83 protein-coding genes, 3 tRNA genes and 6 rRNA genes (2 of these 92 cut by a window edge) are annotated in these 115,343 nt (G+C 40.6%); 33 read left to right on the plus strand and 59 right to left on the minus strand.

Annotation, left to right across the window (positions count from 1 at the left end; genetic code table 11):
- On the plus strand, positions 1–1,183 hold the 3' portion of the coding sequence (locus tag RI844_RS11200) for a YHYH protein (RefSeq protein WP_348394763.1). The gene continues 320 nt to the left of window position 1, outside the view; only the last 1,183 of its 1,503 coding nucleotides appear in the window; its start codon lies off the left edge, out of view; its stop codon occupies positions 1,181–1,183.
- Between the two features lie 17 nt (positions 1,184–1,200).
- Here the strand turns inward: RI844_RS11200 and cobA are convergent, their stop codons facing one another.
- From cobA to RI844_RS11275, 15 genes are all read right to left on the minus strand, one after another.
- The gene (cobA, locus tag RI844_RS11205) at positions 1,201–2,076 is read right to left on the minus strand and encodes a uroporphyrinogen-III C-methyltransferase (RefSeq protein WP_348394764.1); all 876 of its coding nucleotides are present in this window, start codon (positions 2,074–2,076) and stop codon (positions 1,201–1,203) included.
- A gap of 44 nt (positions 2,077–2,120) precedes the next feature.
- Positions 2,121–2,465: a nitrite reductase small subunit NirD gene (gene nirD, locus RI844_RS11210; RefSeq protein WP_348394765.1), complete on the minus strand. Its 345-nt coding sequence runs from the start codon at positions 2,463–2,465 to the stop codon at positions 2,121–2,123.
- Positions 2,466–2,488: 23 nt separating this feature from the next.
- Positions 2,489–5,056, minus strand: coding sequence for a nitrite reductase large subunit NirB (nirB, locus tag RI844_RS11215; protein ID WP_348394766.1), 2,568 nt, complete (start codon positions 5,054–5,056; stop codon positions 2,489–2,491).
- Between the two features lie 219 nt (positions 5,057–5,275).
- Positions 5,276–5,827 (minus strand): hypothetical protein, encoded by a 552-nt coding sequence (locus RI844_RS11220; protein ID WP_348394767.1) that lies wholly within the window; start codon positions 5,825–5,827, stop codon positions 5,276–5,278.
- Between the two features lie 158 nt (positions 5,828–5,985).
- Positions 5,986–8,172: a cation:dicarboxylate symporter family transporter gene (locus tag RI844_RS11225; protein ID WP_348394768.1), complete on the minus strand. Its 2,187-nt coding sequence runs from the start codon at positions 8,170–8,172 to the stop codon at positions 5,986–5,988.
- A gap of 8 nt (positions 8,173–8,180) precedes the next feature.
- Positions 8,181–9,341, minus strand: a complete 1,161-nt coding sequence (bshA, locus tag RI844_RS11230) for an N-acetyl-alpha-D-glucosaminyl L-malate synthase BshA (RefSeq protein WP_348394769.1) — start codon at positions 9,339–9,341, stop codon at positions 8,181–8,183.
- Between the two features lie 36 nt (positions 9,342–9,377).
- Positions 9,378–10,523, minus strand: a complete 1,146-nt coding sequence (locus tag RI844_RS11235) for an acyltransferase family protein (RefSeq protein WP_348394770.1) — start codon at positions 10,521–10,523, stop codon at positions 9,378–9,380.
- A gap of 141 nt (positions 10,524–10,664) precedes the next feature.
- Positions 10,665–10,883: a hypothetical protein gene (locus RI844_RS11240; protein ID WP_348394771.1), complete on the minus strand. Its 219-nt coding sequence runs from the start codon at positions 10,881–10,883 to the stop codon at positions 10,665–10,667.
- 54 nt (positions 10,884–10,937) lie between these two features.
- Positions 10,938–11,765 carry an SDR family oxidoreductase gene (locus RI844_RS11245; protein WP_348394772.1) on the minus strand — a complete coding sequence of 276 codons (828 nt, stop codon included), beginning with the start codon at positions 11,763–11,765 and terminating at the stop codon, positions 10,938–10,940.
- A gap of 89 nt (positions 11,766–11,854) precedes the next feature.
- A complete protein-coding gene (locus tag RI844_RS11250; protein WP_348394773.1) occupies positions 11,855–12,286 on the minus strand; it encodes a hypothetical protein in 432 nt (143 codons plus the stop codon).
- Positions 12,287–12,368: 82 nt separating this feature from the next.
- Positions 12,369–14,435 carry a DmsC/YnfH family molybdoenzyme membrane anchor subunit gene (locus tag RI844_RS11255; RefSeq protein WP_405054387.1) on the minus strand — a complete coding sequence of 689 codons (2,067 nt, stop codon included), beginning with the start codon at positions 14,433–14,435 and terminating at the stop codon, positions 12,369–12,371.
- A 22-nt stretch (positions 14,436–14,457) separates the two neighbouring features.
- Positions 14,458–16,659 carry a molybdopterin oxidoreductase family protein gene (locus tag RI844_RS11260; RefSeq protein ID WP_348394774.1) on the minus strand — a complete coding sequence of 734 codons (2,202 nt, stop codon included), beginning with the start codon at positions 16,657–16,659 and terminating at the stop codon, positions 14,458–14,460.
- A gap of 162 nt (positions 16,660–16,821) precedes the next feature.
- Positions 16,822–17,802, minus strand: coding sequence for a Gfo/Idh/MocA family protein (locus RI844_RS11265; RefSeq protein WP_348394775.1), 981 nt, complete (start codon positions 17,800–17,802; stop codon positions 16,822–16,824).
- Between the two features lie 45 nt (positions 17,803–17,847).
- Complete coding sequence (locus tag RI844_RS11270) at positions 17,848–19,620, minus strand: bifunctional protein-serine/threonine kinase/phosphatase (RefSeq protein WP_348394776.1); 1,773 nt, start codon at positions 19,618–19,620, stop codon at positions 17,848–17,850.
- A 262-nt stretch (positions 19,621–19,882) separates the two neighbouring features.
- The gene (locus RI844_RS11275; RefSeq protein WP_348394777.1) at positions 19,883–21,352 is read right to left on the minus strand and encodes a NarK family nitrate/nitrite MFS transporter; all 1,470 of its coding nucleotides are present in this window, start codon (positions 21,350–21,352) and stop codon (positions 19,883–19,885) included.
- Positions 21,353–21,625: 273 nt separating this feature from the next.
- Between RI844_RS11275 and thpR the strand changes: the two genes are divergently transcribed.
- The gene (thpR, locus tag RI844_RS11280) at positions 21,626–22,138 is read left to right on the plus strand and encodes an RNA 2',3'-cyclic phosphodiesterase (protein WP_348394778.1); all 513 of its coding nucleotides are present in this window, start codon (positions 21,626–21,628) and stop codon (positions 22,136–22,138) included.
- Positions 22,139–22,213: 75 nt separating this feature from the next.
- Entirely contained in the window at positions 22,214–23,113 is a 900-nt protein-coding gene (locus tag RI844_RS11285) for a UbiA prenyltransferase family protein (protein ID WP_348394779.1), read from the plus strand.
- On the opposite strand, the gene RI844_RS11290 is transcribed toward RI844_RS11285, so the two are convergent.
- Both RI844_RS11290 and pepB read right to left on the minus strand, forming a co-directional pair.
- On the minus strand, positions 23,094–24,731 hold the full coding sequence (locus tag RI844_RS11290; RefSeq protein ID WP_348394780.1) for a mechanosensitive ion channel family protein: 1,638 nt from the start codon (positions 24,729–24,731) through the stop codon (positions 23,094–23,096). The two genes, RI844_RS11285 and RI844_RS11290, sit on opposite strands and share 20 nt — an antisense overlap.
- Before the next feature lie 290 nt (positions 24,732–25,021).
- The gene (pepB, locus tag RI844_RS11295) at positions 25,022–26,311 is read right to left on the minus strand and encodes an aminopeptidase PepB (RefSeq protein WP_348394781.1); all 1,290 of its coding nucleotides are present in this window, start codon (positions 26,309–26,311) and stop codon (positions 25,022–25,024) included.
- Positions 26,312–26,410: 99 nt separating this feature from the next.
- On the opposite strand from pepB, the gene RI844_RS11300 reads away from it, so the two are divergent.
- The 8 genes from RI844_RS11300 (at position 26,411) to panC (ending at position 32,837) form a co-directional block, all read left to right on the plus strand.
- The gene (locus tag RI844_RS11300; RefSeq protein ID WP_348394782.1) at positions 26,411–26,857 is read left to right on the plus strand and encodes a MaoC/PaaZ C-terminal domain-containing protein; all 447 of its coding nucleotides are present in this window, start codon (positions 26,411–26,413) and stop codon (positions 26,855–26,857) included.
- Positions 26,847–27,554 carry a DNA/RNA nuclease SfsA gene (sfsA, locus tag RI844_RS11305; RefSeq protein WP_348394783.1) on the plus strand — a complete coding sequence of 236 codons (708 nt, stop codon included), beginning with the start codon at positions 26,847–26,849 and terminating at the stop codon, positions 27,552–27,554. Before RI844_RS11300 ends, sfsA begins: the two co-directional genes overlap by 11 nt.
- 176 nt (positions 27,555–27,730) lie before the next feature.
- A complete protein-coding gene (dksA, locus tag RI844_RS11310; RefSeq protein ID WP_348394784.1) occupies positions 27,731–28,180 on the plus strand; it encodes an RNA polymerase-binding protein DksA in 450 nt (149 codons plus the stop codon).
- 10 nt (positions 28,181–28,190) lie between these two features.
- Positions 28,191–29,096: a tRNA glutamyl-Q(34) synthetase GluQRS gene (gluQRS, locus tag RI844_RS11315; protein WP_348394785.1), complete on the plus strand. Its 906-nt coding sequence runs from the start codon at positions 28,191–28,193 to the stop codon at positions 29,094–29,096.
- 129 nt (positions 29,097–29,225) lie between these two features.
- Positions 29,226–30,611: a polynucleotide adenylyltransferase PcnB gene (pcnB, locus tag RI844_RS11320; protein ID WP_348394786.1), complete on the plus strand. Its 1,386-nt coding sequence runs from the start codon at positions 29,226–29,228 to the stop codon at positions 30,609–30,611.
- A gap of 10 nt (positions 30,612–30,621) precedes the next feature.
- On the plus strand, positions 30,622–31,119 hold the full coding sequence (gene folK / locus RI844_RS11325; RefSeq protein ID WP_348394787.1) for a 2-amino-4-hydroxy-6-hydroxymethyldihydropteridine diphosphokinase: 498 nt from the start codon (positions 30,622–30,624) through the stop codon (positions 31,117–31,119).
- A gap of 74 nt (positions 31,120–31,193) precedes the next feature.
- Complete coding sequence (gene panB, locus RI844_RS11330) at positions 31,194–31,988, plus strand: 3-methyl-2-oxobutanoate hydroxymethyltransferase (RefSeq protein WP_348394788.1); 795 nt, start codon at positions 31,194–31,196, stop codon at positions 31,986–31,988.
- Between the two features lie 3 nt (positions 31,989–31,991).
- Positions 31,992–32,837 carry a pantoate--beta-alanine ligase gene (gene panC / locus RI844_RS11335; protein ID WP_348394789.1) on the plus strand — a complete coding sequence of 282 codons (846 nt, stop codon included), beginning with the start codon at positions 31,992–31,994 and terminating at the stop codon, positions 32,835–32,837.
- Between the two features lie 22 nt (positions 32,838–32,859).
- Here panC and panP read toward each other — a convergent pair whose 3' ends face one another.
- The 4 genes from panP to RI844_RS11355 form a co-directional block, all read right to left on the minus strand.
- Positions 32,860–34,494, minus strand: coding sequence for a pyridoxal-dependent aspartate 1-decarboxylase PanP (gene panP / locus RI844_RS11340; protein WP_348394790.1), 1,635 nt, complete (start codon positions 34,492–34,494; stop codon positions 32,860–32,862).
- Between the two features lie 134 nt (positions 34,495–34,628).
- Positions 34,629–35,291: a tRNA (guanine(46)-N(7))-methyltransferase TrmB gene (trmB, locus tag RI844_RS11345; protein WP_348394791.1), complete on the minus strand. Its 663-nt coding sequence runs from the start codon at positions 35,289–35,291 to the stop codon at positions 34,629–34,631.
- The gene (locus RI844_RS11350; protein WP_348394792.1) at positions 35,291–36,064 is read right to left on the minus strand and encodes an ABC transporter permease; all 774 of its coding nucleotides are present in this window, start codon (positions 36,062–36,064) and stop codon (positions 35,291–35,293) included. Before RI844_RS11350 ends, trmB begins: the two co-directional genes overlap by 1 nt.
- Before the next feature lie 2 nt (positions 36,065–36,066).
- Entirely contained in the window at positions 36,067–37,002 is a 936-nt protein-coding gene (locus RI844_RS11355) for an ABC transporter ATP-binding protein (RefSeq protein ID WP_348394793.1), read from the minus strand.
- A 133-nt stretch (positions 37,003–37,135) separates the two neighbouring features.
- Here RI844_RS11355 and RI844_RS11360 point away from each other — a divergent pair, with 133 nt between their 5' ends.
- Positions 37,136–37,624: a hypothetical protein gene (locus RI844_RS11360; protein WP_348394794.1), complete on the plus strand. Its 489-nt coding sequence runs from the start codon at positions 37,136–37,138 to the stop codon at positions 37,622–37,624.
- Between the two features lie 6 nt (positions 37,625–37,630).
- On the opposite strand, the gene RI844_RS11365 is transcribed toward RI844_RS11360, so the two are convergent.
- Both RI844_RS11365 and RI844_RS11370 read right to left on the minus strand, forming a co-directional pair.
- Complete coding sequence (locus RI844_RS11365) at positions 37,631–38,992, minus strand: MFS transporter (protein ID WP_348394795.1); 1,362 nt, start codon at positions 38,990–38,992, stop codon at positions 37,631–37,633.
- 77 nt (positions 38,993–39,069) lie between these two features.
- On the minus strand, positions 39,070–39,465 hold the full coding sequence (locus RI844_RS11370) for an acyl-CoA thioesterase (protein ID WP_348394796.1): 396 nt from the start codon (positions 39,463–39,465) through the stop codon (positions 39,070–39,072).
- A gap of 92 nt (positions 39,466–39,557) precedes the next feature.
- On the opposite strand from RI844_RS11370, the gene RI844_RS11375 reads away from it, so the two are divergent.
- Positions 39,558–40,253, plus strand: coding sequence for a 2OG-Fe(II) oxygenase (locus tag RI844_RS11375; RefSeq protein WP_348394797.1), 696 nt, complete (start codon positions 39,558–39,560; stop codon positions 40,251–40,253).
- 119 nt (positions 40,254–40,372) lie between these two features.
- On the opposite strand, the gene pssA is transcribed toward RI844_RS11375, so the two are convergent.
- The 10 genes from pssA to RI844_RS11425 form a co-directional block, all read right to left on the minus strand.
- The gene (gene pssA / locus RI844_RS11380; RefSeq protein ID WP_348394798.1) at positions 40,373–41,716 is read right to left on the minus strand and encodes a CDP-diacylglycerol--serine O-phosphatidyltransferase; all 1,344 of its coding nucleotides are present in this window, start codon (positions 41,714–41,716) and stop codon (positions 40,373–40,375) included.
- Between the two features lie 278 nt (positions 41,717–41,994).
- Positions 41,995–42,109, minus strand: a 5S ribosomal RNA gene (gene rrf, locus RI844_RS11385).
- Positions 42,110–42,324: 215 nt separating this feature from the next.
- Positions 42,325–45,213: ribosomal RNA gene (locus RI844_RS11390) — 23S ribosomal RNA — on the minus strand.
- A 546-nt stretch (positions 45,214–45,759) separates the two neighbouring features.
- Positions 45,760–47,302: ribosomal RNA gene (locus tag RI844_RS11395) — 16S ribosomal RNA — on the minus strand.
- 1,447 nt (positions 47,303–48,749) lie between these two features.
- A tRNA-Tyr gene (locus RI844_RS11400) sits at positions 48,750–48,834 on the minus strand.
- A gap of 35 nt (positions 48,835–48,869) precedes the next feature.
- Positions 48,870–48,984: ribosomal RNA gene (gene rrf / locus RI844_RS11405) — 5S ribosomal RNA — on the minus strand.
- Between the two features lie 214 nt (positions 48,985–49,198).
- Positions 49,199–52,087, minus strand: a 23S ribosomal RNA gene (locus RI844_RS11410).
- Between the two features lie 411 nt (positions 52,088–52,498).
- Positions 52,499–52,574, minus strand: a tRNA-Ala gene (locus RI844_RS11415).
- A 133-nt stretch (positions 52,575–52,707) separates the two neighbouring features.
- Positions 52,708–52,784 (minus strand) — tRNA-Ile (locus tag RI844_RS11420).
- A 117-nt stretch (positions 52,785–52,901) separates the two neighbouring features.
- Positions 52,902–54,444: ribosomal RNA gene (locus RI844_RS11425) — 16S ribosomal RNA — on the minus strand.
- Together the 16S, 23S and 5S rRNA genes with 3 tRNA genes alongside form the textbook arrangement of a ribosomal RNA operon.
- A gap of 865 nt (positions 54,445–55,309) precedes the next feature.
- On the opposite strand from RI844_RS11425, the gene RI844_RS11430 reads away from it, so the two are divergent.
- A complete protein-coding gene (locus RI844_RS11430) occupies positions 55,310–55,756 on the plus strand; it encodes an RNA recognition motif domain-containing protein (protein WP_348394799.1) in 447 nt (148 codons plus the stop codon).
- 102 nt (positions 55,757–55,858) lie between these two features.
- Here the strand turns inward: RI844_RS11430 and purD are convergent, their stop codons facing one another.
- The 10 genes from purD to RI844_RS11480 all read right to left on the minus strand — a co-directional run bounded on the left by purD (position 55,859) and on the right by RI844_RS11480 (position 65,359).
- Positions 55,859–57,142, minus strand: a complete 1,284-nt coding sequence (gene purD, locus RI844_RS11435) for a phosphoribosylamine--glycine ligase (protein ID WP_348394800.1) — start codon at positions 57,140–57,142, stop codon at positions 55,859–55,861.
- Between the two features lie 29 nt (positions 57,143–57,171).
- A complete protein-coding gene (locus tag RI844_RS11440; RefSeq protein ID WP_348398343.1) occupies positions 57,172–57,981 on the minus strand; it encodes a class I SAM-dependent methyltransferase in 810 nt (269 codons plus the stop codon).
- 129 nt (positions 57,982–58,110) lie between these two features.
- Complete coding sequence (gene purH, locus RI844_RS11445) at positions 58,111–59,697, minus strand: bifunctional phosphoribosylaminoimidazolecarboxamide formyltransferase/IMP cyclohydrolase (RefSeq protein WP_348394801.1); 1,587 nt, start codon at positions 59,695–59,697, stop codon at positions 58,111–58,113.
- A gap of 120 nt (positions 59,698–59,817) precedes the next feature.
- Positions 59,818–60,105, minus strand: coding sequence for a DNA-binding transcriptional regulator Fis (fis, locus tag RI844_RS11450; protein WP_033075879.1), 288 nt, complete (start codon positions 60,103–60,105; stop codon positions 59,818–59,820).
- Between the two features lie 16 nt (positions 60,106–60,121).
- Positions 60,122–61,087 carry a tRNA dihydrouridine synthase DusB gene (dusB, locus tag RI844_RS11455; RefSeq protein ID WP_348394802.1) on the minus strand — a complete coding sequence of 322 codons (966 nt, stop codon included), beginning with the start codon at positions 61,085–61,087 and terminating at the stop codon, positions 60,122–60,124.
- A gap of 202 nt (positions 61,088–61,289) precedes the next feature.
- Entirely contained in the window at positions 61,290–62,174 is an 885-nt protein-coding gene (gene prmA, locus RI844_RS11460) for a 50S ribosomal protein L11 methyltransferase (RefSeq protein WP_348394803.1), read from the minus strand.
- 98 nt (positions 62,175–62,272) lie between these two features.
- Complete coding sequence (ggt, locus tag RI844_RS11465) at positions 62,273–63,925, minus strand: gamma-glutamyltransferase (protein WP_405054388.1); 1,653 nt, start codon at positions 63,923–63,925, stop codon at positions 62,273–62,275.
- 187 nt (positions 63,926–64,112) lie between these two features.
- Complete coding sequence (locus RI844_RS11470) at positions 64,113–64,508, minus strand: MmcQ/YjbR family DNA-binding protein (protein ID WP_348394804.1); 396 nt, start codon at positions 64,506–64,508, stop codon at positions 64,113–64,115.
- Between the two features lie 17 nt (positions 64,509–64,525).
- Positions 64,526–64,924, minus strand: a complete 399-nt coding sequence (locus RI844_RS11475; RefSeq protein ID WP_348394805.1) for a hypothetical protein — start codon at positions 64,922–64,924, stop codon at positions 64,526–64,528.
- A 36-nt stretch (positions 64,925–64,960) separates the two neighbouring features.
- Positions 64,961–65,359: a hypothetical protein gene (locus tag RI844_RS11480; protein ID WP_348394806.1), complete on the minus strand. Its 399-nt coding sequence runs from the start codon at positions 65,357–65,359 to the stop codon at positions 64,961–64,963.
- A gap of 341 nt (positions 65,360–65,700) precedes the next feature.
- Here RI844_RS11480 and RI844_RS11485 point away from each other — a divergent pair, with 341 nt between their 5' ends.
- Together RI844_RS11485 and RI844_RS11490 are read left to right on the plus strand one after the other, a co-directional pair.
- Positions 65,701–66,954 (plus strand): S1 family peptidase, encoded by a 1,254-nt coding sequence (locus tag RI844_RS11485; RefSeq protein WP_348394807.1) that lies wholly within the window; start codon positions 65,701–65,703, stop codon positions 66,952–66,954.
- Positions 66,945–67,913 (plus strand): FHA domain-containing protein, encoded by a 969-nt coding sequence (locus tag RI844_RS11490; RefSeq protein ID WP_348394808.1) that lies wholly within the window; start codon positions 66,945–66,947, stop codon positions 67,911–67,913. Before RI844_RS11485 ends, RI844_RS11490 begins: the two co-directional genes overlap by 10 nt.
- Positions 67,914–67,990: 77 nt before the next feature.
- Here RI844_RS11490 and pyrE read toward each other — a convergent pair whose 3' ends face one another.
- Positions 67,991–68,632, minus strand: coding sequence for an orotate phosphoribosyltransferase (gene pyrE / locus RI844_RS11495; protein ID WP_348394809.1), 642 nt, complete (start codon positions 68,630–68,632; stop codon positions 67,991–67,993).
- Between the two features lie 24 nt (positions 68,633–68,656).
- The gene (gene rph / locus RI844_RS11500; protein WP_348394810.1) at positions 68,657–69,370 is read right to left on the minus strand and encodes a ribonuclease PH; all 714 of its coding nucleotides are present in this window, start codon (positions 69,368–69,370) and stop codon (positions 68,657–68,659) included.
- Positions 69,371–69,606: 236 nt separating this feature from the next.
- Here rph and RI844_RS11505 point away from each other — a divergent pair, with 236 nt between their 5' ends.
- Genes RI844_RS11505 through RI844_RS11515 form a run of 3 tightly spaced genes read left to right on the plus strand, consistent with a single transcriptional unit; the run spans position 69,607 to position 72,543 of the window.
- Positions 69,607–70,164, plus strand: a complete 558-nt coding sequence (locus RI844_RS11505; protein WP_348394811.1) for a thioredoxin family protein — start codon at positions 69,607–69,609, stop codon at positions 70,162–70,164.
- Positions 70,165–70,183: 19 nt separating this feature from the next.
- The gene (locus RI844_RS11510) at positions 70,184–70,846 is read left to right on the plus strand and encodes a gluconate 2-dehydrogenase subunit 3 family protein (RefSeq protein WP_348394812.1); all 663 of its coding nucleotides are present in this window, start codon (positions 70,184–70,186) and stop codon (positions 70,844–70,846) included.
- Positions 70,846–72,543 (plus strand): GMC family oxidoreductase, encoded by a 1,698-nt coding sequence (locus RI844_RS11515; RefSeq protein ID WP_348394813.1) that lies wholly within the window; start codon positions 70,846–70,848, stop codon positions 72,541–72,543. Before RI844_RS11510 ends, RI844_RS11515 begins: the two co-directional genes overlap by 1 nt.
- A gap of 79 nt (positions 72,544–72,622) precedes the next feature.
- Here the strand turns inward: RI844_RS11515 and RI844_RS11520 are convergent, their stop codons facing one another.
- Complete coding sequence (locus RI844_RS11520) at positions 72,623–73,189, minus strand: hypothetical protein (protein WP_348394814.1); 567 nt, start codon at positions 73,187–73,189, stop codon at positions 72,623–72,625.
- Between the two features lie 262 nt (positions 73,190–73,451).
- On the opposite strand from RI844_RS11520, the gene RI844_RS11525 reads away from it, so the two are divergent.
- A complete protein-coding gene (locus RI844_RS11525; protein WP_348394815.1) occupies positions 73,452–74,315 on the plus strand; it encodes a YicC/YloC family endoribonuclease in 864 nt (287 codons plus the stop codon).
- 149 nt (positions 74,316–74,464) lie between these two features.
- Entirely contained in the window at positions 74,465–75,136 is a 672-nt protein-coding gene (locus tag RI844_RS11530) for a YceH family protein (RefSeq protein ID WP_348394816.1), read from the plus strand.
- A gap of 125 nt (positions 75,137–75,261) precedes the next feature.
- Here the strand turns inward: RI844_RS11530 and RI844_RS11535 are convergent, their stop codons facing one another.
- The gene (locus RI844_RS11535; RefSeq protein ID WP_348394817.1) at positions 75,262–77,445 is read right to left on the minus strand and encodes a hypothetical protein; all 2,184 of its coding nucleotides are present in this window, start codon (positions 77,443–77,445) and stop codon (positions 75,262–75,264) included.
- A gap of 198 nt (positions 77,446–77,643) precedes the next feature.
- Between RI844_RS11535 and RI844_RS11540 the strand changes: the two genes are divergently transcribed.
- Positions 77,644–78,561 carry a DM13 domain-containing protein gene (locus RI844_RS11540; RefSeq protein ID WP_348394818.1) on the plus strand — a complete coding sequence of 306 codons (918 nt, stop codon included), beginning with the start codon at positions 77,644–77,646 and terminating at the stop codon, positions 78,559–78,561.
- A 404-nt stretch (positions 78,562–78,965) separates the two neighbouring features.
- Here the strand turns inward: RI844_RS11540 and RI844_RS11545 are convergent, their stop codons facing one another.
- Positions 78,966–80,231, minus strand: coding sequence for a malic enzyme-like NAD(P)-binding protein (locus tag RI844_RS11545; RefSeq protein ID WP_348394819.1), 1,266 nt, complete (start codon positions 80,229–80,231; stop codon positions 78,966–78,968).
- A gap of 168 nt (positions 80,232–80,399) precedes the next feature.
- A complete protein-coding gene (locus RI844_RS11550) occupies positions 80,400–81,239 on the minus strand; it encodes an outer membrane protein OmpK (RefSeq protein WP_348394820.1) in 840 nt (279 codons plus the stop codon).
- Positions 81,240–81,543: 304 nt separating this feature from the next.
- On the opposite strand from RI844_RS11550, the gene RI844_RS11555 reads away from it, so the two are divergent.
- Together RI844_RS11555 and hpt are read left to right on the plus strand one after the other, a co-directional pair.
- Complete coding sequence (locus RI844_RS11555; RefSeq protein ID WP_348394821.1) at positions 81,544–82,665, plus strand: pyridoxal-phosphate-dependent aminotransferase family protein; 1,122 nt, start codon at positions 81,544–81,546, stop codon at positions 82,663–82,665.
- A 52-nt stretch (positions 82,666–82,717) separates the two neighbouring features.
- Complete coding sequence (gene hpt / locus RI844_RS11560; RefSeq protein ID WP_348394822.1) at positions 82,718–83,257, plus strand: hypoxanthine phosphoribosyltransferase; 540 nt, start codon at positions 82,718–82,720, stop codon at positions 83,255–83,257.
- Between the two features lie 623 nt (positions 83,258–83,880).
- On the opposite strand, the gene RI844_RS11565 is transcribed toward hpt, so the two are convergent.
- The 4 genes from RI844_RS11565 to RI844_RS11580 all read right to left on the minus strand — a co-directional run bounded on the left by RI844_RS11565 (position 83,881) and on the right by RI844_RS11580 (position 93,907).
- Complete coding sequence (locus RI844_RS11565) at positions 83,881–85,254, minus strand: MFS transporter (RefSeq protein ID WP_348394823.1); 1,374 nt, start codon at positions 85,252–85,254, stop codon at positions 83,881–83,883.
- A gap of 3 nt (positions 85,255–85,257) precedes the next feature.
- A complete protein-coding gene (locus RI844_RS11570) occupies positions 85,258–86,283 on the minus strand; it encodes a LacI family DNA-binding transcriptional regulator (RefSeq protein WP_348394824.1) in 1,026 nt (341 codons plus the stop codon).
- Positions 86,284–86,706: 423 nt separating this feature from the next.
- On the minus strand, positions 86,707–89,589 hold the full coding sequence (locus RI844_RS11575; RefSeq protein WP_348394825.1) for a TonB-dependent receptor: 2,883 nt from the start codon (positions 89,587–89,589) through the stop codon (positions 86,707–86,709).
- A gap of 607 nt (positions 89,590–90,196) precedes the next feature.
- Positions 90,197–93,907, minus strand: a complete 3,711-nt coding sequence (locus RI844_RS11580; RefSeq protein ID WP_348394826.1) for a hypothetical protein — start codon at positions 93,905–93,907, stop codon at positions 90,197–90,199.
- A 521-nt stretch (positions 93,908–94,428) separates the two neighbouring features.
- Here RI844_RS11580 and RI844_RS11585 point away from each other — a divergent pair.
- Positions 94,429–94,566 (plus strand): hypothetical protein, encoded by a 138-nt coding sequence (locus RI844_RS11585; RefSeq protein ID WP_348394827.1) that lies wholly within the window; start codon positions 94,429–94,431, stop codon positions 94,564–94,566.
- Here the strand turns inward: RI844_RS11585 and RI844_RS11590 are convergent.
- A complete protein-coding gene (locus RI844_RS11590) occupies positions 94,563–95,585 on the minus strand; it encodes a LacI family DNA-binding transcriptional regulator (RefSeq protein ID WP_348394828.1) in 1,023 nt (340 codons plus the stop codon). The two genes, RI844_RS11585 and RI844_RS11590, sit on opposite strands and share 4 nt — an antisense overlap.
- A 416-nt stretch (positions 95,586–96,001) precedes the next feature.
- Between RI844_RS11590 and RI844_RS11595 the strand changes: the two genes are divergently transcribed.
- The 8 genes from RI844_RS11595 (at position 96,002) to RI844_RS11630 (ending at position 106,274) form a co-directional block, all read left to right on the plus strand.
- Positions 96,002–99,217 (plus strand): hypothetical protein, encoded by a 3,216-nt coding sequence (locus tag RI844_RS11595; protein WP_348394829.1) that lies wholly within the window; start codon positions 96,002–96,004, stop codon positions 99,215–99,217.
- Between the two features lie 51 nt (positions 99,218–99,268).
- Positions 99,269–100,735: a sulfatase-like hydrolase/transferase gene (locus tag RI844_RS11600; RefSeq protein ID WP_348394830.1), complete on the plus strand. Its 1,467-nt coding sequence runs from the start codon at positions 99,269–99,271 to the stop codon at positions 100,733–100,735.
- A gap of 78 nt (positions 100,736–100,813) precedes the next feature.
- Positions 100,814–102,304 carry a sulfatase family protein gene (locus RI844_RS11605; RefSeq protein WP_348398345.1) on the plus strand — a complete coding sequence of 497 codons (1,491 nt, stop codon included), beginning with the start codon at positions 100,814–100,816 and terminating at the stop codon, positions 102,302–102,304.
- Between the two features lie 61 nt (positions 102,305–102,365).
- The gene (locus tag RI844_RS11610) at positions 102,366–103,043 is read left to right on the plus strand and encodes a putative Ig domain-containing protein (protein ID WP_348394831.1); all 678 of its coding nucleotides are present in this window, start codon (positions 102,366–102,368) and stop codon (positions 103,041–103,043) included.
- Between the two features lie 43 nt (positions 103,044–103,086).
- Entirely contained in the window at positions 103,087–104,562 is a 1,476-nt protein-coding gene (locus RI844_RS11615; RefSeq protein ID WP_348394832.1) for a CBM96 family carbohydrate-binding protein, read from the plus strand.
- A gap of 14 nt (positions 104,563–104,576) precedes the next feature.
- Positions 104,577–105,563, plus strand: a complete 987-nt coding sequence (locus RI844_RS11620) for a hypothetical protein (RefSeq protein WP_348394833.1) — start codon at positions 104,577–104,579, stop codon at positions 105,561–105,563.
- Positions 105,564–105,576: 13 nt separating this feature from the next.
- A complete protein-coding gene (locus RI844_RS11625; RefSeq protein ID WP_348394834.1) occupies positions 105,577–106,089 on the plus strand; it encodes a hypothetical protein in 513 nt (170 codons plus the stop codon).
- Positions 106,090–106,100: 11 nt separating this feature from the next.
- Positions 106,101–106,274, plus strand: coding sequence for a hypothetical protein (locus tag RI844_RS11630; RefSeq protein WP_348394835.1), 174 nt, complete (start codon positions 106,101–106,103; stop codon positions 106,272–106,274).
- Between the two features lie 717 nt (positions 106,275–106,991).
- Here RI844_RS11630 and RI844_RS11635 read toward each other — a convergent pair.
- The 5 genes from RI844_RS11635 to RI844_RS11655 all read right to left on the minus strand — a co-directional run.
- Complete coding sequence (locus RI844_RS11635) at positions 106,992–109,394, minus strand: hypothetical protein (RefSeq protein WP_348394836.1); 2,403 nt, start codon at positions 109,392–109,394, stop codon at positions 106,992–106,994.
- Positions 109,395–109,520: 126 nt separating this feature from the next.
- Positions 109,521–110,987: a sulfatase family protein gene (locus tag RI844_RS11640; protein WP_348394837.1), complete on the minus strand. Its 1,467-nt coding sequence runs from the start codon at positions 110,985–110,987 to the stop codon at positions 109,521–109,523.
- Between the two features lie 3 nt (positions 110,988–110,990).
- Positions 110,991–112,613: an arylsulfatase gene (locus RI844_RS11645; protein WP_348394838.1), complete on the minus strand. Its 1,623-nt coding sequence runs from the start codon at positions 112,611–112,613 to the stop codon at positions 110,991–110,993.
- Between the two features lie 19 nt (positions 112,614–112,632).
- Positions 112,633–115,077 carry a sugar-binding domain-containing protein gene (locus tag RI844_RS11650; protein ID WP_348394839.1) on the minus strand — a complete coding sequence of 815 codons (2,445 nt, stop codon included), beginning with the start codon at positions 115,075–115,077 and terminating at the stop codon, positions 112,633–112,635.
- A 119-nt stretch (positions 115,078–115,196) separates the two neighbouring features.
- A protein-coding gene (locus RI844_RS11655; RefSeq protein WP_348394840.1) for a glycoside hydrolase family 2 TIM barrel-domain containing protein crosses the window boundary here: on the minus strand, positions 115,197–115,343 show its end. 3,030 nt of this gene lie beyond the right edge of the window; only the last 147 of its 3,177 coding nucleotides appear in the window; its start codon lies beyond the right edge, outside the window — the gene reads right to left on this strand; the stop codon is at positions 115,197–115,199.

Raw genomic sequence — 115,343 nt, forward strand, 5'->3', positions numbered from 1 at the left:
GACAGATAAGTCTAATGCAGCCGATAGCGCCCCCTACTTTCCGGGTACTAATACCAAGAGTAAAGTTTACATTGATTTGGTTATCGTTAGTGGTGATTATATTCAAGATCCTGATAACCCTTATATCGCTGGTGGTTGGAATTATGAAAACGTAACCCCAACACAAGATCCTGAATTAGCTACTCATTGTCGGATGATTCATAACATGATCCCTAACCATGATTTTGGCTGGGGCGTTGGTGCACCAAACCAAATCAATGTGTGGGTAACCGAGATCGATCATGACGATATGCAAATCACTTACTTGCCTGTTAAACCAAAATTTTCTGAGCCGTTAGTCGCTGACGATACGGATAGAAATCCCACCAACTTTATGGATTACGACGGTATTTTACTTAACGGTATCGGCATAGCAATGGACTCTGGCTTTTGTTACAACCCAGCTCATCCAAGAGTTAATCCTGCTGGTAATGCAACCGGTTGTGGACCTGGTTCGGTTTGGTTTGAAATTCCAGCTTACACATTGCAAGAGCCCGAAGCCGAAAATATGGCCGCCATTTTTGATGATTATTATGGCCACGGCTTTGAAGGTACGTATCATTATCATGCCATGACTCACCCGCTACAAGACGATGAAGAGCATCAACATTCACCTTCTCCACAAGGTTCGCCTTTAATTGGCTACGCCAAAGATGGCTTTCCAATTTATGGACAATGGTTTGTTGATCAAGCTGGCGATTTAGTCAAAGCACAATCTGGCTATGCTCTTAAAAATTGGGGCTTAAACCCAGATATTAATGGCTTTGGTCAATCTCGTGTGCCCTATACCGATACGGCTCCCTTTAAAGAGCACGGCACACCGCCAACGCCATGGGATGTGATCAACAGACCTGATGAATTTGATTTCAGCTTCACCAATGAGCCCTTTGGTGTACCGTTAGGGCGATATATCGATGACTGGGAATTTGATCAAGGTAATACTGGAAATTTAGATGAGTGTAATGGTGCAACTGACATCAACGGAGTTTATGGCTACTACATTACTGACACTTACCCTTACGGACCAATTTGTACTTTTGGAGTTCATGAACCTTCGTTTGGTAAAGTCCCACCGTTAAGATGGAACGACGAACTTAACGAACAAATTGTCGATGAAAATGGCGAACTCATTAACGGCCATTAAAGTGACGGTGTATTCTTCTAGCTTTGTGTCTGTAGCTCAACGGCACTTAACATCGGATCTGAAATAACTTGGCGTTTATTAACTACTTCACCAACAATTATTAACGCTGGACCTTTAAAGTCATAAAATTTCATATCATTGGCGATATTAGTTAAATCGCTACAACAAACTTGCTGTTCAGCCAATGTACCTTGGTCAACAATAGCAATAGGCATGGTTTCACGCATGCCATACTTAATTAACCGTTGGCTAATTTGCGCCACTTTATTTAAGCCCATATAAAACACTAAGGTATCTTTTTCATTGGCAATATTTTGCCAATTGGCTTCGGCTTCAGTGTCTTTTAAAGAAGCCGTTACAAACCTTACTGATTGTGCACAATCACGATGAGTCAATGGAATGCCTGAGTAAGCAGCACAGCCACTAGCTGCAGTTATTCCGGGAATTATTGCAAACGGAATTTGATGTTTGGTCAGAATTTCGGTCTCTTCGGCTAAACGACCAAAAATGCTTGGGTCGCCGCCTTTTAGTCGAATAACGGTTTTTCCGGCTTGGGCATGACCTAACATTGTTTGGCATATTTCGTCCTGATGCATACTGTGTTTACCACACTTTTTACCGACAAACTCAACTTTAGCTTGTTTAGGAAAGTACTGATACATATCTGGATTTACTAACCAGTCAACCATAATAACGTCGGCTGATTGTAAAATACGATGTGCTTTCATCGTAAGTAATTCAGGATCGCCACAGCCACCACCTATAAGATAAACCTGGCCATGGCGATTGGCTTTTTCAACGTCAGTATTATGAGTTACATTATTATTGCCCAAGCTCATTTTTATTAAACGAGTAAAGCTGTAAAATGGGTTTAATATACTTGAACTACTCATAACTACTCTCCTAAATTAACTACTATGGCGATAAATTTTAAGCGTTAAACCAATACTTGCACTTGCTCTTGCTCAATACGAGTAACGTAGCTAGTGACAGATAATGATTCATCGTCTAAACATTGACCGCTACTTAATGAAAATCGTTCTTTATATAACGGTGAAGCAACAAATACTTCACCATTATCATCTCCGATAAGACCACGATAAAGTACGTTAGCTTTACCGGCAGGATCCCAGTTACTGATAGTGAATACATTTTCGTCATCAATAAAGAAAATCGCTACTTGTTGTTCATTATCTAGTAGTGCACATACACCAGAATATTTTACTAAATCATCTTTGTGGCAAAGTGTTTGCCAGTTTGAGCTATTATTTAATGCAGTCATTTTATTTTCCTATTTCCTTAACACTAAGCCGGTTCTACTGTCGCAATTTCAACAGTTTCAATTAGTAAGCCTTTGGCCGCTTTTTCGGTAAGTGTTGCTGGGCGAATTTGTTCACGCTCGCTAACAAATTGAATATTTACATCTTGCTTGTCTGAGTTAACAAATTGACGGAAACGTTTTAGTTTTTCCGGGCTTTCAACGGTTGTTTTCCACTCACATTGATAGGTTGCAACAACAGCATCCATTTGACGCTCAAGTTCATCGTTTATACCTAAATGATCATCCTTAACCACTTTTTGCATGTACTCTAAGCCGCCTTCTAAACTTTCCAACCATACTGAAGTACGTTGTAATCTATCAGCCATGCGAACATAGAACATTAAGTAACGATCGATGTATTTAATTAACGTCGCATCGTCTAAATCGGTGGCAAATAAGTCGCCGTGGCGAGGTTTCATACCGCCGTTACCACTTACGTATAAGTTCCAGCCATTTTCAGTGGCGATTACACCAATATCTTTACTTTGTGCTTCAGCACACTCTCGGGTACAACCGGAAACAGCGAATTTAATTTTGTGTGGCGAACGCAAGCCTTTATAGCGTTCTTCTAAGTAAATGGCCATCGACATGCTGTCTTGAACGCCATAACGACACCAAGTGCTACCAACACAAGATTTCACTGTACGCAGTGATTTACCATAAGCATGACCAGTTTCCATACCTGCATCGATTAAGCGTTTCCAAATAGCCGGTAACTGCTCAACTCGGGCACCAAATAAATCAATACGTTGGCCACCGGTTACTTTGGTATACAGGTTATATTCTTTCGCTACTTCACCAATAACAATCAGTTTATCAGGGGTAACTTCTCCGCCGGGCATCCGAGGTACAACAGAATAAGTACCATCTTTTTGCATGTTACCCAGGTAAGTATCGTTAGTATCTTGTAGGTGCAAGTGATCGTCTTGCAGGATGTAGTCGTTATAAACAGATGCTAAAATTGATGCCACTGCTGGCTTACAAATTTCACAGCCCATACCTTTACCGTGCTTACTGATTAAGGTATCGAAATTTCTAATTTTTTCGGCTTTAATGATGTGGAACAGTTCTGTTCTGCTATAGACAAAGTGGCTACAGATATCTTTTTTAACTTCTAAGCCGCGTTTTGCAAACTCGTTCTCAGCAACGTTTTTAAGCAGCGCTGAACAACCACCACAACCAGTAGTCGCTTTGGTCACACTTTTAATCGCACCAACATCGGTAGCACCAGCATCCACTGCAGCGACTATGTCACCTTTGGTTACATTCAAACATGAACAAATGGTGGCTGTATCAGGTAATGAATCAACACCTAGCGTTGGTTTTTCACCACCATTACTTGGTAAAATTAATGCATCAGGGTTTTCCGGTAACTCAATACCGTTAAGTGCATATTGTAATAACGAATCATATTCGCTGGTGTCCCCTACAAGTACTGCGCCTAATAGAGTTTTCCCGTCTTGGCTTACCACCATTTTTTTATAAACGTTATCACGCTCATTCTGGTAAGTGTAAGATTGTGCGCCCGGTGTACGTGCATGAGCATCGCCAATTGAGCCAACCTCAACGCCCATAAGCTTTAATTTGGTACTCATATCTGCGCCAGTAAATGATTCATCACCACCCGTGATATGGCTTGCTGCAACTTTTGCCATGGTATAGCCAGGAGCAACTAAACCAAATATAAAGTTATTCCAAAGTGCACATTCACCTATGGCATAGATATCATCATCTGACGTTTGACACTGGTTATTCACCACTATGCCACCGCGCTCACCTACGGTTAAATTAAATTCTCGAGCTAAATTGTCATACGGACGAATACCAGCTGAAAACAAAATCAAATCAGTTTCAAGATGAGAGCCATCGGCAAATTCCATTTTATGAACACTGGTTTCACCGTCAACAATCACATTAGTGGCTTTTTCGGTATGTACGGTAACACCAAGTTCTTCAATCATTTTACGCAGTTGTTGACCACCTGCTTGATCAAGCTGTACGCCCATTAACTGCGGCGCAAACTCAACCACATGCGTTTCTAAACCTAGCTCTTTTAACGCATTAGCGGCTTCTAAACCAAGTAAACCGCCACCAACAACGACACCGCTTTTGCCTGCATTTGCAGAGGCTTGGATAGCATCTAAATCATCAATGGTACGGTATACCAAACAGTGTTCTCGGTCTTTACCAGGAATAGGTGGAACAAATGGATATGAACCAGTAGCTAATACAAGTTTGTCATAGCTAAATGATTCGCCCTGCTCGGTAATAACGATTTTTTTGCTTTTATCAATAGTGGTTACTTTCGCATCTAAATAAAAGTTAACGCCAAGTTGTTGATAAGTTTCCGGTGTGGTTAGTGCTAAATCGTCAGCGGTCTTGCCAGAAAAGTACTCAGATAAGTGAACTCGGTCGTAAGCTAAACGAGACTCAGCACACAAGACCGTGATGTTGTAATTTGAATTTTGACTAAGCTGTTCAACAAAGTGGTGGCCCACCATGCCATTTCCGACAACGACAATGTTTTGTTTGCTTTGAGTACCTGAGCTCATAAGAGATTTCCTAGTTCATTAATATATCGCTGTATTGCGACACCGGTTAAATAACCGAGATATAAACTAGATAGAGCAAGCACAGTGCCAAAAATTAAATAGCTAGTAATTACAATGAGTTATATTTATTCATCGAAAATAAATATTTCTTTTGCCCTAGGTTGAACAGCAAAGCGCACTAAACAAGTGCGCTGCAAAGACCTAGGATTGTATAGGGTATTAATTATTTTTTGGTTTCATCAGCCATAAGGAAGCACGCGAGTAAATAAAATGAACGATGTGATATATCAAAGCGGATACAACGCCAACGACTAAGGCAAATACTGTAGGCAGCACAGCGCCAAATACAAATGACATACTAAGAATAACGCCTAGTGCACACTCTTCTTTATAAAGTTTAAAAAATAACGATAAAACCAAAATTCCAGGAAGCAGTATTGAAGTTATTTCACTGTTACCGTAGGCAAAACTTGCCGAAAATATTCCGCCGTAAATTAGCGCGCCAATAAATCCTACGATAATCGCTCTTGGGTAATTCGGCTCATTATTATTAATAATGCGCTGATGAATTCGTCCCAGAGCAAACCAAGCAAGAACTGGTAATAATACCCCTCCCCACCAGTTTGAAATTTCCGGCATATCAGCTCGTTGCAACAGATGATGACTTGGTACGCCACCGTTGAAGTATTGGCCAACAAGCAGCGCCCAAATTGTAATCGTGACGAAGCCGGTAAAATACCAACGGATCTGTGAAAGTTGTTGTTCGTTCATATAAACACCTTGTAAAATTTATTTAACCAATTCACATAAAGCAATTAACATACCAATAACAAAAGCCCAGCAATCAAGGGATTGCTGGGCTTGATAAAATGTACTCTGGTATTTTTCGCCAAAAAGTGATGAATTAAACTATTTACCTTCATCAATGGCTAATTGTTTTCATTGCCTGATTCTGGCTCTACCCAATTAAGAACGTCTTTAATAATTGACCAGCGTGGGGTTTTAGGGACAGCATTTTCGCCTAAAATCCAATAACCATATAATTTTTCAATATGTCCCGACGATTCTTGAATGGTTAACCAACTGTTCAAAAAGGTTTGTAATGAAATATTGTCTTGAGCAACGGCATAAGACATAGGGAAAGATTTAATGTCATCGCGGTTATATATCGCAACGTATTCAGGGTATAAAATAGTCCAAGCTTGCCCGGCTTCTAAACTAATGATTAAACCATCCCACTTATCGCTTTTATCATCAAAAAATTCCTTATCAGATTCTATTCTTTGTATTTCAACGTTTGGATACTTTTTGATCAGCTGAGATGATATTGAATATTCCCCTACCGACGCTAATGTGATCTTTTCAGCTGTTTTTAAATAATCACTATTTAAAAACTCATCCGCACGATGATCTTTCACCACGATAGAATAATGCAGTGTGAGGGCAGGATTGGTGAAGTTTAACATTTGAATGCGTTTTGTGGTCATCTGTAGCCCAGAAATGGCAATATCAAATTGGCCTCTGTTTAGTGCTTTCACGGCATTAACATCATCATAAGGGATAAATACCAATTTAACATTTAATTCTGAGGCAAGTTTTTTCATCATTTCAATATCAAAGCCCACCAACTCTTGGTTTGCATTAAAATATGAAAAAGGCACTTGTCTGGGGTTATAGCCGACATTTAAATAGCCATTTTTCTTTATATCTGTAATCGATCTTGGCGATATAGTTGGCGCTAAGTCATCCCAAAGATAGGTTTTAACTTCTTCAGGCAATTCGTTTGCGGTTTCCATTTTTGTAACAACTTCATCCATAACATATTCAGTGTCGACGAAACTGTTTAACAACACATTAGTCAACGAGAAGATAGCCACAAAAACAACAGGCGTTAATGCGCTGTACACCACCAAACGCTTCATACTTATTTTAGCTATGCCAGCCAGCATAGCTGTACCACCAACAGCTAGAATGAAAATATTCATTGCCGCCAAAAGGGATGTAAAGCGACTGGTAAACAGACTGGATACCATAAACAATTGAAATAAGTCAGACGACAGCTCTAATGAATCCAATAACATAGGTATGGTTAAATACACACTGCCAAACAAGCTAATAAGACCATTAACAGCCATTGGTAAATAGGTTATAAAATCAAGCTCTTTACCAGAAAACCAAGCTGCGAATAGGACAAATACGATAGTTAATAATTTACCCAGATTTGGAAAACTAAACACCACAGGAATAATGATATTTGCATAATTATCAGTATTTTCATCACCTAAATTATATTTGTGAAACAGCTCTTTGGTGCGTTCGATTAATAACGGTAAAATGATAAATATATTACCTGCAGCAAATGCAGTGATCATCGCATCTTTGGCAATACCGGTAATATCGCGATAGGAAAATGGGGTTATCGCAGCTAATATTGCCGGTAAAACCCAGTAAGTTAAGATCACTGTCATTACAATATGAGCAACAAAATACACCTGCAGCTTTTGAAACTCAGCTAAATCCATTGTTCCTGCAGTAGCTGCTGTCATCGCAAAAATGCCAATTGGCATCATTTTCACTATATATTGAGTGACTTTATTAAACGCTGCTCCTAATAACTCCATAGGTTTCATTAATGACTCTTTCTCATCTACAGAAATAAGCGCTATACCTGTAGCTACACAGAACACAACGATGGCCGGTATATAACTGTTTGATAACGAATAGAAAGGATTTGCCGGTATGTATAAATCAAGTAAATCAACAGCTTCAGGATCAGTTAATGCGGTTAAACTGAAGAACGAACCCGATTGCCATTCAGGAAACGTAAATTTTATTAAATACATCACCAATAGACCGAGGATCCAGATAACAAGCATTAATTTTCCGACTTTTACACCTAAAGAGCGTGCTTGTTCATAGGATAAGTTACCTAGACTGGAGACTAGAGAAACGATTATGTAAGGAATAATTGTCATTTGTAATAACTTAATAAAAGCATCACCAATGATCCCCATCCAAGCGAGCATTTCACCAAAAAACAAACCAAATACAATTCCTAAAGCAAAGGAAAGTAGTACCATGGTCGACATGCTCATTTTATTTTTTTTATCAAACATACTTTTTCCTATTGTTGTTGTATTTTATGCAATCCAACTAATTTCGGTTTATGTTTTATCAAGGCATGTTCATAACATTGGACGTATTCGGCTATTTTGTCTGCCCAACAAAAATTCTGCTCTGCTCGTTTACGGCCATAAGCGCCCATTCTTTGTTGTAACTGTTCATCGCCTAAAATATCGATTATATTTTTCGACATAGCAAGAATATCGTTTGGTTCAGACATAAAGCCACTTTTTCCTTGCTCTACGACTTCAGGGATACCATCAGCATTGCTAGTGACCGTAGGAACGCCACATGCCATTGCTTCTAAAGCCACCATGCTAAATGACTCGTGGTAACTCGGTTGAAATACGCAATCAGCATTAGGAATAATATTTTCTACATGCATAACATCGCCTAAAAACGTTACTTTTTCTGCAATCCCCAATTGTTGGCAAAGTAATTTTATTTTCCTTAAATCCGGACCATTTCCGAGCAACACCAGACGTGCATTCACCTTAGCTTGCACCATATGAAAGGCCTCAATTACTGCTTCAGTATTTTTTACTGGGCGAAAGTTTGATATATGCATTAATATTTTTTCATCATCACTGGCTAACATGCGTCTACGTTCTACGCTGGCATGTTTTGGCGAAAAAACGTCAAGGTCGATAAAATTGTAAATTACCCCTATTGATTTACTAATATCGAATTGCTCTTTGGTGTATTGCCGCTGAAAATTTGACACAGTGGTTACCACTGTGCTCCTGTTAATACTAAAACGATTCAACGGATAAAGTGGCTTATTTTGACCAACAACGGTGACATCAGTGCCATGAATAGTCGTTACAGTTGGGAATTTATTGGTCGTTATTTCTGAGGCTAAATATGCACATAACGAATGCGGTATTGAGTAATGCGCATGGACTAAATCTAACTTATAACGGTCTGCCACTTCGACAATTTTAGCCGTTAGGGCAAAGGTATAAAGAGGATCATCGAACAAAGGGTAATCTATCCCTTCTACACAGTGAAAAAATATGCCTTCTTCATCGACCAATTTGAACGGCCTAGTATGGGAAATAAAATGCACTTCATGCCCTAATCGCGCTAATCCAATACCGAGTTGAGTAGCAATCAAACCTGAACCACCTATAGTTGGATGACAAACGATACCTATACGCATAATAAATAATTCCTTAAATTGTTTCTACTCATAAGCCTACCAACCAATAACATAACGACTACGTTGCTTTAAAACTTTCTTAAAAAGCAATGCAATAACATAAGAAACAGCAATAACACCGCTCGTAACCAGTAGCGTGGTGACGATGTTTCCTTCACCCTTCATAGAAAAAACATCTGGACTGTCATATATCATCCACCAAGGTGTCGTGATCCATGGATGAATGAAATAAATAGCAAAACTTACCTCGGCCAATTTCTGTAAAAAGCTAATGCTTATATGTTCAAATTTATTGAGAACAGCGAGAAGTACAAAGGTTAATAGCAGTTTTTGCGGTAACATTAAATCTGGTACGGTAAATTCAAATGCAGGCTTATTTAAAACCCCTGCGCCGTAAAAGTAAGCTTGGCCAATAGCCATAGCAATAGCTCCAACCAGCATTACCAACCAATACTTATCAATAAAAGGAAATATTTTATCCCGCGCTACTGAGGTCCATACACCTATGAGGTAAACCGGTATAAAATAAATCAGTGATTGAATTGCATTTAAGTTAGATATGGGACGGTGCATTAGCATTGCGAGTATTACTAGGGGAATGGCAAACTGAAGTATCGATTTCTTATTAATTAATGTCATCACCCAAGGTGACAATGCAAACAACATCATCCCCATGGGAATATACCAATATGCGGTTAATGCTCTGCCGGTTAACACATACCAAGTTGCAGCAGTTGAATTATCAGTAATATTGGCATGGAGCATATGTAAGGACGGGTCAGGGCCGGCAAGCAAGTGCCAAACTATCCAGGGCAATGATAATAAAAAATAAGGAATAAAAACGTATTTCGTTTTATTTTTCATATATTTTTCATAATCCCAACGATTATAAAAAACATGATGGAATAAAAATCCCGAAATAAAGACAAAAAAGACGGTGCCATTCATCATTAGATTAAACCAAAACTTATCAGCTAAGGTTTCGATTTGCCATCCAGCAGGGCGATAGCAGTGCGCCATCACAATAAAAATAATAGCGATACCGCGAAAGTGATTAATACTGTTGAGAAACTTTTTACCCGCAGGTTTAGGTGGTTGACTTACCACGTCAGATGTCATGAATTGCTGGCCCTTTACTGTATGTGCTGATGAAGTATCAACATCAGCGATTAAGTTTATCAATTAAACTTAAATTTTAGCTTATATTTCAAAGTGTAAAGGTAAAATGTTGTTTTTTTTAATTGCCAATGAAGATTAACCGCAATTTGACTAAAATTATCATCACTTAAAAGGCAATTAAGATAAGCATATTCTTACCATAATTCACAAATTGTAAAGATCGCTGCCGGGCCGTTTATGCAGCTCACCATGGTCAACCAAACGATCGAGTGCTGTTTGCACTTGATCAATATTATGCGACACACTTTCATTGGCTAACCAGTTTGAACAAATATCTTCAACTGGTGCCGATGCTTCAGGGTGGATTGAAAGATAATTAAGAATACCCATTTGTATTTCAGTATGTATATGCGACATTTTCATTATGCTCACCTCAATACTAAGCATAGTTTAGGCCGGTTTATTTTTCCTGAAACATTAGCCTTTGGCTAACAAAACATCTAACCAGCGACTGGGTAATAACCGTTTTAAAATAGAAAACAGCTTGGTTGGCAAGGTAATACGGTATCTGGCTTTTGGCACTTTACTTTCTAACGCATGAATTAAGCACTTGGTTACCGCACTTGCTTCTAAAGTAAAGCCGCTTGCAGGATCGGTGCTTGCTAGTCGCTCTATTTGCTTTCCATATTCTTGACTATGAATGCTACTTTGCCACTTAATATTTTGCTTAAAAGCCTGTAAAGCATTTTGTCTAAAATTGGTATTAATGGGTCCTGGTTGTAACAGGCTAATGTGGATATTGGTATTTTTTAACTCTAACCTGAGCGTATCGGCTAGGCCTTCAATGGCGAACTTTGAAGCATTATAAGCGCCTCTATATGGCATACACACAAAGCCTAATACTGAGCTATTTTGCACGATACGGCCATGCCCCTGGGCGCGCATAACCTTAATGACTCGAGTGGTTAAGTCATGCCAGCCGAATACATTAGTTTCAAATTGCCGGCGTAATATATCGGTAGGTAAATCTTCCACAGCACCGGGCTGGCCGTAGGCACCATTGTTAAATAAATAATCAAGCGTGCCACCAGTTATCGTAAGTACCTGCGCCAGCGCCTGTTCAATGGATTCCTGTTCGGCAAGGTCTAAACGAACGGCTTGAAACCCTCGATTAATGAGTGCATCTACATCGCTTTGTTTTCTGGCACTGGTAAATACTTGATAGTCTCGTGCAGCTAATGTTGATGCCGCATCTAAGCCAATTCCTGAAGAGCAACCAGTGATCAGTATCGATTTTTTATTCATTAATGTTCCATTGATTAACTATCTGATACCAACTCCTTTAAATAATGGAATTGCTAGAACAACATTATGAATAGAAAACTGTGGGATTATCAACCTATTTGTGGCGGCTGGGTTCTTGGTTGCCATTGCCACCATTGTTGTTCACCATCGACCGGCTTGCCATTATTTTCTTGTTCTGTTTTTTGCGCTTTGGTTTGATAGATATCCCAAGTTATCAAGTAATCCGGGTTGGTTATTTTCACCCCAGCCTGGCTGGTATGAAAATCCCCTTTAGGGGCAATAAACCAGCAAGATAAATTAGCTGGCAGGATAAAGTTTGCCGGTTTTGAGGGGACACTTTTTGCCTTATCTTGGCTTTGTTCGGCGCTAGATAACAGCTCGACGGTAATACCCATTTCTTTATCCACTGCGGTTACTGTGCCCGCCAGCATAGTTTGTTTCAATAAATTTTGCTTGTTATCAAAATAACTTAATCCGATCAAACAGGTTTTATTGATGGTTTGTGAAAGCGTTAACTGCATAAGATCCTTTTTTCAAAATAAATAGTAAAAAGGGCCAGTTTTAACCGCCGGCCCTTTGTTAAATCTTCACATTAATTATGGTTTAATGTGCTAAAGGTGCAACCCCAGTAGCCGGATTATCCGCTAGGCCTATATCGCGGGCATGTTGCTCGAAACCTTTATTTTTCCAGAAAAATGCACCTGGCATGGTGGTTGGGATCACCAAGATATAAAATAATGCTCGTCCAATTAGCGCAGTAACAACATTTAGTAATGCCACGGCAATCCAAGCAAGTGCTAAAGTTACAGTAAATTCAGTTATTGCAGTTACCATTACTAACGATGTGGCAGCGACAATATTTAAAGCCAATAAGTAGTTACGCAATAAATATGTTTTGCCAAAGGTAGTACACTGTACATAGTGAGCAGCACCGCCTTCATTTTCGTTTCGGTTTAAGTCATGATTGTGACGGATCAAACCAATCGCTTCAATTATCATACCGACACACAAAACCAGACCAAATACCAATACTGCTTGCTGGATTACTGCCGATTCAGCTTGTTGCATTACTAAAGTGGTTATCACAATCACGCCACTTACCAATGCCCCTAACGACAAACTATTGCCTGAAAATGATGTCACTGTTTGTAGGTGGTTCCAAAATGGCCGAGCTTTAATCTGATAACACTTGTTCATATAGAATATACCGATAAAACCAGCAATCAAAGCAAAAATACCAGCGCCAGTTTGCATTGCTGCCAATGGTAATTCACTCGTCATTTGCGCAAGGTTCAAATCTAACCAAGATACTGATAACTCGTTTAACCATAAATTGCCAGGCAAAGAGAACAAGGCAGTTAAACCACAACCAGCTGAAAACATTGCTAAGCCTAAGCCTTCTCTACTCATTGGAGAATAACGTAAATTATTAAAGCCGCGGTAGAATCTAAACGGCTTGCCTAAATGGGTAACACTCATAAATAAAGCAAATGAAGTCATTAACAATGAAATAATGGTTAACGGTAAAAACATGTCTGAGTTGATAAATGCTACAAAGGCATCGATACCAAATAACGCTGCTAAGAACGGAATCAACAATGTACCAAATGCAGCTTGTGCAAACAGCGTAAATAGCACTAACGGGTTTTCTTTAGAATTTAATTTAGCAAAATTCCAAAACTTAGCTTTACCCTCTTTTTGATCGACCACAGGTTTGTAGTTGCCTTTGTCGTCTTTGTGATATTTCACTGGCATTGAATCGGTACGGCTCATTTCATCCGGCAAGGTTTTGGTTTGCTGAAAACGAATATTTGGATGAGTGATTTCAGGATCAGGAAAACCTGGAATTGAAGTCTTACATTGCTCTCTATTTTCTGGGGTATTTTCAATCACGCCAAAATCTAAGGCATTACCTACACATGCAGACACACAAGCGGGTTTCAAGCCTACCTCTAAGCGGTCAACACACATATTACATTTCGATACGCGACCTTTTACCGGGTCAAGTTGTGGTGCATTATAAGGACACACCCAAGTACAGTAACCACAACCAAAACAGGTTTCCGGATCTTGCAAGACCGCCCCATATTCGGCATGTTTAGTATACGCCTTAGTTGGACAGCCTTTTAAACATACTGGGTCGTCACAGTGATTACAGGCCATGGAGATATTCATCCGTTTATAGTCAGGATACGAACCTCCTTCCACATAGCCAACCGAACGAAATGCTAAATGCGCCGGATTTTCATTTTTTTCAGAACATGCCGCTTCACAGGCATGACAACCTATACAGTTATCGGCAGTAAAGAAAAAACCATGTTGTTTGTTACGGTTTGGGTTCGTGCCCACTTCTGGGTTTTCATTGATAAACATTGATCTGCCTTCAGGCAAGCCGGAAATATCAACACAATCAATTAACTGACCGTAGCGATTTTTTTCTTTAATTTCGTTTTTATCTTCATGCGTCGGCAAAAACGCATAAGGTTGCTCTTGAGTTCTCACTTCCCAATGATTCGAGCGGCCTTCTTGCTCGTTGCCAATTTCAGCTGCTGGTGTAGCTTGTTTATTTGCTGCTACACTCATACTTTTTGGGTCAAAACCCTGCTCGCTTGGATCAAAAATAGCTACTGATGAGTCCAGGTCAGCTTTTTTATCTATAACTTGTGACATTTTTTTACCTTAACTATCTTAATTAAAATGCGCGACGTTCAACGTTTAAGCGTGCAGCTTCGTCTTGGTCAACGGTTTCAATTCGTACCGAACCTTGCTTGAACGCCGGTTGACGAGAGTGTGGGTCAAGCAACCCCAGGGTTAAACGATTAACACAATCATGGAAATGAAATGGAATAAATACCATATTACGCGGTACCCTTTGGGTTAATTGCACCATAACAACCGCATCACCTCTGCGACTGGTAAGGCGTACATAACTTTGATGGTTGATACCCAATTCCAAAGCCGCATCAGGGTTCATTTCCATATAAGGTGTTGGACTAAATTTATTACAGTTACCTATCTTGCCGGTACGGGTACGGGTATGGAAATGCTCAACCACGCGACCACTGTTTAACCAAAAAGGATAATCCTGACAAGGTTGCTCGTTATTGTTGTAAAAGTTGATTGGCAATAGGTTAGCTTTACCCGACTTGGTTTGAAACTTGCCATCGGTATACAAGCGCGGATCGCCTTTTAAGGTTTCAGTTGCTTCATCCGTTTGTTCACGATAAGGCCATTGAATACCACGGGCTTTGATAATTTTTTCATAGCTCATGCCTGAAATATCTAAGGTTCGGTCTTTACCTTTCGATAACTGCTTCATTTCGTCAAACGCGCCTTCGGCATGATCCGGGAAATGAATAATGTTGCCATTATCAAAACGTTTAGCCATTTGATTAAATATCCAAAAGTCAGGCTTTGAATTTGCGTAAGGTTCGATAACATTACTGATCAAATTCACTCGACGTTCGGTGTTGGTATGACAACCTTCTTTTTCTGCCCACACAGAAGCCGGAAAATATACGTGTGAATACTGATTCATTTCAACATCTTCATACACGTCTTGTACTACCAGAAAATCTAACTTTTCAAGCGCTTTGCGAATACGTGGCGTATTCGGCATTGATGTCATTGGATTCGTTGCCACTATCCATAAGCCTTTGATTTCACCTGTTTCAATCGCAGGGAAGATATCGGTTTCTGCCAAGCCGCGTTTTTTTGGGAAAAATTCAGGATCTATGCCCCAAAAATCAGCAATTTCCTGACGGTCATCGGCATTTTCCAAATAACGATATCCAGGTAACCCTGAACATGAAGACCACTCACGCGTGCCCATAGCATTACATTGACCCGTTATCGACAAACTAGTGCCGCCTGGTTTACCAATGTTGCCAGTTATAAGATTTAGATTATTGATGTTAGCAACACCATCTGAGCCATGAGTAGATTGGTTAATACCCATGGTCCATATACTCATAGCCGCAGGTGCTTTCGCGTAAATCCGAGCAACGGTGCGGATAGTATCTTCATCAATACCACAAATGTGCTGAGCCGATTTTGGATCATAATCCTGTACTAAGGCTTTTACTTCTTCAAAGCCTTGGGTGTGAGCATCAATGTAACTTTGATCTTGCAAGCCTTCATTAATGATCACATGCATCATAGCGTTAATTAATACACAATCGGTACCTGGCGTGATGGGTAAATGAATATCAGCAAATTGCGCTAACATCGTTACTCTCGGGTCAACTACGATCAGTGGGAACTTGCGCTTTTCTAGAGCTTCTTTTAAGCGCCAATAAATGATGGGGTGCTGTTCGGGTAAATTTGAACCAAACGCCATAAAACAATGAGTGTGCTCAAAATCGTCATAGCACCCAGGAGGGCCGTCACTGCCGAAAGAGCGTTTATAGCCGCTTACCGCAGAAGCCATACAAAGGGTAGTATTACCATCATAATTATTGGTACCAATACAGCCACGCGCCAGCTTCCCTAGCGTATAAAATTCTTCAGTGAGTAGCTGACCGGTTGAGATAATAGCGAACGCGTCGCGCCCGTAGGTTTTTTGAATACTTTTTATTTTGTCTGATGTGACGTCGAGTGCGTTGTCCCATGTTGTCTTCTCAAATTTGTCATAGTGTTTATTACGAATTAGCGGCTCGGTGCCGCGGCCCGGACTTTCAAACAGTTCAGTTTCAAGTAAACCTTTGATGCATAATTTTCCGCGGTTAACATCGGCGCCAGCGTGGCCACGCGAAGTTACGATTTTTTTATTTTTGTCTAAGCCAATTTCAATTGAGCAGCCGGTAGAACAATAGTTACACGTAGTGTATTTCCATTCTTCGACTTTTTTTGATGGAATAGCAATCGGCTTTCTGTTTTTACGCCCGAACAACATAGATAATTCCTGGGTTGAATAAATTTTGCATTAATAGTGCAGTTGCAATTTTCAAACCAAAAATAAAGTACTTACTAAACATGGACTTACACTTTAAACTTGCAAGCTTGATGTATCATAAAGGTGCTAATGCGCTAAAAAGGTGCGCAGTAAGTTAAAGTGTTAATAGTGTAAATTAATAAAGTTTCTTACCTCATCTAACGTGTTAATTAGCTGTTTGCTAAATGCAAAGTTCATGATGTTACTTTCGCTTTTTTCTTGTCGTAACAACTCATTAAAGTGCTCAATTTCATAATTATAGCCAAGCGTGCTGTAACCAAAATCAACAACTCTTTCTTCATTATTTTCAATAATAGTTACAGTTGTTGGGCCATGAAAGCCATTATTAATTTTAATAATACCAGTGTCACAATAAAATATTGCTTCATTAGAAGTTTGCTCTAGCAAGGTACTTTCTAAGGTTGCTGTGGCGTGTTCATATTCAAATATCATAGAACAAGAAGAGTCTGCGCCATTGGCAAAGTAGCTTGCTGATGCTTGAATATTGTTAGGTTTTCCTAAGGTCGATAGTGCTGCAAATATGGGGTAAATGCCAATATCTAAAAGACTGCCACCACCTAACGACTTATTAAATAAGCGCGAATCGTTATTAAATTCACGAACAAAGCCAAAATTAGCTTCCAACTTTACAATATTGCCATAGGTTTTATTTGCTAACTCGGTTAGTACAAATTGGTAATGAGGTAGAAAGTAAGTCCAAAGCGCTTCCATCAGTAAGGTATTATATTGCTTGGCACTCGCTATCATAGCGTTGACTTGTGTAGCATCCATCGCAAATGGCTTTTCGCACAAAACTGCTTTACCGTGTTCTAAACACAACAAAGTATTTTCTTGGTGTAAGGCATGCGGTGTTGCGATATAAATAGCATCTACTTGTTCGTTTTCGACTAATTGCTGATAACTGTTGTAAGCCACTTTTGCTTGGTATTTGTTGGCAAAATCATCTGCTTTGATTTGTGTTCTAGACGCAACCGCATAGAGCTCAGCGCCATTAACGGTTAATAGGTCAGTAGCAAATTTATTGGCAATACCACCCAGGCCGAGAATACCCCAACGAATGTTTCGATTCTTAATAGGCATCATGTGTATAGAACTCTGATTACTAATTCATTGATATTTTAGTGTATCTCACAGACTAATAGATGCCACTAAGGCAATGAATAAAATTAATGAAACGCCTTGCCAAAACACAACAGGGTTACGTTGTAAAATCGGTTGTTTTTTATATTCTTCTACTGCGCGTAAGTTAGGTTTTTTTAGATCGGTTTCCAGTTCAGAAAATGCTTGATATCTTGCCTTAGGATCAGCCTGAGTACATTGCTGTAAACTTAAATCTAACCAAAGTGGCAATTCAGGCCTGAATTGTTTAATACTGCGATAATGCCATTGCTGATAACTGGTTTGTGTAATCGTGGTATTTTGCATGGGTTTATAAGGTAATTCACCACTGAGCATCTCATAACAAATAACCCCTAATGAAAATAAATCACTTAAATTTGTGGCGCTAAGCTCCAATAATGTTTCTGGTGCAATGTAATTCAACGACCCCTGTGGCACAGTTTCGGTTAATGTGTCGTTATTCTCATCAAGCGCCGCGACTAGTGCCGTACCATAGTCGATGAGTTTTACGTGACCGAATTTATCGATCATTATGTTGTCGGGTTTAAGGTCTCTATGCACCAACTCTAAGCGCTTAAACTTTCTAAGCGCTGCGATTACCTGGCTGATGATATCTCTAACCTCGCTGATACTCGGCTTAGGATTATCGTGCATCCATTCACTTAACGTTTGCCCTTCAATATATTCACACACGTGATAAAGAAAGCGGCTATCTTTTTGATCGCTTTTAACTCGCATAATATTACTGTGGTCGATACGTTCACCGACCCAGGCTTCACGCATAAAGCCCTGTAAGTAAATGGTATCATCAGCAAAGTTTTGTGAGGGCACCTTTAACACAACTGGTGTTGATTCATCTTCGTGCTGAGCTAAATATAAATGCGAGCGAATACTGGCATGGATAATTTTTCCAATTTTATAACCATCAAGTTTCATGCCCACGTTGAGTGCTGGCGGTATGCGCCGGCTTAATAAGTTACGTTCAATTTCTTCAGTTTGTCGGTTTGGGGTAGAACGTATGTATACTAATAAGCAGCTGACATTATCATCACTACCTTTATCGATTGCTTGCTCAACAATTTTCTTACTCAGAACTTCAAGTTCTAGATTGTCAGGATGACTAGATAAGGTAGATAATTGCTGTTTGAAATATTTGGCTGATAAATAATCATGCACACCATCACAGGTTAATAAAAAAATATCACCGCTTTGCACGTCAACCTGATGCACATCGACTTGTAGCCTAGAGTCGGCACCAAGAGCACGGGTAAGTACCGCATTGCTCGCACCTTGCTTGCGGTTATGATCAGAGGTAATAACCTCGAGCTGTTTGTTTTTGAAGGCGCTGATGCGGGTGTCGCCGAGATGAAACAAATAACCCGTTGAAGATTTAACAATTAATGCTGAAAATGTAGTTAACCATTGCTGTGCCTGACCACTGATAGAATCAGTTTGTGAGTACAACCATTGATTTAAACTGGTTAATACTTTCGCTGCCGATTTTCGGGTAGACCAAGTTTGCGGGGTTGAATAATATTGTTCAATAAATTGAGTGACTGCAAGTTGCGCAGCTTCCGCAGACTTTGAAGCACTTGAAAGGCCATCCGCAATTGCTGCAACAGCACCTTTTGAATGTAATTCACTAGGTTTAGGCACATAAGCGGCAAATGCGTCCTGATTTTCAGGCTTTCTACCAGCACAAGAAAAACCACCAAAATGCAGCTGCAATTGAGCAGCAACACTTTGATTTTTCTCTATACTTTTTGCTTCGTTAACTGACATTCTCTAACTCTGTAGACACCAATGATTATTTTTAACTAACATTAATTAATTCTATTAATACCCGTCTTCACATTACCCCACCTTTTAATTTATAAAAGGTTTGATAGTTTAACTGACATTAATTAATTCTATTAATACCCGTCTTCACATTACTCTACCTTTTGATTTATAAAAGGTTTGATAGTTTAACTGACATTAATTAATTCTATTAATACCCGTCTTCACATTACTCTACCTTTTGATTTATAAAAGGTTTGATAGTTTAACTGACATTAATTAACTCAATCGTACCGTCTTCACGTACTTCCGTCATTGAACCTTTTGGCTCTTCCATAAATAATAATGTGATAAAACCAACGACTGCGGTACCAGCTATTACCAAGAAAAACTGTTGATAACTTACCATTGATAGTACCGTTAAATAGACAACAGCACCAACGTTACCATAAGCCCCTGTCATACCGGCAATTTGCCCGGTCAATCTACGCTTAATTAATGGTACTGCGGCAAATACTGCACCTTCACCAGCCTGGACAAAGAAAGAACACGCCATAGCTGCAATAACAGCTAATGCTAATGGCCAACTGCTATCAATAGCTGACATGGTCAAGTAGCCTAACGCTAGACCTGCTGTTAAAATGAGTAGCGTTTTTTTACGACCAAATTTGTCACTGATCCAACCGCCACCTGGACGCGACATTAAATTCATGAATGCATATAACGAAGCCAACATACCGGCATATACCATATCTAATGAAAACACTTCTGCAAAAAATAGTGGTAGCATCGAGATCACGGCTAACTCAGAGCCGAAGGTGGCAAAGTATAAAATATTAAGCACCGCAACTTGCTTAAATTTATATTGATGAATCTCGGCAACTGGTTTTTCAAATACATGACCATTTACTTTATACGTTTGCTTCACTTCATAAATAAACAACAACAATAAAGCAAAGTAAGCAATTAAAGCACTTTGCTCAGAAAACAAATTAACGCCATTTGGCGATAACTTCCAAGTTAGCAATGATAAGGCACCGTACATGGGTATTTTCATTAACAGTAATAACCAGAAGTCACCTTTGCTGGTGATCTCCATTGCCCCTGTTTGCTTAGGCTTGAAATAAGTAGAGCCTTTCGGTGTATCTGTGACATTAAAATACCAAATAACACTGAATATAAGGCTAAGTAAACCAGACAAGCCAACTGCATAGCGCCAGCCATCCTCACCACCAAACATAAGTGCAATTAATGGTAAAGACATAGCAGCTGCCGCTGAACCGAAATTACCCCAACCGCCATAAATACCTTCAGCTGTACCTAATTCATTAGCCGGAAACCATTCACTAACCATGCGAATACCAATCACAAAACCCGCACCAATAAAACCAAGCAAGAAGCGCGCAATTGCAGCTTGCTCAAAATTACTAGCGGCGGCAAACATAAAACAAGGGATACTACATAATGCTAACACCCAAGTATAAGTAAGTTTTGGGCCATAGCGATCGGTCAACATACCAATAATCACTCGCGCAGGAATAGTTAATGCTACATTTAAAATTAACAACGTTTTAATTTCGCTTGCTGATAGCCCTAAACTATTCGCGATAACCGCTAACAACGGGGCATGGTTAAACCAGACCACAAAGGTGATAAAAAAAGCCATCCAGCTTAGGTGTAGGGTTTTCATTTTCCCTGTAAATGACCACAGTTTAATACCTGCTTGCTCACTCATAATTAACTCCATATGTTTTTAATACTGCAATTAATAGTGATATTGCAAAGCTGGTGCCAACTAAAAAGCCAATAAAATAAATGTTAAAAAACAATGTGATACGAAAACAATGCTGTTAATGTAGATTTTATAATTGCACTCTATATGAGCCTCTGCACGCTTTAAGTGCGGCTTAGGTATTACAAAATTTCCGATAAATAAAGCAGCTGCTGACTTGTTTTGAATAAATATTACGTCAAAATAAACACTCAAATAGATATTGGAATTAAGTGAATGGGTAGATACTTTTTTGGTTTAGATTTGCCAATCAACAACAAGCAGAAGATAGCTGCTTGGCGTGACGTACATTTACCGAGTGATAATAAATCAGTAGTACTTGAAAACTTTCATATTACATTGGTGTTTTTAGGTATGGTTGATGACTTAACATTACAGCAATGTATTGCTGCTGCCGATAATATTGTCGGTTCAACGTTTTCTCTAGTTTTAAACGATGTTGGCTTTTGGGCTAAACCCAAAGTTTTGTTTTTGAGTAGTAATAAGGTTGATATTGCTTTGCAAACATTAGTTGCAGATCTTGAAAACCTTGCTTTAAGCAACTCGATTAAACTCGAGCGAAGGCCATATATTCCACATTTAACTTTATGTCGAAAAGCTACAGCACATGCAGTAATGTCAGCGCAGCCAGAATTTGAATTTACCTTTACTGATTTTTGCTTATATGAGTCAAAATCAACTGAGCAAGGTGTTCGTTACGTAGTCATTCATCGTTGGCGCTTGCGATGAAATTAAATAATGGCAGAAAATTAACTCAATTTTGTGTAAAATCCATTTTTGATTTTATCACCTGTAAAGAATTTTATGCCTGTTGCGATTAACTTATTTCTATCTGCTATTCGACCGATTACTTTTTTTCTTCCTTGCGCAGCAATTATTTTAGGTGCAGGTTTGTCAGCTTACAGTGGTGTGGTAGACGGCCCTTTATTTGTTTCTTTATTAACACTTGCACTATTAGCGCAAATTACCATCAATTTAGGTGATGATTATCAGCGAGCATTTATTACCAGCGCAGCGGTTTTAAATCAACAAAGCCAGTCAAGTCAAAAACAAATGCATGTGCGATATCAAATGTTGAGGCTAATTCTTGGCTGTTTTATTCTGTTTAGTATTGGCATTATAATTCTTTGTAAAATGAGCACAGACGGCAGTTTTATCGCCTATGGTTTAGCCGGACTATGTGCAATGATTTTACTGATGATATTGCGTATTAAAACAAGACAAGCAAGTGTTTCTAAACCTATTTCAATAGCAGCCATTATGGCAAATATATTACTGCTTGGTTTTTTACCAACCCTAGTTAGTTACTACTTACACACTTCAAAGTTTAACTATAGCGTAGTTGGCTTAGCATTTTGTGCAGGACTGTTGGTGTTAAGTGTGTTATTTACAGGTAACCTAAAACAACAAATAACTAAAGACGCTGGTATCAATAGTGAGAACCTGACGCCAGCATTCAGGCTATTATTAAATGTGCTACTAGTCTTAATAGCTGTAGTGTTTTCGTTTACTTTAGCAATTATTTATTTTGCCGAATTACCATTATTTTCAGGCTTATTCATTTTCACTTTGCCATCATTTGTTGGCTCAATAATGACAGTGAAGCACCTACCTGAAGAGGACGTAACCCAAACACAAATAAGCAAGTTAATATTTACTTGTTTTGCCTTTTGGATATTATTTGTTATTGGTTTAATGCTTTAGTTGCACTTTCTAAATCGTTCATTGATAACCGTTGCTCAGGGATGGCAAGTTCAACTTCATGTAGATCAATTATCTGCATAATTTGAAAATTAATTTTTTCTTCTATTTGCTTATATTGTACTCTGCCTGATACTGTTGAATAAGCATTTACGACAATGATAAATGCATCCTCTTCAACATCTTCAAACCTGACGTACCTTTCCAGAGCAATAATATTTGAATGTTCATCAATAAGTTTGCGTATCGCTTCTACCAGCGTTTTTAATTTATCAGTCGGTGTATTTAAGCGTATGCGAAACCGTTTTAGATAACGGCGATTATCAATTTCTGAAATATTTTCCAGCTCCATAGACGCTATGGTTGAGTTTGGTACATGAACCACTTTTCGATCAAGTTTTCTAATTTTAGTAGAGCGCAAACCAATTTCTTCTACTCGGCCTTGGGTGTTTCCAAACTTACACATGTCACCTGGCTTTATTGGTCTTGCTATAAATAACGTAAATGCACCAAACACATTTTCTAAAGACTTCTGCGCCGCTAAGGCAATCGCTAAACTACCTATCCCTAAACCGGTAATTATTGCAGTAATATTAAAACCCGCATCACTAAACCAGTTCAATGCTATAACCATAACAGTGAATATTTTTAATGTCGTAACCATAGGTTTTAAAATGGCAACGCTGTTATTACCTTCGCCAGCACGGCTTACATATAAAGCAAAACAAAATTCTATTATCCCCATAGATAAGAAAATTAATGCCATATAGTTCAATGTACCAGTATCAAGCCAAACCCGTGCATATATGGAAAGGCCTAAATGCCCAGTTGCCCATTGCAACAAAATAAAAAACAAAAATAAACGAAGTGGCACTCTGATAAATCGCCGCATTGTTCGGCGATATATTTCTGAATAAGAAACAAGTTTAATGAGAAATAATCGTATTAAATCGGTGAAATACCATGAACTTATTAAAATAATGAGAAAGCTGACAAATTGCCAATTTTGCATATCAAGAACGGTAAAATCAGGTAAATATTCTGCCACCGACTGAGCAATAGGATGGTAGCCAAACTCTGCCCACATGACAGGGATTTGTCCAACAGTATGGCTAGATATTTTCCAAATATGCCTTTCATTTTCAACTTTTATTCGTTGCAAATAGATGGGAACATCTGTGTTCGAAGATTTTATCACGCCAAGTAAATCACGATAACTAGGCAGTCCATCATCTTTATGACCTTGCGGGTCATCACTAAGTGTAGTGATATCTAACGAATGATGCTGAGACCAAACAATATTCAATTGCTTGATTAATTGCTCTTTATCTCTCTGAGTGGCACTTGCTGGTAAATTTCTAAAATCTATATAATTTGAAGCTTCAACATAATCATCAGCATTTATCGCTTCTGCAATTGCAATCATACTGGATAGAGGTGTACTGCCAATTTTAGCAATATTTTGTGGGGATAATTGTGCATTTTCGATGGCTTGCTTGGCCAGCTCTTGTCTTTCCTTTACTTGCTTTAACGTGGGCTCTTGTGCAGCTGCTGTTATGCTAAACAACAAGCAGTAGAAAATTCCCCCTAGAAGAAATAGAGCCGATACTGTTTTATACATAAGTAAACTCAAGCCTTGATTGAATACTTACTTAATTAAAGATGCATACCCTCATAAATGCAAAACTACAATAAAATCACAGGATTTAGCCCATCCCTGGCAATTCTAAGTTATTTCTTCCTTGAATTAACAGAATTTAAGCCGTCCTTGGCAATTCTAAGTTAATTCTTCCTTGAATTAACAGAATTTAAGCCGTCCTTGGCAATTCTAAGTTAATTCTTCCTTGAATTAAAAAGGCGAAACCGAAGTTTCGCCTTTTTAAAGAATAAGTTAGCAACCAGCTAGAATATTTATTGCTCTAACAACAAACCAGTGATCGTCGCTATACCTGAACCGGTAGCACCTGCAGCCCACATACCACTGCTATGCTCGTTGTAACAGGCGGATAAATCCATATGCAACCACCCCTTTCCTTCATTGCCAACAAATCGTGCCAAGAAACCGGCAGCGTTACTAGCTCCGCCCATACCGCCACCTTTTTGAGTAGTACTGTTAGCCGTGTCGGCAAATGCAGATGGGCATTTAGCGCTATGAAACGTTTCTAATGGTAATGGCCAAGCGGGATCATTTTCTTTAGCGGCCACACTTTGTGCTTTAGCAATCATGTCGTTATCAAGAGCAAATAATGCATTATATTCACCACCAGTTGCCCCCATTGCGGCGCCTGTTAATGTTGCAGCATCAATAATCATTTCACCATTATATTCGCTGGCAGCAATTAAGCCATCTGCCAAAACCAAGCGACCCTCTGCATCTGTATTAGCAATTTCTACACTAACACCATTTTTATATTTTAAAATATCGCCAAGTTTATATGCATAACTACTCACCATGTTTTCTGCACAGCAAAGTATTAAGATAACCCGTTTACTTAAACCGGTTTTAATTGCCAATCCAAGAGCTGCGGTTACAGTTGCCGCCCCCCCCATGTCACATTTCATTGAAAACATACCAGCTGAAGGCTTAATGGAATAGCCACCAGAATCAAAAGTGATCCCTTTACCAACTAAGGTAGTAAAAATAGGCTCTTCAGTATTTCCGCTAGGGTTATAATCAACAATCAACATACCGGGATCATTAATACTACCTTTACCAACATTATAAATACCGGTCCAACCTTCCTGCTCTAAATTGTCGCCACTAATTATTTCTGCACTAACATGATCAGGAGCTAAATCCTTCAGATACATTAATGCACTCTGTGCTAATGTTTCTGGTACTAATTGTGATGGAGTTTGATTGATCAAATCGCGTGCCCAGGCATAAACACTTTGTTTATCTGTTAGGCGTTTAACAGTTGCATCATCACCGGTGAATTCAATGGCTTCTAACTTGCCAACCTTGCTAAAACCTTGTGCAAAGGCCCATTGGCTTAGCTCGCACCAATTGTCACCTTGTAAACTTGCGCAGCTAACCCCTAGAGCCTCTATTTTACGGCCCGCCTGTTGGATTTTTCGTAAGTTAAGTTTTGATTCTTCAACATATATATGGATTTCATCACCATGAAAACTAAGATTAGCCGACGCTTGCCAGTTATTTGGTTTGTTATTAGTGATTTTGATAATTGCAGATTGTGTCATTGCAGATCCTGTTAAATATTTTTATACCAATGTATGATAAGACAAGCTTATCAACTTTTCTATAGATACCCTTGCGTATAGCATAGCTCAGGAATTAAATTGCACTACCATCAGTTACAAATTGGCGAAACTTTTATCTCACGATCCAGCTATTATTTAAGTGAGCAAGAGCTTATTGAATTTGCTCAAAAATGGGATCCGCAACCATTTCATATTAATAAACAAGCTGCCGAGCAACATCAAATTGGTAGGTTATTCGCAAGTTCAGTGCATACCATAGCCATTGCAACAGCTCTGGCACATAAAACCCCATACTTTGAAATTGACGCAGTGGCAGGATTAGGAATAGACGAACTTAAAATGCTTAAACCAGTGTTCGCCGGGGAAACGTTATTTCTAAAAGTTGAACTTATTAATAAGCGTTTATCCAAGAGCCAGCCGAATAAAGGCATAGTCACTAAAAAAATGTTTATCACTAATCAAGATGAACAGTTGAAAATGACATTTTTATCTTCTGCTTTGGTGAATATTAGCAATGAAATTTGAGCCAGAAATTCATCCAGCTAAACTAATAAAGCGCTATAAACGCTTTCTTGCCGATATTGAATTACCAAATGGTGAAGTTACCACTATTCATTGCCCAAATACTGGTGCAATGACCGGCTGCGCAGAGCCGGGGTTCAAAATATGGTATTCATTATCAGATAATCCAAAACGTAAATACCCAGGTACGTTTGAACTAGCCCAGAATAACCAAGGGCATTTAATTGGTATTAATACCGGTAAGGCAAACCACTTAGTGGTTGAAGCAATAAAAAATAATAAAATCGCAGAATTACTTGGTTATCAATATTGTAAAACTGAGGTGAAGTATGGCAAAGAAAACTCACGTATTGATATTTGTTTAACCGGTGATAATCAGCCTGATTGTTACGTTGAAATAAAATCTACCACTTTGCTTATCGATAACTGTGGCTATTTTCCAGATGCGGTCACAGCTCGGGGCCAAAAACATATTAGAGAATTAATGTCCTTAATTTCTACAGGAAAACGTGCTGTATTATTTTTTTGCGTGCAACATTCTGGCATCAACAAAGTTAAAGTTGCTGATTTTATTGATGAAAAATATGCAAAGTTATTAAAAGAAGCAATAGAAGTTGGTGTTGAAATTTTATGTTATGGTTGTGATATTAACGAAAACGGCATAGAAATAAATAATAAGTTGAATTTTATTTTCAATTAAACCTTGATATTGAAATTTTAACCCCTATATAGCCAGTCTAACAGGATGTATCTTTAAAATAGACAAAGATATATCTGGTAAATGTAAGACAATCGTTGCCAGCTTAAAAACATTCTGTTATAGATATTCAATTAAATTTTAGCTTTTCGAATTAAGTAGTATTTAGGAGATTCGGCATGCCAACAAAGCAAGCAAGTCAAACAATAGGTATTTTGGCCTTAGCCGGTGTTAAGCCGTACGTAGAAAAAGCTGGCGAAGAGTACATGAACCCAGCGCAAGAAGAGCACTTTAAGAAAATTCTTGAAGCGTGGCGCGTGCAACTTCGTGAAGAAGTAGACCGCACTGTAACTCATATGAAAGATGAGGCTGCAAACTTCCCTGATCCTGTCGATCGTGCTGCACAAGAGGAAGAATTCAGTTTAGAGTTACGTACTCGAGATCGTGAACGCAAACTAATTAAAAAAATTGAGAAAACTCTACAATTAATTGAAGAGAGTGATTTTGGTTTTTGTAATACCTGTGGTATTGAAATTGGTATCAAGCGTTTAGAAGCTCGTCCAACAGCTGATTTATGTATTGAATGTAAAACATTAGCAGAAATTAAAGAACGCCAAATGGCTGGTTAATTCCTCAAAAATGCATTCTTTGCAAAATCCAATTACTCAACGGCCACCTAGCTCCTATCGTGGCCGTTTTGCTCCCTCCCCTTCAGGTTTACTTCATTTTGGCTCTTTAGTCGCCGCTTTAGGCAGTTATTTACAAGCTAAAAGTATGCAGGGTAAATGGCTAGTTCGTATTGAAGATATTGATAAGCCAAGAGAAATGCCAGGTGCTGACCAAGCTATTTTAACCACGTTAGACGCTTACGGTTTGCATTGGGATGAGCAAGTTCTTTATCAAAGCCAACAAGCACCTCTTTATTATGATGTGCTGGCCTATCTGAAAAACCAAGAGCAAAGTTATTACTGCCAATGTAGTCGTAGCCAAATAAAAAAAACTGGCGGTATTTATTTAGGCACATGTAAAACATTAAATCTTAATGCTGAAAACTGTGCTACCCGCTTAATTAACGTTTTTCCTTTTGCTGAATTTAAAGATGGTATTCAAGGTAAAGTAGCCGTAGATAAAGCTCTGGCAAGTGAAGATTTTATCATTCATCGCCGCGATGGCCTTTTTGCCTATCAACTTGCTGTTGTTATTGATGATGCTGTCCAAGGCATTACTGAAGTAGTTCGCGGCTGTGATTTATTAGAGCCAACAGCAAGGCAACTTACTTTGTTTAAAGCATTAAGCCTTACAGCACCAAGTTATGTTCATTTACCTTTAGCGGTTACTGAACAAGGATATAAATTAAGTAAACAAAACGCAGCGCCAGCAATCAATAACCAACACCCGCAACCGGCATTGATACATGCATTACATTTTTTAGGGCAAAATCCAGATAACGATTTAGAATTTGAATCAGTAGAAACAATTATAAATTGGGCAATTCAACACTGGCAGCTAAATAATATTCCCAAGCACCGCGAAATTATGCTTTAAAAGCAAGATAAGATACGGTTTTCGTTCTCTTTTTAAGCACTTTATTATATTATTGCGCCCTTATTCTATGCCTTAGCTACAATTATTAAGGAAACAGCTATTAACGCATTTACTAGGCTTATTAAATCAATGTTCGCTAAAGACAAAAAAGCAAACAAAAATAAAGCACAAAACTCAGATATTGAATTCCCAATTGTATTCAATCGTGGTGATCACAACATATCTCGTAAAGACTTCAGTGAGAATGCTCTAAAGGTACTTTATCGCTTAAATAAAGGTGGCTTTGATGCTTACCTTGTTGGTGGAGGGGTACGTGATATTTTGTTAGGTGAGCACCCAAAAGATTTTGATATTGCCACCAATGCAACCCCGGAACAAATCAAAAAATTGTTTAGAAACTGCCGTTTGATTGGCAGAAGATTCCGTCTTGCGCACATTGTTTTTGGCCGGGATATAATAGAAGTAGCCACCTTCAGAGGGCATCACGATAATGCCCCTAAAATAGCGCACACCAAAGCAAATAAAGATAAAATTGTTTCGAAGCAATCGGAACACGGCATGTTATTACGTGACAACATTTATGGCAGCATAGATGAAGATGCTGAGCGTCGAGATTTCACTATTAACGCGTTATATTATTCGATTAAAGATTTTAAAGTGTATGATTTTGCCAATGGTGTACAAGACATCAATGATAAAGTTATTCGCTTAATTGGTGATCCTGAAACACGGTATCGAGAAGATCCGGTACGTATGTTACGTGCCATACGATTTGCCACTAAGCTTGATATGACCATTGAAGCTGAAACTGAGCAACCAATTAAAGCCCTTGCGCCGTTAATGGCAAATATTCCTGCAGCACGCATGTTTGAAGAATATTTAAAGCTATTTCTTGGTGGTAAAGCTCAACAAAATTTTCACATGTTGGCGAAATACGGTTTATTGCAATATTTTTTCCCACATATTAGTGAAACGGTTAAACATGAGCCCGACTCAGATGCGGTTAAGTTTGTAGAAAGAGTTTTAATTAATACTGACAGGCGTATTAATGAAGGCAAACGCGTTACGCCAGCATTTTTATTAGCTGCTGTTATTTGGTATAAATTACAAAGCAGTGTTCAAGCGATTTTGGATAACTCGCCGACACCATACCAAGATGCATTTTTTGCAGCCATGAGTGAAACTATGGCTGAACAACAACGCTGCATTGCTATTCCAAAACGCTTTCAACAACCGATGAAAGACATCTGGTTCTTACAACAAAAACTCGACCGCAGAGAGGGCGCCAGAGCGTTTAAAGTATTAGAGCACCAGCGATTTAGAGCCGGCTACGACTTTTTGTTATTACGCGGTGAAGTAGAAGGTGGGCATTTAGCTGAACTAGCAGATTGGTGGACCCATTTTCAAGAAGCTGCGCCGGATACACAAGAGCAAATGCTCAAAGGTATAAAAGGCAATCGAAGTAACAAACGACGCTCTACCCGTAAGCGTCGTAAGCCAGTTAATAAAGAATAACAATACAAAAATGACAATTGTATATATTGGCCTTGGTAGCAATTTAGATAACCCTGACGTCCAAATAGAGCAAGCGCTTGCGCAATTAGGGCATATAGCTAAAACTGAATGTATTGCTGTTTCTTCGTTATACTCAAGCAAACCAATGGGACCGCAAGATCAACCTGACTATATGAATGCAGTCGCCTGTATTGATACTATACTATCACCTATTGAGTTACTCGATCAGCTGCAAGCGATTGAATTAGGCTTTGGCCGGATACGTAAAGATGAGCGTTGGGGGGCTAGAGTACTAGATCTTGATATTTTACTGTTCGCTGATGAGATAATTAATAGTGAACGCTTAACCGTTCCTCATTACGGAATGAAAGTTCGAGAGTTTGTTATTTACCCATTAGCTGAATTAAACCCTAACCTAATTCTTCCTGATGGAACAAAAGTAACCAGTTTACGAATGCAACTTGATGATAACGGCTTATTTGTTGTTCGCCAGTTGCAACTAAATTAATTCTATGACACTGTAGCAAAAATTAATTTCATGCGTTTATCGCATATTCTTACTTCGAGTTTAAAATAACTAATATGAGTAGAATTACCGTAAGCACCTTGCAAAAAATGAAGGATGCTGGAGAAAAAATTTCAACCATAACCGCCTACGACGCCAGCTTTGCTCGTCAATTCGATAATGCAGGTATTCATGCCATGTTAATTGGCGACTCTTTAGGTATGGTATTACAAGGCCAATCTGATACTTTACCGGTAACGGTTGAAGACATTTGCTACCACACCAGCTGCGTTCGCAACGGCGTAGATAACGCACTTGTTATTGCTGATCTACCATTTATGTCTTATGCCACACCTGAACAAACCTATGCTAACTCCGCTAAGCTAATGCAAGCCGGTGCAAATATGGTAAAACTTGAAGGTGGTGCATGGCTATATGATACCGTACGAGGTTTAGTTGATAGAAGTGTTCCTGTATGTGGTCACTTAGGGTTAACGCCGCAGTCAGTAAATGTATTTGGTGGATTTAAAGTCCAAGGCCGTGACTCTGATAAAGCTCAGCAAATGATAGATCATGCCAAAGGCTTAGAACAGGCAGGTATTCAATTATTAGTTTTAGAGTGTATTCCTACTGAATTAGCAAAAGCAATTACCGACGCGGTTTCCATTCCAACAATAGGCATTGGCGCTGGCAACGTGACTGACGGCCAAATATTGGTTATGCATGATGCCTTAGGTATCTCTTTTGGTAAAATCCCTAAGTTCTCGCGTAATTTCTTAGCCGAAACAGGAAATATTGAAAAAGCAGTAGAACTTTATATTAATGACGTAAATACAGGCGCTTTCCCAGGGCCTGAGCATAGCTTTAGTTAATTAATGAATATTGTTAGTGATATTACAGAATTACGCCAGCAAATAAATGAATGGCGTAAACAAGGCTTAAAAATTGCCTTTGTACCGACTATGGGTAACTTGCATGCGGGTCATATTTCCTTAGTAGCAGAAGCCCATAAACATGCGGATAGAATTGTTGCCAGTATATTTGTTAATCCAATGCAGTTTGGTGCTAATGAAGATATAGGCAATTACCCTCGCACCATGGAAGATGATAAGCAAAAACTTGTTAACGCCAAAACCGATTTATTATTTACCCCTACCCCTGAAATTATCTATCCGAAAGGCTTAGATAAACAAACCTATGTAGAGGTGCCAAACGTATCTGATGGTTATTGTGGTGAGTCACGTCCGGGTCATTTTCGCGGTGTATCGACAATTGTTTGTAAGCTATTTAATTTAGTGCAGCCTGATATTGCTTGTTTTGGTTTAAAAGATTATCAACAAGTACAAGTTATACAAACCATGGTTGAAGATTTATCTTTACCGATTGAAATTATCCCTGTAGCAACCATGCGTGAAGAGTCTGGACTAGCGATGAGTTCGCGCAACAATTACTTATCAACTGATGAAAAGAATGTTGCCGCACATCTACATAAAGCGTTGAGTTGGTTAGCTGAACAATTATTGATTAATAAAGATTATAATGCCCTAACCGAAACAGCAATTAAGACGATAAATGCAGCGGGGATGAGAGCTGATTATATTCATATCTGCCACGCTCGTACGCTGAACCCCGCGACTATTGATGATACAGAAATAGTCATTTTAGCTGCGGCACATTGTGGCAAAGCTAGATTAATTGATAATATCCAAGTAAATTTATAGTGACTTTAGAAGGCATAGCCTTCTAATTTATCACTTTAGCTAATACCTGAGGCAAAAACTGTAAACTCTCTGCAGCAAGCTGTTTTTGTTCTTTCAATACTTCCTGCAATATTGCATCAGTGGTTAACGGATTAGCCAGCACAACCCTGAATACTAATACTTTTCTGCCATGATAATGGCTCACTTCAATTCGAGTACGTGAAACGAAAGACTTACCCGCTTCACGTTGACGCTTTTGAATAAACTTAGTGAGTTTATCTAAAATGACATTAATTTCTTCTTGTTGCTTTCTATCTGCATTCTGCAAGAATTGTTGTACTGCCTGTGGCACATATCGATAGGTAAGCAAACACAATTCAGGTTCGGTCAGCAATTCAAAATCATCATCGGCTTTAATTAACTCAGCAAAATAATGTGCCTTTTCTATGCTTTGATTTACCAATAATTCATAACCAGGGCGCGAAATTATATGCATACTTGCGTATACCATCATCGCCATACCCGGGCGAGAACCTTCAAGAGTATGACTGCCTAAATCTTTCGAACCTTTACGTAGGATATACTCTGCATGATGTTCGATTGAAGCGACAGATTCCGGGTTTTTAAAAACCACCAGTCCAGCTCCCATAGGTACATACATTTGCTTATGCGCATCAATAGTTACTGAATCAGCAAGTTCAACACCATCTAATAAAGAGCGGTATTTATTCGAAAGTAAAGTAGCGCCGCCCCAAGCTGCATCAACATGAAAATGACAATTAAATTGTTGAGCAATGCCGGCCATCTCTCTAAGTGGATCAATGTTACCAGTTTCAGTAGTACCTGCTACCCCGACAATACTCATCACTTTAATATTTTTTTGCTCCAGGCGAGCACACTCTTGCTCTAATTCCTGGCAATCGATACGGTTGTTAGAGTCGGTTTTAATGGCAATTACACTGTCACGACCTATGCCTAGAATGTCTGCAGCCTTTTTAAGTGAATAATGCCCGCGCTCAGAAACTAAAATTGCTAAGCCTTCATAGCCGTAGTGTTTTAGAGCCTTAAACAATCCTTCTTTACCTACACCTGAAAAAACGCCGTCTGCTTTTAAAAGGTTGTTACGAGCAACCCAAAGAGCGGTAATGTTTGCCACGGTGCCACCGGAACAAAATGCTCCTAATGAGTGCTGTGCACTGTGCATCCATTGCTCATAAAAACTGTCATTTTGTTGATACACCATACGATGCATCATCCCCAACACTTGTCGCTCTAGCGGAGTAAAGGCTTTTGATGTTTCAATTTTAACCAGATTTTGATTCAAACCTGTCATTAACTTTGCTAACGGTAAAACAAAATAAGGCAATGCCGATGTCATGTGACCAATAAAGCTTGGCGCTGAAGTATGCACTGATTGAGAAATAAGTTTATCGAGTAAATGATGAGTGTGATCTGATACGTATTGCGGTTGCTCTGGTATTTGCGAGCTGGCAAAGTCTTTTTCTATTTCAGTGAGTGGTTTTTCGGTGGCAACAATATGATTACCTAAAAAGCCATTTAGGTTTTGCGAGATCTCTGCTTCAATACGACCTAAAGTAGAATCGGGGGCTTCCGGAATCGTAAATATTTGATGTAATGATTCAAGCGTTGCTTGAGCTTCGCGTTTTTTATTAGTCATAAATTACCAAAATAAAACCAGTTATTATTTCCTAGTTTAAATTTTAATCCTCAGATTAGTACGCTGAACTTTAATAAATATTAGCCGAAATGTCTTCTACTTTAAGCGTAATAAATGAAACAATTGGTTAAATACTATAAATTTGCCGTTAATGACCAGCACTGCTGTCCGCTTGCTTGGTACTTAGCTTCAAAAGGGGTTAAACTTTCTGCGGCTTGGTCTACTTCATTTAAAGAAGAGTTTATATTTGCAATGGCTAACGCCGCTTGAAACTCTTCTAAATACAAACGCCAGTTACTTCTTAGCTCTAACTGCTTGCCGATTTTAAAAATGTAAGGAAAAACTGCACTACCATGCCAACGCCGTTTTACATGTTTTGCTTTCGGCCAAGGATTTGGATATAAAATGTAGTGCTTTTCAACCGGCCAATTAGCGGCAAAAACGAGTCGATAAAAGTCATTAAGATCAGCTCGAACTAGATGAAAGTTATCGACTTGCCATTTTTCTTCAACATTCCTGGTAATACGGTTATCCGACTTATCCACACCTATCACCAAAGCATTAGGATTTTGCTTGGCAATGATGCGTGAGCTTTGCCCTACTCCACAACAAGAATCAAGGATAACAGGCCCAACAAATGCCTTAACCAAGCGATCGATCTCTTCAAATGCTAATCGAGTGTGTTCTGATATTGGCTTTTGAAAGTCTGTAGTTAAATGAGTATTAACAATATCAGCCAGCTTTTCATGTATACCTGGCTGGTTGGTAATAATTGCTTTTGAATCACCAAATGACATTAGCTACGAAGTCCTATGCCTTTAGTGATTAATACCATTGCCACCGTATAAAGGGTAATAATAAATACAGAAATCACACTAAATGCTACGGTTAATGACACGTCGCTTATCCCTAAAAAACCATACCTAAAAGCATTTACCATGTATACGATTGGGTTAATTTGTGACACACCCTGCCAAAACTCGGGCAGTAAAGTAATAGAATAAAAAACACCGCCCAAATAGGTTAGGGGCGTTAAAATAAAAGTAGGTATAATTGAAATATCGTCAAAGCTGTTAGCAAAAATAGCATTTATTAAGCCACCTAAAGCAAACACTGCAGAAGTTAACATCACGGTGATAATAATTACTGCGACATTATGAATTTGGATATCAACAAATAATAATGAAATCAAAGTTACAATCAAACCAACTAAAATACCACGCGTCATACCGCCACCAACATAACCGGCAACAATAACCCAGTTAGGCACTGGCGCAACTAGCATTTCTTCAACATTTCGTTGCCATTTAGCGCTAAAAAAAGATGAGGCGACATTCGAATATGAATTGGTAATAACCGACATCATAATTAATCCAGGTACGATAAACGACATATAGTCAAAACCGCCCATTTCACCAATACGAGAGCCAATTAATGAACCAAATATGACAAAATATAAACTGATGGTAATTGCCGGAGGTACAAGAGTTTGCACCCAAATCCGCAAAAATCGGTGTACTTCTTTATGCAAAATACTAGTTAAAGCAATACGGTTTCTAAAAGTAATCATTATTAACTAGCCTTCACTGATTGTTCTACGTTATTTGCTACTAAGGTAACAAATAGTTCTTCAAGGCGGTTAGATTTGTTACGCATACTTTGCACGCTTATCCCTTGTGTGGTTAATTCATTAAATACTTCATTTATCGATTGAGTTTTATCAACATCAACTTCAATGGTATGGTTGTCTATTAACCTAATAGGATAATTTTGCAATGATGGAGCTTGCTCGGTTGGTTTAATATCCAACACAAAAGTTTCGATATGCAATTTGGATAATAAGGCTTTCATACTGGTATTTTCAACAATTTTACCATGGTCAATAATAGCAATATTACGACACAGCATCTCAGCTTCTTCAAGGTAATGCGTAGTTAAAATGATGGTAATTCCTTGCGAGTTTAGTTCGCGCAGGTAGTCCCACATATGACGACGAAGTTCTATATCCACACCTGCAGTTGGCTCATCAAGTATTAAAACTTGCGGTTCATGCATAAGGGCTCTGGCAATCATCAGGCGTCGCTTCATTCCTCCAGAAAGGTTACGCGACGGTTCATTTCTTTTTTGCCAAAGATCGAGCTGTTTAAGATATTTTTCGGCACGCTGATTGGCAATTTTACGTGGTACACCATAATAGCCAGCTTGGTTTACTAATATTTTTAATGGTGCTTCAAACTGATTAAAATTAAATTCCTGTGGCACTAAACCAAGAAAACTTTTCGCTAAATCGAGTTCTTTTTCAATATCATGGCCAAACACCTTCACTAGGCCTTCGGTTTTATTTACCAACGATGTAATAACGCCAATAGTTGTCGACTTACCAGCGCCATTTGGACCTAACAATGCAAAAAAATCGCCTTTCGACACTTCTAAATCAAGGCCTTTTACAGCTTGAAAGCCGCCTTTATATGTTTTTTTTAAGCCGGAAATTTCTAGGGCTAACTGCATCTTAATTACCTTAATATTGAATGGCGACGGATAAATTTCCATCTCAGGTAGAGCTGATATATGGGCAATCACTCAAATATCAATGTATTATAGCAATTGGATAATAGAATAATGCTATAAACAAAGTAACGAAATGATACTCGATAAAAAACAACTGATAAATGCCATTATCATTCAACTTGAAGAAGAGTTAAAAAATGCGATTAATTCTGCTGAGATGGCAAGGTTAGCAGCCACCGATGATCAAAGCGTAGCTGAAACTCAATACGATACACTGGGATTAGAGGCATCCTATTTAGCTCATGGCCAATCAGAAAGAGCAGAACTAATTAAGCGTCAAATTGAACAATATCAGCATTTCTCCATTAATAATTTTAATGAAAATGATGAGATAGACATTGGTTGTATAGCAACGCTTAGGGCTATAGAAAATAATGCTGAGCTATATTATTTTATTGGCCCAAGTGCAGGAGGGTTGAAACTTAAGTTTAATGGCATTCATATAACATTAATAACTCCTCAAGCACCTGTTGCTAAGGAGTTATTAGGTAAATTTCAATTGGATATAATTACGTTACCAGGTCCAAGAGCCAAGCAGTTGGAAATTGTAGAAATATTTTAATTCGAATTAGTTAAGTAAAGCTCTGAGCTTTTCTATATCAACAGTTTTCTCGTCAACTTTTAAATATGCAACGGAATCAGAGTAAACTATTGTCGATTCTAAAACACCAGACATTTTTGATAATTGCTGTGCTAATTGCTGTGCATGCTGCTCATCGGTGAAGCTAACATTATAACTAATACTCTTAGAGCGTTTTACCTCGCTCATCCCCAAGGCAATAACAAACCAAAGCAATAACAATCCCGCACTGAATAAAAACACACTAGCTTGGTCAAAATAGGTTTGAATTAAACCACCAAATAAGCCACCAATAAATGCACCGAAAAATTGGCTACTCGAATATACGCCCATTGCAGAGCCCTTTTCACCTGCAGGAGCAATACGCGATAATGTTGATGGCATAGTAGCCTCTAAGTAATTAAAGGCAATAAAAAACATTACTACAAAAGCAAACATCAAATAGAAATCATCATGTTTTAGCCAAAGCAATAACAGACTAAGGGTCATTAAAACAATAGCGCTACAAAATACTAATTTTTCTTTATTTTTCTTAATAGCCCAAATCATAAATGGCACCATCAATGCGAAAGAAATTAGCAATGCAGGTAAATATAATTGCCAATGGTCACTAACAACAAACCCAACATTTGTGAGCATTAAAGGTAATGAGACAAACATCGCGGTTAGAGCTAAATGAAGAATGAACACACCTAGGTTTAAGCGTAATAACTGCGGCTCCTTGATCAGCTTGCCAAGTTTTGTTGGCGATGCAACTAAATCACCTTTAGGTGCCGTATTTATTGAGTTAGGTACTACATATACGACTAACAGAATACCAACGACCGAGAATATAGCAGTAAGATAAAATAAACCAGCTAAGCCAAAACTGTCAGCGACTAGTGGCCCTAACACCATTGCAACTGCAAAGGATAAACCAATGAACATGCCTATTGTAGCCATAACTTTAGGGCGTTGCTCTTCTCTACTTAAATCTGCAGCCAAAGCTAATGTTGCGCTGGCAATAGCGCCCATCCCTTGTAATGCTCGACCAAACACTACTCCATAGATAGTGTCTGCCATTGCGGCCACGATACTACCAATACAGAAAACGACCAAGCCAGAAATTATCACCGGCTTGCGACCAAATTTATCAGACAGAATACCCATAGGTATTTGCAGTAATGCTTGGGTAAATCCGTAAGCGCCAATTGCTAAGCCTAACCATATTGGGCTATAGCCTTCTAGGTGAACGCCATAAATAGCAAAGACGGGCAAGATCATAAATAAACCAATCATCCGCATGCCAAAAACTGTAGCTAAGGACAAAGAAGCTTTCTTTTCAATACTGTTTAAACCGGTAACATTCATACTTGTATCATTTGGAGAATAAAAACACGTTATTTTAACATGAAGATTAATTAAATTTCATCATAACAATAAGTAAATCAAGCTTGGTAGAGGTGCTCATTTAATTTGCTGCGCATTTCATCGGGTATAGGCTTGGATTTCTGCGTTTCATAACAAAAATAAACCATTATTGCCGTGCCAGATGCACACTTTTGATCCTGTTGCCAAATTTCTTGGTATACGTGAAAAGATGTATTACCCACTTTAGAAAGATAAGTCTTAACCTCAATATCTTCACCATAAAATAATTGGGCATGAAATTCTATTTCTGTTTTGGCCAAAATCAATGGCCATCTCTGCAAATCCAATTTTGGTGATAAGATTTTAAATATAGGATTTCTCGCTCCTTCGAACCAAATAGGAATAGCTGTGTTGCCAATATGACCGAGGGCATCAGTGTCACTAAATCGTGGGGTTATAATTTCTGAAAACATTCAAATACCTGCAATTGAATAAAATAATAGGCTAATTTTTAGATTTAATGCATAGTAGCGTTATTCCATTAGATTGTTAATAATTATTACCTATGACAGATTTTATCGAAGTATATGATAATATTTTAAGTAAAGAGTTTTGTGAAAAATTCATCACTCAATTCGACACTAGTCCACATAAAAACCAAGGTCGAACCGGTAGTGGTGTAGACTTAAGTAAAAAGCTTAGCGAAGATATCTATCTAAATGAACATCAAGAATTTCACCCTGCATTGCAAACTATTTTACAAGCCACAACACAATGCGTTACTGATTATGTAAGCAAGTACTTTTTCAGTTTAATAAGTGGTATCAGTCTTACTCTTAATCATCCTGTGACAGGTGTTCCAACACTTTTAACCGTTGATAATTTTGATGAGATTGGCAGACCACAAGCAATGAACCTAATGCGTTACTTATTTCGCTTGGCACCAGTAAATGCACAAAGATATCAACAAGGGAAAGGTAACTATGGCTACTGGCATTCAGAGATTTACCCTCAGCCAAACGGGAATGAGCCTTTACATCGTGTATTATTATTTTTAATTTACCTAAATGATGTCGAAGATGGTGGGGAAACAGATTTTTATTATCAAAACAAAAGTATAAAACCGAAAGCGGGTAGTATAGTAATCGCCCCCTGCGGATTCACCCATACGCATAGAGGGAATATTCCAAAATCATCGGACAAATACATATTAACTTCGTGGGTTTTATATAATCCGGCGGAAAAGATTTATACCGCATAAAGATAATTCATTTATGAAATATATCTTGATACTGGAAAGTATATTCAAAAATAACAATCGTTATACCTATTCCAATTGGTGTATTAGATTATTTCAAGCATTTAAAATAAGTAAGCGGTTTATAAAAATCGCTTCAATATTCTATCTATTTGGGTCAGCTTAATTTTTCTCAGTAACTCTCTTGGTTTATCAGGGTAATCATTTATCGATTGAATATTATCTATTGAAGTGACCCTAGTGGTATGCGCTAAAATTCCAGACAACTCTTGCAGCCATCTTTCTTTAAGTTGTTGGTTACGATCACACACTAGTAATCCATTTTCTAAGTCCAAGCTCCAAGCTCTTGGATTTAAATTACTACCGGTAAGAAGATGATAGGTATCATCAGCTACTACACCTTTTAAATGATAACTGTTCGATCCATCTAACCATAGATGCAAGTTTAATTGACCACTGTCAATATACTGCTGATTACGCTTTATAAAATTGCGTAAAAGCATTTCATAAATATAGGGAACTATACCAATAGTAGAGAACTTCTCTGGATCTGAAATATAAAAGTCATTAGCCCGTTTATCACCAACAACTATTGTAACTTCGACCCCCTTCTTAAGTGCTCGTCGTAAGTCACCACTAAGTAATTTTGGGAAATTAAAATACGGCGTAAACACAACTAAAGACTTACTGGCTATTTTAAAAATTTTACGGGCAGTTAAATTAAGTTGATTTCCACGCGCGCCTAAACCAACCATAGGAGCTATAAATAGATCTGTTTTAGCTGATGTTGTTCCTTCAACTTTATAGGGTGAACGTTTAATTGAAGACTTTAATTTATTGATTAATGGCCTAATTTGTTTTTTATCAGGCACCGTATTTTGATTTAATTTTGGTGCACAGCCAGTTTTAATAAAATTAGTTTTTAGGAAATTAACAAAGCTATCGGCAAGACTGTTATTCAAAAGTTTATGGTATCTGTCGCATCGGTATTTATTACCAACATTGAGATAAATATCGTTGATGCTTGCACCACTGAATAGCAACATATCGTCAAATATAAACCCTTTTAAATGCAACACCCCCAAGAATTCTCTACGCTTTACAGCTACGCCATAAATATCGATGCTATGCTCGTACTGCTCTGTTAGGTCTAAATATAACTGACGGTTACCAAGAGATTGTTTTTCACCAATTAATCCGCGTTGAGCTCGATGAAAATCGACAAAAACGCAGATATCAATTTCAGGATTTTTTTGCTTAGCTGCAAACAGTGCATGTAACACTTCTCTACCCGCTTCATCATCTTGTACATAGAGTGCGGTAATATAAATACGAGTTGTCGCTGTACTTATTAAATTTAATAACTCAGTTCGGTACTGATTAGCTGAGTTAATTATTTCAAAATCATCAGCATTAAAAGGGATAGTATCTTTAAGAGACAACTTGCTTTTGCGGGATAGGATCATCGAATTAGTTTATTTATTATATATATTTTGATTATAAACGGATTTGCGTAGATTGTAATAGTTACAAAGTAAAAATATGACTTAAGATAAGAAAATAACTGGTCATAGGCACGTTATGAATTGAGGAGGTTCCGCACAAAAACATTGCGGAATGATGGTGTATTTTTTTGAGATGCAAAAAGGGCCCCCTTGCGGATGCCCTTTTCATTTTCAATTAGGAGCCAGGCTGGAAAGTAAAAAAGCCCCTAGCGTTAGCTAGGGGCTTTCTTGAATTGGAAGCCTGGCGATGACCTACTCTCACATGGGAACTCCCACACTACCATCGGCGCAACTGCGTTTCACTTCTGAGTTCGGCATGGGATCAGGTGGTTCCACAGTGCTATTGTCGCCAGACAAAAAACGTTTCGCAAAAGAAGCTCTTTTGCTTGCTAGAAGTTTTCTGTCCTGAATTCATTTCAGGACCTACTGACACTTACCGAGCATCAGTCTTCTAACTAATTTGGAAAAAACAATATTAAACCGTACTTACTCTATTCTTTAATGCGTGATGTGTTTCCACATTTCTTTGTCAGACCATACAGCCTCAAACAAAACTGCTTGGGTGTTGTATGGTTAAGCCTCACGGGCAATTAGTATCAGTTAGCTCAATGCCTCACAGCACTTACACACCTGACCTATCAACGTTGTAGTCTCCAACGACCCTTTAGGGGACTTAAAGTCCCAGTGAGAACTCATCTCAAAGCCTGCTTCCCGCTTAGATGCTTTCAGCGGTTATCAGTTCCGAACATAGCTACCGGGCAATGCCACTGGCGTGACAACCCGAACACCAGAGGTTCGTCCACTCCGGTCCTCTCGTACTAGGAGCAGCCCTCTTCAATTCTCAAACGCCCACGGCAGATAGGGACCGAACTGTCTCACGACGTTCTAAACCCAGCTCGCGTACCACTTTAAATGGCGAACAGCCATACCCTTGGGACCGACTTCAGCCCCAGGATGTGATGAGCCGACATCGAGGTGCCAAACACCGCCGTCGATATGAACTCTTGGGCGGTATCAGCCTGTTATCCCCGGAGTACCTTTTATCCGTTGAGCGATGGCCCTTCCATACAGAACCACCGGATCACTATGACCTACTTTCGTACCTGCTCGACGTGTCTGTCTCGCAGTTAAGCTAGCTTATGCCATTGCACTAACCGTACGATGTCCGACCGTACTTAGCTAACCTTCGTGCTCCTCCGTTACTCTTTGGGAGGAGACCGCCCCAGTCAAACTACCCACCAGACAGTGTCCCCAAGCCCGATAAGGGCCCTAGGTTAGAACATCACGCATACAAGGGTGGTATTTCAAGATTGGCTCCACCACATCTAGCGACGCGGTTTCAATGCCTCCCACCTATCCTACACATGTAGGAGCAATGTTCACTGTCAAGCTATAGTAAAGGTTCACGGGGTCTTTCCGTCTAGCCGCGGGTATACGGCATCTTAACCGCAAATTCAATTTCACTGAGTCTCGGGTGGAGACAGTGTGGCCATGATTACGCCATTCGTGCAGGTCGGAACTTACCCGACAAGGAATTTCGCTACCTTAGGACCGTTATAGTTACGGCCGCCGTTTACCGGGGCTTCGATCATGAGCTTCGCAGAGCTAACCCAATCAATTAACCTTCCGGCACCGGGCAGGCGTCACACCGTATACGTCATCTTTCGATTTTGCACAGTGCTGTGTTTTTAATAAACAGTTCCAGCCACCTGGTTACTTCGACTCTCCTGTGCTTACTCCGCAAGGGATTCACACTAGAGAGCGTACCTTCTCCCGAAGTTACGGTACTATTTTGCCTAGTTCCTTCACCCGAGTTCTCTCAAGCGCCTTAGTATTCTCTACCTAACCACCTGTGTCGGTTTGGGGTACGGTTCCTATATATCTGAAGCTTAGAAGCTTTTCCTGGAAGTATGGCATCAACAACTTCAACTCCGTAGAGTCTCGTCTCGTATCTCAGTCTCAGTGAATCCGGATTTACCTAAACTCACAACCTACATACTTTCACATGGACAACCAGCGCCATGCTTGCTTAGCCTTCTCCGTCCCTCCTTCGCAATATATAGAAGTACAGAAATATTAATCTGTTTCCCATCGACTACGCGTTTCCGCCTCGCCTTAGGGGCCGACTTACCCTGCCCTGATTAACATGGGACAGGAAACCTTGGTCTTTCGGCGGGGGAGTTTTTCACTCCCCTTATCGTTACTCATGTCAGCATTCGCACTTCTGATACCTCCAGCAAACCTTACGATTCACCTTCAACGGCTTACAGAACGCTCCCCTACCACTTGAACCTAAGTTCAAATCCGCAGCTTCGGTGCATAGTTTAGCCCCGTTACATCTTCCGCGCAGACCGACTCGACTAGTGAGCTATTACGCTTTCTTTAAAGGATGGCTGCTTCTAAGCCAACCTCCTAGCTGTCTATGCCTTTCCACATCGTTTCCCACTTAACTATGACTTTGGGACCTTAGCTGGCGGTCTGGGTTGTTTCCCTTTCCACAACGGACGTTAGCACCCGTAGTGTGTCTCCCGCATATCACTCATTGGTATTCGGAGTTTGCAAAGGGTTGGTAAGTCGGGATGACCCCCTAGCCTTAACAGTGCTCTACCCCCAATGGTGTTCGTGCGAGGCTCTACCTAAATAGATTTCGGGGAGAACCAGCTATCTCCCGGCTTGATTAGCCTTTCACTCCGACCCACAAGTCATCACCGCATTTTTCAACATACGTGTGTTCGGTCCTCCAGTTGATGTTACTCAACCTTCAACCTGCCCATGGGTAGATCGCCGGGTTTCGGGTCTATGCCCTGCAACTAAACGCGCAGTTAACACTCGCTTTCGCTACGGCTCCCCTATTCGGTTAACCTTGCTACAGAACATAAGTCGCTGACCCATTATACAAAAGGTACGCAGGCACCGGACTAAATCCGGCTTCCACTGCTTGTACGTATGCGGTTTCAGGTTCTATTTCACTCCCCTCACAGGGGTTCTTTTCGCCTTTCCCTCACGGTACTGGTTCACTATCGGTCAGTTAGGAGTATTTAGCCTTGGAGGATGGTCCCCCCATATTCAGTCAAGATTTCTCGTGTCCCGACCTACTCGATTTCACTATTAGGTTGTTTTTGTGTACGGGGCTATCACCCTGTATCGCTGTCCTTTCCAGAACATTCCACTAACGCCCAAATAGCTTAAGGGCTGATTCGCGTTCGCTCGCCGCTACTAACGAAATCTCGGTTGATTTCTTTTCCTCGGGGTACTTAGATGTTTCAGTTCTCCCGGTTCGCCTCATAACGCTATGAATTCACGTTACGATACCCGCCTGATGACGGGTGGGTTTCCCCATTCGGACATCTGTGCCTATAACGCCTTTTATCGGCTTAACACAGCTTTTCGCAGATTAACACGTCCTTCATCGCCTCTAACTGCCAAGGCATCCACCACATACGCTTAGTCACTTAACCATACAACCCCAAAAAGTTTCCTTTAAGACTGTTCGGTGACTAAACCGAACTAAGTTGCAAGTCTGACATTTTCACGCATTCATAAGAATGTTGACATCCCAATTTAACTTAGGTGTCAAACTCACAAACAACTGTGAGCCTTGAGTAAGAACAACTAACAACACGATAAGAGTTGCTAGTTATAATGTTGAGTTGTTGTATAAAACAACTCAGTGATAAACAATAAATTGTTTATCGTGGTGATTTGCTGACGTTTATGATTGGAGGTCATAAACACAAATCACCGGGTTTAATATCAGCTTTCCAAATTGTTAAAGAAATAATCAATGCACGCACTCGGCATTAATTTGAGTTAAAAACTCAAAACTAAATATCTACTTCCTGAACTTGTTTCAGGTTCTATTTAGTTTTGAATTCTCAGTGGGCCAATGGAGATCCTGAAATAAATTCAGGAGACATTCTGCCTCACTCATTCTTCAATCGTTATCATGCGATTTGTGTGAACACTCGCAGAGCCTAAGCTCTCATTAAGTTGTCTACTTAAGGTAAGGAGGTGATCCAACCCCAGGTTCCCCTAGGGTTACCTTGTTACGACTTCACCCCAGTCATAAATCACAAAGTGGTAACCGTTCTCCCGAAGGTTAAACTAGCTACTTCTTTTGCAACCTACTCCCATGGTGTGACGGGCGGTGTGTACAAGGCCCGGGAACGTATTCACCGTGGCATTCTGATCCACGATTACTAGCGATTCCGACTTCACGGAGTCGAGTTGCAGACTCCGATCCGGACTACGACAGACTTTCTGGGATTCGCTCCACCTCGCGGTCTCGCTGCCCTCTGTATCTGCCATTGTAGCACGTGTGTAGCCCATCCCGTAAGGGCCATGATGACTTGACGTCGTCCCCACCTTCCTCCGGTTTATCACCGGCAGTCTCCTTAGAGTTCCCGACACTACTCGCTGGCAAATAAGGATAGGGGTTGCGCTCGTTGCGGGACTTAACCCAACATTTCACAACACGAGCTGACGACAGCCATGCAGCACCTGTCTCAGAGTTCCCGAAGGCACTAATCTATCTCTAGAAAATTCTCTGGATGTCAAGGGATGGTAAGGTTCTTCGCGTTGCATCGAATTAAACCACATGCTCCACCGCTTGTGCGGGCCCCCGTCAATTCATTTGAGTTTTAACCTTGCGGCCGTACTCCCCAGGCGGTCAACTTATCGCGTTAGCTGCGCTACCCACAGATCAAGTCTACAGACAGCTAGTTGACATCGTTTACGGCGTGGACTACCAGGGTATCTAATCCTGTTTGCTCCCCACGCTTTCGTGCCTCAGCGTCAGTATTTGTCCAGGTGGCCGCCTTCGCCACTGATGTTCCTTCCAATCTCTACGCATTTCACCGCTACACTGGAAATTCCACCACCCTCTACAATACTCTAGCTTGCCAGTTCAAAATGCAGTTCCAAGGTTGAGCCCTGGGCTTTCACATCTTGCTTAACAAACCGCCTACGCACGCTTTACGCCCAGTAATTCCGATTAACGCTCGCACCCTCCGTATTACCGCGGCTGCTGGCACGGAGTTAGCCGGTGCTTCTTCTGTTGCTAACGTCACAGCTAGCAGTTATTAACTACTAACCTTTCCTCACAACTGAAAGTGCTTTACAACCCGAAGGCCTTCTTCACACACGCGGCATGGCTGCATCAGGGTTCCCCCCATTGTGCAATATTCCCCACTGCTGCCTCCCGTAGGAGTCTGGGCCGTGTCTCAGTCCCAGTGTGGCTGATCATCCTCTCAAACCAGCTAGAGATCGTCGCCTTGGTAAGCCTTTACCTTACCAACTAGCTAATCTCACTTGGGCTAATCTATGAGCGAGAGGTCCGAAGATCCCCCCCTTTGGTCCGTAGACATTATGCGGTATTAGCAGTCGTTTCCAACTGTTGTCCCCCACTCAAAGGCATATTCCCAAGCATTACTCACCCGTCCGCCGCTCGACGCCGAAGTAGCAAGCTACTTCTCGTTTCCGCTCGACTTGCATGTGTTAAGCCTGCCGCCAGCGTTCAATCTGAGCCATGATCAAACTCTTCAATTAAAAAGTTGTTACATATGCATCGACAAGCGATGCTACTCAATGAATTCTGAATGTTTCGTATCAATCGAAGCGAATGATACTAAAACGTACTAATTAATCTTCATCGCTAAATAAAGAAAAATTAATTTGTTTGTGTGTTCATCATCATTAAGTGATTTCGATACCGAGGTATCTATGTTGTAAATCAATCTTAATGTGAGTGCCCACACAAATTGCATGATAACTAATTGTTAAAGAATCGTTCTATTCGAACGAAGAGCTAATCGCATTCGTTAGTCTCTTTGCTTCAAACCGGCTAGCAGCCTTGCTTGAAGTGGATGCGCATTATAAGCGCCCCAGTTTTAATGTCAACCAATTTTATGAATTATTTAAAAGTTTATTTTTAAACGTTTCATCGGTTGTTAAGACATCTAATAGATAACTTAACTTATTAAAACACTTCGTTGGGATGTCCCGAAGAAGTGAAGCGCATTTTAGACACTTTAAAAATAAGATCAAGCACTTTTTTGAAATTATTTGAATTAATTCTATATTGACTATTCTTTCTACAGCCTTCATGTAATAACGTTTAAAAGATAATCTATTCATTACAATTGATTACTTTCAGGCAGCTCACAAACAAAGATAAATATACCAACAAAATACATTTACAACTTAAAAAATACCGACAATTGTAGGTATAAAAACTATTTTAATAACCAAAAATTACAGTATTTATTTTATAACGTCCAAAACCTTTAATCTTATTCAAATTAATTATTTCATTTGGACTACTTTAATTCCTGTTTATTTTAGAATATTTGAGTAAATGTGATACTTTTTTATTAAGAAGAACATTTACATGAGGAGATTCACATCTCGCTGGTACTAGTGATGGGATGACATTGAACTATATTAATGTTTGAGCATTTAATGAGCGATTTTTTTATAAGCACTTTTTGAATTTACCAGCTCCCATCCTAGCTAGTGATCGTGTTGAATGACGTATATGGATATACAAATGTCGATAGGTTCATGGATGAACGTTTTGTATTGGTGACGGCGTATTTATTCAGAGTATATTTGAGTAAGCACAGTGTTTATTAACATACACCACGTAATCCTCGAAGAGCTCAAGCGATATCGAGGACCTCATTTGGCAGTAGCGTGCTTGAGTTTGATGCGCAAAGCTATGCCTGCAAAGAACAAGTCGAGTAAAATCCTCCATAGATTATCAAAGCTCTATACGCCGTTTTCGGTAACTGCCCCCTGCGTTAATCTATCTCCTGCATGCTTGCAGTCGTGCAACTGAATGAAGTGTGTTTTTTGATACATTGATATATGAGTCAAATGAGAACATACCACTTTCTGGGACGGTACCAAATTAGGTAGGTTCGGTAAGCCAGGACTGAAATAAATAAAAATACAGAAACAATAAAGCCTGCTCGAAAGCAGGCTTAAAGTATGATGGTGGAGGGAGGTGGATTCGAACCACCGAAGGCTGAGCCGTCAGATTTACAATCTGATCCCTTTGGCCACTCGGGAACCCCTCCAAGATATAACGTATAAACGTTAATCTAAATTGGAAGCCTGGCGATGACCTACTCTCACATGGGAACTCCCACACTACCATCGGCGCAACTGCGTTTCACTTCTGAGTTCGGCATGGGATCAGGTGGTTCCACAGTGCTATTGTCGCCAGACAAAAAACGTTTCGCAAAAGAAGCTCTTTTGCTTGCTAGAAGTTTTTTATCCTGAATTCATTTCAGGACCTACCGACGCTTACCGAGCATCAGTCTTCTAACTAATTTGGAAAAACAATATTAAACCGTACTTACTCTATTCTTTAATGCGTGATGTGTTTCCACATTTCTTTGTCAGACCATACAGCCTCAAACAAAACTGCTTGGGTGTTGTATGGTTAAGCCTCACGGGCAATTAGTATCAGTTAGCTCAATGCCTCACAGCACTTACACACCTGACCTATCAACGTTGTAGTCTCCAACGACCCTTTAGGGGACTTAAAGTCCCAGTGAGAACTCATCTCAAAGCCTGCTTCCCGCTTAGATGCTTTCAGCGGTTATCAGTTCCGAACATAGCTACCGGGCAATGCCACTGGCGTGACAACCCGAACACCAGAGGTTCGTCCACTCCGGTCCTCTCGTACTAGGAGCAGCCCTCTTCAATTCTCAAACGCCCACGGCAGATAGGGACCGAACTGTCTCACGACGTTCTAAACCCAGCTCGCGTACCACTTTAAATGGCGAACAGCCATACCCTTGGGACCGACTTCAGCCCCAGGATGTGATGAGCCGACATCGAGGTGCCAAACACCGCCGTCGATATGAACTCTTGGGCGGTATCAGCCTGTTATCCCCGGAGTACCTTTTATCCGTTGAGCGATGGCCCTTCCATACAGAACCACCGGATCACTATGACCTACTTTCGTACCTGCTCGACGTGTCTGTCTCGCAGTTAAGCTAGCTTATGCCATTGCACTAACCGTACGATGTCCGACCGTACTTAGCTAACCTTCGTGCTCCTCCGTTACTCTTTGGGAGGAGACCGCCCCAGTCAAACTACCCACCAGACAGTGTCCCCAAGCCCGATAAGGGCCCTAGGTTAGAACATCACGCATACAAGGGTGGTATTTCAAGATTGGCTCCACCACATCTAGCGACGCGGTTTCAATGCCTCCCACCTATCCTACACATGTAGGAGCAATGTTCACTGTCAAGCTATAGTAAAGGTTCACGGGGTCTTTCCGTCTAGCCGCGGGTATACGGCATCTTAACCGCAAATTCAATTTCACTGAGTCTCGGGTGGAGACAGTGTGGCCATGATTACGCCATTCGTGCAGGTCGGAACTTACCCGACAAGGAATTTCGCTACCTTAGGACCGTTATAGTTACGGCCGCCGTTTACCGGGGCTTCGATCATGAGCTTCGCAGAGCTAACCCAATCAATTAACCTTCCGGCACCGGGCAGGCGTCACACCGTATACGTCATCTTTCGATTTTGCACAGTGCTGTGTTTTTAATAAACAGTTCCAGCCACCTGGTTACTTCGACTCTCCTGTGCTTACTCCGCAAGGGATTCACACTAGAGAGCGTACCTTCTCCCGAAGTTACGGTACTATTTTGCCTAGTTCCTTCACCCGAGTTCTCTCAAGCGCCTTAGTATTCTCTACCTAACCACCTGTGTCGGTTTGGGGTACGGTTCCTATATATCTGAAGCTTAGAAGCTTTTCCTGGAAGTATGGCATCAACAACTTCAACTCCGTAGAGTCTCGTCTCGTATCTCAGTCTCAGTGAATCCGGATTTACCTAAACTCACAACCTACATACTTTCACATGGACAACCAGCGCCATGCTTGCTTAGCCTTCTCCGTCCCTCCTTCGCAATATATAGAAGTACAGAAATATTAATCTGTTTCCCATCGACTACGCGTTTCCGCCTCGCCTTAGGGGCCGACTTACCCTGCCCTGATTAACATGGGACAGGAAACCTTGGTCTTTCGGCGGGGGAGTTTTTCACTCCCCTTATCGTTACTCATGTCAGCATTCGCACTTCTGATACCTCCAGCAAACCTTACGATTCACCTTCAACGGCTTACAGAACGCTCCCCTACCACTTAATCCTAAGATTAAATCCGCAGCTTCGGTGCATAGTTTAGCCCCGTTACATCTTCCGCGCAGACCGACTCGACTAGTGAGCTATTACGCTTTCTTTAAAGGATGGCTGCTTCTAAGCCAACCTCCTAGCTGTCTATGCCTTTCCACATCGTTTCCCACTTAACTATGACTTTGGGACCTTAGCTGGCGGTCTGGGTTGTTTCCCTTTCCACAACGGACGTTAGCACCCGTAGTGTGTCTCCCGCATATCACTCATTGGTATTCGGAGTTTGCAAAGGGTTGGTAAGTCGGGATGACCCCCTAGCCTTAACAGTGCTCTACCCCCAATGGTGTTCGTGCGAGGCTCTACCTAAATAGATTTCGGGGAGAACCAGCTATCTCCCGGCTTGATTAGCCTTTCACTCCGACCCACAAGTCATCACCGCATTTTTCAACATACGTGTGTTCGGTCCTCCAGTTGATGTTACTCAACCTTCAACCTGCCCATGGGTAGATCGCCGGGTTTCGGGTCTATGCCCTGCAACTAAACGCGCAGTTAACACTCGCTTTCGCTACGGCTCCCCTATTCGGTTAACCTTGCTACAGAACATAAGTCGCTGACCCATTATACAAAAGGTACGCAGGCACCGGACTAAATCCGGCTTCCACTGCTTGTACGTATGCGGTTTCAGGTTCTATTTCACTCCCCTCACAGGGGTTCTTTTCGCCTTTCCCTCACGGTACTGGTTCACTATCGGTCAGTTAGGAGTATTTAGCCTTGGAGGATGGTCCCCCCATATTCAGTCAAGATTTCTCGTGTCCCGACCTACTCGATTTCACTATTAGGTTGTTTTTGTGTACGGGGCTATCACCCTGTATCGCTGTCCTTTCCAGAACATTCCACTAACGCCCAAATAGCTTAAGGGCTGATTCGCGTTCGCTCGCCGCTACTAACGAAATCTCGGTTGATTTCTTTTCCTCGGGGTACTTAGATGTTTCAGTTCTCCCGGTTCGCCTCATAATGCTATGTATTCACATTACGATACCCGCCTGATGACGGGTGGGTTTCCCCATTCGGACATCTGTGCCTATAACGCCTTTTATCGGCTTAACACAGCTTTTCGCAGATTAACACGTCCTTCATCGCCTCTAACTGCCAAGGCATCCACCACATACGCTTAGTCACTTAACCATACAACCCCAAAAAGTTTCCTTTAAGACTGTTCGGTGACTAAACCGAACTAAGTTGCAAGTCTGACATTTTCACGCATTCATAAGAATGTTGACATCTTCATGTCAAACCTAAACATTGCTGTTTAGGCCTTGAGTAAGAACAACTAACAACACGATAAGAGTTGCTAGTTATAATGTTGAGTTGTTGTATAAAACAACTCAGTGATAAACAATAAATTGTTTATCGTGGTGATTTGCTGACGTTTATGATTGGAGGTCATAAACACAAATCACCGGGTTTAATATCAGCTTTCCAAATTGTTAAAGAGTTAATCAACACACGCATTCGGTGAGGATTTTGGTAAAAAACCAAATTTAAATCATCAATCTGATGTCTTAAATTTGGTTTCTTTAATCGAAGAAGAGTAAATGGTGGAGCTAAGCAGGATCGAACTGCTGACCTCCTGCGTGCAAGGCAGGCGCTCTCCCAGCTGAGCTATAGCCCCATGATGTTACTCATGGTAATCAACGCTCTTAATCATATTAATTCAAATATAATTAATGCTTTTTCCAAGGCATTTTATGACGACGTTTAGTTCACCTAAACGAGTTATAAAATAACGCCGAAAAAACGTTAATTGGTAGGTCTGGGCAGACTTGAACTGCCGACCTCACCCTTATCAGGGGTGCGCTCTAACCAGCTGAGCTACAGACCTATCATGATGGGTCTGCAACTTAAGTAGTCACGACCTATACTTCTTCATCTTTCGTTATCATACAATTTGTGTGAACACTCGCAGAGCTTGCGCTCTCATTAAGTTGTCTACTTAAGGTAAGGAGGTGATCCAACCCCAGGTTCCCCTAGGGTTACCTTGTTACGACTTCACCCCAGTCATAAATCACAAAGTGGTAACCGTTCTCCCGAAGGTTAAACTAGCTACTTCTTTTGCAACCTACTCCCATGGTGTGACGGGCGGTGTGTACAAGGCCCGGGAACGTATTCACCGTGGCATTCTGATCCACGATTACTAGCGATTCCGACTTCACGGAGTCGAGTTGCAGACTCCGATCCGGACTACGACAGACTTTCTGGGATTCGCTCCACCTCGCGGTCTCGCTGCCCTCTGTATCTGCCATTGTAGCACGTGTGTAGCCCATCCCGTAAGGGCCATGATGACTTGACGTCGTCCCCACCTTCCTCCGGTTTATCACCGGCAGTCTCCTTAGAGTTCCCGACACTACTCGCTGGCAAATAAGGATAGGGGTTGCGCTCGTTGCGGGACTTAACCCAACATTTCACAACACGAGCTGACGACAGCCATGCAGCACCTGTCTCAGAGTTCCCGAAGGCACTAATCTATCTCTAGAAAATTCTCTGGATGTCAAGGGATGGTAAGGTTCTTCGCGTTGCATCGAATTAAACCACATGCTCCACCGCTTGTGCGGGCCCCCGTCAATTCATTTGAGTTTTAACCTTGCGGCCGTACTCCCCAGGCGGTCAACTTATCGCGTTAGCTGCGCTACCCACAGATCAAGTCTACAGACAGCTAGTTGACATCGTTTACGGCGTGGACTACCAGGGTATCTAATCCTGTTTGCTCCCCACGCTTTCGTGCCTCAGCGTCAGTATTTGTCCAGGTGGCCGCCTTCGCCACTGATGTTCCTTCCAATCTCTACGCATTTCACCGCTACACTGGAAATTCCACCACCCTCTACAATACTCTAGCTTGCCAGTTCAAAATGCAGTTCCAAGGTTGAGCCCTGGGCTTTCACATCTTGCTTAACAAACCGCCTACGCACGCTTTACGCCCAGTAATTCCGATTAACGCTCGCACCCTCCGTATTACCGCGGCTGCTGGCACGGAGTTAGCCGGTGCTTCTTCTGTTGCTAACGTCACAGCTAGCAGTTATTAACTACTAACCTTTCCTCACAACTGAAAGTGCTTTACAACCCGAAGGCCTTCTTCACACACGCGGCATGGCTGCATCAGGGTTCCCCCCATTGTGCAATATTCCCCACTGCTGCCTCCCGTAGGAGTCTGGGCCGTGTCTCAGTCCCAGTGTGGCTGATCATCCTCTCAAACCAGCTAGAGATCGTCGCCTTGGTAAGCCTTTACCTTACCAACTAGCTAATCTCACTTGGGCTAATCTATGAGCGAGAGGTCCGAAGATCCCCCCCTTTGGTCCGTAGACATTATGCGGTATTAGCAGTCGTTTCCAACTGTTGTCCCCCACTCAAAGGCATATTCCCAAGCATTACTCACCCGTCCGCCGCTCGACGCCGAAGTAGCAAGCTACTTCTCGTTTCCGCTCGACTTGCATGTGTTAAGCCTGCCGCCAGCGTTCAATCTGAGCCATGATCAAACTCTTCAATTAAAAAGTTGTTACATATCGACACGAAACAAGTTCGCGTCTACTCAATGAATTCTGAATATCTTGTTCTCACTTTTAAAAAAGTAAGTTCAAAACTGTTTCGTATCAATCGAAGCGAATGATACTAAAACGTACTAATTAATCTTCATCGCTAAATAAAGAAAAATTAATTTGTTTGTGTGTTCATCATCATTAAGTGATTTCGATACCGAAGTATCTATGTTGTAAATCAATCTTAATGTGAGTGCCCACACAAATTGCATGATAACTAATTGTTAAAGAATCGTTCTATTCGAACGAAGAGCTAATCGCATTCGTTAGTCTCTTTGCTCCAAACCGGCTAGCAGCCTTGCCTGAAGCAGATGCGCATTTTACGCACCTCAGTGTTGAAGTCAACAGTTAATTTCAATAATTTCGAATTTAATTGTTGTCGTTTGTAACTCGGTAATAACTACCTTCTTAACTACAAACTATCTACACTACTTGCCGTTGGTTGCTCTGCAGTAACGTTACCGTAACTTGGTGAGATTCCCTGTGGAAGTGGATGCGCATTTTAGGGATTTTTGCGCCGCCGTCAACACCTTTTTGCAATATTATTGAATTTAATTTCTGTACGCTCAATTAACGCACAACTATCAACGAAAAATTAAATTTTAGCTATGTTTTTTGGCTTTCGATCAAGCGTTTCATCTCGGCTCCCGTTTTTTCTACTTGTTTGCCCTTAATTTATTAGTTTTAGTGCTAATCTGCTGTAATTAACCTCTTTTTAACCATTCCCCATTGCAGTTTGTTAAAATCTAGTTAACATAGGTTTTGATTAGACAATTTTAGAACAACAATTAACAATAAAAATAATCAGGTATTAATCATGAAATCTCCACTTATCTTAACCTCAGCATTCGTTGCAACTGGCATTACTGTTATTGGCTACTTAATTTCTGAGTATGCTTCTTTAGGTGATCCTACATCTGTCGCAGTTGCTTTATTTATTGGCGCAATTCTTTGCCCAATGATCATCAAACTTATGTCTGGCACTGAGGGAGCTTCTGGTGAAGTGAAAACCCTTTATGTTGGCAATCTTCCTTATCGAGCTAATGAGTCTGCTGTTCGCAGTTTATTTTCTGAATATGGTTTAGTGCATTCAGTAAGACTTATGAAAGATAAGCAAACTGGTAAAAGAAGAGGCTTTGGCTTTGTTGAAATTGCCGCTGCCGATGCAGCTAGTGCTATTGACTCTTTAAATGATACTGAATTTCAGCAACGTACATTAAAGGTTCGTGAAGCAAAAGAAAGACCAGAGCCGAATCAAGATTAAATAAATTTTAGTACAGTTTATTATATAAAAAGGGGCTATTGAATTAACAATGGCCCCTTTTTTGATCTTCAGTTTTCTACTAGAGCATAGCTGAAGGCGAAATTAACTTTCCCGTGCAATAGCACGATAAGCAATGTCAGTTCTAAATTGAACATCTTGCCAGCTAATTTGATTTAGTAATTCATACGCTGCTTGTTGTGCGTCAGTTACTGTTTTTCCTAAAGCAGTGGCACATAGTACTCGTCCACCTGATGTCACAATATTACCGTCTTTTTCAGCTGTTCCTGCATGGAAGGTTTTCCGATCGGTTAATGTATTTAGTTCTAAGCCAGAAATAACATCACCTTTACCATATGAGCCAGGGTAACCACCTGCGGCCAATACAACACCAACAGCTGCACGAGGATCAAAATCAATTGTCGCTTTATCTAGTTCACCGTCACAAGCCTGCAAACATAACTCTACTAAATCTGATTGTAAACGCATCATAATAGGTTGTGTTTCAGGATCACCAAAGCGGCAGTTATATTCGATCACATTTGGAGTACCATCTGCAGCAATCATTAATCCTGCGTATAGAAATCCTGTATAAGGTGCACCTTCATTAGCCATACCTTCAACGGTAGGATTAATTACTTCATTCATGATCCTTTGATGAATATCAGCAGTTACTACTGGCGCGGGAGAATAAGCTCCCATACCACCGGTATTTGGGCCCTCATCATTATTGTAAGCACGCTTATGATCTTGACTGGTTGCCATTGCCAAAACGTTTTTACCATCAACCATAACGATGAAACTTGCTTCTTCACCTTCTAAAAATTCTTCAATCACAACACGGTGACCTGCATCACCAAAAGCATTACCGGCCAACATGTCCTTAATTGCATCTTCAGCCTCAACTAAGGTCATAGCAACAATAACGCCTTTACCAGCGGCAAGGCCATCAGCTTTAACAACAATAGGTGCGCCTTGTTGGCGTACGTAAGCAATTGCAGGTTCAATTTCAGTGAAGTTTTCATAGCTTCCAGATGGAATATTATTACGAGCTAAGAAATCTTTGGTGAAAGATTTAGAACCTTCAAGTTGTGCAGCTTTAGCGCTTGGGCCAAAAATAGTTAAACCTTCGGCTTGAAATGCATCAACAACACCATCAACTAAAGGTTGCTCTGGGCCTACAATTGTTAAAGTTACATTGTGCTCTTTGGCAAAAGTAATTAAGCCTTGAGTATCATCACTAGAAACCGCTATGTTTTCCAATTTAGATTCGGTAGCAGTGCCCGCATTACCAGGTGCTACAAATACTTTACTTACAGAGCTAGATTGTGCGGCTTTCCATGCAAGAGCATGTTCACGTCCACCGCTGCCAATTACTAAAACGTTCATTCATTTTTCCTAACTGAAATATAAAGCGGCTATTTTGCCGGCTTTACAAATTTTAATGTCATGCGATCACTTTCGCCAATGGCCAAGTATTTCGCTTTATCTTGTTCACCCAATCGTAATACAGGCGGTAATGTCCACACACCTTTAGCGTGATCAGCCGTATCTTTAGGGTTTGCGTTTATTTCACTGCTTGCTGCCAATTCAAAACCTGCAGCCGTTGCCAAATCAATGGTTAATTGTTGTGGGAAGTAACCACTTTTGCCATTTTTCTCTAAGCTTTGTGAGGTTGGCATCCTGTGTTCTACAACACCTAAAACACCACCTGGTTTTAACGCTTTGAAACTATCGGCAAAAATTTGCTTTACACCGTCAACTTTCCAATTATGCAAATTACGAAATGTAAGTACCATATCGGCACTTCCGGCAGGAGCAATATCACTCGCTACGCGTGGAGTAAAGTTGGTTAACTCGACCTCACTAAATACTTCATTTGTTGCTAACTTCGCTTCCAATTTACGACGAGACTTACTGTAATAGTTATCTTCACCAGTATCTGGGTAATGGGCACCATAAAGCTTACCAGTACCTTTTAAAGCCGGTGCTAAAATCTCGGTATACCAACCACCACCTGGTGCAATTTCAACAACTGTCATGGTAGATTTAAAACCAAAAAAGATTAGTGTTTCTTCGGGGTGACGATACATATCACGAGCTTTATTTTTATCACTGCGATGTTCGCCAGCGATTGCTTGCTCTAATTGAGTAGGTGCATGTGCATTAGCCGCTGTTGCAGCGAAAAGTGAAGTAGCTAGAATTGCTGTAGTGATTAAAGATTTCATATTTTTCATTATTATATCCCTTAAGATTATTTTACTAGCTATGTTATAGCAGAAATAATCATATTAAGGGATAGTAAAAATATTTGGTAACAAAACAAGAGCAAATAAATTTGCTCTTGTTTTAAGTTATTAATGGCGGAAGTGACGCATGCCAGTAAATACCATCGCAATGTTATGCTCATCGGCAGCAGCGATAACTTCAGCATCACGCATTGAACCACCAGGTTGAATTACTGCTGTAATACCTGCTTCGCCTGCCGCATCTAGACCATCACGGAATGGGAAGAAGGCATCAGATGCCATAACTGAACCTGGAACTTCTAAGTTTTCATCAGACGCTTTAATACCAGCAATTTTCGCTGAATATACACGGCTCATTTGACCTGCGCCTACACCAATAGTCATGTCATTTTTAACATAAACAATGGCATTAGATTTAACGTATTTGGCTACTTTCCAACAGAATAATAAATCACTCATTTCTTGTTCAGTAGGTTGGCGTTTAGTAACAACTTTAAGATCGTCTAAACCAACCATACCATTGTCACGGTCTTGAACCAATAAACCACCGTTTACACGTTTTTGTTCTAAACCAGTAGTTTTAGTTGACCATTGACCACACTCTAATAAACGAACGTTAGGCTTAGCAGCAACAACTTCAACTGCGGCAGCAGAAATACTTGGCGCAATGATAACTTCGACAAACTGGCGAGAAACAATTGCTTGTGCCGTATCTGCATCTAATTCTTGGTTAAATGCAATGATGCCGCCAAATGCTGATGTTGGGTCTGTTTTATAAGCTTTTTCATATGCTTCTAAAATGTTATCGCCTAAGGCAACACCGCAAGGGTTAGCATGTTTAACAATTACACAGGCAGGCTGGTCAAATTCTTTCACACATTCTAATGCTGAATCAGTATCGGCAATATTGTTGTATGATAACGCTTTACCTTGAATTTGGTTTGCTGTAGAAACTGAAGCTTCTTCTGGCTGTGCTTCAACATAAAACGCAGCATCTTGATGAGAATTTTCACCGTAACGTAAGTCTTGCTTTTTAATGTACTGGCTATTGAAAGTACGTGGGAACTTGCTAACGCTTTGCTCTTCATCGTTGTAAGCAGGAAGCATTTTACCGAAGTAATTTGCGATCATGCCATCGTAGCTAGCTGTATGCTCATATGCAGCAATTGCTAAGTCAAAGCGAGTTTTGTAAGTTAATGAACCATTGTTATCAGCCATTTCAGCTAATACTCGGTCATAATCTGACGCGTTAACGACAATGGTTACATCTTTATGGTTTTTTGCCGCAGCACGAACCATAGTTGGCCCGCCAATATCGATGTTTTCAATAGCATCTTCTAATGAACAATCTTCATTAGCAACAGTATTTGCAAATGGGTAAAGATTCACTACGACAATATCAATTGCTTGGATATTGTTTTCAGCCATTACTGCTTCGTCCATATCACGACGAGCTAGAATTCCGCCGTGAACTTTAGGGTGAAGAGTTTTTACACGTCCGTCCATAATTTCAGGATGGCCTGTGTAATCTGAAACTTCGGTAACAGGGATGTTGTTTTCTGCTAATAATTTAGCTGTACCACCGGTAGATAAAAGATCTACACCTTGTGCCGATAATGCTTGAGCGAACTCAACAATGCCGGTTTTGTCAGAAACACTTAGTAGAGCGCGTCTAATAGGGCGTGGAGTATCCATAGTTTTTCTTTACCTTGTATGCTTAATTTTAATTTAAAGTTATATTTTATGGTGAAATTATAAGCCCATAAAACAAGAAAGCACCCGAAGGTGCTTTAAAGCAGGCAAGCCTGCAAGTTTTTAGTTCATGCCGTATTTTTTAAGCTTCTTACGTAATGTACCACGATTGATACCTAGCAAGTTAGCAGCGCGGGTTTGGTTGCCGCGAGTATATTGCATTACCTCTTCAAGCATTGGTGCTTCAATTTCAGATAGTACAAGGTCATACATATCATCAACATCGTTGCCGTTTAGTTGTGATAAGTAGTTTTTAATTGCTACTTTAGCTTGGGTACGTAAAGGTGATGCCTTGGTCTGAGTTTGCAGGTCACCGATAACAAATGGAGAAGTAATATTTTGTTCAAACATAAAGTTCAGACTCTTTCTAAGTTAATTTATCAAAAAATATATTTAACGATTCAAGCTGCTCTACAGGCTGCTCAAGACCATTAAATATGGAACGAAATTGTTTTCCTTGGTCAAGCGTTTGCATGTACCAAGATACGTGTTTACGAGCAATCCTTACGCCCATAAATTCACCATAAAATTTGTGCAGTTCTTGCACATGAGCCATTAAAATAGCTCTGATCTCTGTCACGGCTGGTGGAGCTAAGTGCTCACCAGTACTTAAAAAGTGATTAATCTCTCTAAATATCCATGGTCGACCCTGTGCTGCTCGGCCAATCATTATTGCATCAGCATTGGTATACTCTAATACCTGCTTAGCTTTTTCTGGGCTATTTACATCTCCGTTAGCAATAACAGGAATGTTCACAGCACTTTTAATTGCCTTTATCGTGTCGTACTCGGCATTGCCCTTATAAAAGTCACAACGAGTACGGCCATGTACAGCTAACGCCTGAATTCCATTTGCTTCGGCGATTCTTGCTATTTCGATACCGTTTCGAGTATTTTCACACCAACCGGTTCGAATTTTCAGTGTTACTGGTATCTCTACCGCACCGACTACAGATTTTACTATTTGCTCAACCTGCTCCGGAGCCTTTAATAACGCTGATCCTGCGAGCTTTTTATTTACTTTTTTTGCAGGGCAGCCCATATTAATATCAATAATTTGAGCGCCATGTTCCGCATTTACTTTAGCAGCAAAAGCCATTTCTTCTGGATCAGATCCTGCGATCTGTACCGAGCGAATGCCAGCTTCATCACTGTGTTCAAGTCTTAACTTCGATTTATCTGTATTCCAAACCTTAGGATTAGAAGACATCATCTCAGATACAGCCATACCCGCCCCTAGTCGACAACATAGTCGTCTAAAAGGTTGGTCTGTAATTCCTGCCATTGGGGCAAGGATCACATTGTTGTTTAACTGATAAGAACCTATATTCACGTGATGCTTTTTTGAGCTACTGCTTAAAAGGGCGCTAAGTTTACGTGTTTTTTGTGATAAAGAAAAGCATATAAATTGAACAATTTTGTTTTTTTTCGTAGTTTTTTATATTGACTTTGTTTGAATCACTTAACAGACAAAAAAAAGGCGCAAAATAAGAATTATTTAGCACCTTTTTTTATATAAATTTTATCGATGTTAATTACTTGTTACGAACACCAGATAAGCGCACCCATTCTTCTTGCACAGTGATAGGGTCCATAGTGCACCATTGACCATAAATTCCTTGTAGCTCACTGCCCTGCTCCTCAAGTATTCCTGATAATGCAACTAAACCATTTTGAGCAACATAATTCATAATGACAGGGGCTAATTCGCGAAGGGGTCCTGCCAAGATATTGGCTACTACAACATCAGCTTGTAATGTAGGTTGATCTTTAGGTAAAAACAATTCTAAGCGATCTTCTACACCATTACGCTGTGCATTAGCTAAACTTGCTTGTAGTGCTTGTGGATCGATATCGATGCCGATAACTTTTTTTGCACCAAGCTTTAATGCCGCTAATGATAAAATACCTGAGCCACAACCAAAATCGACCACTACTTTGTCGGTCAAATCTAAAGAATCTAACCAAGTTAAGCACAACGCCGTTGTTGGGTGGGTACCAGTTCCAAATGCTAGGCCAGGATCAAGCATTACATTTACCGCATCGGCGTCAGGCACATCACGCCAGCTTGGGCAAACCCATAAGCGTTCGCCAAACTTCATCGGATGGAAATTATCCATCCATTCACGTTCCCAATCTTTGTCTTCTAATTGTTCAAGCTTGTACTTCATACCATCTTTATCTGGATGAATACTTTTTAAATAGGCGATGGCTTTATCCATATCATGGCTGGCATCAAATAACCCCATTACAACAGTATTGTTCCAGTAAACTACTTCATCACCAGGTAAAGGTTCGTAAATTGGTGTGTCTTGTGCATCTATAAATGTTACTGCTTGTGAACCACAAGCCATTAACCAATCACTGTACTTTTCAGCGGTTTCTTCATTTGCAGCTAAGCGCAATTGTATCCAAGGCATTTTCGGTCTCTAAAAAAGTCAATTACCTGTAGTTTACCACTTCTTCAGATTGTGAGTTAGAGATAAATAGATAGAAGCTGACATATTCGCGGGCTGTCTTAATGAATAATTATCGACTTACCTCTACCGTTAATTTCAGACGAAGCTTCTAATACACCATTATTTCTAGATATAAGCTGCACATCGCCAAATTTACTTTGCTTAAATCTGTAGCCTAACTTTTTTAATTCACTTAATGCACTATCACTAACGCCTGAATAATGACGTATTTCATTTTTAGGCCAAAGTTGATGATGAAACCTTGGCGCATTGACCGCTTGCTCCGCGCTCATGCCGAACTCAACCACATTTAAAATAGATTGGTAAACAGAACTAATGATAGTGGTACCACCAGGTGAACCAGTAACAAGTTGTACTTTTTTATCTTTTAATAGGATGGTTGGTGTCATAGATGAAACCATACGTTTATTTGGTTGTATTTCATTGGCTTGCCCACCAATAGCACCATAAATATTTGCGACGCCAGGCTTAATGCTAAAGTCATCCATTTCATCATTTAATATAAAACCTGCACCTTCAACTACAACACCACTACCAAAGGTATAATTAATTGTCGTAGTATTGGAGACAGCATTCCCCCATTTATCTACAATAGAAAAATGGGTGGTATCTTCACTTTCCTTTAAACCCGGCTCTATATTTTCAGACACTGAAATGACATTAAACATAATATCTTTAGCCCGGTAGGCTAAATAATCATCTGCAACTAATTTTTCTTGCTCTACATTGATAAAATCTGGATCGCCAATATACTCAGCCCGATCAGCAAATACACGTTTACCAATTTCTGCCAACAAATGCATGTACGATGCTGAATTGTGTTTTAGCTCTTTTGATTGAGGTTTCAGCAAGTCATACATTTTTAACCATTGTAGTATAGCTATCCCTCCTGAGCTTGGCGGCGGTGCAGTTAAAACTTGATAACCACGCCAAGGTTGCTGAACCGGAGCGCGCCAAGTAGCTTTGTACTCAGCCAAATCTTGCATACCAATGATGCCTCCATGCTCAACCATGAAGTCACTGATAATTTTTGCCGTTTCACCTTTATAGAAACCATCTCGCCCTTGTGCAGAAATACGCTTTAAAGTTTCAGCCAATTCTGGTTGCTTAAATACTTTTCCCGTTGTTGCTGTAGCAAAATACTTGGCAAAATTTACGTTCACTTCTTCTTTATTAAAGCTATCAATTCGCCAGGTAATATTCTCTGCCATTTTGGGGTGAACAACAAAGCCTTGTTCTGCAAGTGATATCGCAGGAGCTAATAAATCTTGCCAAGTTTTAGAGCCATATTTTTGATGAGCTTGCCACATACCATCAACCGTACCAGGAACTCCAGAAGATAAAATACCGTAAACAGATAAATTTGGAATAACTGCATTGCTTTTGTCTAAGTACATATCTTTATGAGCTGCCAGTGGCGCGACCTCTCTATAATCTAAAAAATCAGCTTTACCATCTTTATAGATAGTCATAAAGCCACCGCCGCCAACATTACCCGCTTCAGGTAAGGTTACCGCTAAAACAAATTGTGCAGCTATTGCTGCGTCAACCGCATTTCCACCTTTTTGTAATACATTGGCTGCAACATCTGCACTGTAGCTGTCGGGCATGGCGACAGCAGATTGAGCGCGAGCGTTAACAACAATGCATAAATGTATTAGAGTGATGAACAATATTGTTATTTTTTTCACGGTTAACTCTTTATAAACTTTTTGATGTTTGGATTAATTTAGCACGAGTAGCAGAAATAAAGCACAGTAATTTCAATTATGCAGGTATAGGTTGGACTTAAGATAGGTTTACGCTAAAGGTAAATATTTCAAATAATATAAATAAGGCGATCATTTTAAACAGGAACTGTTTTCGAATACCCAGCTATTAAAGGTATATTTTGATCGTTTCTTGAACTTTTTTAGTTAATTTAGAAACGACCAAATCAAATGAATTATCAATCATTCGTTCTATCTCACCTTGCGGGATCGAACCATCTAGAATAACGCTATTCCATTGTGCTTTATTCATATGATATCCAGCTATAACAGAGGGGAAGATATCACGTAGAATAAGTGCTTCATGAGGGTCGCATTTAAGGTTCATCCAGTAAAAAGCTTTTGCTTCATCAGTAGCTTTAGCACTTTTTGCAGTTTGACCTAAAGCTATAGTAGCGAACATTTTATTTTTAACTCTAAATACTTTTACCTCTTCACCAAAGGGGTAATCAAGCGTCGAAAAAGGCTTACTTAGCAGATAAATTTGAGCTTGTTCGTCTCTCATAAGGTAAAGTTTTCAAACTAAGGTTTTATCATCGAATCAGCTAACACCGTTTCTAACCAGGAAAGTGCTTTTTGTCGCCCCATTTTTAAACCGGAGAACTCTTTTAAAACCAAGCCATCTACAGCTCTTTGATCTAATACCTTTTGCGTTTGTTCAGTACCATATTTATTATAGGTAACAACAGCAATTGCCATTAAATGTTCCAATGAAGCAATATGTAGTTTTGCTTCAAAGGTATAAGAATAGTTATGTAATTTATTAACTAATATGGCAAAAGGATGAGGAAATTGCTCCTCTAGAAAAGCATCGTATTCTTCACACATTTCCAGAGTCATAACAGTATCTTCATTTACAATAACTTCTGCGATATGTTCGTCAACAATGCTGATAGAGCCAAAACTTAACTCAAAATTCATGGTGATATGCCTTTTGCCGAAAAATATATATTCATGCTAAGCATTTTCTTGTACTCTGTTTAATTCGAGTTCAAGCCAACATATGGCGTTATTTCTGCCCATTTCAAAGCCGGAAAACTTTCTAATATTTAAACCATCTGCTTCTCTATCAGTTAAGAATTGATTAACCACTTGCTCAGACTCTTTGCCAAAACTTACTGCAGCAGTAGCAATAAGATCATCACTTTTAGCAGCATATACAGTGGCTTCAGGGGTCATCGTATAGATATTAAGACTATTAATTAAAACAGCATAAGGTTTAGAAAAGTGTTTATTGATGAATTCATAATATTCATCAAACATTTCAACAGTAATTACAGTACAATTATCAATAATAACTTCTGCGATATTTGCAGAAACTTGATGTATATAACCAAAACTTAATGTGTATTTCATGATCTCTCCAAAAAATTATCATAAGGGAAAATACACGCAAATGACTATTTGTACAAACATACAAATAATTAAATTCAAGGCTGTTTCGTAGCAATAAAGCTTAGTCCATTAAAAATGTTACAAAGATCGGGATTATGAATTTTTAGCGCAAACTATATTTCTTATGCTTTAAAAGTAGATCAGGTTTTTAATAAAATCTAATCTAAATTGTAATATTTTTATAAAAAATATTGGTTTAATAGGTAATGTCTTAATTTTGTTAAAAAATTTTCCTATATAACAAATCTTTAACCAAGCAGTATTACATGGCACAATAGAAAAAAAATATGATAGGAAAATAAATGAAACGTTTGGCCGTAGTGGTGTTAAGTTTGTATAGCATAATGGTAAATGCTACCGAACAAGCCCAGCAAATATTTCAAGACATGGCACCTTCTCTATACCAAATTAGGTTAATTGATAAAGCTACTTCAGAAAAATCATCCATAGGCTCTGGCTTTCAAATTAGTGAAAACGGCTATATAGCTACCAATTACCATGTTATCTCAGGTTATGCTCAATACCCTGAAAAATATGTCATTGAATATGAAGATCATCAAGGTAATAAAGGTCATTTAAGCCTGAAAACAGTTGATGTAATTAATGATTTAGCTATTGTTCTCCTTGATGAGAATCCGCAAGCACAACACTTTACCGTATCGGAGCAAACGCCCAGTAAAGGAGAAGAACTTTATTCATTAGGTAACCCACACGATCTAGGCATGATTGTTGTACCAGGCACTTACAATGGCCTAAAGAAAGAAGCATTCAATGATCGTATCCACTTTACCGGTTCAGTAAACCCAGGTATGAGTGGCGGACCAGTAGTAAATAAATTCGGTGAAGTTGTTGGTGTTAATGTTGCTTCGTCAGGCAACCAAATAGGTTTTTTAATACCACACGATAAACTTGCTATCCTAATTAACAATTTTGATGTACAAGTTGAACAAAGTATTGACGAACAAATCACCGCACAGCTTAAAAACAATCAAACTAGATTACTAAATGAAGTAATGGCCCACGAGTGGCAAAGTAAAACGTTTGCCAATGCATCTATACCAGATACTGGTGTGAATTATATTAGGTGCTGGGGTAACTCTAACGCCGACAAATCTGACGCTCTACTATTTAAAGCGGTAACGAACTGTCAAATGGAAGAATATGTATATATTTCAGAGTCTTTTACTACTGGTAGTATAAATATGGAATTCCATTTCTTTAATGCCGAAGAGTTAAGCAGCACTCGTTTTTATCAAATTTATCAAACTCAAATTAACCGCGCTGGAGGTGGAAACCGCGCCGGCAAAGAAGATGTGACTGAGTATGAATGCCAACATGATATCACTACCGATAACCAAGAAAGCATTCGCAATAAAGCCATTTTATGCATTCGCGCCTATAAAAAATATCAAGGTTTATACGATGTGATGTACTTATCAGCTTCTGTTGATCAAAGCACTAAAGCATTGGTAAGTCATTTTACTTTGTCAGGTGTTGATAAAAACTTTGCGCAAGTATTCAATAAGAAGTTTATGGAGTCAGTAAAATGGAACTAATTATTGAAGAGATCAGCCGTGGTAAAAAACTGATTGGTCGTCATAAATTTTCAACCGCTAATGTCAATATTGGCCGTGCTTATAACAACGATATCATTTTATCTGACCCTCATGTTTGTCCCGAGCACCTTTCTTTAAAGTGTGAAGAAGGTGTTTGGTACATTAAAGATCTTGAGTCGCTAAATGGCAGTGTATTTGCTAATAAACAACCATTAACCCAATGGCATGCTTTAGCTTCTGGCGATATTATTCGTTTAGGCAAAACTCAACTTAGATTTTGTTTACCAGATCATCCGGTTGGACAAAGCATCGCTTTTAGCGAGCTTGAAAATGCCGTTGAATACCTTGGCCGTTGGTCAATGATTATAGCGATGGTCGCGTTATTTGGCCTCATTAACTTTGCTCTATTATATTTAAATGATCCTAATAAAGAGATTATCTACAGCCAACTATTTATTGGTGTTATTTCAGTAACCTTAGGTTATGCATTATGGCCACTATTATGTTCTTTGATGGCGTTTCTAAACAAACATGAACCAAGAGTGGGAAGTCAGTTAGGGGTAAGTTTTGTGATCATAAACTTATTCTGGATTGTCGACTTTATAGAAGCGTTATTAAGCTTTAATATTTCCAGTCAATGGGCTTGGCAATGGTTATTAGTGCTTATTTCAATTGCATTAACGTTTAGTTTATTTTGGTTTAACTTCTATATTGCGTTTCAGCAAACGGCAAAAAGACGTATTCGCATTGCTGCCGGCTTAACAATTCTTATATATGGTGGTTTATACCTGAATGAATTAAGTGATAAGCCTGAGTTTAATCCATACCCGGTATATAACAGCACGGTATTAATTCCAGTACTATCTATTGCACCAGCAAGTTCAAGTGATGAATTCATCAAGCAAAGTGATGATTTATTTAGTGCAGCAGATAAACAAATAGAAAAAAGTAAAGGCTAACAATCAAAAGGGGCAGTGCCTTTTACTAATAAAATAGTAAAAGGCACTGCCCCTTTTTAATATTTGAAGTATTACTATTAAATGCCGTACTTTGCTCTATAAGCAGTAACGCTTTCCAGATGTTCTTTCATCTCTGGCTTGTCGGCTAAGTAAGTAATTACATCGCCTAAACTCACAATTGCAATTACTGCCGTATTAAAGTCGCGTTCAACTTCTTGAATAGCTGATAATTCACCTTGGCCTTTTTCTTGACGGTCAAGAGCAATTAATACTCCTGAAAGTTCTGCGCCGTGGGCTTTAATAATTTCCATAGACTCACGAATTGCTGTACCGGCAGTTATCACGTCATCAACTAACATGATTTTGCCTTCTAAAGCAGAGCCTACTAATGAGCCACCTTCGCCATGAGTTTTAGCTTCTTTACGATTAAAACAATATGGTATATCCATATTATGATGGTCGGCTAAAGCAACCGCGGTAGTAGTAGCAATAGGAATACCTTTATAAGCAGGACCGAAAAGCAAATCAAAATCGATGCCTGAGTCAGCTAGAGCAGAAGCATAGAACCTGCCTAAACGAGCTAAATCGCCACCAGTATTAAATAAGCCGGCATTAAAAAAGTAAGGACTAACACGACCTGACTTTAAGGTAAATTCACCAAAACGTAATACTTGTTTTGCTAGGGCAAATTCAATAAATTCGCGTTGATAATCTTTCATCTATTTATCCTGTAATTCGCTAAATTAACTTAGTGCTGCTTTTTGAGCATCAAACAACTCACTAATGCTAGCTTTCGCTAATTGCATCATTTCTTGCATTTCATCAAAGCTGAATGGCTCTTCTTCGGCAGTACCTTGAATTTCAATCAACTTACCCGTATCGGTCATAACCACATTCATATCTGTTTCTGCAGCTGAATCTTCTGGGTAATCTAAATCAGATACTGGGGTACCTTTATAAATACCTACAGAAACAGCGGCAATCATATGCTTAAGCGGGTTAGTTTTTAACGCGCCTTTCGCACGTAAATAATCTAATGCATCAACTAACGCAACGCATGCGCCAGTGATAGAAGCTGTGCGAGTACCACCATCAGCCTGAATGACATCACAATCAACAGTAATAGTATTTTCACCAAGTGCAGACAAATCTACAGCCGCACGTAAAGCGCGAGCAATAAGGCGAGAAATTTCTAATGTACGACCACTTTGTTTACCTGAAGCTGCTTCTCTGCGCATACGAGTATGAGTAGACCGAGGTAACATACCGTACTCAGCAGTGATCCACCCCTTACCTTGGCCTTTTAAAAAGCGAGGAACACCTTCTTCAGCCGTAGCGGTACAAATTACTTTTGTATCCCCAAACTCAATTAAAACTGAACCTTCAGCATGAGCGGTAAATTGACGGGTAATGGTTACTGGGCGAATTTGGCCAGCAGTTCTGCCACTTGGACGCATAGAGATTCCTAATATTGATTAGCTTATATTGTCGCGCATTATAAAGACTTATCGATAATTTTTATAGTGCTTGTGCCGATTTCTTATTCAGTTTAGCTGTCAAAATCAAAGTTGTTGAAATATAGTTAACACTTACAAGGTCTAATATACCAAGTCCAATAACTAATTGACCATTTATCGAATATTTTATTGGACTTGGTATTAGTTAAGTTCCTCAGAGTTTAAGCACATTTTCTATGAAAAAAACCATACAACAAGCAATTATCATTCTTCTCACTGGTATTGTATTTATCAGCTTTTTATCAAAAGCAGCAACAGATGAATTACCGTTATACAGTACAGTTTATGATGAACAACGAGATCCATTTAAAGATGCTATGGCGGCAATTGCTTTAGCAGGCGAAACAAATCGCAATGTATTAATCGAAATTGGTGGCGATTGGTGTACTTGGTGTCATAAAATTGATGCATTTCTTAGCGATAACCCTGATGTATACCAAGCGCTGCATGAAAACTTCGTATTACTTAAAGTCAATGTCAGTGACACCAACGAAAACCTTAAGTTTATGAGTGGACTACCACCGGTTTTAGGTTACCCACATATGTACGTATCTACCGGCAAAGGTAAAGTGATTTTATCAAAAGACACCGCCGAATTTTTAGTTATGGAAGATTATTCAAGACAAAAGTGGTTAGATTTTATTGATACTTGGAGTTTTGCCAATAACAACGAAAATATCACTAAACAAACCCAAATGTCTGCAGTTGAAAAATCAACAGTAAACCAGGGCTAGTCGCTACAGGACAATAATAATGATAACTATAAACTCGTTTTTTGATGACCAATATCAAACACCGCCATGCTTAAAACAACGTTTAACGCGCCGAACGTTTCTAAAGTCGGCGGCAATGACTTCGGCTTTAACGGCCTTACCGGTTGCCAGTTTTGAAAAAATTAACATTGCTGACTTATCGCAAGAGCCTTGGTTAACATTGAATTCTGTTTTAGAGCACTTATTGCCAAGTTCGGCCTCAGGCCCTGGCGCAAAAGAATTACAAGCGATTCATTATTTATATAACGTTGTTACTCAACAACCTATAGAACAAGATGAGAAAGACTTTATAGAAAAAGGTGTGGGTTGGTTAAATGGCTATACGAATGGGAAATTACAGAAATCATTTGTAGACTTAACCCAAGTTGACAAAGAATCATCTCTTACAGCTATTAGCAAATCTCGGGCTGGTGAAAACTGGATCAGCACATTATTAAGTTACTTATTCGAAGCCACCCTAGCACCGCCAATATATGGTGGAAACCCGAATGGCATAGGCTGGCAATGGCTTAAACATAAACCAGGTTTCCCCTTACCTGCACAAGGCAAGCGCTATTATGAGCTACCTGCATATGCCGCCATAAAAGTTACCAACATTGATGACAAACCAACATCGAAACAAACGAAAGGAAAAGCACTTTAATGAAAGATAATAAATACGATGTTTGTATTGTTGGTAGTGGTGCCGGCGCGTCTCCAGTTGCTTATACCTTAGCCAAAGCTGGTGCTAAAGTTTTAGTATTAGAAAAAGGCCCGTGGCTCACTGAAGAAGACTTTTATAAAGATGAAATGGCGTGTTGTCGCAGAACCACCTATTCACCAAAGCTTGCAGATGAGCAACACGTTATTGAAGAAGAATATGAAGATAATGATGGCAACAGTTTTTGGCAAGGTGAAGCAACAAGTGAATCAGGTTGGGACTTTTGGAATGGCAGTTTAGTCGGCGGCTCATCCAATTTTATGAGTGGTTACTTCCATCGTTTAAAACCGATGGACTTTCGTCTTAAAACTGAATTTGGGGATATTAATGGTGCAAATGTGGCAGATTGGCCCATAAGCTACGAAGATTTAGAGCCCTATTATGACAAAGTCGATATTGAAGTGGGTGTATCGGGTAAGGTCGTCCCACACCCTCATCTTGAACCTCATAAAACAGACTACCCTTTTCCACCTACGGCTGAACACCCTATTTCTGCCTGGATTGATGAAGCCGCAAAGGACATTGGTTATCATTCATTTCCTGTACCAAGAGCGGTTTTGTCAAAACCAGCTATGGGTAGACAAAGTTGTGAATATTCAGGTTACTGTTCAAGCTATGGTTGCTCTTCAGGCGCTAAAGGTAGTGGTCGAGCTGCGCTTTTAAACCATGCAGTGGCAACTGGAAATTGTAAAGTTCAGCCGCATGCCAAAGTATTTAATATTGAATCTGATAAACACGGTAATGTGAGCGGTATTTGGTATTACGACAAAGCCAATAATAAACATAAAGTGAGCGCCAAAATATACGTAATTGCTTGCCAAGCCATTGAAACATCAAGATTATTACTCAGTTCAACTGGCGAAAAACACCCCAAAGGTTTAGCTAACAACAATGATCAGGTTGGTAAAAATGCAGTGTTTTCTGCTGGCGGCACCGGCCAAGGCGACTTTATATTCGAGCAAATATCTGACGAGCAAGAGCAACAGTTACGAGTTGTAGGCCCTTTTATAAATCGTGCCTTACAAGACTGGTATAAAATTGATGATAAAGACTTTGGTAAGCCGGCAAAAGGCGGCACCATAGACTTTCTCTTTCATCAAAATGCAATTTCAAAAGCGAGTAATGAGAAATGGGATAGCGATGATAATTTAGTTTGGGGTGAGCAGCTCAAATCTAATTTACAAAGTGCGTTTAATTTTGGTAAAACTCTGCGCTTTGAAGTATTTAATGATTGGTTACCAACCGATGATTGTTTTATCAGCTTAGATAAAAACACCATTGACAAATGGGGTGACCCGGTAGCTAAAGTTAGAATTGGCGCGCATCAGCACGATTTAAAAGTCGGTGAATACTTAACCCAAAAAGCGGAAACACTGTTAGAAGCCATGGGCGCAAAAAATATTAGTTCATCCGTGAGCTCTTATCCGCCAGCAAACCTGCAAGCTGGTGGTTGCCGTTTTGGTAACGACCCTAAAACGTCGGTACTCGACAAAAACTGTAAAGCCCACGATGTCGATAACTTGTACGTTACCGATGGTTCATTTATGCCCACGGGGGGCAGCGTGCCTTACACTTATACTATCTATGCAAACTCATTCAGAGTTGCTGATAAAATTAAGCAACGGTTGCAGCTTAGCTAGTTTAACCCCTTAATGCCGGAATTTTCAGATACAAAGGCCACTTAAAAAGTGGCCTTTGGTTGTAACGGCCGCATAACCACTAGTCTAGAGTGATCACAAATAAACAATCGAAGGCAATAGGATCACCTTCATTACCAGCAAAGTTTGACATATCTACCATTCCTGATAAACGAACCGTTCCTGTTCTGCCGGCAAAACGACCGGTACCATCCAGTATCGCATTATCAGAGCCTGCAGCGCCGGTAATGTGAGTAATCATTTGACCTGAAGGTGTAACAATATCATGATTTGTCGGTTGAACTGTCGTTTTCCCCCTGGTGATCAGCATACCTTGATGCATATAGAAAAATGAGGTACCGACTAAAGCTACACCACCATTAACTCCATCAGAAACCTCTGATAGACAATCCGTTGCAGTACCGATGACTTGCCCATTTGTCGCGTTCACCAGATCTACGTCAAAACAAATTGCATCATCATCTACTTCATCTCCATCAATATCTGGAACCTTATCTGGGTACATTTGCCCTGAACCAACAAGGTTTAATACTAAAGTTTTACCTCTAGCTTTACCTTCAGCATTGCTACTAAATGAAAAGCATAAACAAATAGAAATACAAAACATAATAACCGATTTAACTTTCATAACTGTATCCTCAGTGACCTATATTCGTTGCGGCACAAGCTGAACCTTATGCCATTTAGTTGAGATTGTTCAACGTGCATACAAGTATAGGCTTTAAGTGCAAAATTTTCCGGCAGAACACTGCACAACAAGCGACAATATTTACTTAATTGAACTTATCTTCATTGAGAGTTTTTGATATGTGGTGCATACTCTGTGCACCATTTGGCACAACAAATTTTTATGTGCTGCTTGGAATTATATAAATTAAAAAGGAGTATTTATGATCCATAGTATGACTGCTTTTGCCCGCATAGAGGTAAAAGGTGATTGGGGTAATGCGGTTTGGGAAATTCGCTCAGTAAACCAACGTTTTCTTGAAACTTACTTTCGCATGCCAGAGCAATTTCGTGGTTTAGAAGCGGTATTACGCGAACGATTTCGCAAGCAATTAAACCGCGGTAAAGTAGAGTGTAACTTACGTTTTAATGCTAATCCGGCCGCAAAAAGTAACTTATCAATTAACGCCAAATTGGCTGAATCTTTGATTGAACACGCGAACTGGATCAATGAAAAAGCCGGAAATAGCCAATTAAACCCATTAGATATAATGAAATGGCCTGGTGTTATGGAGGCTGAAGAAGCCGACATGGATACCGTATCAGCAGAGTTGTTAGCAGGTTTCGATCAAGCCCTAAAAGATTTTATTGCTGCGCGCGCCAGCGAAGGTTCAAATATGGCTGAACTTATCAAAGCACGCCTTGACGGTATTACTGAGCAAGCGACCAATGTGAAAGCTCATATGCCTGAAATAATCCAATGGCAACGCGATCGCATCATTGAAAAATTTAACGACGCAGGCGTTGATCCTGAATCAACTCGTCTTGAACAAGAATTGGTAATGCTAGCGCAAAAAATGGATGTTGACGAAGAAATTGACCGTTTATTCAGTCACGTTAAAGAAACCAATAAAATCCTTAAAAAAGGCGGGCCACAAGGCCGTCGTTTAGATTTTATGATGCAAGAATTTAATCGCGAAGCAAACACCCTTGGTTCTAAATCAATTAATACTGACATTACTGCTGCCGCAGTTGAACTTAAAGTACTAATTGAGCAAATGCGTGAGCAAATTCAGAACATTGAATAATTAACCTTTAAGTTTCATCCCTTATTAAAACCATGCATCGCATGGTTTTTTAGTATTTGTCGCTAAATAATTTTTTCTATAAAATTACATAGTATTATGCCATGTTGCTTGCTATAACATGCAGTACTACTGTCATAAGGATACTATCTATGATGATCTCATTATCAGCTCAACAGTGTCGTGTTATTGGTGTAATGTTAGAAAAAGAAATCACCACACCCGAACAATATCCCCTATCATTAAATGCTCTTACCAACGCTTGTAACCAAAAAAGTAACCGCGAGCCGGTAATGTCACTCTCTGAAAGTGATGTGCAAAATGAAATTGATCAATTAATTCAAATGAATCTGTTGATGATCGACCAAATGTCTTCAGGCCGGGTGAATAAATATATCCACCGTTTTTGTAATACACAATTTAGTGATTTGCAATTTACTCCACAACAAAGAGGAATTATCTGTGTGTTGTTACTCCGGGGACCGCAAACTCCTGGCGAGTTAAGAACCCGCACTAACAGATTAGCTGACTTTAGTGATGTTAGTGAAGTTGAAACTACAATTAATCAACTTCAAAACCTAAATGACATAGAGTTTGTTAAAAAACTGGCGCGTGAACCCGGCAAACGAGAATCACGTTATGTACATTTATTTTCGGATATTGAAGAAAACTTATCTGTGGAAAGCGACTCATTTGAGCAGGCAGAACAATCAACGTCAGCAAGCCAAGCAGAGCTTGAAGCTCGTATAGAGATGCTGGAGCAAAAAGTTGCGTCATTGACTGACGATGTTGCTCTATTAACCGAATTACTTGCAAATAAATAGTTAGGGTGTGAGTAAAATAAATTGGAATATGATTATTACTCCAAATAAGCTGCACTCATAAAAAAACCTCACTTTCGTGAGGTTTTTTTAAAATTGAAATTGCTTATTATAATATTTAATAACAGCTATTTTAGTACTTTAGCTCTGCGTATTTGTCGACATATTGAAATCAAAAACACACTAAATAAAAGGAAAAAGTTAACTGAACCGCCCGATGAACTTGACTCAGGTTCATCATTAACAGATAAAGAGTTATCTAACGGAAACGCATCATTATCATCTGCTACACCATCATTATCATCATCGGTATCGCTATTATTACCTATGCCATCACCGTCGGTATCAACAGACTCATTTGCATCTAACGGAAACGCATCATTTTTATCTGCTACACCATCATTGTCATCATCAGTATCGCTATTATTACCGGTGCCATCACTGTCGGTATCCACTGACTCATTTTCATCTAATGGAAAAGCATCGCTTTCATCCTTAACACCATCATTGTCATCATCGGTATCGCTATTATTACCGGTGCCATCATTGTCGGTATCCACTGATTCATGTTCATCTAACGGAAAGGCATCCTTTTCATCCTTAACACCATCATTGTCATCATCTGCATCATCAAAGTCACTGATACCGTCGAGATCATTATCTGGTGATGGTTCAGTTAGCGCTTGGATCTCAACGCCATCGATGGTGCTCTCAATGAATAGTAATTCATCTGTTGTGGTTATCGGCTCAATGTTGCCGCTTAACGTGAGAAACTCATAAGTTTCAAAGTCTTGAGTTTTAAACAACGCAGTGGTTCGTGTCGGTGAGCCAGAACTAATACTCGTTGTGCCAATGTAGCCACCTTCATAGCTGGATATCTTTCGCACACTGCCATTTTGATACACATCCGAAAATTCATCTTCATTAAACAAACTGGTCGGTTTAGTTTTTGACACCCAAGTTTTGCCATTATCAGTGCTAACCATTAACGCGTTACTCGTACTGTAAAGAATCGTTTCATTAGACAGGTGAATTAGAGTAAGTGTTAAGCCTACATCTTCATAAAGCCCTATTTCCGACCATATCCAATCGCTACCATTATCCGAATAACCGTATAGTATACTCTCGTTAATACCATCGATTCTTCTAAGGCCTGTAGTATGTAGACGGTTATTGAATGACTCAATGCCATGGCCGAGGAATAATACCGCACCATCGATCCCATCATCTGGCATGATATCTAAAGATTCCCAGTCACCGGTGGCGTTATTTCTTATCCAATAAGGATCAATTGGAGTGCTGGTTTCAATAACCGCTGTACCATCATTTAAAAATGCAACATTAGGTGATTGACGATTAATCCATTGGGTTTCAGTCCAGGTTATAAGATCTTTAGATTGATGAGTAGAGTTAACCATTGGAGAGTTATAATCGTTGCTAAACGCAATATATTGCTGATCTCTTGGGTCCCACTGAACTTTAGCTATTTGTGGCAAAGTAACCGGCGCTGACCAAGTTTCAAGATTTGTAGAGAAACTAATATCAGACCATGCTTGCTCATTGCCATCTATGTCAGCATCAAAATTACTCTGTGATATATATACACCATTCACCATATAGAGCGATTCAGTTTGTGGCATATCTGCCAATCGCTGCAAGCCATCATTATTAAAGCGATATAAAGGGAAAGATTCAGTGCCTTTGCTGCTGTAATATGTACTATCAAAAATTAACGTATCATTACCAATTGATATAGTTTGCCAATAGGTTAAATCTATTTCGTCGTGTTTAACTTTCCAATATGATGCATAAGTATCACTGGCTAATAATTGATGCGATACTAGGTTACCGTGGAAATGCTCGCTACGCCTTTCATCACTAACAACACCAATACTCGTATATACCATAGAAATATTTTCTTCAGGCGCAAAAGTAAATTGTATTTCTCCTTTATCAGTATCAGCAAAATCACGAGCCACATCGATATAACAATGCCAATCATAACCCGGCATTGGGTAATGAGAATTCATCTCGATAACACCATCTGAATAAGTGTCCGGTACAATGTCAAATTCTATGGTTGCGCTTTCAACTTGGTGACTGCCCTTTGCATTAACAGTCAAAACAGTATCCCAAGTAGATGGCATCGCAATGCACGAAGCAAGCGTTCTATTATCGTTAGATTCGGACTCGATTTGCCGTATTATAGAAACATTGTTTTGTTCATCCCAAAAAATTGAACGTTTGTCATTACCATATTTACAAGCGGATAGAGTTGTAAGAGTGACTATCAACAAAAGAAGATTTTTCAATGATATTTCCTTTTTTATTATTATTTTTATACCAGCTTATTATCACTTAACATTTAAGTTTTATAAACAAAATTTTTCTTATCGTATAAGTGCTGAATCAACTCGGCTCAAAATAACGCAATTGTGAACCTTTTGTTATAATTTCCCCATCTTTTATGACCTATCATTAGTAGTAGAATTTATTTCTAGGGGATACCATTGTTAAAGACAGCATTTGCTTTTTGCGTTAGTACGTTACTTTTGGCTTGTGGTGGGTCAGGCGGTAGTGCTTCAGACGACGTTAACCAAGTTGTTGAGCCACAAGAATTTAGTGGTCAATTTATAGACTACACGGTTGAAGGTTTGCGCTTTAAAACTACGACAAGAGAAGGTTTAACAAATGTTAATGGTGAATTCGTATACCTAGAGTCTGAAACTATTACCTTTGCAATTGGCGATGTTAATCTGCCAAAAATAAAAGCTAAAAGTATTATTACGCCACTTGATGTTTTTGCCAGTGATGACGTATACCAAGTGCCAGTAAGTAATTTATTGCGTTTATTACAATCCCTTGATAATGATGGTAATGCTGATAACGGCATTACCATTACCGACAATATCCATGAGTTATTTTCTAATATTACCTTAGATTTTGCAGCCAACGATTTTGAGCAACAAGCTAATAATTTATTAATGCAAACAACCGGAATTTATCAATCTTTAATTAGTGAATACGATGCCATTTATCACTTTAACGAGTCATTAGTTAAGATAGGCGAAGGTAAGCTCACTACTTGTGATAGTGATCACCCAATGGTTGGCTATTCCGGCGCATTTGCAACGTTTGCCCATGATGTAAGCGGCAATGCCACCATAATAGACAATTGCACTATTGAAATTAGCAACTTTACCTATGATGGTGGTGGCCCGGAAGTTTATATTTATGCAGCAAAGAATCATCAATATAGTGGCAATGGGGCATTTATTATCAGTAAAAAGATCACCGGTATTGTGTTTAATGATGAAACGCTAATACTTAAATTACCAAATGGAAAATCTCTGGATGATTTAACCGGTATTAGTGTTTGGTGCGTAGATTTTGCTGTGGACTTTGGTAACTTGGAGTTTATGCCATAAACTAAATTAATGACGAGTTACAATATGAGAACTTTATGATATAGCAGACTTTATTATTCCACTTCTCCCTTGAAGACTCGCAACCGTTTTAAAGTAAAATAAGCTGTACTGTAAGTGAAAAATATATATAAGGTTATGAAAAAATAAACCGCGGGAGCATTCTGATATTCAGGGTTATAAGAAAAAGCGAGTAAACCAATAAGTGCAAAAAGAGCACTAAAAAAGGGGGAATTTAATAAATACTTCATACAATCACTACCAGGTTGTCCATGCCCATTAAATTTACCATAGCTTAATTAACTGATTAATAAAATAGCCAATATGGTTACATGAACTAAAACATAAAGTTGCTAAGCCCTGTAAACAGGACTTAGCAACTTTGCGAAAATCAAAACGTCATTTGGTTAAGCAAATTCAACACTTTCATCTGCGTAGTTGTAATGCTCTGGCATAGGCAACGCCGCAACGCCAGAGTCTACAGCAGCTTGAGCTACTGCTTTGGCAACGTTATTACACAACCTTGGATCCATAGGGCGAGGAATAATATAGCCTTTACCAAAACTTAACGACGCTTCACCACTGGCTTTTAAAACGCTTTCTGGCACCTGTTCTTTGGCCAATGCACGAATTGCGTGTACCGCAGCTAACTTCATTTCATTGTTTATTTTACGCGCCCTTACATCTAGTGCGCCTCTAAAAATAAAAGGAAAGCATAATACATTATTCACTTGGTTCGGATAATCAGAACGGCCAGTTGCCATAATTAAATCATTTCGAATTGAATGAGCAAGTTCAGGTTTTATTTCAGGATCTGGATTTGAACAAGCAAATACAATTGGCTTGTCTGCCATTTTTAACAACTGCTGTTTAGAGAGTAAATTAGGTCCTGATACCCCAACAAACACATCCGCGCCTTCGATTGCGTCATCAAGAGTACGTTTATCGGTATTATTGGCAAATAAAGTTTTGTATTCATTTAGATCGGTTCGGCGAGTGTGCACTACGCCTTTGGTGTCTAGCATATATATTTTTTCACGCTGAGCACCACATTGAATAAGCAACTCCATACAGGCAATCGCTGCAGCTCCAGCCCCTAAGCAAACAATAGCGGCATGTTCAATATCTTTACCTTGAATGTCTAACGCATTGAGCATTGCAGCAGCAGTTACTATGGCTGTGCCATGCTGATCATCGTGAAACACTGGAATTTTACAGCGTTCCTGTAGGGCTTTCTCAATGATAAAGCAATCCGGCGCTTTGATGTCCTCAAGGTTTATACCACCAAACGTGTCAGCAATACTTGCGACCGTATTAATGAATTCTTCAGGGGTTTTATGAGTAACTTCTATATCAAACGAATCAATATTGGCAAACCGTTTAAATAATAGAGCCTTACCTTCCATTACAGGTTTTGATGCCATCGGGCCTAAATTGCCTAACCCTAAAACAGCACTACCATTTGATATAACAGCTACAGTATTGCCTTTGCCGGTATACTTATACACATTTTCGAAATTATCGGCTATTTCGCGACACGGCTCGGCAACACCCGGACTATAGGCTAACGACAGATCTTCGCTAGTTTCAGCCTTAGTGGTTATTTCAATTGCTATTTTTCCTGGTTTAGGATGGGCGTGATAATCCAGCGCGCGTTGTTTTAAATCGCTCATAAGTGACCTTTAAATTAATGTAAATGTGTTGATTGGGAAGTTGATAATATTGCTCTTAGAAAGAGCAATTTGAAAAATCAGCTACATGTCCAACACAGCTGATTTTAAATGAGCAACTTATGATGACTTCAAAAGTTGCTCGTTAGGAAAGTTGTATAAACTAATAAATTAGAAGCGCCATACTGCTAAAAATTGGGCAGCATTATCGTCAGTACCATCTTCACCTAGCTTGTTTTGCCAGTATTGGTATTCAATACCAACAAATAATTGACCAGCTTTATTACCTAACACTTCACCTAAATCTAAACGAATTTGCGGTTGGAATAAAATCCATGATTCAAGCTCAGTCGTGCCAAAGTTATTAGTTTGTTGACGGCCGTCGATATATTCCAAGTGACCTTCGATGCTCCAGCTTGTTGAACCAATTTTGAAAGGGTAAGCCCAGGCAAAGTCAACCATGAAGCTTGAATCTTCATCAACAACGGTAAACACTTGAGAAGAGGCACTACCACCACCTTGATGTATATAACTGGTTACATCAATTTGAGCAAAGGCAAAGCCAGGTAAATCTAATGAAAATCTAACACCGGGTAATACCCACATACTATCAACTTCAGGCGCGAAGTTAGCACCCGCAACAATACCTATGTCCTTAACAGGACCAAACGATAGGTCACTACCGGTAATTGCGCCTAAACTGAAATTTGAATACCATTCACCATAAAACTCGCTACTATCATCAACTGGAAAGTTAGCATCATCGTTAACGCTATAACGTAAGTGATCAACGAAGAAAAAGTTATCACCATACTCCCAACCACCAGCATGTTGGAAAGTAATAATAGTTGTATCAGCTGTACCACCAGTACCTACTTGCTCTAATTCACCTAAAGCTTGAAGGTGTACTTCTGTATTCCCCCAGATTTCAGCAGAAGCAGTAGCACTCATTAATGCTGCTGATGCAATTACTGTTGTCGCAACAGTATTAATAATTTTATTCGTTTTCATATTTTACCCTTACTTTTATTCCAGTTATTAGTTTCGTTCTATTTTATTTTATAATTATTATCAGTTGTACAAGACTTAAAGTTTTCCAAGAACCATATTGATACTAAATTAAAACATCAACATTTGGTTAGCATTTAGTTAAATCTGAATTTAAAATTACAAATCTTGACATGCATGTCAACTAATTGTTTTCCACGATGTGGTAAGTGGAATATTCGAATCAGCAAAACTTGACACTTGTGACAGGTTTTGCTATCAATTAGATAAGTAATCGTTATTTCAACAAATAAAGGCATAAACAAAAATGAACTTTCAATCATTTAATCCTCCACGCAGGATCTTAATGGGCCCAGGCCCCTCAGACATTAGCCCTGAAGTTTTAGCTTCATTATCAAGACCGGTAATTGGTCATTTAGACCCACTATTTGTTGGTATGATGGATGAAGTAAAAGCATTACTTCAGTATGCATTTCAAACAACAAATGAATTTACTATTGCACTTTCAGCTCCTGGCTCTGCTGGTATGGAAGCTTGTTTTGTGAACTTAATAGAAGCTGGTGATAAAGTAATAGTGTGTCGTAATGGCGTATTTGGCGATCGAATGATCCAAAATGTTATCCGCAGTGGTGGTGAAGCAATTGTGGTTGATTCGCCTTGGGGTCGCGCTGTTGAAGTGGACAAAGTAGAACAAGCATTAATTGCCAATCCAGACGCTAAATGTTTAGCATTTGTTCACGCCGAAACCTCTACTGGCGCGGTATCTGACGCTAAAACATTGTGTGCTCTAGCGCAACAACACGACTGTTTATCTATTGTTGATGCCGTTACATCCCTTGGTGGTATTGAGCTTAAGGTAGATGATTGGGGCATTGACGCCATTTATTCTGGCTCGCAAAAATGTCTATCATGTGTTCCTGGCTTATCTCCTCTTTCATTTAGTGAAAAAGCAGTAAATGTTATTAAAAACCGCAAGTCGATTGTCCAAAGTTGGTTCTTAGATCAATCTTTAGTAATGAGTTATTGGTCTGGTGACGGTAAACGTAGCTACCACCACACAGCTCCGGTTAACTCATTATATGGCTTACATGAATCATTAGTACAATTGCAAAACGAAGGCATTGAAAACCGCTGGGCACGTCATCAAGCGCAGCATGACATGCTTGCTGAGGGCTTAGACAAATTAGGTATTAAATTTATCGTACCTGAAGAAGAACGCCTACCGCAGCTAAATGCTATTTATATTCCTGACGGTGTAGATGACGCTAAAGTAAGAAATTACTTATTGAACAAATACAACTTGGAAATTGGCGCTGGTTTAGGCGATTTAGCCGGTAAAGCTTGGCGTATTGGTCTTATGGGTTATGCTGCTAGAAGCGAAAACGTAGCTTTATGTTTAGCCGCTCTAGAAGATGCATTAAATCAATAAACAAAGGTTTTAACAATATTTTTCATTATGTGGAATTGATAAAGAAAATAATATGAAACATGAAATTGAGGTGATGATCTCTGAACAAGAGATCAAAGACCGAGTCGCTCAATTAGGGCAACAAATAAGCGAATATTATCAAGGCAGTGATAAATTGGTCATGGTCGGTTTGTTACGTGGCTCATTTGTTTTTATGGCCGATTTAGCAAGAGCAATAAGTGTTAATCATAGCGTTGATTTTATGACTGCTTCAAGTTACGGCAATAACATGGAAAGCTCTCGTGATGTTCATATACTTAAAGATCTTGATGATAACATTGAAGGTAAAGATGTATTGCTGGTAGAAGATATTATCGATACAGGCAATACCTTAAGTAAAGTGTTGCAAATTTTGAGCTTGCGAGAGCCGAATTCGATTCAAATTTGCACATTATTAGACAAACCTACACGTCGTGAAAAAACGGTAGATGTTAAATGGGCAGGCTTTGAAATCCCTGATGAATTCGTGGTTGGAGTTGGTATTGACTACGCACAGAAATATCGTCACCTCCCCTACATTGGCAAAGTTGTCCCGATAGCATCAGGCACCTAGCTCAATTGAGAAAAAATTAAATGCTCGCGCATTAAGTAAAAGCCTAAACTGGATTTTCAGTTTAGGCTTTTTTTTAGTAGTCGATTTTAACAAAAAAAAATCATGTATTGCTCAGAGACAACACCAGAATGCGTTATTCTCAATTCGATTCAGAACCTTCAATTGAGCGGTTCATTGCCGCAAGAAGAAATAGGACACCGTTACTCCTCACTAGCATAAGCAAGATGACGGCTTCCTTAAACGTGTTGTGGAAAATAAAATGAATTTCTGACTGTCTAAACATGCAAAATCGGAAGTATACGATTGGCAAAAACGGCTATACAGCCATTAACCTAATAAAGGAATACTTGATGAAATGGAGGAGTCCATATACTTTGCTGACGTAACGTAGTTATAGAGTTTGTTGTTAGAATAGCCTGTTTATTGATCCCTCAACTTACATGAGTATAGTAATTCAAAGAATTAGATGGCCAAATTAACTATGCTACTACACTAAGTTAAACTCATTTTTGTTATCTCTTATTAATCTTGGCTACCCAAATTTACTTAACAGCTAGTGCAGTTTAAAAGAGTAGTTGAGGCTGTGAATAGGTAGTAATTTAGGACAAAATCAGCACGTTCATTCAAGCCTTATAATGCTTTTTTTGAAATCTATGCAAAACCAAAATGGCGAATAAACTGGAAATTGCTGTACCAAGGCTCAGGATATATTTCATATATTGCAAAGCTGATGGTAATTGTTCACTGCCTTTGCTGGCATCAAAGCCAATTGCGTTCAAGCTCACACCACCAACCAACAAGGCAAACATCACACTTATAGCTGCCATCCAACCATGTAATGCCGCAAAGACACCTTCCCGACGCACTTTGGTATTATCACTATCCTGATTACTTGCTTCGGCAACCAAGGCGGGAATTATTATGGTCATTGCGGTCCAGATCCCGGCGCAAAGCAGAGGATCCAGTAGCAACAGCCACTGTACTCCGGGAGCAAAGATAAACCATTTGGCAATGCCCCCCATTAAAGCCAAGGTAAAGATTACTTTTAATGTCGGCAACTTACCATAAATTCTCGACAGCCGGGATACTATCGGAATATAAACCGCCGCGATGATCGCATAGCCCATGGAAAGTACCGCTTTCCATACCGCTCCTTCGCTAATATTGCCGTCGTTCATATAGTACACCAATATATAGTAATCCATCCTTGCAGCGTAAGCAGCGCAGCCCAGTTGAATAAAAACGATCACAAAGATCAATCGCATCAAAGGTACAGATAGTATCGTCCGAATACTTTGCAAAACAGTAATACCTTTCACGCTTTGCCTAACTACAACACTTTTGTCTGGAATAAAAAATGCGGGTAACATACCAACAACTGCAATAACCAATATCGCAATGCTCCAACCCACAACTTTAATGCCGACAAATACACTGCTAAAAATGGTTAATGTCGCCAACGGAAATAACCACTGACTCGACATAGAGGCTAGCTTAATAAAGTAGGAGTTTATTTCCATCACTTTTATTCGTTCGTTAACATCTCTGGTAATTTCATATGATAACGAGGTTAAGGGCACACTGTAAAAAGGTGATGCCAGATAAAACAATAATGAGGTAATAAAAAAGTATAGTAGCTGTGTTTCGCTCGACCAATGCTCAGGTACCATCCAAATCAAACCAAAGAACAGACAATTTAACCAGGCTGCAACAACAATAAACGGACGACGACGACCGAACCGACTTTCGCAATTGTCTGATAGCTTACCTGCCCAGGGCGATAAAAATGCAGAAAAAATAATAGGAATGGTTAGCGCCAGACTAAACAGAAAAGGATCAACACCCAAGGTCATCTGATAAAAAGGAATGGCGAGTAATTCAACGCCCTTATCAACAAAAAATAAACTAAAGAAGCCGCCGCCCAACGCTAATTTTCTTGCAAGCGTTGGTGCGTTATTTTCACTATTTTTCTTTATCTCTGAGGTTGCTACCGACACGGGTTAACTTGCTCTAGCCTCGATGACAGCAGCCTCGCTTACAGAGTCTCTTTCAACCAGATGGGGCATAAATAAATGGGTACGTACTGATGAGCTAGAATTTTCCGATAATTCAATTGCCAATTTGGCAGCATAATTCGCCATTTCTCTTATTGGATAATGCATAGTAGATAGTTCAGGTAGACAAGCGACAGCAATAAGTAAATCATCAAAACCGATAACAGAAACATCTTCCGGTACGCGTATACCCTGCGCATTCAATTCATGGATAACACCAATCGCCATATTATCGTTGAAAGCCAGTACCGCTGTATATTTCATTCCTTTTTTTAATAAATTACGAACAGCTTCCCTGCCCCCTTCCATATCGGCTGTACTAGCCGATTCGACCATTGAATCAATTAATTTAATACCAGCATTAGTTAGTGCTGTTCTCACCCCATCAAGGCGGACTTGGGCATCGGTATTGATGTTTTCACGAGTAATAACAGCAATATCGGTATGACCTTTACTGATCAGGTGGCGGGTCGCTTCTTGTGCCCCTAAATTGTTATCGAGCCAAACACATCGGTGGGCAATTTTAGGGATGAAGCGATTAATGAATACCAGTCCTGGAATTTTTTCCGCCAGTTCACATAATGTATCATCATTGTTATACACACTATGAAAAACAATAGCCTCGCATCTATGTTGTATTAAAGAGTCAATCGCATCAAGTTCAGTTTGCTCACTTTCATCGGCATTACTAATTAACACTCGATAATTATTTTCTTTGGTTGCTTCTTCAGCGCCACAAGCTAATGTACCAAAAAAAGGCATTGAAACTTTTGGGATCACAATACCAAGAGAATTAGACTTTTTACTCACTAATGCCTGAGCGTTAATGTTTGGTCGATAACCTAATTCATCAATCACTTTTTGAACTTTCGCTCGACAGGCTTTACCTACCTTTCCTTGCTTTCTAACTACGCGAGACACGGTTGAGGTTGACACTTCTGCAACGCGTGCAACATCTTTGATGGTGATCATAATTTAATTTCATCCATTTGCTTCGACACTAAAATTTATCCCTAAAGTGTGCTTCGGCTAAATAAGGGAGAACACTTATGGTAACGTTACCAGAAACCTCCCTAAATTACCATAGCCCTCAACTTAACTACCGATTTAATTTATCTTTTTCAATTACTTACTCAACAAGTGCATGACTGTTAACGATAAAATTTGTAAATCTGTTTTTATTTGATTTTTAAGGTATTGTTATTAACGAGTTTGTTTACTTATTCTATCGGGGGGAATTCATTTTTATCAATATTGTTCAGAGAATTAGAACTATCAAGCTCCCCCACCCTATGAAGTATGAGTGTTCCAATACACCATATGGATAACATTTTTATGCTCAAACGTATCAAGAATAAAGCCGCTCTTTGTTATTACACAAAGAGCGATGATTAGTTAGAAGTTAACACGAACTCCTGCGTAATAGCTTATGCCGCGGTGAGTTTGCTCAAAAATGAAATCTGGGTGCGCTTCTCCCACTTTATTACTTGCAAGGTTACCCTTTGTTGTTTCTTCGTCTAACAAGTTAGAACCCTGTGCAAAGACTTGAAAATGTTTGTTGAATTTATACTTCAAACTCAAGCTAAGATTTTTACTTGGCCATTGCGCCGCATAATCATTACCGTCTTTACTTGCTTGGTACTCTTGTTGATTTAAATTTAATCTTGCCGAAAATTTTGCTCCGTGATCATAAGTGATGGCCACGTTATAAGTACTGTCTATCCAGCCAAGTGGTTGGTAATATAACTCAGTTGGTCTATCCAGTGGCGCTTGTCCAGGAGATCTTGAGTTGTAATCTTGAACCGCATCATGGTAGAAATCCATGTAGTTACCAGATATAGCAAAACCTTTTAAGTAATCAGTAAATGTACCTAAGTTTTGTCTAAATGAAAATTCAAAACCTGATACTGTACCACCATCTGCTTTAACAGCTGATGTTACAGGTAAAAGCAGTGGTTCTCCATTTTGGTCTGTCATTCCTGAAGCCGGGATAAAGGTTGCACCTTGCTCATAAATACCGTCAAGGTCTTTGTAGAAACCGGCTAGTGCATAGTAATCCCATCTGGTCGGGTAATACTCAAATGAAATATCCACTTGCTTAGATTCAACGGGATCTAAATAAGGGTTACCTGCTTTACCTAGGGTTTTATTTTCTGCTGGGGTATTCGGATCAAACTCTTGTGATTTAAGGGCAACACTTGAATTAATTTCACCTAGACTTGGGCGCATAATAGCTTTACCTGCACCGACTCGAATTACGACATCCTCAATCAACCTTAAGTTAACATTCAACGTTGGTAAGATGCCTTCATATTCGTGCTTTTCTGTCATCCACGATAGGTCACCAACAATGAGTTCAAATTCTTCAAGTGTCTCATCTACAGGTTCTAAATAAAATTCACTTTGCCAACTTGATGAATCAAGCTCAGTTTTATAGTATCGAACTCCAAAGACACCATCATACCAGTCACCGGCAAAGCTTGCCTGTGCATAGACTGCTGTGGTTTGTTCTTCTAATTCATAGCTTGCTAATTTATCGGCATCATCTAATGCTCTGACCGGTAAATATTCTGCTTTATCATTTAAGATATCACCTGGATTAAAATAGAAAACATCATCGAAGCCTTTAATTTTATCCAGCTTTTGGAATGGTTTATCAGTAATGGTGTCGGTTATGGCATGAAAATCAACATCACTAATTTGAGCCCAGTTGTCTGTACCTGAATCATAGAACTCAGCATCATCGATATAGTCTTTGGTATTTACAGAATATCGTGCGCCAACTTTAAACTGGTGGAAAACCCCCAACTCATGATCTAAGGTCAGATCAAACTTAACGGCTTGCACTTCACTTTCCATAAAGTTTTGAGAATTATTAATACTGTTAAAATCCCAAAGCTCTGGATCATTATTAACACTGGTAAGTTTACTTTGATCTAATTCATATGTTTCAGGATTAAAAGCACTACCGTCACTATCACTACCAAGGTATTCAAAACCATATTCGTCGTTGTAGTGATCAAATGCTAGGTAATGATTCATGCCTGCACCATATTTACCACTTCCTGAACGATAGCTGTAAAAACGGTCTGACGTTGATTGTGAAACGTCAAAATTAAGCTGTAAATCGTCGGTCAATTGGTATTTAACGTTAACACCAAACACTTCAGTGTCATCTTCGTTTAATACGTTAACATCCCGTTTTCCGATAGAATTTACACTTGCCATGCCACTCATAACATAGTTGGTATTTGGATCAACATCTGCCATTGCCGGATCAATTAATGATTGACCATTTGCTAAGCCCCAATGGCTCAATGTCGCCATACTCATAGTAAAATCATAACTTGAGGTTAGGTAATCTACACTAACGACCATATCATCCGTAGGAGCCCACTGTGCAGCGGCAAATATTGAATCTTGGTCAATATCGAACTTTTTCGAACTCAGTGATGAGGCAGGATTAGAGATTTCATTATACTCACCATCACCATTCCAATCGGTTAAGTTAGACTGATTGGTCACTAGCGGACCATTTTTGATACCTTCGATGTAACGAATATCGTCTCGAGTTGAAACGCCAAGCGAAATCGCTAGATTGTTATTAACATGGTGACTGACTAGAGCTTCAAGTTTTTTACCATATTTATCTCCCTCGGATAAATCTTGATAAACCGAATTACTGTTTGCAGTAGCTGATAATGTTCTTATATTTTTATCCACCTCTAATGGTTTAAAGGTTTCCATGTTTATTTGGCCCGCGATACCGCCTTCTAATGAGTCAGCTCTTGCAGTTTTATAAACTTGTGCTTTACGAATACTTGCGGATGGAAATAAACTTAAGTTTACCGAGCGAGAACCAAATGAACTAACAATCTCACGATCATTTAATGTGGTAAGCGTGTAAGCCGAGCCCATACCACGAACAGAGATTGTATTACTACGCCCTTTATCTTGGTTACCAGTTACACCGGTTAATCTTTCCAGTGATTCAGCAATACTTTGATCAGGCAGTGCCCCTACTTCTTCGGCTGAAAGGTTATCAGAAATAGTAGTAGCAAATTTTTTCATGTTAATGGCAGCAACTTCACTCGAACGCATACCGCCAACAGTTATTACTTCAATGGCATCTTCTTTTAATGCTACGTCATTAGCTACAGCCTTTTCTTTTGCCGTTTTTACTTCAACTTCGGTTTCAGCATCTACTACAAAGGCGTAAGCAGGCACTTGTACAGCAATCGCTGCTAGTAAGGCTAAACTTAATTTGGACTTTTTCATTGTTTCCCCACCTTGAATGTATCAAGTTATCGATATCGTTTTAGTTTTTATGTCATTTATACTAGCAGCTCAAGATTTGTCATTCATACTTCAAATATAGAGCACCAGACCAGGGACAACGTTACCACAACAACCTCATACGATCAATATAACAACATTGAAAACACCATGAAAACCACTCGTAGTCAATTTAACTAACAAGTAAATACAAAAATAAAATCAATTAACTCATAGGGTTACAAGTAAATTGATTTGTTAAAAAAATGCGTAAAAATTGTTAAACCTAATAACAAAACAAGGAAAACGATCTCTTTTAATAGGGTTTTTATATTATATATCTTTCTGCAGATTTAAATGAGTGGCTAGGTAAATTTCCGTAAACTGACTAATTATCTTTTCTCCTCGACAACGGCTCCAGCGTCATCTTATGCGCCTGCTAACAACAATAGCCATATCTTCTAACATATGCAGCGTTCATCTCAGTAAGATTGTGATCAGGGGCTCTCGCCAGCAGTAGTATTAAGGATGTATCATTAGCCACTTCTTCACATTTAAAAAAAGGCTTCTAATAGAAGCCTTTGAAGGGAGATTGTTGTGTTGCTAGTTATTATTTATTATTTCTTGAAAATCGTCTAACTACCGTTAAACCTGATAATAAGAACATAGTTAAGAATCCAAATGAACCGCTATCTGGTTTTTCTTGTTTGGTTTTAATAACCGTTGCTTGTACTTCTACCGTTTCAGATATCCACTCTATTTTATTACCTTCTTCATCTAATATATAAGAGCCATCATAATCTCTTTGATAGTTAGAGATGGTTACTTCTATTGTAAGAGGGGTATCGGAATTAATCTCAGGCACGGTAAATATTTTACTTGCTGGATTAGCAAAATTTTCCTGAAAGTCAATCGGTACACCGCCTTTAGCTTGCCAAACATAAGATAGTTGGCCAGCTTCACTATCGGTTGTAGCAGATGCGTCGATGGTAATTGTTTCACCAGCGAGCAACGTCATACCCTCGACATCCGCCATACCACTTAGTTTTAAATTAGGTGTTATTACAGATGGTGCATTTGTTACTGTAACCGTATGTATTTCTGAAACCGATGCAATACCATTTTCTATCGTTAATTTAAGTTCGATAACTTCTTCTTGTGCCAAGTCATCTGGAGCAGTAAACATAACGCTACCGCCCGCTTCAGAAACCATCAAGGTTACTGGTATGCCTGATTCTTGAGTCCAGGCATAAGTGGCATTCTCGGCATTGGGTATACTAGCACTTGCATCGATAGTAACTTCTTCTGTTTCGAATACGTTTGTAGCATCTTGTGCCATCGCGATCTTGATTGTTTGTTGACTATCTTTAGGATGACCATCATTAACATCTAGTACGCCGTCGTTGTCATCATCATTATCAAGGGTGACTGACGAACTATCGATACAAGTTTGATCACAGGTTTTCACATAATCATCAGGTAAACCATCACCATCGGTATCGGCAGCTATTGCTGCGTTTTCAGGAAAGCCATCGTTTAGGTCGATAACGCCATCTAAATCGGTATCTAAACCCGATGGAAGCTCCTGCAGTGAATAATTATCAATCCACAGTCTCGCTTCATCGGTGTTTTTCAGCACCTCAGACGCATCACCTACAGTGTGCATGTATACTCTAAATGGTTGTGTTACATCAATGTCGGCTGGCGCAACAAAATCTTCCGTTAAGGTTACCCAAGTAAGGGCAGATTCAGCCGTGGTATTTAAGTCCACTATCGTTACCGTATCTTCATCTACTTTTGTATAGGCATAGGCCCATTGCAAAGTGCCTATTGTGGCACCGTCACCCGTTAATGTATAAGTTGCACCAGGTACAATACCTTCAACTTCTCTATAAATACCAGAATTATGATCTTCACGCGAATGGTTAAATAACGCAACAACCCCTGTTCTGCCTTCTGGTGCGCGCACATCATAACCAAGCTCTAGTTGCGTGCGAGTCTCGTTTATGAATCTTGCAAAACCTCCAGAGCCGATACGACCGTATGCCGGGACAGGATTGCCTTTTTCATCAACGCTTGACAAGAAAATTGAATTTTCATCATTAAAGCTTTTATTACCTATTGCCCAGCCCTCGGTTGCAAAACCAGTTACACTTTCTAAATCGCCGTCAGGGAAGTATTCAAGTGGATATTCAACAACAGGATAGGTTTTTTTAATCGTGGCAGGAACTGCAACGGTAGCTGAAGTAGACACAATTTTATCGCCGTTTTCATTCAGAAGGTAAGAACCGTCGTAGTCTCTTTGGTAGTTAGTAACCGTAAGCTCTATGGTGATCGGCGTATCCGCTTTTACTAGAGGCACATAGAATGTTGGATTAACCGCTGTGGCATCACTAAAGGTAATAGGAACTCCGTTTACCTTCCATTGATACGTAAGTATACCGTCATCACTGTCCGTTGAAGCAGAACCATCCAGTTGGATTTTTTCACCATAGGCCAAAACCATACCGTCACTATCTAGCATGCCGGTCACGGTTGCTGCAGGAGTGGCAATGGACGGTGCTTTAGTAACAGTTACCGCGAAGGTGTCAGATACCGTTGATATTGTATCTTCAACGGTCAAGGAAATAACAATTTCTTCTATTTGAGTTATGCCGACTGGTGCAGTAAAAGTCACTGAACTGCCATTCGGTGTAAGGTCAACAGGTAGGCCTGAATCTTGTGACCATGTGTAAGTAGCAGCCTCATTGTTAGGAATTGAAGGGCTAGCATCAATAGTAAACTCTTCTCCTTCAACGGTCATGCCAGACTGGTTGGCAAAGCCAATGACGATACTTTGAGTATTATCTAGTGGATAACCATCATTAACATCAAGTACGCTATCGCCGTCATCATCGTCGTCAATAACTAAATCACTAGCTTGTTGACATGTTTCATCACATTCGGCGTTATACTCATCAGGTTTACCATCAAGGTCGGTATCTACACTGGCAGCTGCATCATTAGGGAATGGGTCAGCTGAATCTGGTACACCATCTCCATCTGAGTCGGCCAGAGATGGAGGTCCCATCAATGAGTAGTTATCGGTCCATAATAACGAGCGTTCTAGTGAAAGAACATCATCAGTTAAAGGTAATGGGTATGCTGTACTCGGCGCGGTGAATATATACACAACAAAGTTTTTCGTTGCGTCTATATCAGCTGGTGCAACAAAGCTATCGCTCACATTCACCCAAGCTCCATCAGATTCAACAATATTAGTTAACGCAACTGGAGTTCTTGTTTCTTCACCGGTTTTAACATAAGAGTAACCCCATCGAATACTACCTTTTGTTGCCGCATCACCAGATAATTGATACGTTTCACCCGCTTGAATGCCTTCAACAATACGGCCAAGGCCGGCTGCATCGTTATTACGGTTATGGTTAGCAAAGAAGACAACGTTACTGTCGTTGCCTGCAGGTATCGCTTCAGAGCCTGCAGGGCCACTTTGGGTTCTGTCGGTATTGATAAAGCGAGTCCAACCTGACTTGAAACCAGCCGCTTCGGCAATATAGGCATCGGTTACGCCATCAGACAAAAGCGGACCATTGCCATTCCCCAAAGTACTGTTGCCAGAGGAAAAACCAGTTACGCTTTCTAAGTCACTGTCGGTAAAGTATTCAACAGACTCTATCTGGGCAACGACCTCGTAGTCATCTACCCACATTAATGAACGCTCGGTGTTATTGATAGCCGCATCAGGAAACGCTGCACTTCGTTGTGTGTGTAAAAACACGCGAAATTCCTTGGTCAAATCAGCATCAACAGGCACGGTGAACATATCTTCAATCGTAACCCAAGCTAGATCTGATACTACTACGTTGTCCATATCAACGACAGTAACAACATCCTCACCTTGCTTAGTGTACTCAATTGCCCATTGCAAAGCGCCACGTGTCGCTCCTTTACCTGAAACACTATAGGTTTTATCTAACTCTATATTTTCAAGTGATCGGTAAATACCGCCGCTATCATCTGTACGTAGGTGATTACAATAGGCTACATTCGATGTATTCCCTTCAGGTGCATGTTCTGTAACCCCAACTTTTTCAGAGGTGATCGTATCATCGATAAAACGACACCAACCGCTACCAATTCGCCCCCAAGCTTGGGTCGTACCGTTTGCTAATGTAGGGCCGGTATCAAAAGCTATGTTATTTCCAGTCCATGATTCAAGATCGCCTTCGGGAATTAAGTTTTCAGCAAATAATGGTGCACTCGAAAGGAGTAATGTAGCCGCAACAGCGGAAGCAACTTTGTTTTTGAATAATATGCTCATATTGTTTCTCGTACTGATTATTGTAAATTTCGCAAGGGATAACGTTATACCTAAAATTGCATACTTCTATTCATTTGTAAATACCAGTGGTAATATTTATTTTTCAAAAAACTTAAAGGAAATTAACGTAACTGCAACTTTACGCCACTAAATACATGTAAAATAGCCTATTAAATAAAAACCCACAAAACAAAATAACTTCACACTAAATCTACAAAATCAAAAGGTAACGTTCTCTTTAACGCTAGTTAAATTCATGTTAATTGATAAACAAAGGCCGCAATTGCAAATTATCAGGCCCCTGTTTAGGGACCACTCAGAACAGCCCAAACAACAAGCAACATAACCAGGCAGCGATAACAATGAACAGCCAATGACCGCCAAGCCGGCTTTAACAATTATCAGACAACCGAACTATCAAAGGGAAAATGAATGCGAAAAAATGATCGCTATAGTTAATGCCAATCTGCATAAGGAGATATTAGGTAGAAAGGGCCGACACGGTTGATCTGATAAAAGCAATGGCGACTAATGCAGCGCTTTTATCAGGGAAGAATGAACAAAAGAAGCCACCATTCAACGCTACCTTTTGTGAAGGCGTCGACGCATTGTTTTCACTAATGGTTTCGACAACTGCCGGTGTTACTGATACTTGTTAGCCAATTTCAGTCTCGATAGCTGTAGCCTCTATCACGGAACCTCTCTCAACCAGATGTGGCATAAATAAGTGGGTACGTCCCGATGAGATGGAGTTTTCCGACAGTTCAATCGCCAATTTGGCGGCATAACTGGCCATTTCTTCCACCGGATAATGCATGGTGGTTAGTTGTGGCAAACAGGCCACTGAAATTAACAGGTCGTCAAAACCTATGACCGAAACATCTTGCGGTACTTGTATTCCACAAGCGTGTAACTCATGAATGACCCCTATCGCCATATTGTCATTATAAACCAGCACGGCGGAGAATTTAACGCCGTTACTTATTAGCTCCCTGACCGCGGCGCGGCCCCCAGCCATATCGGCATCTCTACGGCCTACGTTCGTCTCATTTAAACTAACCCCGGCACTGTTTAATGCGGTTTTGATCCCCTCGAAACGAAGTTTGGCATCGGAGTTCATCACTTCTCGAGTAATTACAGCAATATCGATATGACCTTTACTCAATATATAACGGGCAGCTTCCTGAGCACCAAGATTATTATCTAGCCACACACAGCGGTTGGGGATTTGCGGAATAAATCGGTTAATGAAAACCAAACCGGGAATTTTGTCTGCCAACTTACACAAAACCTCATCACTGGCATGAGCACTGTGCATTACGATGGCATCACAGCGGTGTTGCATCAATGAATCTATCGCCTCCATTTCCGCTTTTTCGCTACCAAAGGCATTACTAATTACTACTCGGTAGTTTTGCTCTTTGGCCGCTTGTTCAGCACCACAAGCTAAGGCACCAAAAAAACTCATCGACACATTGGGCATAATCACGCCAAGGGTATTCGACTTTTGATTCACCAGTGCCTGTGCATTAATGTTAGGTCGATAACCCAATTCATCAATAACTTTCTGTACTTTGGCTCGACAAACTTTGCCTACCTTGCCTTCCCCCCTAACGACCCTAGACACGGTTGAAGGAGAAACTCCGGCAACACGGGCAACATCTTTTATGGTGATCATATTTTTAGTACAACTCCTCTACTCACTCAGGCCATCCCTTTTTTTGTCATAGTTACTTGAACAATCTGAGGCATTTATTTTTCAATTTCTTCAGGACATTAGCATGATAAACAAAATGCCTCGCCGTGGCTATCGACAAGATTTTAAAGACCCACAAAGGGAAATCGATAACCTTACACCTCCCTTTAATATGAAGTATATAGTAAAATTTTTACCTCGCTAAAACAAACTCCACAAGCAGGAATTACCACTTAAATAACAACAGGTTATATATAGGCGTCATTTTCAAACTCACATAAGCTCGACTACAAGAGCAGTAAATAAGATGTTAACAACTATTGAACAGCAGAAAAAACAATGATAACGTTCTCCTTCTGTAATGCGGTGCTTATTTAGCCAAAACAAGGTGCATAAAAATGTTAAGAAAACACTTAAGGGTAATGGCTTTAGTCTTGCCGAGCTTATTGTTATGTCAACAATCTCAGGCTCAGGAGTACATCAGCATAGACCATAGCAAAGTGCTAAAAACACAGGCTGCTCCGCCTATTGGCGAGAACCTCACTTTTTTACTGGACTCCGACAAACATATGCCCCGCACGGTTTCAACGAAAGAGCGGGCAAAAGAGATGAAATTAAGCATACTAAGGTTTCCGTACGGGCACATGGCTGATAATTACCTGTTTACCGATGCACCATTTAGTGATGGCGTCGAAGGTTTAACACCAAGAGTGGCATCTATAGGTACATCTCCTGGTAACCTTTACTGGGCGGTTGATGACAATGGCTACTTTAAAAATTCTGTCGATTTTGATGAGTACATCAGTTACACCGACAAAACCGGTGCAGAGCCCCTTATCGTGGTCAATATGTTGTCATATGACGAAGATAATTATCCTGATACCGTGGTCAGTTTTGCAGATTTAAAGCAACATGCGGTTGAATGGGTAAAGTATGCAAATATTACCAGAGGATACAAGGTCAAATACTGGCAGTTGGGCAATGAAGTTAAGGCTCATACCGACAAGGACACCTATTTCAGTCATTTTGTCGAAGTCGCGCAAGCGATGAAAGCCGTAGACCCAAGTATCCAAATAGGCTTTGGCGAAGATGGCCGCTCCAATTGGGTAAAACAAGCTCTGGCAGATCCTCTGGTGTCAGCCCATATTGATTTTATTTCTCCACACCAATATTTACATGGTGCCGCCTGGAGCGAAACTTATGAAGACTGGCGAGATCACAACGGCAGCGTTATTCCTAAAATAGATCTGCTACAAGGCTACGCCGACACGAGCAGCAGTCATAAAGACGTGCCGATGATTGTCACGGAATATGGTGTCACTGGCGGTAATTATGCCGAAAGAGACCCTACCGGCTTGCACTTCTTCTATACCGCAGCGGATAAAGCTTATCTCGGTGTTGCAACTGATGGTTTACAACTGACTAAATTGGCCAGCGTAACTAGCGTTAACCGATTGATAAACATTGAAATGTTTGACGATTCCTGGTTTGGCTTAAAACTTAACCATGATAGCTCCGGTTATATCAAAGCAGATAATGATACCTTGTCACCAATCACCATTGATGGTCTTGCCACACAAGACGGCAGTAAATGGCGTTTGCGTGAAAACGCTAAAAAATACTATCTGGAGTCGAAGCAACACCCGGGGTTTTATCTCAGTTATGATGCCAACAGCGCTCGCTTTCAACTAGGTACCGAAGACATGCTGATGGCCGAACAATTTGATCTTCGTTTGCCACAGCAAGTACTCGGGAAAGCTAACATCTGTTTCCCCAGCGATACACCGCGCATGCTGTTTTCATTGGCAAACAAAAAGTTTGTAGGCCTAAAAGCCGATAATACCTTAGTTGCCGATGCTTACCGCTCAGAAAGTCACTCCTACCAGTTCATCATGACTGAGGCCGAGGAAAAGTATGGTATCAATGCCGTAACACTACACTCTCCAGAGCAAGCAGGGTTTATTAGCAGAGACCCTCTCAACGCAGCAAACCCGGTGACTCTGTCGAGTGAATCAATATTGGCAAACGGATTGTGGATCTTCCACCCCAAGGCTGATTTTTTTCGCTTAGAAGCGTATAACAATCCGGGCAGCTATCTTAGGGTGAACAGTGATGGTTCACTTTCTGCCGATGGTATTGCCGCCAATATCGGTACACGATTTACCCATAACGACTTACCTGAGCCCAATCCGGAACCAGCCGCCCAAATACCAGAAGGAAATTATGGCAATGACTTATGGAAGTCATTAATTTTTGCCGAGATGAGCTTAACGGCCAACCAGCACAAAAACCTGACTCATTTAATCCACTGGAATACTCATACCCCATTTGACGGTAAGTATGGCGGTTACCATCACGAGGCAAACTCGCTGGAAAATACCGACGAGAACAATCTGACTCCCGTTGGCCAGGTGCTTAAAATGATCAACCATCATAGCTTGCCGAACATTTTAAACCTTAATGCCATCCAGGGAAAAGTGCGGGTTTTCGCCAGTAGCGCACCTAGTACCGGGGAGGTATCGATTATTTTACTCAACAAAAATAATCAAGCAGAAGACATCAATATCTCATTAACCGATTACCAGCCAAGCAGTATTTATAGCCGCTGGGTGTACACAGGCACCTCCCCTGAAGATGAATACCCAATCGTCCTACAAGATGATAACGGCAGCCTTGGTAAAGTAACAATAACCGGCAATACGGTTACGACCACACTAGAGCCTGTATCACTGACGGTGATTCGCTTACAAGACCCAAGCATTGCCATCGCGCCAAACGATCAAACAATTGTACTCAAGTCACTGCATTCAGAGCAGTACCTTGGGTTAAATAATAGTAGCACCGATCCACTGCTCACCTCGACGCAGGTAAATGCCAATCGCGAAGCTTACTTTGTCACTCTGGGTAGTTTATTTAAGGTGAATACGCTGGCTGATGGATTTGTACAACTTGCTTCATATGGCGGAACAACTACAGAAATGATCCGCTATTTCTCCGCCGCTCAGCAAGCCCTGCAAGCTGAAGTTAATGCCAGCGACTACTCGCAATGGCAGTGGCAACTTAACAGTAGCGGTAATGTACTTCTTAGCGCAAAAAATTATCCCACTAAGCATATGCGCACATCTGCTGCTAATGACTACAAAGTCGATCGTGACGGCAGCAAAGGCACTTGGTCTCAATTTAGTTGGCAAAGCTTGCCCGATGCACCTATTGGTAAAGAAGTATGGATCCGCTCAGCCATTAACGATGAACTTCTTTACGTCGATGGCGCAAACAATTTACTGGCCGACGGCAAGCTTGTAGCCGATGCAAATGCGCATTTTTTCTCGGTTGAACGTTTATCTGGCGATTACGTGGCGTTGAAGTCTAGCCTGACTGGTCAGTATATTAAGTCCGGTGCAAACACTAGCTCAATGGTAGCCGTAGATGGCGAAAACAATGACAACCTAGATCTTGCCACCTTGTTCAAAGTTAAGCTTGTTGATGGTCTGGTGTTATTTGAATCGGCTATCTTTCCAACGAATCACCTGACCGTTGCAATCGACACTGATCAGACTTTGAATACCACAGGTAATGAAGTCGGCTGGGCGCAATTTTACTGGGGCGAACGTTAATAAAGCACTGACCATGAATAAAACTTCACTATGACTTGGAACCATTACACCATGAACAAATTTTACAATCTGGCTCTGTACTCAGTAACGCTACTACTTACATTAGTCAATCCTGTCTGGGCAAAGGCCAGTAAACCGAACTTTATTGTTATTCTCACTGATGATCAAGGCTATGCCGATGTCGGATTTAACGGCAGTAAAGACATCGTCACCCCGAACATTGATCGTATCGCCAATGAAGGTACCCGTTTTACTAATGGCTATGTTACCTACTCAGTATGCGGACCAAGTCGAGCGGGGTTACTTACCGGTCGTTACCAGGGTCGGTTTGGTTTTGGTCGAAATCCGATAATCGACCCTACAGATCCACTGGCCGGTTTGCCACTCGAAGAGCAAATGATTTCTGAAGTGTTACAAGGTGTTGGCTATACCTCAAGTGCGATAGGCAAATGGCACATGGGAAGCCATCCTAAATTTCATCCCAACAACCGCGGTTTTGATCATTTTTATGGCTTCTTATCCGGTGGCCATCGCTACTTCCCGGAAGAATTAATCTATGAAGACGAGGCACAAGGTATTGCCATGGATAGCCACAAATCACCTTCAAATTCCTGGTACCATACCAAGCTGTTACGCAATAATGAAGTGGTTGAAACCTCAACCTATTTAACCGACGAATTATCTCGTGAAGCAATTGAATTTATTGAGCAGGAAAAAGACAACCCGTTCTTCTTATATCTGGCCTACAATGCGCCACATTCGCCGTTGCAAGCAAGCAAAGAATATTTAGCCCGCAATACTCACATTAAAGACAAAAAAAGGCGCACTTACGCCTCGATGATCACCGCAGTGGATGACGGCGTTGGCAGCGTACTGGCAAAACTCGAACAGCTAAACCTGGATGACAACACGCTGATATTTTTCTTATCGGATAATGGTGGCGCGTTAAAATCATCGGCTAAAAACGTGCCGCTAAGAGGGATGAAGGGCGACTTTTTTGAGGGTGGTATACGTGTGCCATTCGCGGTGCGTTGGCCTGAAAAAATCCCTGCCGGAGTTGATTATAACAACCCGGTCAGTTCTCTCGATATTCTTGCGACATTCGCCAGTTTAACGAATGCCTCGATCAGTACAGAACGACCACTGGACGGGGTTAACCTGATGCCCTTTATCTTAGGCGAAAACCAGGGTTTACCGCATGATGTGTTATTTTGGCGCAGTTTTGATAGCAACATATTAGCCAGCCGTAGAGGTAACGCCAAAGCGATCAGTTCTAGTCAAATTGGCGATCATTTATATAATTTATCCAATGACTTGGCCGAACGCCATGACTTAAGCGAAAAACAAAGTAACACCTTTGACCAGCAGAAAGTTGAAATGGATTTGTGGGCGACAGAGTTACAAGATCCGATTTTCAGAAAACTCACCGATGGCCCTATCAAAGCGGCAAATAAAAAACATAACGAGAAAAAAGCCAAAGAGCGCATAGCAAGATCGGAAGGCTCCGAAGGCTATTAGCGCTTAAAAATTAAATTTGGAAAAATTATGACTAACTTATACTTTAAAACCTGTTCACTATTGGCAGTGCTAGCAATAATGGGCTGTAGCCAGCAAGCTGAGAAATCAGCTGTGGTAAAAGACAAACAGCCCAATGTGGTGATTTTTTACGTCGATGACTTAGGATATGGCGATGTTGGCAGTTATGGCGCTGAAGCGGTCTCCACCCCTAATATTGATGCTCTGGCCGCCGATGGCATTCGTTTTACCGATGCCCATTCTTCCGCCGCAACCTGTACTCCTTCGCGTTATTCATTATTAACCGGGCAATTTGCTTTTCGCAATAATGCTGCAATTTTACCCGGTGATGCGCCATTGATCATCGATCACCGCAAGCCGACACTGCCAAAAATGTTCAAACAAGCCGGGTATAAAACCGCGGTTGTGGGTAAGTGGCATTTAGGCTTGGGCGATGGTTATGTCAATTGGAACCAAGCGGTAAAACCTGGTCCATTAGAGCTTGGTTTTGATTACAGCTTTTTATTGCCGGCAACCGGCGATCGCGTCCCCACCGTTTACCTGGAAAATCATCACGTCGTTGGTTTAGATAACAATGACCCGATAACGGTAAGCTATGAACAGCGCATTGGTGAGCGCCCGGTAGGCACCGAAAGCCCTGAACTGCTAAAGCAAATGGCAGATCTACAGCACAGTGCAAGCATAGTAAACGGTATCAGTCGCATCGGCTGGATGGCTGGCGGTAAATCGGCAGAATGGGTCGATGAAGATTTCCCTTTTGTGTTTACCAACAAAGCAAAACAATTCATTCAAACCAATAAAGCAGCACCGTTTATGCTGTTCTTTCCCTTTCATGATATTCATGTGCCAAGAGTGCCAAATAAGATGTTTCAGGGAAAAAGCACCATGGGCGTTCGCGGTGATGCCATCGCGCAAATGGACTGGATCACCGGTAAAATCATTGACGAACTGAAAGCGCAGGGGATTTACGACAATACCTTAATCATCTTCTCCAGTGATAACGGCCCGGTATTGGATGATGGTTACGACGATTTAGCGGTGCAAAAGTTGGGCGAACACGACCCATCAGGTGCTTTTCGAGGTGGTAAATACAGCGCCTATGAAGCCGGTACCCGAGTACCTATGATAGTTACCTACCCAAATAAAATCAGCAATCAAGGTGACAGTGACGCCTTAATCAGCCACATAGATTTTTATCGTTCATTGGCTGAATTAGTTGGCGTTAACTTAGAAAATAGCGAAGCCATTGACAGTGAAAATGTGCTGCCAGCGTTGTTAGATGCCAGTAAACCTGGTCGTGAAGAAATGCTTGAGGAGTCTTTCACCTTAGCCCTTCGAGCGGGTCAGTGGAAATACATAGCCCCATTTTCAGGCTCAACGCCAGACTGGTTAGCGAATAAAGATATTGAGCATGGCTTACTCACTGAGCCGCAGTTATACGATTTAAGCATCGACTTATCTGAACAAGTGAATATGGCCGAACACCACCCTGAAATTGTACAAGAATTACAGGCACGAATTGATGCCATTGTGAAAAAGACATCTTTTTAAACAAAAAAGTAAATCATCAGAACACTCTTGGGTAAACCATACAAGGTACAGGACAAAAACAATGCAAAAGCTGATTCAATTATTTATTGCCATTCTATTGTTGCAAACAATACAAGCTTGTGGCGGTGGCCAATCAGATGAATCACAGCCAAATAGTGCGCCTACAGTTAGTATTAATTTAACCGAGGCAATTGTCGGTGAGCAATTTACCGCAAAAATTGCTCTCTTTGATGTCGACGGGGATGCATTGACACTTACCTTAGATAACCAGCCACAATGGTTAAGCTTAAATCAAGCAAGCCAGACGTTAACGGGTACACCGCAACAAAGTGATCTTGGCTTAGCGGCTAATATTATTTTACAAGTAAGTGATGGCAATTATACCGTGGATTTCGAATTTAACATTACCGTGTTATCCGCTGAAAATCAGAATAATCAACCACCGCAGATAGAGCTTGCACTAAACTCGGTGTTGGCTGGCCGATATTATCAATTTAGCCCTGAAACCTACGACGCAGACGGTGATGTGCTTTCACTTACTTTAGAGAATTCTCCCGCCTGGCTGCATCTCGATGCTGAACAACAATTTATTTATGGCACACCACAAACTGCAGATGAAGGCCAGTTTACTGACACCAGTCTAACCGTAAGTGATGGTTATAAAACGGCTCAAATCCAATTTGATATTAATGTAGTTGTTGCAGAGCCATTAGCACTGATGATCAACTGCGAACAATAAATGAAATCGTGAATTATTTGACGTATTAAAGGAGTTACATTTGATGCACAAAACACTAGGCAATACCTTAAAAACAACGGCTAAATATGGCTTGTTATTAACCACACTGCTTTCTGGCTTTGTCAACGCGAAAGTGATCGGCAATGCAACCACAGTCACCACAGTAGAATTAGATAAAGACACTTATATCCAAAAAAATGATGTGGGTACAAATTTTGGCAATAAATGGTTTATGCATGTAGCAAAAATTTCTGGCGGAGGTGCAAAAGTAAGCTTTATACAATTTACCTTAGGCGATGAGCTTACCTCGGGCGCCAAAGTCGAACTGGTACTGACGGCAAGGAAAGTGGTAAATGAAACTCTGGTGCAATTAAGACCGGCCACCAACACCAGCTGGGATGAAACAAAACTAACCTGGGATAACAGATGGGATGCTACTGATGGCGTTAACTATGGCGATGTATTAGAAACATTTACCGTCGCAGCTCAGGATATACCGGCAGATGGTGAAACGGGTAATTCATACTCCATAGACATTACCGCCCATATTGACGGACCAGGCAGCTACAGCTTTGCCCTAACCAATGAGGACCAATGGACTGACACCAGTTTTTTTACTCGTCATCAAAGTAATAGTGACAAGCGGCCGAAAGTTCTGATCACCAAGGATAAATCATACGGTTTTAGCCTATCGCCGAGTTATTTTTTGGTAAACCCAGATCCACAGGCGTCCAGTCAACAAACGGTTACCCTAAGCAATGAAGGTGAAGTGCCGTTGCAATATAAAGGTATGGCTGCTAACGATGATATTAGCCACGATCAATTTTCATATACCGATAACACCTGCAGCACTTCAGAAGCGCTAGCGCAAGGACAGTCATGTTCATTTAAGGTAGTTAAGTCATATGATCCGACACGAGATGCAGTATCAGAGCATGACCTAGTTATGCTGAAATATAGCTACCTTGATGCCCAGGGTAATGAAGGTGCGCCAATGAAGTATCCAATTTATATCCGCGATAGTAGCGCAGAGCCTACGGCAGCACAGGCAAAGCGCCGTGTAGCACCACAAGCGAAGAGCTTTCGCTTAACTGATACAACGACTGACAATGAGATCACTAACTTACCTGTATCGGGTTCTGATTATGACATCAAATTCACTGTGGATGGTTACCATAATAGTTATCGGACATTAGTGGCGTTATTTGATTGTGTTGATACCACAGCTGACAGCTGTGCCGCCAGTTTCAATGACAATATCGGTTATGTGGAAGCCACTGCCGGGACACCGGGTACAGGAGCCACGTCTTATCAGGGTAATAATTCTGCGACCACAGATTTTACTGGCAGCATCACCATGCCCAGTTACGCCAATACTTTGGTTGCGCGCGCCTATTATCGTTCCGATTTTGATGAATCGGCAGCAAACCGCTTTACTTCATTGGTTGCCTCAGGCGGTCAAGGCATGACTTTTGCAGATGGTCTTGGTCGTAAAATCATTATTCAAACCGCACAGTAACAGGAAGTAATATCATGAAAATTATTCAGTCATTAAGTAAAATGATAACTCTGGCTTCGTTAACTATATCGACAACAGCATTTGCCAATTTAGAGATCAGCAAAGAGCGGGTATATTTCCCTGTGCAGCTGACAGACTCTCTAGCTACTCAAGCCGAATCGGTGACTATATTCAATAATTATGCAAGTACGGTTGATTTAACCGGCGCAATCGCCATAGCAACAAAACATAATGGTGATGCCATTGACATAGATGATATAAACGCTGAAAACATCACTTATGATGCTAGCAATTGCGATGAATATATTAACGGGACTCCTATGCCAGTTGATGGTCAGTGTTCAATTGTCTTTACTTATGAGCAAATTGATCACAACTTTCAGGCAATATTGCTAGAGATTAGCGATCCAACCTCTGGCACTTTACACCCCATTTTTGTCTCCAACTACGTCGAAGAAACGACTGCCAGTGAGGCAGCTCGGCGCTTATCACCTTTAGTTGAACAGGCAGAAATTTTTACCGCTGCTGATACTGAATTTAACTCACCACTTAGCACTATCTCGGCAGCAGGCGTTTATGTACTGCGCTGGAACGTAGTTACTTATGGCGATGTAAACTCAAAAGTCGTGCTTTACCATTGTGGTTCATCAGCCGACGACAGCTGTGCGGCCAGTGAAGATGGCAGCGAACCTGGCAGTAACTATACCGTTATCGACGCATCAACAGTTGCCGCTGCCCAAAGTTCAACCTTGGCTGATTACAGCTACAGCGGCGAACAAGCCAGCCTGCAACAATTTAGCGCTACTCTCACCCTACCCTCATCGGTTACCAGTGAGGTATTGGCATTACGCTTTTTTCATATTACCCCTGAGGACAGTGATGATGGCTTAACCAATAATATCAGTTCGTCGTTAGCAGGCGCTATCGATTTTATGAGTCAAGGTAATGACGGTTATTACGGCAGTGCCGGCCGCCGTTTAAACGTTAACACGACTCCATAAGGAAGAAACAACCATGAAAAAAATTCAATTACTTCTGCTGTTAAGCATATTAATTTTAACGGCTTGTGGCGGCGAGTCACAACCTGAACAACAAGAGTTACCAGCAGAACAAGAGCCAATTGTAGAGCCGACACAGGAACAGCCAGCACCGGAACAGCCGGCACAGGAAGAGGCATCACCGGAAGAACCAGCGCCTGAAGAACCGGCATCCGAAGTAGCTATTATTGATGACAGTGTTGCCGTGCCAACAAGCCTTAAAATCAGCAGTAAAGCCAGCGATGTTCAACTCAGTTGGGGCTATATTGCAGAGGCCAGCTCTTACAACATTTATTATAGCGAAGCTGGTGATGTTGATGAAAATTCAATGAGTTTTAGCACCCCGAATACTCGATTTAGTCATCAGGGTCTGAATAGCTCAATCCACAATTATAAAATACAAGCGGTTTATGATGAGAAACAAGTAACAAGTGCTTTATCAAACACTTTACATGCCAATCTGGCTAAACCAGTTAAAATACAAGATTAGGGGGATTTATTATGAAAGACAATGATAAGACAATCACAGCGCCGCAAGAAGTTGCCGATACCCGTCGTGATTTCATCGCTAAATTCGGTAAACTTGCAGTGATAACCCCGATAGCGGTAACCGCTTTAATGACACCAAAAACGTCAAAAGCGATGTCATCGGATGGCGCACCAGGGGTGATCTAATTTCACCGCTTGTCATTATATACCCGTTGCCATTCAAAGTGTGGGATTTCAGTGGGAGTTAAAAGCAATTTAGGCAAGGCATTCATTTTAGAGAATGGTTGTTCCATTGTTAAAATTAATAACGCGGCATAAATTGCTTTTAACCCCATCGAAGAAGTGCTTGAGCAAGACCACTACTTCGTTGCAGCTATTTGAAAGGGAATAACCATTACTGCATAACTGCGCCTTGTATTAGTATCGCTCAAGCACTCTGAAACCCGCATCTTGAAAGGTAACGGGTATAGTACAGGTGTTATTGATAAGATATCATTGGCATCTGTTTTATTATTCTTAGACTTCAAAGAGAAGCGCAATGGATATCAAGCGAAATCCCCCTTCTGACCATTTTTAATACCAAACGTCAATCACTAAGCCTTGCTCAAAGCTCGCCTGTTTGCACGAAAATCGTAGCGCAAAGTTCCCCCTAGCCAACTCAATGTTTATGCAGATTGGTGTAACTCTTGTCTGTTAATTCAAAATCGTCTTGGTAAAATTTTCGAATGCTGAAAATTAATAGATATGATCTATACCACAAATAGGATTGAGTGGCTCAATATTAGCATTGAAATGAACTGGGGTCGGTTGACGTAATAGAAGCGGGAGTTTTCTCTCCCGCAAGTATATTGCCTTATGGTTTACTTTATAGAATGGGGTTGGCCGCAAGTAAATGACTGCGCATTATGAACCTGTATTAGCTACAGAATTCAACGATACACTGGGATCAATCAGGCGAATAATAGTTAATGAGGTTGCTGGCAGTTTCCCCACAACCTTACCTTGATTAATCGTGATTAGCCCTTGCTCGGTATTAGTCACTTGCTGAGTTGTAGGATATTCATCTTCAGGATTGCTGCCAGTATAAAGCCAATGCCGCACATCAGCTGTTGGCTGGTAACGGCCTAAATCCAGACTCACCACTTCTTCACTATCATTTTTATTTAACAAGATTATCGACATCTCCGCTGTTTTTGGCTCAAAACTGGCAAAGGCGCGAACAAAGCCATGCTTTGTTTTGATATTGAGGATCTGACTCAAGGTATGATTATTGATTAATTTCAATACCTGACCAACCGGGGTTAACGTGTTGTCATCGTTATTCTCTAGCGAGTTGGCCAGGTTGTGGTAACCACCAAATTTCCCTTCCCAGGAAGTATGAGTGTTCCAATGTACCATATGGCTGATATTTTTATGGCGCAAGGCGCTTAAGGTCATATCGGCAAACACCAAAGACTTCCATAAATCATTGGCAAAATTTCCAACCGGTTGCGTGGTCAAGGGTTTAGGCTCAGGCTCAGGAATATCATGGTGAGTAAAGGTGGCGTTTTTTTGAAAGTTTTTACCGCCCATAGTTAACACACCATTATCATTTACTTTAAGGTAATTTTCCTTATCGTCAAAAGCTTGAAGTTGGAAACTATTCTTTCGGGTAATTAATGCCCAGGCGCTATTTTTTCCTGGCTGCTTAGTGGTTGTATAGCTGACAGAGCCGTCTTTATTTCGCGAAATAAACCCATTATCAGCGTCTATCGCCTGCAAGGTTAACGCATTTTTACCCAAGGTTTTCGCCCCCTTAATGACAAACTGACAGGATGAGCTCTCGGAGCGGTAAAGGTTAGCTTTTAGACTGCCGTCGGCTTGCACACAAAGCAGCTTTTTATTCACCATGGCAGAGATATTGCGCTTTTGCTTTCTTGGGAAGTAGCGCTTTGGTTGATAAGGCTTCAGCTCGAAGATTTCTGCTGCCGCTTCTTTGTCCGCAAGAGTGAACAGGCCGTTATTGGCGTTATAGGTGAGATAATGATTGCCATGCAATTTTGACTGAAGATAAAACTGATGTTTTTTCAATTCCAGTAAGCGCCATTTTGTCCCATCTTCATCGACACTGCCGTCTGTTGTTAACGGTGATACGGCTTTCGTCTGTGCCTTGACATAACTATCGCTATTATTGTTAAGTTTAAGCCCTATCCAGCCATCAGCAAACAGTTCAATATCGATCGCATGACTTTTTTGCACTAACTTTGCGGCTTGTGCACGCTTGGTCAAATGTTTGCCATTATTGCTTAACTGCAAGTAACCTGCGGACTGCTGCTCAGTTTTTAAGGTTTTAAAAAATACCAACCCCTTCGGGTCGCGCTCGGGATAATGGCCACCAGTGGCACCATATTCAGTGACTATGATCGGCACATCCTGGTGATGTTCACTTTTATTGGCATAATGTTGAAATTTATCAATTTTAGGCGTTAACGTGCCGGAATAGTCGCGCCAGTGTTGGTAGGACTCACTCCACTTTTTGCCGTGCAAATACTGATGCGGGGCAATAAAATCGATATATTTCGAAATTTCGGCATCGGCCAGGGCAAATTTTAACCAATTTCTGCGGCCATCTTCGCCAAAACCAATACGAATATTCGGATCTATCGCCTTCATCGCCTTCGCCATCTCAACAAAGTGTTTAAAATAACTGTCTTTGTCTGTATGCGAGGCTACTTCGTTGCCCAATTGCCAATATTTAACCTTATAATCGCGAGTAATGTTGGCATATTTAACCCATTCCTTGGCGTGCGTCTTCAGATCGTCAAACGTCACCACGGTTTCCGGATAATGTTTAGTATCGTAAGACAACATGTTAACCACAATCAAAGGCTCAACGTTAAGCTCATTGATATAACTCATGTATTCATCAAAATCCAGAGCTTGCTTAAAATAGCCAGCATCATCCACCGCCCAGTAATAATCCCCCGGGGGTTGCTTAATGGAAGCCACTCTCGGAGTGAGTCCATTAACACCATCATTAAATGGGGCATCGGTAAACAGGTAATTATCTGCCAGTCGGCCATAAGGAAATCTTAAAATGCTTAATTTCATCTCTTTGGATCTGTCTTTCATCGAAACCGAGCGAGGCATTTTTTTATCTGAGGAAAGTAAAAAATTCATATTTTCCCCGATTGGCGCATTCATTTGAGTTTTTAGTACATCGTCATAATCGATGTTAATGGTTTGTTTCGCATGCGCGCCAGAGAGTATACCGGACAGTAGTAGTGAAGCTGTCGCGATGAATAATTTAGGGGTATATTTAAACATATTGTTGACCATAATTACCATTATCTAGTGGGTTAATGTTAGCAAAAAGCAGCCCAAAATAAGTTATTTGGGCTGCTACAGCCGATTCTCTGCATTAAAGTAGCTGGTTATTAAACACTGCTTTCCCTATAGCCCACGCTTAATATCTGTTTGCCATTGTTGGTAGTATGCGCTCAGCCGTTTAACAATTTCAGGGTGTTTGTTGGCCAAATTTACCGACTCTGCAGGATCGTTATCTAAATTGTATAAAAAGGTGCCAAGTTCAAGCTCGACCATCTCGTATTTTGCATATTTGCCATCGGTAGCAGTTTTAAATTTCCACTTACCTTGGCGAACAGCCGTTTCATGGCCGGTATCCCAAACCAGAGTTTGATGGCCTAACTTGACATTTTCACCGGTAAGTAAGGTGGTAATATCCTGACCATCAACATGTTCCGGTACCTGTGCACCCGCGAGGTTTGCCAAGGTTGGCAGTATATCCATGGTACTCACCATATTGTCAGAAACCACGCCTTGTTGAAACGTTCCCGGCCATGAAATCATCATAGGCACACGTATCCCGCCTTCATACAAGGTATACTTACTGCCGCGCAGCGGGCCATTATTGGCGTAAATCGGGGTAGAGCCGCCATTGTCACTGACAAAAATAATCACGGTATCGTCACCGAGGCCTTGTTCATCGATAGTAGCGAATAATTTACCGATTTCTTTGTCCATGTACTCAAGCTGAGCCAGATAGTGTGCCCTGCCTTCTGGATTATTCGGATAACGGCTGTTTTCATACCAGGTATAATAGTCTTCCGTATCGGGATCCCAGTCGTGGTACCCTTTTAACTTGTTCGCCTTTAAATAATCTTCCGGTAACTGGTGAGTAAAGTTATGCACCGAATTAAAGGCCAGCTGTAAATAGAACTTGTTGTCTTTATTATTTTTCACAAACTCGCGCGCTTTCTCGCCATATATTTCGGTGGAAAACCCGCTACGATTATCGCGCTCAGTGCCATTCCAAAAAGCACCATATTCTAGTAATTGGCCCTTTTTACCACCGCGCTTCTTATAGGCGTTGAATTTCTGCTTTTGTGCTAAGGCGTAAGCATCGTCATGGATCAAAAAATGCTTGCGGCCATTACCACCGTATCCGTAAAAATAATCAAAACCATGATTCAACGGAAAATCCCGCACATCTGGCTTGGAACTTCCATAATGATATTTACCAATATAACCCGAGGTATAACCCTGAGTTTTTATTACTTCCGCTATGGTGGTTAATTTATCAGAAATCGCGGCTTTTTTTCCATACCAATAAGCACCTTGGCGTTGGTTGTAGGTACCGGTGATCAAACCAAGCCTTGACACATTACAAATTGGCGCGGTGACATAAGCCGAGGTAAAACGGGTGCCTTGTTTTGCCAGTCGGTCAATATTGGGTGTCTGCACATCATCGGCAAGACCCGAGGCACCTATGTCAGCATAGCCTTGATCGTCACTAACAATAACGATGATATTGGGCTGGCTTGGCAATTCATTAGCCACAGCGCCGGTGGAGAACAATGCCAGTGCTAGCCAGCTTTTTAATTTTAATAATTTCATCATAGCTTACCCTCTATTGGCTTTCTTCTTTGGCGTTGGCCAGTAATCAAAATTCCAGTCATCAATGCGTGAACGAGTGCGCGATTGCTGCATAATTTTTCGCATTTGTGTTACCCGTTCAGGATTACCAGCCGCTATATTGTGTTGTTCAGCGCCATCAACGGCCAAATTGTACAATTCAATATCAGGGTTAACTTTTTGTTGTTTGGTATAAAGACGTACCGCTTTCCATTGGCCATGATCATCATCTAGTCGTACCGCCTGGCTATGACCGCCACTGTTATTGTGAAACTCCCAATACATGTGTCGATGCTGAGCTTGTTCGCCTGTGGTTAACAAGGTAGGTAACATCGAGATGCCGTCTGTACTTGCTGGTTTATCAACGCCGGCGACGTCAGCCAGCGTTGGCATGATATCCCAAAATGCAGATAGGTGATCGGAGCTGGAATTGGCAACTATTTTACCGGGCCACCAGGCTATGGTCGGCATTTTGATACCGCCTTCATAAAGATCACGTTTATAGCCGCGTAACGGACCGTTGCTGTCGAAAAACTCAAGATCCGCTCCGCCTTCCCACGAAGGTCCATTGTCACTGGTGAAAATAACCAGAGTGTTTTTATCCAGCTTTAACTGTTTCAGCTTAGCTATTACCCGGCCAATACTGCGATCCATATGAGTGATCATCCCAGCGCGAGTCGCTTTCGGTTTGAGTACCGGAATATAATCCTGGCCCCCCCCCAGATTCGGTGTTTCAACAAAGTCAACATAAGGCAGTAATTCTTCTTCCGGTGCTTGCAATGAAGCATGCGGCGCTGCAAAAGCCAAGTACAGGAAAAACGGCTGATGTTGATTATTTTCAATATATTGCAATGCATCATCTGCCAGTCGCTGCTGGGCATAGTCTTCGCGTTGATAGGACAGATAACTTGCCGCGTCGTTCGGGTCGAGATCAGCTGGCAATTTTTGATGAGGATGTAAATACTCGTTGTTTAACGGAAATTTTTCCTCGTTTAACCACAGGTGCGTCGGGTAATGGTTATGCGCTTGTTTTTGGTCAAGATAACCAAAGAAGTGCTCAAAGCCCTGCTTATTTGGCGTGCCTTGCGAACCGGGGCCGCCTAGGCCCCACTTGCCGATCAGCGCGGTATTATATCCGGCACCTTGCATCAAGGTGCCTATGGTTTCAGTGTCTGGACGCAGCGGTAGCTGCCCCCATTCTTCTTCATCAAGGAACGAGCCGAGCGCATAATTACCGCGAATTTGCATATTGCCCGGCTGCTTGCCGGTAACCAAAGCGGCACGCGAGGGGGCACATACCGAACTGCCGGCATAATGCTGGGTCAAGCGCATGCCCTGCTCTGCCAATTGGTCTAAATATGGGGTGTTGATCTTTTGCTGACCAAATGCGCCAATATCACCATAACCCAGATCATCAGCCAGAATGTAAATAACATTGGGGCGCTGGTCATTACGCTGTTCATTAGCCTGAACAGTAGGTTGTGCATCCTCTTGATGCGATTGCGCAGCACGGATTTCCGGTTGATTTTGTTCACTACAGCCAAAACCAACAACACAGCTGAGGACAACCGCAACGGCTTTTGCCAGATTAGTTTTTTGCTTCATCTTCATTAGAATTAACCTCTTTGAATTAATGCTGTAATTGCGAGTGTTGAGCTGAACTTGCGTTAATCAATATCTGCTGCGACTTAAGGCCTTCACCGCTTACCGTAACTTTAATCTTGCCAGCTTTTTCGGTTGCCTGGATCAGCGCTAATACCTTGCCCATAAAGGCTTTACGGGTTGGCACTTTATGCGGTTCCAGATCAAGAATGTCACCATTTTCGACCCCAATAAGCCTTGCCGGGCCATCAACCTTAAAATGCAAACGATCACTGGCATCCGGCACCGGGTTGCCTTGCTCATCGACGACATCAATTTCAAGATGCACCACGTCACGTTTATTGGCGGTGATCTCGATTTTATCTGCAGAGATCGCAACGGAGTCCGCTTTGCCGGCAGTGTTGATGGTTTTACTGACCACGTCCCGGCCATTATTTTTCGCCACGACGGTTAACTCTCCTGCCTGGTATGGCACTAGCCAGACCAACTGCATATCATCGGTCATGTTCTTTTCCCCTAACGATTTACCATTAAGGAACAATTCGGCGGACTGCTGGTTGGTATACACCACTACCGGTATTTCTGTACCTTCTTTGCCAGGGTGAGTCCAGTGCGGGTCTAAATGCACCATAGGCTCACTCGACCATTGACTTTGATAAAGGTAATAAGCGCCTTTCGGGAACCCGGCTAAATCAAGTACGCCAAAGTTGGCGGTACGGGCTGGCCAGCCAAACGATTCGCCAATGTAATCAAACGCGGTCCAGCGGAAAGTGCCCAGTAAATACGGCAGTTCACGCGCCAGTTTTATCTCTTCCCGGATCGGCATGCGCACCAGTGAATTATCAAACGAAGAGCCATAAGCGCCCGGAATACCGGTAAAGACTTCTTCTTCGGTTAAGTCGGCGACAGGATAGACTTTCTTTTTAATCTTCTGCCAAATTTTCTTCGGGCCTACTTTCGAGTTCACCTCCCATGGTGCAGGAAAGTCGCGTACTCGGTAACTGGTTTTGCTGCGATAGATACCGCGGGTATGTATGGTATGCGTCATCTCAGTGCCAATCACCGGGGTGTTGGGGTTTTCTTTATGAAACTTTTGAATTGCCCCTTTGTATTCGCCATGACCGTTGAATCCGGCAATAGACAAATAGCCGCCGGCATAGCCGCGCCCCTGGGTGATAGGTCGGGTAGCATCCAGTTTTTTGGCAAACTCGACCAAGGTTTTTTGTTGCTCTGGGGTGTAATTTGGCACTTCGTTGCCGACACTCCACATGATCACGCTTGGATGGTTACGGTCCCTGCGCATAAAGTCGGTTAAATCTTGTTGCCACCATTGGTCAAAATACAAACCATAATCGTATTCTGCTTTCGGATCCCACCAGCCATCAAATGCCTCGTTCATCACCACAAAGCCCATCTCGTTGGCCATCTGGTAAAACTCCGGTGCAAACGGGTTATGGGTATTTCTCAGGGCGTTAACCCCCATGGCTTTCAAGGTTTGCAAACGTTTACGTAATACATCTTCTGGCACGGCCGCGCCAACCGGACCGGCATCATGGTGCATACTGATGCCTTGTAATATCACGGTCTCACCGTTAAGCAAAAAGCCCTTGTCGACGGTAAAATCTATGGTGCGCAGCCCGGTGGTGGTATCTAAACGGTCCACTTCGATCCCGTTTTTCAGCACTTTCGTGCGTGTAGTGTACAAGTTGGGGTTATCAATAGACCAAAGCGCAGGCTTGTTAAGATTAAGTTGCTGGTCAACGGTATGGGTTTGTTGTGCCATAACCTGTACCGGGGTTGTAGTCATGGCAACCACCTTGCCTTCGGCATCGATGATTTCAGTTTGCAACTGCAAATTTTGCTCAACGCCCTGAGTATTTTTAATTTCAGTGCTGATCTTAACATCGGCCTGTTGTTCACTGACATTTTCGCTACGCACAAATACACCGCTATAAGGAATGTGTTGTTCGCTCACTGTGGTCAGCCAGACATGGCGATAAATGCCAGAGCCGGTATACCAGCGGCCGCTCGGCGCCTTGCTATTATCAACGCGTACGGCAATAACATTGTTACCCGCTTGTAAGTGTTCGGTGATGTCATAGCTAAAGCTGATATAACCATACGGACGCTTGCCTAACGCCTGGCCGTTCACCCAAACTTCGCTGTTCATGTACACGCCATCAAACTCAAGTATCACCCGCTTGTCAGCCCAGCTATCGTCCCAGGCAAGGTGCTTTCGATACCAGCCGGTGCCGGTTGGCAAAAAGCCACCACGAATACCCGCCGGATGCTCTTGCTTGTATTCGCCTTCTATACTCCAGTCGTGCGGTAAATCCAGGGTGCGCCATTGCTGGTCCTGATAGTTTGCCTGTTTCGCGGCCGGCTCATCGCCTAAATAAAATTGCCAGTTAAAATCGAGATTTATCCGTGTTCGAGAGCTTTGCTCTTGAGCGGTTAATTTAGTACTGAACACTGTCAATATCGACAGTAAGGTCAATAGGGCGACCAGCTGGGCTTTGGCGGCTAACCGCCATTTTGTTTTAGTTACATTCATGCTTTAATATCCAGAGCAATATGGGAAATTTAGGGTAATTATTTGGGTAAAGCTTGTTTGCTTAATTCATTAATATTCTGATCAGGGCCAAACGGGCGCAGATAAAATTGCTGACGATAAAATTGCCATGGCAAACGATGTTCAGCCTTCGTCAGTCCTTTTTCATTCCAGCTATTATCGCCACC

Origin of the sequence: Thalassotalea fonticola, assembly GCF_032911225.1 — a bacterium.
Taxonomy (GTDB): domain Bacteria; phylum Pseudomonadota; class Gammaproteobacteria; order Enterobacterales; family Alteromonadaceae; genus Thalassotalea_A; species Thalassotalea_A fonticola.

What these genes read in the sequence shown, in the direction of transcription:
- cobA (WP_348394764.1), bottom strand. Translation starts at nt 2,076, where the DNA reads ATGAGTAGTTCAAGTATATTAAACCCATTTTACAGCTTTACTCGTTTA.
- nirD (WP_348394765.1), bottom strand. Translation starts at nt 2,465, where the DNA reads ATGACTGCATTAAATAATAGCTCAAACTGGCAAACACTTTGCCACAAA.
- nirB (WP_348394766.1), bottom strand. Translation starts at nt 5,056, where the DNA reads ATGAGCTCAGGTACTCAAAGCAAACAAAACATTGTCGTTGTCGGAAAT.
- RI844_RS11220 (WP_348394767.1), bottom strand. Translation starts at nt 5,827, where the DNA reads ATGAACGAACAACAACTTTCACAGATCCGTTGGTATTTTACCGGCTTC.
- RI844_RS11225 (WP_348394768.1), bottom strand. Translation starts at nt 8,172, where the DNA reads ATGTTTGATAAAAAAAATAAAATGAGCATGTCGACCATGGTACTACTT.
- bshA (WP_348394769.1), bottom strand. Translation starts at nt 9,341, where the DNA reads ATGCGTATAGGTATCGTTTGTCATCCAACTATAGGTGGTTCAGGTTTG.
- RI844_RS11240 (WP_348394771.1), bottom strand. Translation starts at nt 10,883, where the DNA reads ATGAAAATGTCGCATATACATACTGAAATACAAATGGGTATTCTTAAT.
- RI844_RS11245 (WP_348394772.1), bottom strand. Translation starts at nt 11,765, where the DNA reads ATGAATAAAAAATCGATACTGATCACTGGTTGCTCTTCAGGAATTGGC.
- RI844_RS11250 (WP_348394773.1), bottom strand. Translation starts at nt 12,286, where the DNA reads ATGCAGTTAACGCTTTCACAAACCATCAATAAAACCTGTTTGATCGGA.
- RI844_RS11255 (WP_405054387.1), bottom strand. Translation starts at nt 14,435, where the DNA reads ATGTCACAAGTTATAGATAAAAAAGCTGACCTGGACTCATCAGTAGCT.
- RI844_RS11260 (WP_348394774.1), bottom strand. Translation starts at nt 16,659, where the DNA reads ATGTTGTTCGGGCGTAAAAACAGAAAGCCGATTGCTATTCCATCAAAA.
- RI844_RS11265 (WP_348394775.1), bottom strand. Translation starts at nt 17,802, where the DNA reads ATGATGCCTATTAAGAATCGAAACATTCGTTGGGGTATTCTCGGCCTG.
- RI844_RS11270 (WP_348394776.1), bottom strand. Translation starts at nt 19,620, where the DNA reads ATGTCAGTTAACGAAGCAAAAAGTATAGAGAAAAATCAAAGTGTTGCT.
- RI844_RS11275 (WP_348394777.1), bottom strand. Translation starts at nt 21,352, where the DNA reads ATGAGTGAGCAAGCAGGTATTAAACTGTGGTCATTTACAGGGAAAATG.
- thpR (WP_348394778.1), top strand. Translation starts at nt 21,626, where the DNA reads ATGGGTAGATACTTTTTTGGTTTAGATTTGCCAATCAACAACAAGCAG.
- RI844_RS11285 (WP_348394779.1), top strand. Translation starts at nt 22,214, where the DNA reads ATGCCTGTTGCGATTAACTTATTTCTATCTGCTATTCGACCGATTACT.
- RI844_RS11290 (WP_348394780.1), bottom strand. Translation starts at nt 24,731, where the DNA reads ATGTATAAAACAGTATCGGCTCTATTTCTTCTAGGGGGAATTTTCTAC.
- pepB (WP_348394781.1), bottom strand. Translation starts at nt 26,311, where the DNA reads ATGACACAATCTGCAATTATCAAAATCACTAATAACAAACCAAATAAC.
- sfsA (WP_348394783.1), top strand. Translation starts at nt 26,847, where the DNA reads ATGAAATTTGAGCCAGAAATTCATCCAGCTAAACTAATAAAGCGCTAT.
- dksA (WP_348394784.1), top strand. Translation starts at nt 27,731, where the DNA reads ATGCCAACAAAGCAAGCAAGTCAAACAATAGGTATTTTGGCCTTAGCC.
- gluQRS (WP_348394785.1), top strand. Translation starts at nt 28,191, where the DNA reads ATGCATTCTTTGCAAAATCCAATTACTCAACGGCCACCTAGCTCCTAT.
- pcnB (WP_348394786.1), top strand. Translation starts at nt 29,226, where the DNA reads ATGTTCGCTAAAGACAAAAAAGCAAACAAAAATAAAGCACAAAACTCA.
- folK (WP_348394787.1), top strand. Translation starts at nt 30,622, where the DNA reads ATGACAATTGTATATATTGGCCTTGGTAGCAATTTAGATAACCCTGAC.
- panB (WP_348394788.1), top strand. Translation starts at nt 31,194, where the DNA reads ATGAGTAGAATTACCGTAAGCACCTTGCAAAAAATGAAGGATGCTGGA.
- panC (WP_348394789.1), top strand. Translation starts at nt 31,992, where the DNA reads ATGAATATTGTTAGTGATATTACAGAATTACGCCAGCAAATAAATGAA.
- panP (WP_348394790.1), bottom strand. Translation starts at nt 34,494, where the DNA reads ATGACTAATAAAAAACGCGAAGCTCAAGCAACGCTTGAATCATTACAT.
- trmB (WP_348394791.1), bottom strand. Translation starts at nt 35,291, where the DNA reads ATGTCATTTGGTGATTCAAAAGCAATTATTACCAACCAGCCAGGTATA.
- RI844_RS11350 (WP_348394792.1), bottom strand. Translation starts at nt 36,064, where the DNA reads ATGATTACTTTTAGAAACCGTATTGCTTTAACTAGTATTTTGCATAAA.
- RI844_RS11355 (WP_348394793.1), bottom strand. Translation starts at nt 37,002, where the DNA reads ATGCAGTTAGCCCTAGAAATTTCCGGCTTAAAAAAAACATATAAAGGC.
- RI844_RS11360 (WP_348394794.1), top strand. Translation starts at nt 37,136, where the DNA reads ATGATACTCGATAAAAAACAACTGATAAATGCCATTATCATTCAACTT.
- RI844_RS11365 (WP_348394795.1), bottom strand. Translation starts at nt 38,992, where the DNA reads ATGAATGTTACCGGTTTAAACAGTATTGAAAAGAAAGCTTCTTTGTCC.
- RI844_RS11370 (WP_348394796.1), bottom strand. Translation starts at nt 39,465, where the DNA reads ATGTTTTCAGAAATTATAACCCCACGATTTAGTGACACTGATGCCCTC.
- RI844_RS11375 (WP_348394797.1), top strand. Translation starts at nt 39,558, where the DNA reads ATGACAGATTTTATCGAAGTATATGATAATATTTTAAGTAAAGAGTTT.
- pssA (WP_348394798.1), bottom strand. Translation starts at nt 41,716, where the DNA reads ATGATCCTATCCCGCAAAAGCAAGTTGTCTCTTAAAGATACTATCCCT.
- RI844_RS11430 (WP_348394799.1), top strand. Translation starts at nt 55,310, where the DNA reads ATGAAATCTCCACTTATCTTAACCTCAGCATTCGTTGCAACTGGCATT.
- purD (WP_348394800.1), bottom strand. Translation starts at nt 57,142, where the DNA reads ATGAACGTTTTAGTAATTGGCAGCGGTGGACGTGAACATGCTCTTGCA.
- RI844_RS11440 (WP_348398343.1), bottom strand. Translation starts at nt 57,981, where the DNA reads ATGAAATCTTTAATCACTACAGCAATTCTAGCTACTTCACTTTTCGCT.
- purH (WP_348394801.1), bottom strand. Translation starts at nt 59,697, where the DNA reads ATGGATACTCCACGCCCTATTAGACGCGCTCTACTAAGTGTTTCTGAC.
- fis (WP_033075879.1), bottom strand. Translation starts at nt 60,105, where the DNA reads ATGTTTGAACAAAATATTACTTCTCCATTTGTTATCGGTGACCTGCAA.
- prmA (WP_348394803.1), bottom strand. Translation starts at nt 62,174, where the DNA reads ATGCCTTGGATACAATTGCGCTTAGCTGCAAATGAAGAAACCGCTGAA.
- RI844_RS11470 (WP_348394804.1), bottom strand. Translation starts at nt 64,508, where the DNA reads ATGAGAGACGAACAAGCTCAAATTTATCTGCTAAGTAAGCCTTTTTCG.
- RI844_RS11475 (WP_348394805.1), bottom strand. Translation starts at nt 64,924, where the DNA reads ATGAATTTTGAGTTAAGTTTTGGCTCTATCAGCATTGTTGACGAACAT.
- RI844_RS11480 (WP_348394806.1), bottom strand. Translation starts at nt 65,359, where the DNA reads ATGAAATACACATTAAGTTTTGGTTATATACATCAAGTTTCTGCAAAT.
- RI844_RS11485 (WP_348394807.1), top strand. Translation starts at nt 65,701, where the DNA reads ATGAAACGTTTGGCCGTAGTGGTGTTAAGTTTGTATAGCATAATGGTA.
- RI844_RS11490 (WP_348394808.1), top strand. Translation starts at nt 66,945, where the DNA reads ATGGAACTAATTATTGAAGAGATCAGCCGTGGTAAAAAACTGATTGGT.
- pyrE (WP_348394809.1), bottom strand. Translation starts at nt 68,632, where the DNA reads ATGAAAGATTATCAACGCGAATTTATTGAATTTGCCCTAGCAAAACAA.
- rph (WP_348394810.1), bottom strand. Translation starts at nt 69,370, where the DNA reads ATGCGTCCAAGTGGCAGAACTGCTGGCCAAATTCGCCCAGTAACCATT.
- RI844_RS11505 (WP_348394811.1), top strand. Translation starts at nt 69,607, where the DNA reads ATGAAAAAAACCATACAACAAGCAATTATCATTCTTCTCACTGGTATT.
- RI844_RS11510 (WP_348394812.1), top strand. Translation starts at nt 70,184, where the DNA reads ATGATAACTATAAACTCGTTTTTTGATGACCAATATCAAACACCGCCA.
- RI844_RS11515 (WP_348394813.1), top strand. Translation starts at nt 70,846, where the DNA reads ATGAAAGATAATAAATACGATGTTTGTATTGTTGGTAGTGGTGCCGGC.
- RI844_RS11520 (WP_348394814.1), bottom strand. Translation starts at nt 73,189, where the DNA reads ATGAAAGTTAAATCGGTTATTATGTTTTGTATTTCTATTTGTTTATGC.
- RI844_RS11525 (WP_348394815.1), top strand. Translation starts at nt 73,452, where the DNA reads ATGATCCATAGTATGACTGCTTTTGCCCGCATAGAGGTAAAAGGTGAT.
- RI844_RS11530 (WP_348394816.1), top strand. Translation starts at nt 74,465, where the DNA reads ATGATGATCTCATTATCAGCTCAACAGTGTCGTGTTATTGGTGTAATG.
- RI844_RS11545 (WP_348394819.1), bottom strand. Translation starts at nt 80,231, where the DNA reads ATGAGCGATTTAAAACAACGCGCGCTGGATTATCACGCCCATCCTAAA.
- RI844_RS11550 (WP_348394820.1), bottom strand. Translation starts at nt 81,239, where the DNA reads ATGAAAACGAATAAAATTATTAATACTGTTGCGACAACAGTAATTGCA.
- RI844_RS11555 (WP_348394821.1), top strand. Translation starts at nt 81,544, where the DNA reads ATGAACTTTCAATCATTTAATCCTCCACGCAGGATCTTAATGGGCCCA.
- hpt (WP_348394822.1), top strand. Translation starts at nt 82,718, where the DNA reads ATGAAACATGAAATTGAGGTGATGATCTCTGAACAAGAGATCAAAGAC.
- RI844_RS11570 (WP_348394824.1), bottom strand. Translation starts at nt 86,283, where the DNA reads ATGATCACCATCAAAGATGTTGCACGCGTTGCAGAAGTGTCAACCTCA.
- RI844_RS11575 (WP_348394825.1), bottom strand. Translation starts at nt 89,589, where the DNA reads ATGAAAAAGTCCAAATTAAGTTTAGCCTTACTAGCAGCGATTGCTGTA.
- RI844_RS11580 (WP_348394826.1), bottom strand. Translation starts at nt 93,907, where the DNA reads ATGAGCATATTATTCAAAAACAAAGTTGCTTCCGCTGTTGCGGCTACA.
- RI844_RS11585 (WP_348394827.1), top strand. Translation starts at nt 94,429, where the DNA reads ATGGCGACTAATGCAGCGCTTTTATCAGGGAAGAATGAACAAAAGAAG.
- RI844_RS11590 (WP_348394828.1), bottom strand. Translation starts at nt 95,585, where the DNA reads ATGATCACCATAAAAGATGTTGCCCGTGTTGCCGGAGTTTCTCCTTCA.
- RI844_RS11595 (WP_348394829.1), top strand. Translation starts at nt 96,002, where the DNA reads ATGTTAAGAAAACACTTAAGGGTAATGGCTTTAGTCTTGCCGAGCTTA.
- RI844_RS11600 (WP_348394830.1), top strand. Translation starts at nt 99,269, where the DNA reads ATGAACAAATTTTACAATCTGGCTCTGTACTCAGTAACGCTACTACTT.
- RI844_RS11605 (WP_348398345.1), top strand. Translation starts at nt 100,814, where the DNA reads ATGGGCTGTAGCCAGCAAGCTGAGAAATCAGCTGTGGTAAAAGACAAA.
- RI844_RS11610 (WP_348394831.1), top strand. Translation starts at nt 102,366, where the DNA reads ATGCAAAAGCTGATTCAATTATTTATTGCCATTCTATTGTTGCAAACA.
- RI844_RS11615 (WP_348394832.1), top strand. Translation starts at nt 103,087, where the DNA reads ATGCACAAAACACTAGGCAATACCTTAAAAACAACGGCTAAATATGGC.
- RI844_RS11620 (WP_348394833.1), top strand. Translation starts at nt 104,577, where the DNA reads ATGAAAATTATTCAGTCATTAAGTAAAATGATAACTCTGGCTTCGTTA.
- RI844_RS11625 (WP_348394834.1), top strand. Translation starts at nt 105,577, where the DNA reads ATGAAAAAAATTCAATTACTTCTGCTGTTAAGCATATTAATTTTAACG.
- RI844_RS11630 (WP_348394835.1), top strand. Translation starts at nt 106,101, where the DNA reads ATGAAAGACAATGATAAGACAATCACAGCGCCGCAAGAAGTTGCCGAT.
- RI844_RS11635 (WP_348394836.1), bottom strand. Translation starts at nt 109,394, where the DNA reads ATGTTTAAATATACCCCTAAATTATTCATCGCGACAGCTTCACTACTA.
- RI844_RS11640 (WP_348394837.1), bottom strand. Translation starts at nt 110,987, where the DNA reads ATGATGAAATTATTAAAATTAAAAAGCTGGCTAGCACTGGCATTGTTC.
- RI844_RS11645 (WP_348394838.1), bottom strand. Translation starts at nt 112,613, where the DNA reads ATGAAGATGAAGCAAAAAACTAATCTGGCAAAAGCCGTTGCGGTTGTC.